Source organism: Sinobaca sp. H24, assembly GCF_023845525.1.
This window is the reverse complement of the sequence record NZ_JALBWT010000021.1, coordinates 1-81,948: the sequence shown is the minus strand read 5'-3', so window position 1 is coordinate 81,948 and position 81,948 is coordinate 1. Positions and strand designations below refer to the sequence as shown.

The window sequence follows — 81,948 nt, the reverse complement described above, 5'->3', positions numbered from 1 at the left end:
CATGAACTTAGTCGATACGATGATGTCAGGACGTGCCGGCGCTTCGGAACTGGCCGGTGTGGCTATAGGATCAAGTATCTGGCTGCCTGTATCAACAGGAATTATGGGAATTATGATGGCACTGCCGCCGATTTTGTCACAGCATATCGGTGCGAAAGAAGAAAGCGTCGTTTCAATGAAGGTCATACAGGGGGCTTATCTGGCTGTTGCGTTATCCCTGGTTATTCTTGCAGCAGGAGCCTTTACGCTCAATCCAATTATTGGGTTAATGGAGCTGGAGCCACAGGTGGCCCACGTTGCCAAACATTATTTGATCGGCCTTTCATTCGGTATTCTTCTTCCTTTATTTATACAACAGGCATTAAGAGGATTTATTGACTCGCTCGGTCATACGAGAGTGACGATGGTGATTACGCTGCTGGCGCTTCCCGTAAACGTTGTATTGAACTACGTATTGATATTCGGCCATTTCGGTTTTCCGGAGCTTGGCGGCATTGGGCCGGCTATGCGTCTGCTGTAACATACTGGTTCATTTTATTTGTTACGATTTATTTCGTTGCGAAGGTGACGCCCTTCCAGGAGTATCGGATTTTCCGCACGAGTTATCGTGTCCTTCCCGGTATTTGGAAAGAAATTTTATTTATCGGTCTGCCTATCGGCTGTACGATTTTCTTTGAAACGAGCATTTTTGCAGCAGTCACGCTTTTAATGAGTGAATTCAGTACGGCTGTTATAGCCGCCCATCAGGCAGCTTTAAATTTTGCTTCTCTTCTTTATATGCTGCCGCTAAGCATAGCGTTTGCTTTAACAATCGTAGTAGGACATGAAGTGGGAGCGGGGCGTTACAGCCATGCCAGAGCGTATGCCAAATTAGGAATGCTTACGGCGCTCACGATGGGAGTAGCAGCATCTATTATTATTTATGCAACAAGAGGTCCTGTCATCTTCCTTTATACGACGGATGGTACAGTAGCAGAGTGGATGAACGTGTTTTTAATTTATGCTATTTTCTTTCAGCTGTCTGATGCAATTGCGACTCCGATTCAAGGGATTCTCCGTGGACATAAAGATGTTAATGTTCCATTTTTGTATGCCTTCATCGCTTTCTGGATCATCGGCCTGCCTTTAGGAATAGTTCTGGCCAGGTTCAGCGCGCTTGGACCGTTCGGCTACTGGGTGGGGCTGATAGCGGCTCTTGCTGTTATTGCTTCCACGCTTGCCGTAAGGTTGAGGAATATTCAGAACAGAAAAGAAAAATCCATCCGGAACGTGTATAAGGTAGGTATAACGGGTATTATATCCATATAGAAATGGGGTGATTACTTGAATAAGCTGGAACCAAACACTCTACGAATTGCCAATGCTATCGCTTTTGTGCTTGTTATTATTACAAACGGACTTGCTAATGCTCTTCCTTTAAACAATAACAGCACAGGAGAAATATCCGACAGGCTGAATGTATTATTTACACCGGCCGGGTATGTGTTCTCTATTGGGGAATCATTTACCTTGCGCTTTTAGGATGGATCATTGCATCTTTTCTCGTAAAAAGAAAACAGCAGTACATTTTTACGGCCATCGGCCCATGGTTTTTGATCAGTAGTTTTTTAATATTTTCTGGCTTTTTATGTTTCATTACGAACAATTTCTGCTCACGTTTGTTGCAATGACGGGGCTGTTAGGAAGTCTTTTAGTCATTTACCGACGTCTCAGCGCACAGAAAGCATCTTTTCTGCAGAAACTGCCTTTTTCCCTTTATACAGGCTGGGTAACGGTTGCTTTCATTGTTAACGTAGGTATTGTCTTTGTGACGTTGGTATTGATGGATTTATTTTTCCACGGCTCCTTCTGGACAGGATTGGTTGTTATCCTTGGTGCAGCAGTACCTATTTATGTTATGAAAAGGCAGAAGGATATTATTTACCTTCTTGTTTTTGTATGGGCATATTTTGGAATTTTTGCAGAGAGAAACGAAGCACATCCATTTCTGGCCGCAGTAGCATTTATTGCTGCTCTCGGAATTCTGGCATTTGGTGTGTGGGACATTTGGAAAAGTAATAGAAAGGCAGTGGAGATAATATGGCAGTAACAAGAGAAGAGCTTCATCAGATGGTGGATCATTTAACAGATGAAGATGCGGACGCAGTATATACGTATATTAAAGAGCTCCAGGAGCTGAAAGAAGACGAATTATCAGAAGGCCAGGTGAACGGTCTTTACGATCAGGATGCCTACTTTGAAGAAGGAGAAATTAATCCTACGGACGATCCAGAAGGACCAGAGAAGCCGCCAAAAGGAAGAAACCTATAATTCGGCGTTGAACAAACGGTAGATCCCCTTTATACTTTATTTTGGCAGAGTGCTAATATACTAAAGGGGATTCTATATGTTAATTGTTATTTCTTCTGTACTCATTATGATTGTTTTAAGCCTGCTACGTGTGAACGTGGTGCTGGCTATACTTATTGCCGGCATTGCAGGAGGTATGCTTGCAGGGATGGATATAACATCTTCCCTTGAATTGCTGGTAGAAGGAATGGGAGGTCAGGCAAACACGGCTCTCAGCTATATTATGCTGGGCGTATTCGCCATTATGATCGGCTACTCCGGAATAACCAATGTACTGGTGCAGTATTTAATCAGAACATTAAAAGGAATGCGGGGCGTGCTGCTGCTTACCATTGCAGCTGTAGCCTGTCTGTCCCAGAACGTAGTGCCGGTGCATATTGCATTTATTCCTATTTTGATTCCGCCGCTGTTATCTTTGTTTGACCGCATGAGAATAGATCGTCGTGCGGTAGCCGCAGCGCTGACCTTTGGGCTCAAAGCACCATACGTGATGCTGCCTCTTGGTTATGGATATATTTTTCATAATACGATAGCGACTGAAATGACGTCAGGCGGTATGGAAATAGCGAATACGGAAATCTGGAAAGCAATGTTGCTTCCAGGGATTGGCATGATTGTCGGTTTACTGATTGCTTTATTTATAACGTACAGAAAACCGAGGGATACCGTACCTGAAAATGAATCTGTGGACGAGCCTGCATTTGAGAAAGCTGTTTTTACGAAACAGCATCTGCTGACTATTATCGCGATAGTAGCGGCTCTCGGTGCACAGATATATTTTGATTCCTTAATTCTCGGTGCACTGACAGGCATTGTATTAATGTTTTTATTCGTAGTCGTTCCTTTTAAGAATGGCGACAGCGTCGTGAATGAGGGAATTAAGCTGATGGGCATGATTGCTTTTGTGATGCTGATCGCTTCTGGTTTCGCGAACGTTCTCCAGGAAACAGGAGCCGTTGAGCAGATGGTCGATCAGACTATCCAGTATTCCACGGGTGCGACGGTACTGACAGCAGCAATAATGCTGCTTACAGGACTGATTATTACTATGGGAATTGGTACGTCTTTTGGTACTATTCCTATTTTAGCTGCGCTGTTTGTACCTTTTTGTTTAAGTGTAGGGTTTTCTCCTCTAGCGACAGCTGCTATCGTCGCACAGCCGGAGCAATGGGAGATGCCGGTTCACCCGCTTCTGATTCAACGCTTGGCCCGACCTCTGGTTTGAATGCGGACGGCCGTCATAATCACATTTGGGATACGTGTGTACCAACATTCCTTCATTACAATATTCCATTGTTTATATTTGGACTGATCGCAGCAATGGTTTTTAGATAAGGAAACTTTTGGAAAGAAAAGAGTGTGCAGATGAATACAGAGAAAATTTATGATGTTATCGGTATAGGCATCGGTCCTTTAATTTGGGACTGGCTGCGCTGCTGGATCAGGTAGAAGAGGTAGAGGAGCTGTTTTTCGAGCGAAGAGCCAGTTTGAATGGCATCCCGGGATGCTGCTTGAAGGGACCGTGCTTAATTCCTCTTTCTTGCCGATCTGGTAACATTTGCTGATCCTACGAGCCCTTACAGTATGCTTAATTATTTTCATAAGCATAACCGAATGTTAGTTTTATTTTAATGAAAAAATGCAGGTACCGCGCGCCGTGAGTACGACGCTTATGGAAAATGGGTATCAGAACAGATCTCTTCCTGTCAGTTCGGATATGAAGTGAGTAATGTGGAAGAAGTAAAAGAAAAAACTGTTATAAAGTTAACGTGAAGCAGGTCGGAGAAAATAAAATAGATAGTTATTATGCAAAACACGTGGTGCTGGGCGTTGGAAATACTCCGATCGTCCCCGGGATTGGAAGGCACAATCAGGAGGATATTTACCATACGGAAAATTACAGCTTTAATAAGCAAACGCTTCGTGATGCAAAAGCTGTAACGATTATCGGCTCCGGCCAGAGCGCAGCAGAAGTATTTTATGATCTGCTTCAGGATCAGAAATATTTCGACTACCGACTGTCCTGGTTTACAAGATCGCCTCAGTTTTTCCAGGCGGAGAATGCTAAAGTAGCCCGGGAAATTTTCTCCTGACTATGTTGATTATTTCCGTTCGCTTGACTTTGACACAAGAATGAAAGGCCTTCCTAACCTTGACCAGGCGAGAAAGGGAATTGAGCAGGATATTCTTTATAAAATTTATGATCTTCTTTATCATCGTTCGATCGAACGGGAAGATCCGAAAGTGACGCTGCAGGCCATGACGGAAATGAAGGGTATCACAGAAGCCGAAGAGTATTCGTATGTAGTGGAATGCTTTCAATGGCAAAAAGAAAAAACCTTCTATCATCCAACGGATAAATTGGTGCTTGGTACGGGATATAAGCCAAGCGTGCCAAAATGGATCGATAAAATGAAAGAAGAAATTTCCTGGGAAGATGAGACACACTTCGAAGTGGATGATCATTACCGCCTTAAGTTCAAAGACGATAGGGAGCATTCTATATTTACGCTCGTTAATATAGATCACTCTCATGGGACGGCAGCTACCAATTTAACGCTGTCTGTTCTTCGAAACCAATCTATTATTAATGCGATATGCGGATATGATCGTTTTCCTATTCAGAAAGACACGGTATTTCAACAGTTTTTTCCGGAATAATTATGTGAAAATGTGTAAAAAAAGCCCGGTCCGTTTTAAGTAACCCTTTTCAGGAAATGGACGAATAAGTCGAATTTTCAAAGGGGGTATTACGATGAGTAAAAAAATGCTTTATGCAACGCTTTCCGGCGCCCTTACCGTAAGCATGCTTGCAGCCTGTGGTGGAACGGAAGACACAGAAGAAGATCCCGCTATGGAAGAGGATCCTGCCATGGAAGAAGAACCAGCTGAAGACGAAGAAATGTAATATAAAAAACTCTCCTGAAAAAGGGGAGTTTTTTATTTGGAGTGCAGTTATCTTTGAAGCAGGAAGCCGGCATGATAAAATGATGCTACTATACTAACCGTCCGGGAAGCCCAGCTTATAGGAAAAGAGGAGAGATTATGCTTTGGCTGACTCTTGCTTTTTTAATCCTGCTGCCTGTTATAATCGCATCTATCACAATAGTAGTTAGTTTAATCATGAAGTGGCTGCTGGAAAAAGAGGTAAATAACCGGCAGGCGTATTCGGTTTTTCATTTTGTGAACATTGCCTTCACGATAATGATGTGGGGGACGACAAGTATTGTTTTTTATGGACTTGTTCTGGAAAAGATTACTGAGACGGGCTGGCTGACCATGACGCTGTATGCTTATGTTTATCCTCTTCCTGTCATTCTGCTTCTCTATATAGCAGCTTCCAGGCTGTTTCGCTCCTGGATCTACCCGGTAAGCAGCCGGACGGACAACATTATTTATTTAAAAAGAAGAAGCGGTTTGTTTCGATAAGAAAGTGGGAGCGGTATGGCAAAAACAAAATTTTATGTAGTATGGAAAGGCAGAAAACCGGGTATTTATAACACCTGGCCGGAATGCCAAAAGCAGGTAAAGGGGTATCCGGGTGCCCGTTTAAGTCATTTCCTACAAAAGCAGAAGCTGAGCAGGCTTTTGCGGGGGAAACGAAAGAAGCACCGGAACCAGGAAACAGTAATTATATTGAAGAAAGCGTATCGGTAGACGTTGTCAAGAGGAAATCCCGGGCCGGTTGAATATAAAGGGGTATATACAAAAACGGGCGAAATTTTGTTTGAGCATCCGATATTTCCTAAGGGAACGAACAATATGGGGGAGTTTTTGGCTATCGTTCACGCCCTGCAGTATTTAAAAGAAAAAAACAGTTCCATTCCCATATACTCTGATTCCATGACCGCCCTTAAATGGGTGAAAGACAAAAAAATAAAATCAACTCTCGGGCGTGACAAAGAGTCGGAACCGATATGGAAAGCTGTCGATAACGCAGAGACGTGGCTCAAAGAGAACAGCTGGAATAACTCTCTAATGAAATGGGAGACTAAGCAATGGGGCGAAATCAAAGCGGACTATGGAAGAAAATAATTCCCGCGGAAAGGCCGGTCTTATAAGAATGAAACTAGGTGTACTCGATCAGTCTCCTGTAATAGAAGGGAAGTCCCACGCTGAGGCTCTGCATGATACTGTAGAACTGGCAGAAGAAGCCGATCGACTCGGTCTCTCCAGATTTTGGGTATCAGAACATCATGCAGCGGCTAATTTTAGCAGGAGCAAGCCGCGGAAGTGCTTATTCCCGCACATAGCCAGCCGAACGAAACACATAAAAGTAGGATCCGGCGGTATTTGCTCTCTCATTATAGTGCATTTAAGACAGCCGAGAATTTCAATGTGATGGAAACCTTTATCCGGGCCGGATTGATCTTGGTATCGGCCGCGCTCCAGGCGGTATGCCTATCGCTACGATGGCGCTGCATGATAGAAAAAAGCGGGATATCCATCGTTATCCGGAACAGGTGAAAGACTTAATCGGTTATCTTCATGATTCACTGCCTGAAGATCATTTTTTTAAAGATCTTCACGTAATACCACACGACAGAACAACCACCGGAGATATGGATGCTTGGGTCAAGCACTGGCAGCGCAGCGCTAGCTGCAGAATACGGTATGCCTTACTGCTATGCTCATTTTATTAATGCAGAGATGGTGAAGAAGCGACAAGGCTGTATCGGGAGCAGTTTCAGCCGTCTGCCTTTTTAAAACAGCCGAAAGTGATTACGGCTGTTTTTGCAGCGGCAGCTTCTACTACTGAAGAAGCCGAAAGAATCGGCCGCGTCATGGATCATGTACTTTTATCTGGAGAGCAGGGAAAGCCTTTGAACGGTATTCCTTCTTTCGAATCCGTAGCCTCTTTAGCATACGAATCGTATGAAAAGAAACGTATCGATTATAATCGGGAGCGGATGGCGGTGGGAACTCCGGATAAAGTCGCTGATACCCTTAAGGATATTGGCAGCAGGTATGGTGCAGAAGAAGTGATGATTGTTTCTCTGGCTCCTTCCTCTGCAGAGAAGAAGAATTCCCTGCGGCTGATAGCGGACGCTTTTTCATAAATTTTTCATTTTATGTTTAAATCTATCCAATAAGCGGGTAAACCAAATAGTGTAGATGAAATCTGATTGAAGGAGTGAATCGAATTGGCTAAAAAAATTGCCGTAGTAATGACAGATATGTTTGAGGACGTTGAATACAGATCCAAAGCAGGCTTTCGAAAAAGAAGGCCACGAATTAACCGTAATCGAATCAGAAAAAGGAAAAACGATTGAAGGCAAGCAGGGAGAAGCAAAGATTACAGTCGACGCTTCTATTGATGATGTAAAGCCTTCTGACTTTGATGCGCTATTTATACCAGGCGGGTTTTCTCCGGATCTTCTCCGCGGAGACGACAAATTTGTTTCGTTCGCTAAGTCCTTTATGGATGAAGACAAGCCTGTATTTGCTATATGCCACGGACCGCAGCTTCTAATTACTGCAAAAGCATTGGAAGGAAGAAATGCAACCGGCTTTACTTCCATTCTTGTGGATATGGAATATGCAAAAGCGAAAGTGCACGACGAAGAAGTTATTGTATGCAATAACCTGGTAACAAGCAGAACACCGGATGATCTACCTGCATTTAACAGAGAATCATTAAAACAGCTGCAATAAGCAGCAAAGGCAGATCCATTCGGGTCTGCTTTTTTTTGAGCAGATAAGAAGAAGGCAGAAAGCCGCAGTGATATAATAGAACGTGAGGAGTTGATTTGGAATGAGTGAAAATACAGAACTGGCTACGTTTGCCGGCGGCTGCTTTTGGTGTATGGTAGGGCCTTTTGAACAGGAAGAAGGCGTGCATTCGATACTTGCCGGATATACCGGGGGTCATACAGAAAACCCGACCTATCAGGAAGTATGCACAGATACAACCGGACATTTAGAAGCAGTACAGATAGAGTTTGATCCGAATAAAGTAACGTATGACAAGCTGCTGGAGATTTTCTGGCGCCAAATTGACCCGACTGATGCAGGCGGCCAGTTTAATGACCGCGGGGAATCTTATGAAACAGCTATTTTTTATCACGGCGAAAGCCAAAAACAGCTGGCAGAAGCCTCTAAAGAAAAACTGCAGAAAGACGGACCGTTTCAAGGAAAGATAGTTACACCGATACGTCCTGCAAAAACGTTTTACAAAGCAGAAGAAGGTCACCAGGATTATCATAAAAAAAACAGCTACCATTACAATATGTATAAGCGTGGTTCCGGGAGAGCCGGGTTTATAGAAACTCACTGGGGGAATGAATAATGGCAAATAAAGAAGAACTAAAAAAGAAACTCACACCTATTCAATTTGAAGTCACTCAAAACAACGGAACAGAACGTCCGTTTGAAAATGAATATTGGAATCTGATGGAAGATGGGCTGTACGTTGATGTTATTTCAGGGAAGCCTTTGTTTTCATCCAAGGAAAAATTCGAATCAAGCTGTGGATGGCCAAGTTTTACAGCTCCTTTGGAAGAAGAGGAAGTAGCAGAGCATTTTGATACAACATTCGGCATGCGCCGTACAGAAGTACGCGCCAAAAATTCTGATTCCCACCTGGGACACGTATTCAATGACGGTCCTAAGCCGACCGGCCTTCGGTATTGTATTAATTCCGCTTCTCTCCGCTTTATTCCTAAAGACAAGCTGGAAGACGAAGGCTATGATGAATACGCAAAGCTGTTTAAATAAAAGGTTTAATCAAAAAGGAAAAGGGAATACTATAAAGTGTACTAACTATATGCCTATGGAGCAGATGAAAGATCTGCGGGCACCTATTATCATTTTAAATGCTACTCAAGGAGGACGTTACCGATGGATCAAAAAACACAAGAACTAGTAGAAGGACTAAACACAGATCTCGCAAATGAATATGCAGCGATGATTATGTACAGCAATAATGCTGCGGTTGTATCCGGATTATACCGTCAGGTACTGAAACCATTTTTTGAAGGGGAAGTAGCTGATGAGCAGGGCCACGCTATCTACCTTGCAGAAAAAATCAGCATACTCGGAGGTACTCCAACAACCGTTCCTGCTAAAGTACAGCAGACAAGCGATGTAAAAGAGATGCTTGAGAACGCGAAGCAGTCTGAAAAGGACACCATTGAGCGATATAAAGTAAGAGCAAAGCAGGCAGAGGAACTTGGATTAATTGAACTGCAGCTTAAGCTCGAAGACTTAATTTCTGATGAAACGGGTCATATGGAAGAAATCGAAAGACTGCTAACCGATCCGCGTATGCATTAAAGAAAAAAACCAGAGCCGCTTAGGCTCTGGACTTTTTTTATACAGCAGAAGTAGAATGCCCGGCACTTTGAGATGTTTTGTCATCAACGCGGTCTTCAATGGCTTTCATTGCTTCAGGATCATTTAACAATGCTTCACGGTTCTTATTTATTAGTTCCTCTAAAGTTGATCTGTTTGGTTTTCTCATACTTTCTCTCCTTTTCTATTCTCTCCTTCTATTATAATAGCGTTTCACTAAACGAACGGCTTAAATGTTACTATTTTTTGAAAACTTTGTATTATCTAAAAATATAGTTTATTTTCTTTACAATTTAAATTTTTCCTGATAAGATAAGAACCAATTCAATTTATAGAGAAAGTGAGCAAACGCTCACTAAGTATTTTCAGAATATTATATTAAAGGAGTGCGGGAGATGACGGGAGAGAGAAAGAAGCAGAATTCCAATTTTCAGTAGAAGAAGAAGGATTTGAAATGCTTGAAACCGATTTCTTTATGACAGAAGTATACAATGGCTGATCAATAGGCAGGAAGCTGATATATTCAGCTTCCTTTTTTATTTTTAAAATAAAAAATAAGTAAGCCGCTTTAACATACATAAAGCAATTTTTCTTTACAAAGAGGAGTAAAGAACAGGAAAAAGTGGTATGTTAATGTTATATCAAATAAATTGACTGAAAGGTGGATGTATCAATGGGACAAAAGAGTAAAAGCAAAACAGGACTTGGAATAGGTATTGGAGTAGGAATTACAGCACTCCTGGCAGTAGTGCTCGGTAATAAGACATATAGAGAAAAAGTAACGAGTGGAACAAAAACGACGGCGTCTAAAGTTAACGGAGCCACTCAATATATTTCACAAAATCGAGAAGAAATTATTGATACACTAAAGAAAGCCTCAAATCAAATTTCAGAGCTTCTGCAGGCGGCAAATGAGGATGTTCAGAAGATCTCCGAAACGGCCGGCAACCTGAAAGAAACAACAATGAACATTAAAGATACAACGAAGAAAACAGCGCAGGAAATGAAAGAAATTAAAGAAGAGACGGTTAGCAAGCTGTCTGAAGAAGTACCATCTGTACCAGCTGCTTCTGAAACAAAAGAAGAATCTTCAGCTGATGAAAGCAACGTTCATCCTCTTCCCAGAGGAAAAGAGTCTATCTAAATAAAAAATGATACATTTTTATGTTTACTACAACCCAATTTAGGAAAAACAATTTCTAAGAGACTTTTCCAAGGGGATTCAACGTGAGTGAAGTAGAAAATATAAAAAAACTATCTAATATGAAAGACGAAACTGGTATATTATCTATTTATCTAAACACAGATTTTACAGAAGGAAGCCAGCAGGGCGGCGAATGGAAAATCCGCTTAAAGAACGGTTTAAAAAACTAAAAGAATACGCTGAAGCAAGCGAATCAAAAGATGAACTGAAAACATACAAAAGCGTAGCCGATCAGGCGGATCAGCATATACATGATCTTCAGGCTGATATGCAGAAAGGTCTTATCCTCATTATTGACTCGGAAGGCAGCGTGCTTTTGGAGAAAATACTCCAGGTACCGATCGAAACAGACTTTCAGTGGAGAAACAGCCGGTTGTAGACCAATTGGACTTTCTGCAGAAAGACTATCCTGCTGCGGCCATCATGCTTGTGCAGCAGAGAGATGTTATTCTGATTGATACTGCTTTAGGAGAGATAAGAGATCAGCGTAAATTCAGCTGGGAGCTTGAATCTGAAGACTGGAAACAGTATAAAGGAACGGCAGCTCGTGCGAAAACGGCCTCCGGCTCCACACAGGTAGATGAATTGCAGCAGCGTTTTGAGGAAAACCAGCAGAGATGGTACAAAAAGCTGGCTCCTACTTTGGATAAAGAAGTCAAAAAGCGCGGTCTGGAAGGTGTATACCTTGTAGGCAGCAAAGAATACGTAAAGGATCTTGAGCAGCATTTAGGTGCAAAGATTTTGGATACGATTCCGAAAAACTTAATATCCAAGCCTGCACATGAAATTGTAAACGAAGTCTATGGCGAAATCGTTCGTTAAAAAAACTCTGCTGATACTCTTATCAGCAGAGTTTTTTGTGCGGTCAGACGAATACTCTCCTGCATAACTAAAGCTTGGAGAGTGGACGAAGCAGCGCTACTAGATTAAAATGCAGAAGAGACGATTGATAGAAAGGATGCATACAAATGGATTTTTCAATGACCGAACATGGATTCACGACGGAAACAAAGTATGGAACGCTTCATATCTCAAGTGATGAAGAATATGGCTTTCGTCCTTATCAGCTGATGACCGCATCATTAGCTGTTTGCAGTGGCGGCGTCCTGAAAAAATAATGCAGAAACAGCGTATGGATGTACAGGATATAAAAATCCACACAAACGTGGAACGCAGTGGAACAGAAGCAGATGAAATCACGAAAGTATCCATTCATTTTATTGTAGACTCTCTTCATCAGAATGATAAAAAGATGCAGAAAAACATGGAATTAACAAGGAAATACTGTTCCATGGTGCAGTCTGTTAAGGACAGCATTCAAGTAGAAGAAACATACGAATGGAAATAAAATAGGCTCAAGACCAAAAAGAGGAGAAACAAATGGCAGCAAGCACCCGCATGGATTTTACAGAAGGCAGCATTATGAAAAAAATGATTCTTTTTTCATGGCCTATATTTTTGGGAAATGTGCTGCAGAGCTCTTATCAAATTGTAGATAGTCTCTGGGTAGGTAACCTTCTTGGAGCACAGGCTCTCGGAGCGGTTACGCTCTCAAGTACCGTTATTTTCACTATTCTATCTTTTATAATAGGTATTAACAGCGCTACGCTGACTATCTTGTCACAGAGGATAGGAGCAGGCGACAATGAAGGCTTAAAACGTTCACTAAATGCATTTGTAACGGTTTTGGGTATACTAGCTGTAGGGTTGGGGGTAGTAGGCTTTTTTATGTCTCCATATATTCTGCAGCTTATGGGAACACCGGAATCAATTATGCCTATAGCTTCCACGTATCTGCGAATTAACTTTATCGGTATTTTATTTTTGTTTGGATATAATTTTATCGGTACCGTCCTGCGGGCTGTAGGAGACAGTAAAACGCCTCTTCGCTTTATTATGCTGGCTGTAGCACTGAATATCGTTCTTGATCCATTGTTTATTCATGTATTTGACCTTGGGATCAGCGGTGCTGCCTATGCGACTGTTATTTCTCAAGGAAGCGCATTTTTATTTGGAATTATTTATTCTATCGTAAAAAAAGGAGTACCTTTTTCTATTCCATATATTCCAGCAATGGAAGAATGCAGGCGTATTATTAAAATAGGACTGCCTTCCGGCTTTTCAATGGTCGCGATCTCCGGAGGCGTTCTTGCTGTAATGACAGTAGTTACTTCGTTTGGAGAAACAGCTGTTTCCGGATTCGGTGCAGCCCAGCGGCTGGACAGTGTAATTATGCTTCCTTCCCTTACGCTTGGTTCGGCTATTACAAGCATCGCCGGACAGAATATTGGCGCGGAAAAATGGGACAGAGTAAAAGAAATCGCAAAAAGCGGCCTTATTCTTATTTTTACTGTCTCTCTTGTTATCAGCACGATCGTATTTATATTAGCTGAATTTCTAATGAGTCTATTCGTAAGTGATCCCGGGACAATCGAATTCGGCGCCCAGTACTTGAGAATTGTTGCATTCTGTTATCCATTTTTAGGTATTAATTTCGTATTAAATGGTATTGTACGCGCATCCGGTGCCGTTATGCAGGTGCTGGCGCTTAATATTATTTCGTTTTGGCTGCTCCGTTTTCCGCTGGCCTGGATTTTCTCCGAATGGTACGGGGAGATTGGCATTGGCATAGGAATTGGATTAAGTTTTTTAATAAGCAGTATTTTTGCAGCTGGCTATTACAAATTCGGAAAATGGAATAAAATTGATATTTTCAAAGAGGAAAAAGAAGCTTCCGCTAAATAAGAAAGCAGAAAGGAATAAATTAAACATGAGTACCCCTATTCACACAAAAGAACAGCATCTTGATTATTTACAGAATCGATTTGAATTAATGCAGCAGATGATCGCAGGAATGCCTTCGGAGGAGGCAGGTCTAGAAGATCTGGAGCGTCTCGAACAAATGCTTGATAATATCATGATTAAAATTCAGCAGTTTAAACCGGACTGGAAAGAGCAGGAGGAATAGACGTGGAAGTATATCTCGTCCGTCATGGAGAATCTGAAGGAAATCGGTCAAAGACACTGCAGGGCTGTATGAATTTCGACCTGACTGATAAAGGAAGAGGCCAGGCAGCCAAGCTTGGAGGGTTCTGGGCCGGCCGTCATACGCTCGATAAGCTGTTCAGCAGTGATTTAGTCAGGGCACATGAAACAGCAAAAGCAATTGGAGCAGAGCAGAACCTTTCGGTGCAGACAAAAGAGCTGTTTAGAGAAATAAACCTGGGACCGATGGAAGGTAAAACGAGAGAAAAAATTTACGAGGAATTTCCGGAAGTTAAAGAAAAAGACCTGCTCTGCAGCGGTCTTGAGGGAGCAGAAACAGTAGAAGACATTACAAAAAGATGTAAAGACCTCAAGACTATGCTTCTGGCAGCTGACTTTAATAAAGCGGCGATCGTTTCCCATGGCGGGTTTATAACCATTTTCCTTATGTATCTTATTCTTGGGGAAGAGTGGCATCGGGTAAAACGGCCGTTTCTCATGGACAATACCGGCGTCACTAAGATTGTTCGTAGAGAAAATTCTCTGCATGTTGCCTATTTAAATAACCGTCCCCATTTACTATAAAAAAGAGCAGCCACGGTGTATAACCGGGCTGCTCTTTCTATAAATACATGTGAGTAAGTGAAGAAGTTATCCATCATAATTGATCGGCGAGCCGGGTCCTAAATCAAGGCCAAGCAGCATCCAAACAATAAGAAGGATAGACCAGGTGAGTAAGAAAACAAGGGAGTATGGAAGCATCACGGAAATAAGTGAACCAATTCCCATTTTCTTATCGTACTTCTGGGCAAAAGCGATAATAATCGCAAAATACGTCATAAGTGGAGTGATGATGTTCGTTGATGAATCAGCAACACGGTAGGCCATTTGCGTTAATTCAGGAGAATAGCCCAGCTGCATCATAATTGGAACAAAGACGGGTGCCATAATTGCCCATTTAGCTGAGGCACTGCCGATAAATAAATTGATAAAGCCTGTAATCAGTATAAACACAAGGAGAAGAGGTATACCCTGCAGGTTAATGCTCTGTAGAAATTCTGCGCCGTATACGCTTAATACTAATCCCATGTTTGTTTCATTAAAGTAGGCTACAAACTGACCGGCAGTAAAAGCCAGAACGATAAACATTCCCATCGAAGCCATCGTGTCGGAAAGCTGATTGGCAACGTCCTTATCGTTACGAATCGATTTCGTAACAATACCGTAAACCACCCCGGGGATAAAGAATAAGATCAGTATAGCTACGACAAGAGAACTCATGAATGGTGATGTAGCAACAAAATTACCCGGTTCCCCGTGAAGCGGAGAGTTCTGCGGGACAACAAGGAAAGCGAGCAGAACAGCTGTGACGACAAAAGAAATACCGGCCCATACCATTCCCTTTTTCTCTTCAGAGGTTGCTTTCCCGATCGTTTCCCGATAGTCTCCCTTGTATTCACCAAGGCGGGGTTCCACGATTTTTTCACTAACAATCGTACCAACAATCGTCAGGAAAAAAGTAGAAACGATAATGAAATAATAGTTCATGGCGTTGTTCATGGTGTCTGCATATGCAGGATCAATGGTAGCTGCAGCCTGCATCGTTAACTCTCCAAGCATCGGATCAGTGGCAGAAAGAAGAAGGTTGGCACTGAAGCCGGCAGATACCCCGGCAAATGCGGCGGCGAGACCGGCTAATGGGTGACGTCCCAAAGCGGCAAAAAGCATAGCTCCAAGCGGCGGAAGCACAACGTAACCCGCATCTGATGCGACACTCGACATAATACCAGCGAATACGAGCGCTGCAGTCAGCAGTCTTGTTGGTACAGAGAAAACAAAGGAGCGAAGCAGTACGCTGATCAATCCAGTCCTCTCAGCAATACCAATACCAATCATCGTAGCAAGTACGACACCTAAAGGTGCGAAGTTTATGAAGTTGTCGACCATGCTTTCAAACAAATAGACGATACCCGAGCTGGATAAAAGACTTGTAATAGTAATCATTTCTCCAGGCTCTGCCGGATCTTCTACAGAAATCCCTGTAGCGGAAAGAATGGCTGAGAGAAAGACAACGATTACTGCCAGGATTGCAAATAGAGTAATCGGGTGCGGAAGCTTGTTTCCTGATTTTTCAACAATATCAAGGAAACGCTGGAGCATGCCGCGTTTTTTAGCAGTTTCTTCCATATGTAGTATCCCCCTAATGAATAATTATTGAATATATCTAAATATTCAGAATTGACGTATGCTTAGTAACACACAACGTATATTATAGCGGCAATTTATTATAATTGAAACATTTATTCATAATAATCATGATTGATTTTCTTCCATAAAGATTTTATGAAAAAAACAGTTTCTAATGTTACCAGCATAGTAAGCGTTATATTTTTTTATTGATATAATTAGTCAAATAAAAATGAATTATCAAATTACTTTACTGATATAAAGTGTTAAAGGTATTTAATAAGAGAACCCTTCTTTTAAAGCCTTAATAAAACAGGATAAATGTTATAATATAGGACAATGAACGGTTGGAGGAATGGCAATGAGCAGATGGGAATATGAAGCAGTAATTGAACCTGTCTATAATTACAAACGAATGCTGCAGAGAGTCGGAGCAGACCCTCTTCATTCTATTTTTGCATGAGAATAGAATACTGTTTCCTTATAAAGAGCAGGGCAGCAAAGAGGTACTCGATATTTCTTTTCAAACAGTGAATAAAGAAAATCGAATAACGATCAGCGGAACATGCAATGACAGAGACCATGCTGTAAGTACTGCATATAATGCCTTTGCTCTTAATACAGATCTAGAACATATTTCGATGCATTTTCAGGATACAGAGGTTGCTCCTTTATTTCAGAAGTTCAAAGGAGTTCCTCTGGTGAGAGAACCGGAGCTTTATGGCTGCTTAGTAAAAACGATTATTCATCAGCAGCTGAATATGGCCTTCGCCTATACGTTGTCTACAAGGTTTGTTGAGCGTTACGGAGAAAGATCGGACGGCGCATGGTTTTATCCTTCTCCTGAAAAAACAGCCTCTCTTACGGCAGCAGATTTGACGGAGCTGCAGTTCAGCAGACGTAAAGCAGAATATGTTATCGATACTTCCAGGCAGATTGCAGAAGGGTCTTTATCACTGGAGGAGATGGAAACAAACGCATCTGAGGACGTTATAAAAAATTAACGGCTGTTCGCGGTATTGGCCCGTGGACTGCAGAATGCTTTCTTTTGTTCGGTCTTGGGAGACTGGACTTAATGCCTGCCAAAGATATTGGGATACAAAACGGTTTAAAGCAGCTGTTGAATCTGGAAAGTAAACCTTCTGAAGAAGAGATTAGAAAACGAGCATTGAAATGGGCTCCTTATGAAAGCTATGCGGCTTTATATTTATGGCTGAGCACCGAATCAGTGTCTTAATGGAGTGAGAGAATGAAACAAAATGAGCGGGCATCTAAAGAAGTATCATTAAAAAAACATGAGGAAATTCCATTGACTATAAAAAAGTTAGGTATAAATGGGGAAGGGATCGGCTTTTTTAAACGAAAAGCGGTATTTGTTGCCGGTGCGCTGCCTGGAGAGGAAATTGTAGCAGCGATAAGCCTGGTAAAACCAAATTATACAGAAGCGGTTATAAAAACGATTAGAAAAGCTTCACCGGAACGAGTATCTCCACCGTGTCCGGTTTATGATCAATGCGGCGGCTGCCAAATTCAGCATATTTCTTATGAAGGACAGCTGAAAAACAAACGCGATATAGTTGCTCAGGCATTTGAGCGATACGCAGGGAAATACAAGGTTATGGTTAAGGAAGTAAAGGGAATGGAACACCCATGGCAGTATCGGAACAAAAGCCAGTGGCAGCTGCAGAAAAGGGAAGGCAGAACAGCGGCCGGACTTTACTCACTGGACAGCCACCGCCTGGTTGATCTTACCGGTCCGGGATGTATGGTGGAAAATCCGCTTGTAGAAACGATTAATCAAAGAACAGCAGCTATTATTAAAGAACTTGACCTGCCTATTTACGATGCAAAACGTAAAAAGAATGGCCTGCGCACGATAGCAGTCCGGATTTCTACAGCGGAAAACACGGCGCAGCTTACCTTTATTTCCTCGAGCGATGATCTGCCGAGCAAGAAGAAAGTTATTGCCCGTGTGAGAAAGGATCTGCCGGAAGTAGTATCTGTCTTTCTGAACGTACAGCCTTCCAGGACATCTGCTGTATTCGGTCAGAAAACAGAACATCTTTGGGGAGAACAAACGATAACTGAAACGCTGGAGAACTATTCTTATTCTCTCTCTCCCCAGGCTTTCTTTCAGCTTAATCCAGAACAGACTGTCGTTCTTTATAATGAAGCAAAAAAGTCAGCTGGACTGACCGGTGAAGAGCGGATTGTAGATGCATACTGTGGAAGTGGAACGATTGGTATATGGATGGCAGACCAGGCAAAAGAAGGCCGCGGGATGGATATTGAGCAGGCAAGTATTAACAATGCTTCTAGAAATGCAGATGCATATGGCTTCAGTCATTTTAAGTATTATCAAGGAGCAGCGGAAAAGCTGCTTCCGGAGTGGCAGCAGGAGGGGTGGCAGCCGGATGTTGTGTTTGTAGACCCCCCGCGTACAGGCTGTGATGATGTTTTTTTAGAAACGATTGTAAAGATACAGCCCAAGAAGCTTGTATATATTTCCTGTAATCCATCTACGCTGGCAAAAGATGCCGAAATTCTTCTTAAAAAAGGTTTCTCAATAGGGGAAGTGCAGCCTGTGGATATGTTTCCACAGACCGCGCAGATAGAAGCAGTAACCACATTTTATTCCTCTTCAAAAGAACAATAGAAAGAGTATAATAGAGATATACAAGGAGGGCTTATCATGAGAAATTTTCAATACGCAGACACGCCGGCAGGCCAGAAGATAGCCATTAGTTCTGACTTTGCCGCCGGAATCGGGGAAAAAGAAGGCGACAAAGTTAAATGTTCCTATGACCTGCTGGCTTCCATGACAATGAGAGTGGTGTTTATGGAAATGCTGAGCGGAGGAGGCTCTCCTTTTGCGGTAACGATAGCGAATGGGTGTTATGAAGATACGTGGAATACGATTGAGAAAGAAGTAACAAGAACCTCTACAGCGCTTGGGTACCCGGATATCGTTGTGACGGGAAGTACAGAATCTAATATAGAACTGCAGGAGTCTTCTCTTGGTATTACAGTAATAGGGGAAGGCAACAGCCGCATGGCAGGCCGCGAAAGACCTTCAATTGATCATCTTGGTTTTGCAGTGATTGGGGAGCCGCTATCGGGATGACGTCATAGAATTGAGCGATCATATGGTTCCTCTTCATATGTTTAAAGTACTCGTCGAACATGATCACGTATGGGACGTAATCCCAGGAGGATCTAAGGGAGTAGCCTATGATTGGCAGAGGCTCATTGAAAGAGAAGGAACTGTTCCGGAAGACATCCCATTTTCCACTGTCAATCTATATGTATCCTGCGGCCCTTCATCAGCTATTCTTATAAGTTATGATAAGCATAAAGAAGATGAAATTTACCAGCTTTGCGGTTCTCACTTTCATCCAATCCAGACGTAAAGGAGGCAGAGGATGAAGGATAACGCTTCCTTATCTCATAAAAAATTCCAGTCTCTTGAAGAGTTTGCTGATTATATCAGCACAATGCTGGGCGGTCCTGTCACTATCGAAGACGCGGGGCATCGGCTTTTAGCCTACAGCATGCACAGCGATTATTCGGACGAAGCAAGAGTATCGACTATTATGAGCAGGCGTGTACCGGAGAACGTGGTCAACAAGCTGTGGAAAGAAGGAGTGATTCCGGCCCTTCATAAAGAACAGGAGCCGGTCGTCATCTCCAGCATACAAGACATAGGACTTGGCAATAGAATGGCGATAGCGATCAGGCGGAAACAGGAAATTATGGGCTATATCTGGTGATTGAAGGCAATAATGCTTTTTTCGCCTGTTCAGGAAAGCTGCTCAAAACCGCGGCTGAAAAAGCTGCGAAAGAATTGCAGCAGCGGCATATGCAGAACAAGCAGCAGGAAAAAAGCAAAGAAGAGTTTTTCTGGAGACTTTTAACAGAGGATATTAAAGAAATCTCGGCTATTACCAAACAATTCGACGCTGGCATGGAAAAGCTCCCGCCCGGCCGCTAATTGTTGTGCTGGAATCAGAGGAGTCTATCGATGACATTATGTTTCGGTCCGTTATGTATTTAGTCCGAGGTCTCAGAAAGTGAAGCTTTGGCTCCAGACACGAACGGATAATCAAGTTATTATGCTGATTGAACCTGCGGCGGGTTCTTCTTTTAACACAGAACGGCATTTTATGGATGAACTTCTGCAGCTGCTTAAAGACCGTTTTACTTCCCGCCAGTTCATAGGAAGCGGTCGGGAAGTATCGCTGTGTTATCTAAAGAACAGCTATGAAGAGGCACAGGTGGTTATTAGAATGCAGAGGCGGCTCTCCTGGACAGAGCAGCATTTATATACTTTTGAGGCAGTTAGGCTACTTGAAATATCTGGAAGCAGCGGCAGAAGAACATGCAGAAGACCTGGACCGGACCCATCCGGTAATAGATAAACTAACTATATACGATACGAAAAACAATACAGAGCTTATAAAACACCCTCTATATTTTTCTGCAGTCCTGCAGCATGAACAAAGCTGCCGAAATGATGCACATTCACGCTAATACGATGGCTTACCGCATGAAGCGGATTGAAGAAATTACACACATGAATACTAAAAACCCTCATGAACAGCTTTCTCTATTAATGGAATTTGCATTACGGGAGTACATAAGCAGTTGAGTTTGTGTTTTTTCACAAACGAGCGGCTTTTTGTGTTTTTAAATGTACACGAAGATTTTTCATAAATTGATAGATATACTAAATGTACAAATATATCTTAGGGGGTCCTTTTATGATTATTGGTGTACCTAAAGAAATCAAAAACAATGAAAATAGAGTAGCGATCACACCAGCCGGAGTTATGAGTCTAATAAAAAGCGGCCACAGCGTTTTAATCGAAACCAAAGCTGGAGAAGGCAGCGGATTTACAGACAGTGATTACCAGGAAGCAGGGGCAGAAATCGTACATTCTGCAGGCGATGCATGGCATCAGGCAGAAATGGTGATAAAAGTAAAAGAGGCCCTTCAGGAAGAATATCAGTTTTTCCGCAAAGGCTTGCTGCTTTTTACTTATCTGCATCTTGCTGCAGAGCCGGAGCTTGCAGAAGCACTGGTCAAGCATGAGGTGACGGCCGTAGCCTATGAAACGGTCGAAATGAATCACACACTTCCATTATTAACACCGATGAGTGAAGTAGCGGGAAGAATGGCTACTCAAATCGGAGCGCAGTTTCTTGAAAAAACAAAAGGTGGAAAAGGAATTCTTCTTTCCGGCGTTCCAGGCGTACATCGTGCAAAAGTAACGGTTATAGGCGGTGGAATTGTTGGTCTGAATGCTGCCAGAGTAGCAGTTGGACTTGGGGCTGATGTTACTATCATCGATTTGAGTCCAGTAAGACTCCGCGAAATTGATGACTTGTATGGAAGAGACATTCAAACACTGATGTCCAATCCGTTAAATATTATGGAAGCTGTAAAAAGCTCCGATTTAGTTATTGGCGCAGTGCTTATTCCCGGTGCCAAAGCACCGAAGCTTGTAACAGAATCAATGATTCAATCAATGAGTGAAGGGTCTGTTGTCGTAGATGTAGCGATTGATCAGGGCGGTATTATCGAAACGGCCGATAAAATTACTACTCATGATGATCCAACGTATATTAAGCACGGCGTGGTGCACTATGCTGTAGCCAATATGCCGGGGGCTGTTCCAAGAACATCTACTCAGGCTCTTACGAACGTTACCATGCCATACACACTGCAGATTGCATCGAAAGGCATTGCTCAGGCTGTTAAGGAAAATGCATTAAAAAGGGTGTGAACACTGCCAACGGATATGTAACTTATGAAGCTGTGGCAAAGACCTCGGCTATACCTACTCGGATCCTTATGAAGCATTAAACCTTCAAACCCATTCATAAATAGCAAAGAAAAGAAGGCAAACAAAAAGAGACTTCCCGCAAAGGAAGTCTCTTTTTGTTATTGAAATTAGCTGTTATCTACAGGGTAGACACCGTTCTCATCGTGAACTTCGCGTCCGGTAAGCGGCGGATTAAACACACATACCATTCTCATATCTGATGTTGCACGAAGCAGGTGCTCATCATTTTTATCAAGTACATACAAAGTATCGGCTTTAATAGGGTGAACTTTTCCGTCAGCAATTGTTTCTACTTCACCTTCGCCTTCGATACAATATACTGATTCAAGATGATTCTGATACCAGATGTGTGTCTCAGTGCCGGCACGGATAATAGTGTCGTTAATAGAGTAGCCCATGTTGTCGTTTTTAAAAATGAGTCTGCGGCTGACCCAGTTGCCGTCATCTACTTCTTGATCTGTTCCAAGTACGTCTTCTAATTTTACTACTTTCATATCTAGTGCCTCCATTAGTGTTGGTATTAGTTGGTTTTTTATTTATACGCAGAGAATTAAGAGGTAACAGCATCTTTCTCAGATGATACTGTATCTTTAATTGACTGCTCAAGCAGCTTCAATCCTGCTTCAAGCCCTTCATCGTCAATAGTAATGGGCGGGAAGAGTTTAAACACTTCGTCATTCGGCCCGGCAGTTTCCATAATCAGGCCGTGCTCGAAGCACTTATCGGTAATCTTATCAGCAAGCCCTTCGACATCGCAGAAAACGCCCTGCATGAAGCCGCGTCCTCTGTGAGAACCTTTCAGCTCAGGATATTCGCCGATCATTTTTTCAAGAAAAGCGTGAATGCGCTCAGCCTTTGTCTGGACATTTTTCTCAAGAGCATCGTCTTTCCAGTACTGGAAGGACTGAGTGGCTGCTACAAATGCCAGGTTATTTCCACGGAAAGTTCCGTTGTGCTCACCGGGAGCAAACTTATCGTATTCCGGTTTAATAAGTGTAAGCGCCAGTGGAGAACCATTTCCTCCGATAGATTTAGACAGGCAGATAATGTCCGGAGTGATACCCGCCGGTTCAAAGCTGAAGAATGTACCGGTTCTGCCGACCCCTGCCTGCACATCGTCAATGATCAGGAGAATATCGTGCGCTTTGCAAATACGATCTACTTCTTTAATCCATTCCATACGTGCAGCATTCAGTCCGCCTTCACCCTGAACTGTTTCAAGAATAACTGCAGCCGGCTTATCCAGACCGCTTCCGCCGTCTTCGAGGAAACGCTCAAAGTATTCAAGGCCAAGGTCATTTGCACCAAGGTACTTGTCATAAGGCATAGATACCGTGTGATTTAACGGAATGCCGGCACCTTTACGCTTAAATGCATTACCTGTTACAGAAAGGGCGCCGATAGTCATACCGTGAAATCCGTTGGTAAAGCTTACAACATTGGTTCTTCCTGTAATTTTGCGAGCAAGCTTTAAAGCAGCTTCCACTGTATTTGTTCCGGTTGGTCCAGGGAACATTATTTTATAATCAAGGCTGCGTGGTTTAAGAATGATGTCATGAAAAGCTTCAAGAAATTCAGCTTTTGCTTTTGAAGCCATATCAAGCGAATGAATCACGCCATCTTCCTGAATATATTCAAGTACTTTCTGCTTCATTTTTTCATCGTTATGGCCGTAGTTCAAAGCACCTGCGCCGGAGAAGAAATCTACATATTCTCTACCGTCCATATCCCAGAGCTTATATCCTTTTGCTTTGTGAAACACTGTAGGAAATCCTCTAACATAGCTTCTTACTTCAGATTCGTAATTATTAAAAGTACTCAAGTCATTTGTATTCATGCTTTTTTTACTCCTCCTTAAAGGGTATCGCTCAGATTAGTATTAACTTATTATTCTGAAACCTCAATATATGTTACCTCCCGCATTTTAGAAATGGCAGAAGGGGAAAACCTATTATTTAAGCGGTCCTACTTTAAACGTAAGCTCTGCTTCATGTTCGTCATCCGGAAACAAGTCTTCAGCAAATGTTTCAAAGACATCATATTCTGTTTCATGAGTTCTGGCTACTTTTTTGAAAAGAGCCTTGGAAGCTTCATTAGAAGGTGTTACAGTAGCCTCCATGTATTTAACATCTTTGCATGCTTCTCTCTCTAGCACAGCATCAAGAAGTCTAACAGCAAGACCTTTCCCTCTTTGAGAAGGATCTACGCCAACCTGCCATACAAAAACTGTATCCTGCTTTTCAGGCGGGATAAAAGCCGTTACAAACCCGACCAATTCATCATTTTCCTTTGCAACCACACAGGTTTCTGCGAAAAATTCGCACATCATAATATATTTGTAAGAAGAGTTTAGATCAAGTGTAGAGTTTTTAACTAATTCCCACATGTCCGCTCCATCTTCGACCATTGGTTTATCAAAAGTTAATGAATCAATCACATTAGCCGTTTCCGTCATTTTAGCTTCCATCTCGTATACCACCCTTATAAAAGTTAGTAGTTGCCTTATATTTCTATACCTTGATTATTTCAAACGTAAACCTCGTTTTTTACCGCTTTTTTTAGAGGTTTTCAGCAGGAAATCTCACAAAATATGACTTGGCGCAGCCAAGCCACAATGCGATATTCATCGTGTTTATTAATCTATTTTTATCATACGGATGTTTTCAGGAAAGATCAAACGGCAATGGATGCGATTAAACGGTATTAATCGTGCTTATAAGGGATAGAAGAGTATAGAGCGGGCTGCGCTTATAGATTCCTGCAGTATAGTATGCATTACAGGACTATATATGAAGAAACGAATAAATAAAAAAGCTTCTCTTCGAGAGAGAAGCTTTCATTTTATTTATCTAGAAGGTCCTTAAGTGCAGGCTCGAGTTTAGAGTAGGAAAAGGTGTATCCGGCCTCCAGGGCTTTTTCCGGCAGTGCTTTCTGTCCGTTGACAATCAGTACGCTCATTTCACCAAGCGATTTCTGAAGAGCAATACCTGGTACAGGAAGCCAGTGCGGCCTTCTCATGACCGCACCCAGTGTCCGGCCGAATTCATCCATGCGAAGCGGTTCCGGCGCGGTTATATTCATAGGTCCCTTTACTTTTTTTGTTTCAAGGGCAAATTCAATCATTTCCACTACATCACGCAGGTGGATCCATGAATACCACTGCCGGCCGTTTCCGATAGGGCCTCCCGTGTAAAGCTTATAGGGAAGCATCATCATTGGAAGTGCTCCTTCCTCGCCGTCCAGAATAAGACCGAAGCGTGCAAGAACGAGACGGACTCCGTGTTTCTCAACAGTTCGTGCTTTTTCTTCCCATTGTTCGGAAACTTCCTGCAGAAAGTTCCGTTCAGCAGGTCCACTGCTTTCCGTAAACACATCCTCCTCGGAAATACCGTAGTATCCAACCGCAGAAGCGTTTATGAGAACTTCAGGCTTAGAAGGTAAAGCACCAATAATACGCTCAATTTCCTGTGTGGCAGAAAGGCGGCTTTGCAGTATTGCCTTCTTATGGTCATCTGTCCAGCGTTTTTGAATGGAAGCGCCGGCCAGATTGATAACCGCATCGAGATCGGGAAGCTCTTTTTCCGGGGTACTGGAAGAACCGAGCCATTCTACAAAAGTAATACGCTCTTTATTTTGTTTGTTTTCTGTATTTCTTGTTAAGATATATACATGGTGTCCCTGGGCGGTAAGATAGCCGGTTAATGCTGATCCAACTAATCCGGTTCCGCCGCTTATAGCAATATTCATATGGAACCCTCATTTCTTTATCATTTATAGTAAACGAAAAGGATATTACACAACAGTTACCCTTTAATGAAATAGGTTAATCACTATACAGCCAATGGAGGTGGAAAATGAAAGTTGCAAAAATCACAACCCAGCAGAAAAACAGCCAGCGGTACAACATATTTTCAGAGGAGCAGGGCAAAGAGAAATACGCCTTCAGTGTAGATGAATCAGCTATTGTTGAATTCGGTCTGAAAAAAGGGCTGGAGCTCACTGATACAGAGCTTGAAGCAATTGAAGCATTTGATCAAAAGCGCCGGGCATGGAATGCGGTTCTTCATTATCTATCTTTTTCCATGCGGACAAAATGGCAGGTGGAGCAGTATTTATTTGAGAAAGAATACGCGCCGGCTGCAGTAGAAGAAGCAGTAAACCGCGCACTGGATTATAAGTTCCTGGATGACGCTGCATTTGCAGAAGCATTCGTGCGCACCAAAATAAACACCACAGATAAAGGCCCAAAAATTATAACCGGTGACCTGAGACAGAAAGGGATTGGTCCGGATCTAGCTGAAAAAGCCCTGCTGCAATTTACAAAAGAAAAGCAGATTGATAAAGGGGTAAAAATCATTCAGAAAAAAGCGGCGCGTCAGAAAGATGCTCATACTATTTTTAAAAAGAAAATGATGGATGCGCTCCGTCAAAAAGGCTACGACAATGAAATATTCACGATTGCCTGGGAAGAGGCAGATATCGTACCGGATGAAGAGGAAGAGTGGGAAAGACTCGAAGTTCACGGAGATAAAATCCTGCGTAAGTGGGAAAAGAAAGCAGAAGGACGAACGCTGCAGCAGAAAGTAAAGGAACAGCTTTACAGAAAAGGCTTCAACATGCAGCTTATACAGCGGTTTCTGGATCAGAAAGTGTCCGGAGAATAGGAGAGTACACAGTGGAAAAACGATACAGTCAGATGACAGAGCATGAGATAAGAACGGCGATAGCCGAGCTGAACGAAAAAGCAAAAAAAGCCGAGCAGATGGGAATGGTCAGTGAGCTCGCCGTGTATGAGAGAAAAAAACACTGGCGGAAGCTTATATGGTAAATCCTGAAGACTATTCCAAAGGAAGTGCCTACGAAGTAAAAAACGAAGATACGACATTTCTAATTGATTATTTCAATGGGGTGTTTGCCTGGGGATTCAGAAAAGGCAGCGAAGAGTTAGAAGCACTTCCTTTATCCCTGCTTGGAAAAGAGGTGGAACACCATGGATGATCATATAAACAGGCTGACGAATATACTATTAAGTAAGAATGAGAAGCTTTCGACAGCAAAGGCTAAGATGTGGGTCGAGTATTTGTGGGAAGATTTCGAAGCAACCAGAGCCAAATCAGGAAGAGAGTATAAGGGGAAAGAAATGACGGAGAAAATTGTGCTGCAGTGGATCAGTCAATACGGGCCCCACCTGCATAATTATAATCCGACGAACCAGAAATTTTCAGGTATGTTAAATGAGCCCGACGGTACAAAACATTAAAAGAGCGGTGCTTTACAGCAGCCGCTCTCCTTGTTTTAATTTCTTTTCAAGTGTTTCCGTAGAAAAAACCCAGCCGGTATAGGACGTGTAGGGTACGAGCTCTTTGTTCATCCGCACGACAGCAACAAAAGGATAAAAGCCTTTGCTGCGGTACCGCAGGTCAATGAACTTTACTTCCCAACCATCTTCAAGTTCTGTGACCAGCCATCTGTAGGTTGGCGAAAAGGATAAAAAGGAAGAAAGATTTCGGTCATCAAGTGCAGCATTAATAACCGGGTCAGATGGAATGGGTTCAAACGGGTAACTCTCCAAATAACGGAGCACTTTGTTTTTCGATTCTGTTACGTGAAGCTTTTCTTTCGTCCGTACAACGAGATGGAAATTTTTCCAATTGTACGTAGGTGATATGAAAAAGTGAGTAGCGTCCGGATGAAAATGGGCGGCTTTTCTGAGTACGTTATTTCTTACTCTATACCGCCAAATATAATAAATAATTAAAACAGCGTAAACGGCCAGAAAGGTCCATCCCGGATCGAGGCCGTAGCTCCATGCAATAAAGCCGAAAATATGGGCAAAGAAAATAAATGGATCAAAGATATTAATAACGCCCAAGCCGATCCATTTTTTATTAAATGGAGACAACGCCTGGGTGCCGTAAGCATTGAAAATATCTACAAATACATGTAGAAATACAGCTAAAAATGTCCAAAGCCATAAATGCAGAAATGAAATTTCCGGGTTAAACATATAAAAGAAGCCGGAGATCAGCAGCGGCCACGTTAATACAGCCGGCACCGAATGAGTAGGACCGCGGTGGTATCTTATATAAACCGCGTTATTTTTTAGTTTAAGTATGGTGTCGAAATCAGGAGCCTGCGACCCTATAATTACGGCTGCCATTACGGTTTGAAGAGCAGCAGGATTTTCAGCGATCACGGGATCCATCGTAGCGAGACCGCCGATTCCTACACCCATAACAACGTGCGTTGCAGTATCCAAGGGTACCTCCTTCAGGAACAGTTCCTCAAAGAACGTTCATATAATATGAAAAGTCTATTTAGAATTATAACATGATATTTTATAGATGACATGCCTCAGCATGCAGAAAGGACAGGGGTTTATGCAGAATCCTATTGTAATTTTCATGGAGTATAAGATAAGGAAAACAACAGGGAAACCTATCTATCTGAAATGAGCAAAGTAATTGAAGAAATGGAAGCTCTGGGTTCGGGAGCGGTTGAATGGTATGAAGCTGCTGATCAGAAGGGGCTTTATGTAGAAATGCTGGAAGTCTCTTCTATGGATGAGTATAAATACATAAAAGAAAGGCGCAGTGATTCAGCCGATACAGTATTCGGAACGATTCTGCCTTTACTTGAAAAAGGGGAAGCAGGGATGAACTGCTGGGCATTTTCCCGGCTTAATAAAAAGTAGTGCAAACAGCAGGAGGATATGATGACAGATAAATGGAATAGTACAGATATAGCACATTTTCAGGAGCAGCTGCTGGAGTGGTACGATCACAACCAAAGAGTCCTGCCCTGGCGGGAAAACCAGGATCCATACAGAATATGGGTATCTGAAGTAATGCTTCAGCAAACGAAAGTAGACACGGTTATTCCTTATTTCAATAACTTCATGGAGAAATTTCCTTCTATTAAAGATCTGGCAGAAGCCGAAGAGGAGAAGGTACTGAAAGCATGGGAAGGCCTTGGCTATTATTCCCGAGTGCGCAATCTTCAGCATGCGGTAAAAGAAGTACATGAGAAATATGAAGGCAGAGTGCCGTCGGACCCGAAGTTATTTTCTTCTTTAAAAGGTGTAGGGCCTTATACGGCAGGCGCTGTTATGAGTATTGCTTATGAACTGCCGGAGCCGGCGGTGGATGGCAATGTAATGAGGGTGTTTTCCCGGCTTCTCTGTATTGAAGAGGACATAGGTAAAGCGAAAACGAGAAAAACATTTGAAGCCGCCCTTCCGCCATTTTTAGAAAATGTGCCGCCTTCCCAGTTTAACCAGGCTGTTATGGAGCTTGGTGCAATGATCTGTACGCCCCGCTCTCCGGGGTGTCTGCTCTGTCCTGTCCAGGAGTTCTGTGAAGCCCGGATGCAGGGAAAAGAGCAGATTCTTCCTATTAAAGAAAAGAAGAAAGCCGCGAAAGCCCGGGAAATGGCAGCCGTTGTGCTGAAATCGCCAGATGGACGTTTTCTTTTTCATCAAAGAGAAGAAAAAGGACTGCTTGCCAAAATGTGGGAGTTTCCAAATGCAGGAACAAAACAGGAAGAGCCTCAGGCAGAACAGGTCCAGGTATTTATTGAGGAGCACATAGGGATGGAAGCCGTTAATATAGAACCTGTTCAGTATGTAGAGCACGCTTTTTCCCATTTGATTTGGAACATTACTGTGTATGAAGCAGAAACAAAAGATAATGACGTTACAATACCGGAAGAAGGACACTGGAAATGGATGACGCTCAAGGAAGCGGAAGCCTACGCTTTTCCAGTCTCCCACCAAAAAATACTACATCAGCAACAAGGAGAGGGGAAGCAAGATGGATCTGGAGCTTAAAGGAAAAAAAGTACTTGTCACAGGAGCCTCAAAAGGAATCGGCCGCGGTATTGCAGAAGCATTTGCTGCAGAAGGGGCAGTTGTTGGAGCAGCGGCCCGGTCAACGGACATTTTAAATGAAATGGCAGCAAAGCAGAGCAATATAATCCCTTTAACTGGTGACTTAACAGAAGAAAAGCAGAGAGAAGACGTATTTCAAGCCTTTCTCGATGAAGCGGGAGGCATTGATGTGCTCGTAAATAATCTTGGAGGAAGCAGTGGGACATCTATTCTGGAAACCGGCATGGAAGACTTTTATCATGCGATGGAATGGAATTATTTTCTCCGCGGTTCATTTAAGCAAGCTTGCGTATGAGCAGATGACAAAAAAGCAGGAAGGAGTTATCCTGCAGATTACTTCCATTTTCGGAAGAGAATCGGGAGGAAAGCCTACATACAATAACGCTAAAGCCGCATTAATAAGCTTTACCAAATCCTTGGCGGATGAAGCCATCAAAAAAGGAATTCGTGTCAACTCGATTGCGCCGGGCTCCATCCTTCATCCAAGCGGGAACTGGCAGAAACGAATAGATGCGGATCCGGAAAAAATGAAGGCTTTCGTGGAACAGGAAATACCGGCCGGACGCTTTGGGACGGTAGAAGAAATTGCCAATACGGCGCTGTTTCTCGCTTCACCTAAAGGCTCCTGGATTGTTGGTGCAAGCATTAATGTAGATGGCGGCCAGTCAAATATGAACATGTAAAAGGGGACTAATTATGCTTACATTTGATTCAAACTATAATCCGTATGCGTCCAAACGTTCTACTATTTATGCTAAAAACGGTGTCGTAGCCACTTCCCAGCCGCTTGCCTCCCAGGCTGGACTGGATATATTAAAAAAAGGCGGAAACGCAGTTGATGCAGCTATCGCAACAGCAGCATGTCTTACTGTTGTGGAGCCGACTTCAAATGGAATCGGCGGGGATGCCTTTGCCCTGGTGTGGATAAAAGACAAACTGCACGGCTTGAATGCAAGCGGGCCGGCACCTGCTTCTTTATCAATCGATGCCCTGAAAAAAAGAGGATTGTCAGAAATTCCTGTACATGGTTTGATTCCTGTGACAGTACCCGGCGCTCCCTCTGCCTGGGGTGAGCTTTCCCGACGATTTGGGAAACTGCCGTTTTCCGAGCTGCTGCAGCCGGCTATTGACTACGCCGAAAATGGGTATCCGTTGTCGCCGGTTCTAGCTGAGTTCTGGGAAAAGGGAGCAGCCGCTTTTGAAAAAAAGCTGAAAGGTAAAGAGTTCGAAGAATGGTTCCGTGTGTTTATGCCGGGAGGGAAAGCTCCTCAAGCAGGAGAAATGTGGAAGTCACGGGGCCATGCAAGAACGTTGAAACAACTGGCTGAAGAAGGAGACCGTTCGTTTTATGAAGGAAGTATCGCAGAAGAAATCGCGGATTTCTCCGCTGCTCATAACGGCTTTCTTTCAAAAGAAGACCTTGCCTCTTTCCGGGCGGAGTGGGTGGATCCAATTCATGTCTCTTATAAAGGATACGATGTGTGGGAAATTCCCCCAAATGGACAGGGACTTGTCGCACTCCAGGCCTTAAAAATGATCGAAAGCCATTCGTTAAAAGAAAGAGACAATGAAGAAACGCTGCATAAACAAATAGAAGCATTAAAGCTGGCATTTGCCGACGGGCTTCAGTACATTACTGATGATTCTAAAATGAAACAAAGCACCGCTGCTCTTCTATCTGAAGAATATATAAAGATGCGAACCAGTTTAATTGGTGAAAAAGCAGTGGATCCTCAGGCCGGTACCCCTCCAAAGGGAGGAACTGTTTATCTGGCAGCCGCTGATAATGAGGGCAATATGGTATCGTTCATTCAAAGTAATTACATGGGATTTGGATCGGGCACGGTTGTGCCGGATACAGGGATTTCTCTGCAGAATAGGGGACATAATTTCTCTATGGATCCTGATCACGACAACGCACTGGAAGGCGGTAAAAAAACGTTCCATACGATCATACCCGGTTTTCTTACGAAAGGGAAAGAGGCGGTCGGTCCATTCGGAGTGATGGGAGGATTTATGCAGCCGCAGGGCCATATGCAGGTAGTGATGAACACGATAGATTTCGGCATGAATCCGCAGGCAGCGCTTGATGCTCCGAGATGGCAGTGGCTGAACGGAAAAAAGGTAAGTATTGAGCATGCATTTCCTTCCTCTACCATTCAACAGCTTGCAGCAAGAGGGCATCAAATGGAGACGGCTCATCATTCGGGCAGTTTCGGCCGCGGCCAGATTATCTGGAAGGACAAGGACTCCGGGGTGTACGCTGCCGGAACAGAATCAAGAACCGACGGCAGCATATCAGCCTGGTAATGAAAGGTAGTATTTTAAGAACGTAAAACGGCTCCGCTGACAGCGGGAGCCGTTTTTTGATATAGCTATTTTTCAGGAGGGAAGAGAAAGCCGTTATGATGGTTCGACTTATACGAGGTCGCTTCGAATCTCATGAATAAAATCTTTCGTTTCCGGTGTGCCGAATTCGAATATCATAATATATAGGCTGTCCATTTTTTCCTGCATTTTGTCTTTGGCTGCATCTGCATTTCTTTCATCTACTGCTCTGGCAACAATTTCTCCGCCCGAGGCGTTTTCATGTTTAATCTCATCAATCTGCTTTTCAAGTTTTTCTTTTTCCTCCGGTGTGACATCAACAGCATATTGTATAGTATTTTCGCCGGTTTGTACTTCAGAAATCCCCATTCCCGACTGTTCGATTTCCACGTAGTAACGTTTCTTCTGCATTCGTCTCTCTCCTTTAAAATAAAGCGCTTTATTCCTTCTTTACCCATCGAAGACGAAAAGTACACTACAAAATAATAGAAGCAAGGCGTTCCGCTGCTTCTTTAAGCCGATTTTCTTCCTGAACTAAAGCAATCCGTACGTAACCTTCTCCTGCTTTGCCGAAAGCATGGCCCGGCGTTACAACGACCCCGGCTTCCAAAGCCTTCAGTGCAAACGCCATGGAGGTGAACGAGGATGGAAGCTTTGCCCATACGAACATCCCGCCATCCGGGACGGTCACGTTCCATCCCAGCTCATGAAGTGCGCCGCAGAATACATCACGACGGTTCTTGAACGTTTGTTTCTGCGAATGCAAAAACGGCTGTTCATAAAGCAGCGCATGGATAGCTGCTTTTTGGATAGGATGGAAGACACCGTAATCTATATTGGATTTAATATTTGCAAGCGGCTCAAGCAGTTCTTTCTTTCCAGTAACAAAGCCAATACGGGCCCCGGCCATATTAAAGCTTTTCGAAAGAGAGTGAAATTCAATCGCTGTTTCTTTTGCCTGATCTACGTGAAAAATACTGAGCGGTTTATTTTCAGTGAAATCGAGCTCGGCATAGGCAAAATCATGAACGATAAGTATGGAATGCTTCAGCGCCAGTTGAATAACTTTTTCGAAATACTCCTTTGTGGCCCGGGCGGAGGCGGGATTTCCCGGATAATTCATTATAAGAATTTTGGTACGCTCCAGAATAGAATCCGGCACTGTGTTTATATCTGGCATAAACTGGTTTTCTTCATTAAGCGGCACGGAGTACGTATAGGCTCCGGCAAGATCCGCACAGGCAGAATAGATTGGATAACCAGGATCAGGAACGATAATATAATCTTCGGGATTTAAATACGCCAGCGCCAGATGCGATAGGCCATCCTGGGACCCGAGCAGCTGCAGCACTTCATGGGCGTGAATGGATACATCAAAACGATCCCTGCAATAGCTTGAGGCGGCATCATTAAATGCACTCAGCCCCTGAAGCGCATATCCGTAATTATGTTCCTTCTCCACCTCTTCAGCTAATATAGAGCGGACGTCAGCCGGTGGAGGCAGGTCCGGGCTTCCTACACTTAAATCAATCATATCGATTCCTTTAGAAACGGCTTTCTCTTTTATGACGGGCCATTTCAGTAAATACACTGGCGCCAAGTGATTTTGTTCGTTCAGCCGGTCGTATCATAACTGCGTTCCTCCTTTTACATGCTTCATTTAGTATAAAGAAAATAATAAAAATAAGAAAGCGAAAAGACGGTGTTTTTGCTAGAAGAGGAAATACGTTATACTGTGTAAGGATAAAGTGTTATTGTAAAATGGAGGAGAAAAAATGAACAGTCGTAAGGTAGCGCTCGTAACAGGAAGCAGCAGGGGAATAGGGAAGCATATTGCCCACAAGCTGGCAGATCAGGAATATAATATCGTTATTAACTATGCCCGCAGCAAAAAAGCCGCTGAGGAAACGGCAGAGGAGCTTCGTGCAAAAGGAGCAGAAGTTCTGGTTGTTAAGGCAAATGTCGGGAAAGTAGAAAAGATAAAAGAATTATTTGCAGAAATTGACGAGCATTTCGGAAGACTCGACGTATTTGTGAATAATGCAGCTTCCGGTGTATTAAAACCACTCATGGAGCTCGAAGAAAACCACTGGGACTGGACAATGGGTATTAACAGCAAAGCACTTTTGTTCTGCGGCCAGGAGGCAGCAAAGCTGATGGAAAAAAAGGACGGCGGCTCTATCGTCAGCCTGAGTTCACTCGGAGCGCAGAGAGTGCTTGATAACTATACAGCGGTCGGTGTATCCAAAGCGGCGGTCGAGTCGCTTACCCGTTATCTGGCTGTTGAACTTGCTCCTAAAAACATTGTAGTCAATGCTGTATCCGGCGGCGTAGTCGATACAGACGCATTAAATCATTTCCCGAATCAGGAGGAAATGCTTGAAGACGCAAAGAAAAGGACACCTGCCGGACGAATGGTTGATAAAGAAGATCTTGCAAACGGAGTTATGTTTCTGCTTTCACCGCAGGCCTCAATGATCCGTGGACAGACTATTATTGTTGATGGAGGTATATCGCTTCTCACATAAAGTCCTTCGACCAACAATAAACAAAGGGCAAATATAATTATGGAGGCTACAGGAAGGAGAAATGCATGGAATTCCCCGCAACCGGAAAGACAATCGAAATACAAAGCTACAAGCATAATGGTACCCTTCACCGTGTTTGGGAAGAAACTCTTATTTTAAAAGGCACCTCTAAAGAAATAATCGGCGGCAACGATCGAATTCTCGTGCATGAGTCAGACGGCAGAGTCTGGCGGACAAGAGAACCTGCCATCTGTTACTTCCACTGGGAAAAGTGGTTTAACGTCATTGGAATGATCCGCTCGGACGGTATTCATTATTACTGCAATGTCGGTACGCCCTTCGTTTGGGATGAAGAGGCATTAAAGTATATTGATTACGATCTCGATATTAAAGTACTGCCGGATATGACATACAATTTACTCGATGAAGAAGAGTATAAAGAGCACAGCAAAATAATGAACTATCCCCTATGGTAGATGAAAAAGTCTGGAATGGGGTAAGAGAGCTGCAATCCTGGATTTATCAGGGAAAGGGACCGTTTGCCCCGCAGTTTGTGGAGCAGTGGTATGAAAGGTATCTATTCTTTCGATGAAATACGGAACGGACAAACGGAACCAACCAAAAAAGCAAAAAGTCAAAGGGAGTATCCGACGTTACTTAACCTTTGTTAAACCATATAAATGGATTATTGTATTTACTATTTTAATTGGAGTGCTTAAATTTGGGATTCCTCTTTTAACTCCTCTTATTATGGCTTACGTAATTGACGATTTGATTTTGGCAGATGGCATAAGTAATGCAGAAAAGACAAGTACGCTTTTATGGCTTCTCGGCGGTGCAATCGTCGTATTTTTGATCATACGCCCTCCCGTGGAGTATTACCGACAGTACTTTGCCCAATGGACCGGCAGTAAGGTTCTCTATGATATAAGAGATCAGCTGTTTGCACACATTCAAAAGCTGAGCCTGCGCTTTTATTCAAACCGAAAAGCAGGCGAAGTGATTTCCAGGGTTATTAATGATGTAGAGCAGACAAAAAACTTTGTTATTACTGGATTAATGAACGTATGGCTTGATCTGGTGACGATTATTATTGTTATCATCATTATGCTGACGATGAACGGCTGGCTGACGCTGGTAGCTGTATCACTATTTCCTCTATATGCTCTTTCCATCAAATACTTTTATTCCCGGCTCCGTCATTTAACCAGAGTCAGGTCCCAGGCTCTCGCAGACGTGCAGGGGCATCTTCATGAACGGGTCCAGGGGATGAATGTAATTCGCAGCTTTGGACTTGAAGATTATGAGCAGGGCCAGTTTAATAGACGGAACACAAATTTCCTTGATAAAGCAATAGATCATTCCAAATGGAATGCAAAAACGTTTGCCGTAGTGAATACAATTACGGATATTGCTCCGCTGGTGGTTATACTGGCAGCCGGTTACCTTGTTATAAATGGAGGGCTGCAGGTAGGAGAAATGGTAGCGTTTATCGCTTATATTGAAAGACTTTATGGTCCGCTGCCGGCTGGTGAATTCATCAACAACGATCACACAGTCTATCGCCTCTATGGATAGAGTTTTTGAATTTGTAGATGAAAAATACGATATAAAAGATAAAAAAGACGCTGAGATTCTCTATAGAACAGATGGAAAAATTCAGTTTGATCATGTAACATTCGCGTATGAAGAAGGCGGGGAAGAAGTATTAAAAGATATTAACCTGCAGGTGAAAATGGGAGAAACCGTAGCACTTGTCGGGATGAGCGGAGGCGGTAAAAGTACGCTTGTGAGCCTGCTGCCAAGGTTTTATGACGTGACGAGCGGTTCGATTAAGCTGGACGGAACCGATATCCGTGATTATACGATACATTCTCTCCGCGATAAAATAGGAATCGTACTGCAGGATAATATTTTATTCAGCGACTCGGTTAAATTAAATATTCTTATGGGAAATCCTGATGCGGGAGATGAAGAAGTGATAGCCGCAGCTAAAGCGGCAAATGCCCATGAATTCATTATGAATCTTCCGCAGGGATATGATACACCGGTAGGAGAACGCGGCGTTAAGCTCTCTGGCGGTCAAAAGCAGAGAGTGGCGATTGCGCGTGTTTTTCTTAAAGATCCTCCTATGCTGATATTTGATGAAGCTACATCAGCACTCGATCTGGAAAGCGAACACCTTATCCAGGAGGCAATGGGCCTTTTATCTAAAGACAGAACAACATTTATTGTAGCGCATCGTCTCTCCACGATTACCCATGCTGACCGAATTGTCGTCATTGAAAACGGTAAAGTAAGGGAAAGCGGCTCGCATGTAGAGCTGATGAATGCACAGGGTGCGTATCACAAACTATATAATGTACAGCATACGTAAAAAGCACGCCCCATAGAGGCGTGCTTTTTGCTATTCTTCCGGATCTTTGATTGTGACGATATTTTCTTTTTGGTGATAGTTAAAGAAACTTTCTACAAGAGTAGCTAAATGATCGAGCTGCTCGTTGTACTCTACAATGTGGGAGACCACGGGGAGAAGATGAAGCCATTCGTCCCGGGTGACATACTGCTTGTCATACAAATCCATGAACGAATCGGTCAGGCGGTTTTCCCCTGATTCGACTTCTTCTTCCATGCGATCGGTCAGCTGCACGTTTACTTTGCCGACGTACCGCATAAGAATACGGTCATGGTACTCTGTTAAATGATCAAGCTGTCTTTGAATAAACATCTGCATGTCCTCAGGCATTCCCTGGAGCTGGTGCTCATGCTTATCGAGCGTTTTTAAGATAGAGAGGGCTTTTCTGTGAGCGGAAATCATTTCTTTAAATAAAACAATTTTGCGCGCCTTACTCCATTTGCTTTTTAAAAAGTATGTCCGTTCTTCTTTATAGAGAGCAAATAAGTTATCTATTTTTAAAGACGCCTCGTTTAGAACCGGCAGATCCTTTTTTAAAGAATAGTGATTCGTCTCAAATCTTGTTTTCAAACGAATCCAGCGAATAACGTCCACCGTGTGGTCTGATATTTTATGGTAAAGCTTCGTTTCGTACTTAGGCGGGAGAAAAATTAAATTTACAATAAAAGCCGAGAGAACCCCTAGCAATATAAGGAGGAACCGTTCACCGGCAAAAATAAGGAAGTTAGTCTGTGAAGCAGGGTTTCCCATAATGATAATAACGGTAACTAATGCTATCGGAATAGAAGAAGCATCAAGCTTTATTTTTAAAATAATGGCGATGGTTACCATTACCGTGACGCCAATAATGACCGGTTCAAATCCGAACGTTAATGCAAATACAATGGCGAGGCCTGCACCAATAATATTGGCTTGAATCTGTTCAAGAATAGTCTGGTAGGACCGGAAAACAGAAGGCTGAATGGCAAAGGTGGCCGAGATAGCAGCAAAAAAAGCAGGTTCAAGGCCGGCCCAGGTGGAAATGTAAATAGCGATAACGATGGCGAGCCCGGTTTTAAATATACGTGCCCCTAATTTCATGGGAATGAATAATTCCTTTCTTTATAAAACTGTAGTTGATGGCATATTTTTCAGCCATTCGATACTATACACAATAATACCGGCTTCATCAAGTAGCTAGGGAAGCAAGAACTTCTCTTGCTGCTTTTACCGTATCATCAATATCTTTCTCCGTGTGGGAGATTGTTAGAAACCATGCTTCGTATTTAGATGGGGCCAGGTGAATGCCTTTATCAAGCATCCCTTTAAAGAAGGCGGAAAATAATACATCGCTGCCCTGTTTGGCGTCTTGATAATTTTTCACTTTATCCGGGGTGAAATAAAGCGTAAGAGCTCCTTTAATTCGATTAATAGAAGCTGGAATACTGTAATCATCTACAGCCTTCTGAAGTCCTTTTTCGAGTTTTTCCCCAAGGCGGTCAAGGTTTTCGTAAAGGCCGGGCTGCTGAAGAAGCTCAAGACAGGCAATACCTGAACTCATCGATGCAGGGTTCCCGGACATCGTTCCTGCCTGATAAGCAGGCCCCATCGGTGCTACTTCTTCCATAATATCCTGTCTGCCGCCGTAAGCTCCAATAGGCAGGCCGCCGCCGATGATTTTACCGAGTGCTGTCATATCGGGAGTAACACCCAGAAGATTTTGGGCACCGCCGTACGTAAAGCGGAACGCTGTAATGACTTCATCATAAATAACGAGAGCATCGGCCTGATGGGTTAATTCATTTACACCTTCAAGAAAACCAGGCTCCGGCATAACCATGCCGAAATTACCCACGATAGGTTCCACCATAACAGCAGCAATGTCATTTCCCCATTTATCCAATGCGGCTTTCAGGCCGTCGAGGTCATTGAAAGGTACGGTGATTACTTCTTCTGCTATATTTCTCGTTACCCGGCAGAATCAGGCGAGCCGAGAGTGGATGGTCCTGAGCCGGCAGCTACTAGAACTAAATCGGAGTGTCCGTGATAGCAGCCTTCGAACTTTATAATTTTATTTTTGCCGGTATAAGCACGGGCTACACGAATAGTGGTCATGACTGCTTCAGTGCCGGAATTGACGAAGCGTACTCTTTCCAGGGAAGGAATAGCATCCCGGAGAAGGTGGCCAAACTGGTTTTCGAGCCTGGTCGGTGCGCCAATAAGCGTGCCGTTTTCAGCAGCCTTTGTAATAGCCTGTGTAATAGCAGGGTGGCCATGTCCGGTAATGATAGGACCGTAAGCTGCTAAATAGTCGATGTATTTATTCCCATCCTCATCATATAAATAGGCGCCTTTCCCGTTTTTCATAAATACGGGTGTGCCGCCGCCGACTCCTTTAAAAGAGCGGGAGGGACTGTTTACCCCTCTAGAATTATATCTTTTGCTTCATTGAACAATGATTCTGATTTTATGCGTTCATTCATTTTTCTCATCCTTTTAGTAAATGGCTTTAATTCGCAATTATATAGTTCAGCTTTCTATTTTATCGCATTTTTCCTCTTTTTATCTATATAATAAGGGAAAAAGGATATATAAATGAAATTTTTTCCATATCTATCCTTCTGATGTTGCGAAAAGCGGAGACAGCTGTAATAATTTATGTACAACGACTAATGAGGAGGAAGGTCAATGACTTTACATATTGGAGAAAAAGTACCGTCCATTACTCTTCCGGCAAGCAGCGGAAAAGAAATATCACTGGAAGACTACAAAGGAAAAAATATTGTGCTTTATTTCTACCCAAAAGATATGACTCCGGGCTGCACAACCGAAGCCTGCGATTTCAGGGATTTATCCGAGGAATGGGAGAAAGCTAATGCAGTGGTACTCGGTGTCAGTCCGGACCCGTTAAAAAAACATGAAGCATTTATAGAAAAGCACGGCCTGCCTTTCCCATTACTTTCTGATGAAGAAAAGACGGCAGCAGAAGCATTTGGAGTCTGGCAGCTAAAGAAAACATTCGGTAAAGAATATATGGGAATTGTCCGCTCTACTTTTTTAATTAACGAAGAAGGCATTCTGGTAAAAGAGTGGAGAAATGTCCGTGTGAAAAATCATGCAGAGCAGGTGCTGCACTCGTTAAAGGAGTCTTCCGGACATGAAGGATAAATTAGTCATCGTCTCGACAACAAAAATGAAAACAGTTATTAAAGAGCACTTGAATGAATCTTTCCCGGATGCAGTATTCATCTGGTCAAAGTCAATAGAAGAAGCAAGAGAGCACCTTTATAAAGCGGATATTATTCTTACTTATGGAGAAGACTTGACGACTGAAGACATCACATCGGCTTCCCGGCTGCAGTGGATTATGGTTATATCAGCAGGAATGGATAAAATGCCGTTTGAAGCGATAGACCAAAAGGGAATAAAGATAACTAACGTTAAGGGAATACATGGCAAGCCTATGGCAGAGTATACTGTTTTTGCTATATTGCAGCATGCCAGACAAGGGAAGCAGTACTATAAACAGGAACAGCAGAAAATATGGAGCCGCCGTGCTGTACCGGTCGAGGTGGAAGGCCGCAACGTAACGATACTCGGAGCAGGGTCTATTGGGACAGAAACGGCAAAAGCAGTTAAGCGGTTTGACATGCACACCACAGGAGTGAATACAAAAGGTACAGCAGCTTCACACTTTGACAAAATGTACAGCACTTCCCAGCTCAAAGAAGCGGTCTCTTCAGCTGATTATGTAGTGAATGTTCTGCCTCTTACAGATGAAACGGAAAATATAATGGATCGGCATGTATTCGAAGCGATGAAAGAAGAAGCAGTGTTTATAAACATCGGAAGAGGCTCTACTGTTCAGGAAGAAGATCTCATAGATGCTCTTCAAAAGGGAGTCATTCATCATGCAGTTCTCGATGTATTTAATCAAGAACCGCTTGGAGAAAGTCATCCATTCTGGGAAATGGAAAACGTAACCGTTACTCCGCATATCTCGGGTATTTCTTCAGGATATATACCTAGAGCTATGGATATTTTTGAACAAAACCTAAAAGCATTTCTTCGTCACCCGGAATCTATGATTAATGTAGTAGACGTTAAAAAAGGATATTAGGGGGCTGACAGATGAAATTAATGATATGTGTGGTGGATGACTTTTACGTAGATGAGATTGAAAGTCGTACGAAACGGCTGGGCTACCGGATGACAAAGCTTTCGAGCAGCGGGAGTTTTCTTCGAAAAGGCAGCACAACATTTTTATTTGGAATAAAAGAAAATGAAGTAGATGTGCTTACTGAATCACTAAAAAGCATATGTCTTGCCTATGAGAAGAAAAAGGGTAAAAAACAGGAACAGACGCATAGGTTTATCAGTTTTTTAGTGGACGCAGATAATGCTTCTGCACTGGCAGCCTTATAAAACCTTAAAGGGACAATGATTGACAACCAATAGATTATTCGGATAATATTTAATTATAAGAATTATAATTAAAGAATTGTTGTATAAAAGAAAGTGAGGTGCATGACGATGGCTAGCGAACGCCTTCAAGAAGTGGTGCAGTCATTAAAGAGTACAAAGGTCCGCATGACCCCGCAGCGTCATGCTATTTTGGAATTTTTGTATGATTCGATGAGCCATCCGACGGCAGATGATATATATAAGGCGCTCGAAGGGAAATTCCCAAATATGAGTGTTGCTACAGTTTATAATAATCTTCGGGTTTTTAAGGATGTAGGTATAGTAAGAGAATTATCATATGGTGATTCCTCAAGCCGTTTTGACTGTGTAACATCTGATCATTATCATGTTGTCTGTTCAGACTGCGGAAAGATTGTGGATTTTCATTATCCCGGTCTTGATGAGGTGGAATCCCTTGCAGAACATGTTACAGGCTTTCAGATCAATACACACCGTATGGAGATTTACGGCAAATGTCCTGACTGTGCACCAATATCCAGACATTAATCATGCGTAAAAAGCTGACCCGGTCACGGGTCAGCTTTTTGTATGTTTTCTATTATAAACGGAGTCGAATTCTTTTCCTTCCAGCGTCTTATCAAGAGTCAGCGGTTCATCACAGTACATGCATGCGTCGACTCTGCCAAGAATTTTCGTCGTTTTATTGCAGTTGGGGCAGGTTACCTGCACTGTACTCGTAGAAATCATCCCAATCCAAAAGTAGACTACGCTGCTTGAAATAACAAAAATAAAACCCAGTATCATAGCGATTGTCATTATAATAGGAGAAGTTCTGAAAAAGATACCAATGTACATAATAAAAATACCTACAAAAACGAGCGATAAAGCAAATGTTCTAATGCGATTAATTTTATTTGAAGCTTTCAGTGCCATTTTATTACCTCCCGGATATAATGATTATATCATATGAAAGTGCTTGCAAAAACTGTCTTCTCACATGATAATAGAAGATGCGCTTCATAAACGAAAAGAAGATAAATAGAAGCAGATTCTTAAAAAACATTTTTCTATAATAATTTTATCAATAACTATTGACTATCTAATTTAGATAATGGTATATTACACATTGTCGCCAAACGGCTTCCTGCTCTAAAGAAACACAGCAGATTAATTTTATAAATGTCATTGACATTAATTATTGAAAATGGTATCTTATAAAAGTCGCCAAAACACGACGGCAGCAAAAAACAGTGTCCTTTGAAAATGGAATGAAAACAACGCGCGAACAAGAAGTCGCGGCAGACAAGGTCTGCTGCGCAATGTAAGACCAGCAAGAACTAAGCATCAACTTTCATGGAGAGTTTGATCTTGGCTCAGGACGAACGCTGGCGGCGTGCCTAATACATGCAAGTCGAGCGCATGAACCCGGCGGACCTCTTCGGAGGGAAACCGGGGATTGAGCGGCGGACGGGTGAGTAACACGTGGGCAACCTGCCCTTCAGACGGGGATAACTCCGGGAAACCGGAGCTAATACCCGATAATCAAGCGATCTCCTGATCGGCTTGTAAAAGCATGGTCTTCGGACCATGCACTGGAGGATGGGCCCGCGGCGTATTAGCTAGTTGGAGAGGTAATGGCTCCCCAAGGCGACGATACGTAGCCGACCTGAGAGGGTGATCGGCCACACTGGGACTGAGACACGGCCCAGACTCCTACGGGAGGCAGCAGTAGGGAATCATCCGCAATGGACGAAAGTCTGACGGTGCAACGCCGCGTGAGTGATGAAGGTTTTCGGATCGTAAAGCTCTGTTGTGAGGGAAGAACAAGGGCGGTTCTAACAGGGCCGCCCCCTGACGGTACCTCACCAGAAAGCCCCGGCTAACTACGTGCCAGCAGCCGCGGTAATACGTAGGGGGCAAGCGTTGTCCGGAATTATTGGGCGTAAAGCGCGCGCAGGCGGTTCTTAAGTCTGATGTGAAAGCCCACGGCTCAACCGTGGAGGGTCATTGGAAACTGGGAACTGGAATGCAGAAGAGGAGAGTGGAATTCCACGTGTAGCGGTGAAATGCGTAGATATGTGGAGGAACACCAGTGGCGAAGGCGGCTCTCTGGTCTGTTATTGACGCTGAGGCGCGAAAGCGTGGGGAGCAAACAGGATTAGATACCCTGGTAGTCCACGCCGTAAACGATGAGTGCTAGGTGTTAGGGGTTTCGATGCCCTTAGTGCCGAAGCTAACGCATTAAGCACTCCGCCTGGGGAGTACGGCCGCAAGGCTGAAACTCAAAAGAATTGACGGGGGCCCGCACAAGCGGTGGAGCATGTGGTTTAATTCGACGCAACGCGAAGAACCTTACCAGGTCTTGACATCTTTTGCTACTTCTGGAGACAGAAGGTTCCCCTTCGGGGGACAAAATGACAGGTGGTGCATGGTTGTCGTCAGCTCGTGTCGTGAGATGTTGGGTTAAGTCCCGCAACGAGCGCAACCCTTAATCTTAGTTGCCAGCATTCAGTTGGGCACTCTAAGGTGACTGCCGGTGACAAACCGGAGGAAGGTGGGGACGACGTCAAATCATCATGCCCCTTATGACCTGGGCTACACACGTGCTACAATGGATGGTACAGAGGGATGCGAAACCGCGAGGTGGAGCCAATCTCGCAAAGCCATTCTCAGTTCGGATTGCAGGCTGCAACTCGCCTGCATGAAGCCGGAATCGCTAGTAATCGTGGATCAGCATGCCACGGTGAATACGTTCCCGGGCCTTGTACACACCGCCCGTCACACCACGAGAGTTTGCAACACCCGAAGTCGGTGAGGTAACCCTTTGGGAGCCAGCCGCCGAAGGTGGGGCAGATGATTGGGGTGAAGTCGTAACAAGGTATCCCTACCGGAAGGTGGGGATGGATCACCTCCTTTCTACGGAGCTTGATTCGTGGATCGACCCCGGACCACCGGTCCGGAGTGCGCGCAGTTGTTTTCATTCCATTTTGAGAGGATACCCTCTCGCAAGATGAACCCTGGTTCTTTGAAAACTGGATAGCGACAACGAAACAAAAAAGACCAAGCAAGCCCTGCATATGCAGGCGCCAGCTGTTTTTTTTGAAGGAAAAACGGTTAAGTAAGAAAGGGCGCACGGTGGATGCCTTGGCACTAGGAGCCGATGAAGGACGCGACGAACGGCGATACGCCCCGCGGAGCTGTAAGTGAGCTGTGAGGCGGGGATGTCCGAATGGGGGAACCCACTATCGTTAATCCGATAGTATTTCTACCTGAACACATAGGGTAGATAAAGGCAGACCTGGGGAACTGAAACATCTTAGTACCCAGAGGAAGAGAAAGCAAATGCGATTTCCTGAGTAGCGGCGAGCGAAACGGAATCAGCCCAAACCAGGATGCTTGCATCCTGGGGTTGTAGGACACTCCATCGGAGTTATCAAGATCAGCGATAGGCGAAGCGGCCTGGAAAGGCCCGCAGGATACGGTAACAGCCCGGTAGCCGAAATCGCTGATCCTCCGGAGTGGATCCTGAGTACGGCGGGACACGAGAAATCCCGTCGGAATCCGGGAGGACCATCTCCCAAGGCTAAATACTCCCTAGTGACCGATAGTGAACCAGTACCGTGAGGGAAAGGTGAAAAGCACCCCGGAAGGGGAGTGAAACAGATCCTGAAACCGTGTGCCTACAAGTAGTCGAAGCCCGTTTATGGGTGACGGCGTGCCTTTTGTAGAATGAACCGGCGAGTTACGATCGTATGCCAGGTTAAGCCGAAGAGGCGGAGCCGCAGCGAAAGCGAGTCTTCAACGGCGTATTAGTATGCGGTCGTAGACCCGAAACCGGGTGATCTACCCATGTCCAGGGTGAAGGTAGGGTAACACCTACTGGAGGCCCGAACCCACGCAAGTTGAAAATTGCGGGGATGAGGTGTGGGTAGCGGTGAAATGCCAATCGAACTCGGAGATAGCTGGTTCTCCCCGAAATAGCTTTAGGGCTAGCCTCGGATAAGAGTCCTGGAGGTAGAGCACTGATTGGACGAGGGGCCCTTACCGGGTTACCGAATTCAGTCAAACTCCGAATGCCAGAGACTTGTTGTCCGGGAGTCAGACTGCGAGTGCTAAGATCCGTAGTCGAGAGGGAAACAGCCCAGACCACCAGCTAAGGTCCCTAAATCCGCATTAAGTGGAAAAGGATGTGGAGTTGCTTAGACAACTAGGATGTTGGCTTAGAAGCAGCCACCATTGAAAGAGTGCGTAATAGCTCACTAGTCGAGTGACTCTGCGCCGAAAATGTACCGGGGCTAAATGCGGTACCGAAGCTGTGGAGGATCCCCCATCGGGGGATCGTGGTAGGGGAGCGTTCCAGGGGCTGTAAAGCCAGACCGTGAGGACTGGTGGAGCGCCTGGAAGTGAGAATGCCGGTATGAGTAACGAAAAGAAGGGTGAGAATCCCTTCCGTCGAAAACCCAAGGTTTCCTGAGGAAGGTTCGTCCGCTCAGGGTTAGTCGGGTCCTAAGCCGAGGCCGAAAGGCGTAGGCGATGGAAAACAGGTTTAAATTCCTGTACCACCTCCTTTCCATTTGAGCAATGGGGGGACGCAGGAAGGTAGGGCAAGCGTGCTGCTGGATATGCACGTCCAAGCCGTTAGGCCGAAGAGCAGGCAAATCCGCTCTTCATCAAGGCTGAGCGGCGATGGCGAGGGAAATTAAGTACCGAAGTTCCCGATCCTACACTGCCAAGAAAAGCCTCTAGCGAGGAAAAAGGTGCCCGTACCGCAAACCGACACAGGTGGGTGGGATGAGAATTCTAAGACGCGCGGGAGAACTCTCGTTAAGGAACTCGGCAAAATGACCCCGTAACTTCGGGAGAAGGGGTGCTCTTTCGGGTGAATAGCCCAGGAGAGCCGCAGTGAAAAGGCCCAAGCGACTGTTTATCAAAAACACAGGTCTCTGCGAAGCCGCAAGGCGAAGTATAGGGGCTGACACCTGCCCGGTGCTGGAAGGTTAAGAGGAGAGGTTATCCCCTTTGGGGAGAAGCTTTGAATTGAAGCCCCAGTAAACGGCGGCCGTAACTATAACGGTCCTAAGGTAGCGAAATTCCTTGTCGGGTAAGTTCCGACCCGCACGAAAGGTGCAACGACTTGGGCACTGTCTCAACGAGAGACCCGGTGAAATTATATTACCTGTGAAGATGCAGGTTACCCGCGACAGGACGGAAAGACCCCATGGAGCTTTACTGTAGCTTGATATTGGATGGTTGTACTGCTTGTACAGGATAGGTAGGAGCCTTGGAAGCCGGACCGCTAGGTTCGGTGGAGGCATTGGTGGGATACTACCCTGGCTGTACGACTATTCTAACCTCGGTCCGTGATCCGGATCAGGAACAGTGTCAGGTGGGCAGTTTGACTGGGGCGGTCGCCTCCTAAACAGTAACGGAGGCGCCCAAAGGTTCCCTCAGAATGGTTGGAAATCATTCGCAGAGTGCAAAGGCAAAAGGGAGCTTGACTGCGAGACCTACAAGTCGAGCAGAGACGAAAGTCGGGCTTAGTGATCCGGCGGTCCCGTATGGAAGGGCCGTCGCTCAACGGATAAAAGCTACCCTGGGGATAACAGGCTTATCTCCCCCAAGAGTCCACATCGACGGGGAGGTTTGGCACCTCGATGTCGGCTCATCGCATCCTGGGGCTGAAGTAGGTCCCAAGGGTTGGGCTGTTCGCCCATTAAAGCGGTACGCGAGCTGGGTTCAGAACGTCGTGAGACAGTTCGGTCCCTATCCGTCGCGGGCGTTGGAAATTTGAGAGGAGCTGTCCTTAGTACGAGAGGACCGGGATGGACACACCGCTGGTGTACCAGTTGTTCCGCCAGGAGCATCGCTGGGTAGCTACGTGTGGACGGGATAAGTGCTGAAAGCATCTAAGCATGAAGCCCCCCTCGAGATGAGATTTCCCATCACGCAAGTGAGTAAGATCCCTTGGAGATGACAAGGTAGATAGGTTTGAGGTGGACGTGCGGCGACGCATGGAGCTGACAATACTAATCGATCGAGGACTTATCCAACAACTTTTTCCATTCGGATGTCGCTATCCAGTTTTGAAGGAACCAGCCTTGTCCGGTGACGATAGCCAAGAGGTCCCACCCGTTCCCATGCCGAACACGGAAGTTAAGCTCTTGTGCGCTGATGATAATTGGGGGGCGACCCCCTGTGAAAGTAGGACGTTGCCGGGCTTTATATTATTCCACAGTAGCTCAGTGGTAGAGCTATCGGCTGTTAACCGATCGGTCGCAGGTTCGAATCCTGCCTGTGGAGCCAATGGAGAGCTGTCCGAGTGGCCGAAGGAGCACGATTGGAAATCGTGTAGGCGGTGTTAACCCGTCTCGAGGGTTCGAATCCCTCGCTCTCCGCCATTACATAATAGCTTTTAGGCCCGTTGGTCAAGTGGTTAAGACACCGCCCTTTCACGGCGGTATCACGGGTTCGAATCCCGTACGGGTCACCAATAATGGAGGATTAGCTCAGCTGGGAGAGCACCTGCCTTACAAGCAGGGGGTCGGCAGTTCGATCCTGTCATCCTCCACCATTATTTACAACATCGCGGGGTAGAGCAGCCTGGTAGCTCGTCGGGCTCATAACCCGGAGGTCGGAGGTTCAAATCCTCCCCCCGCAACCAAAATGGTCCGGTAGTTCAGTTGGTTAGAATGCCTGCCTGTCACGCAGGAGGTCGCGGGTTCGAGTCCCGTCCGGACCGCCATTTTATTTTTAAAGAAGTAGTTGTATTTTTCTATTGATACAGTATAAACTGTTCATAGAGAAAATATATGTATGGCTCGATAGCTCAGTCGGTAGAGCAGTGGACTGAAAATCCACGTGTCGGCGGTTCGATTCCGTCTCGAGCCACCACTTTTTTATGCCGGTCTAGCTCAATTGGTAGAGCAACTGACTTGTAATCAGTAGGTTGAGGGTTCAAGTCCTTTGGCCGGCACCATGTGGAGGGGTAGCGAAGTTGGCCAAACGCGGCAGACTGTAAATCTGCTCCCTCTGGGTTCGGCGGTTCGAGTCCGTCCCCCTCCACCATTTTTTATTCATATATAGGGGTATAGTTTAACGGCTAGAACGGCGGTCTCCAAAACCGCAGATGTGGGTTCGATTCCTACTACCCCTGCCAATATTAATTATGGCGGTTGTGGCGAAGTGGTTAACGCACCGGATTGTGGTTCCGGCATTCGTGGGTTCGATTCCCATCAGCCGCCCCATTTTTGTATTGGGCTATGGCCAAGCGGTAAGGCATCGGACTTTGACTCCGTGATGCGCTGGTTCGAATCCAGCTAGCCCAGCCATTTATGCGGAAATAGCTCAGTGGTAGAGCACCACCTTGCCAAGGTGGGGGTCGCGGGTTCGAATCCCGTTTTCCGCTCCATTTTTTAACGCGAGTCCCACACATAAAAGACCGCATTTCATAAATGGCGGCATAGCCAAGTGGTAAGGCAGGGGTCTGCAAAACCCCTATTCCCCGGTTCAAATCCGGGTGTCGCCTCCATACATCATTTTTACCTTTATAACCTGCCGGGGTGGTGGAATTGGCAGACACACAGGACTTAAAATCCTGCGGAGGGTGTACCTCCGTGCCGGTTCGAGTCCGGCCCTCGGCACCAACTTCATTAATTCATTGATATGGCGGTGTGGCGGAATTGGCAGACGCGCACGACTCAAAATCGTGTTCTTAACAGAGTGCCGGTTCGATCCCGGCCACCGCTACCATTCATTTAATAGCAGCTCAACAGCTCCCACTGCCGGGAGCTGTTTTTTATATTTTTGAGTGGAAATAATACAAAATCCTGGGCTGTTTCATGATATACTTAGAGAAATCACATATATTCATAATAGTAAGAATTTTCTAATTAATTTCCTTTTACATAAAAAGGGGGAATGCATATGAAGCCGGTCAAATCAAAAACGTCCATAAAGACAAGAGATCTGCATAAAGACCTGCATATTAACTATACACTGACACATACGATTCATTCGACAGTATTTATAACGTTTTTTTTCGAACAGAACGATAAAGAAGACTTTAAAACGATTATTTTAGAGCGGCTTCCCTCGAATTACCGGGCTTATATCGAAGGTAATATTAGAAACTGGTTCACGATTCCTGAAGAGATAAATGTGTATATTCATCATCGATATTAATAATAAAAACACACCCAGGAATGGATGTGTTTTTATTGTTTAGGTTGTTTTCTGAAAGGAGAAAACCGTCTGTTCATCATCTAAGATGGCGACGTCAGCTTCTCCACTGTGAATTTGATGAAACATTTTGGCAGAAGCTGCTAAAAGCTTTTCCGCCTCTTTTTTTGAAAGAGAAGGGGGAAGATAAAATAATTGAAGTGCCTCTGTAGTTTCCGTTGTTGTTTTTGTCCGGTTGGAATCGACAATCGGGCTTCCAAAGGCTCCAATATCGTCGGAAGAAACGATCTTATCTTTAAATGTATTGGTTCTTCCATTTAGTCCTTCGTACGTGTCGGCTTCTTCGCCGATTTTTACCGTAACCGTACCTTTTAATGCAGAAGCGTCATAAATACCGGCAGGAAGCATATATTGAATAGAAAAAAAGTTGTTTAAGTCAACGGCAGAATGAACAAAAGAAAGGTTTCCGTTTTTCTTTACCGCCCGCGCAAGAGATTCATGAGAAGGGCGGTACCTGGACGGATCTGTACCTGCTGCTTTAAAAATATGGCGCCACTCTGCGATGCCTTCTTTTTCTATAAGCGGCAGATCCTGCAGTTCAGTGTGAAGCGTTTCCTGGTAAAATTGAAGACGGCCTTTAATCATTTTAGGAGATTCCCCAACTATGATATCCTTATAATAGATTGCTCCTACTTTCAGTCCGGGAGCGGCATGTAGTAAAGATTGATCGAGCAGGACATGTGTTAACATCGAAAAACTCCTTTGTGTCTTAATAAAATGAGTTTACTATAGTATGGAATGAAGAAAAAGGGGAGACGGCGATTGCCAGGAGAAACACTGAAAGAAAAAATCACATCCTACGCAAAAGAAGTTGGCATTGATAAAGTTGGATTTGCATCAGCTGATCCATTTCTAACATTAAAAGACAGGCTGATCACGCAGCAGGAACTTCAGTACCAGTCAGGTTTTGAAGAGAAGGATATAGAGAAAAGAACCCATCCTTCCCTTCTTATGGAGGAAGGCCGAACGATTATTTCTATAGCGCTGGCCTATCCCTCCAAATTAAAAGATGCCCCTAAAAGCAAAAAAGGAGACAGGCGCGGTCTCTTCTGTCGTGCATCCTGGGGAGAGGATTATCACCACGTATTACGAGATCGTCTCAGCAAACTCGAACAGTATGTGAAAGAATTAGATCCACAGGCGCAGTGCCGATCAATGGTGGACACAGGAGAGCTCTCAGACAGAGCAGTCGCAGAAAGGGCAGGTATCGGGTGGAGCGCTAAAAACTGTGCCATTATCACTCCGGAATTTGGTTCCTACGTGTATCTGGGGGAAATGCTTACATCACTTGTGATTGAGCCGGACATTCCGCTGACAGATCAATGCGGCTCCTGCAATATCTGTGTTGATGCCTGTCCGACAGATGCTCTAATTCAGGGAGGACAGCTTGATGCTAATAAATGCATTGCTTTTTTAACACAGACAAAAGATATGCTTCCAGAACGATACCGGAAAAAGATCGGTAACCGGATATATGGCTGCGATACGTGCCAGCAGGTGTGTCCAAAAAACAAAGGGATCGACTTTCATCATCAGAAAGAATTTGAACCGGATCCGGAAACGGTGAAGCCGAATCTGAACTCACTTCTGCATATGAGCAATAAAGAGTTTAAAGAACGTTTCGGGTCTATTGCCGGTTCATGGAGAGGAAAAAAACCAATTCAGCGCAATGCAGTTATCGCTTTGGGCAACTTTAAAGAAGAATCCGCCGTGCCGGAGCTTGTCGAATTAATAAAAAGTGATCCGAGACCGGTCATCCGTTCCTCCTGTGCATGGACACTCGGGCAGATTGCCACCCCTGAGGCCGTGGTAGGGCTGGAGGAAGCCTATATGCTTGAACAGGAAGCAGAGGTGCTGACAGAACTGGAAACGGCGCTTGGCCTGCAGTGAATACAGAAAGGGGATGCTTGAATGAAAGATATGCTGTATTATACAGAGGTGACCAGTCCTATCGGTCCGCTGACGCTGTTTTCCTCCCATAAAGGGCTGATGGCCGTAAAGTTCGCCAATGCTGAAGAAGCAGTGCCTTTATTTAATATATGGGCATTGAAGGTAAGAGGTGCTGATTTTGAATTGGAAGAAAGTGCATCAGCGCTTAAGGAAGCAATGAAGCAGCTCAATGAATATTTTAATGGGGAACGAAAGGACTTTTCAATTACGTATGATTTAGAGGGCACACCGTTTCAAAAAGCCGTATGGGAAGCACTCATTGATGTCCCTTACGGAAAAACGGCCTCATATAAAGAAATTGCGGCGTCTGCAGGCTCAGAGAAAGCTGTAAGAGCCGTAGGAAACGCCAACAACAAAAACCCAATCCCTATCATGATACCGTGTCACCGCATTATAGGAAGCAATGGGGCGCTTGTAGGGTACGGCGGCGGAATGAACAAAAAAATCTATCTGCTGGAAATGGAAAAAGAACAGATGAAACTACAGTTGGAAACTAAGTAGGCACGAGAGAAAGGAAACATGAAATGAGCAACCATATCGTACTTTATCAGCCGGAGATTCCAGCCAACACTGGGAACATAGCAAGAACCTGTGCAGGCACCGGCACACATCTCCACCTGATTCGCCCTCTTGGATTTTCCACTGAGGATAAAATGCTTAAAGAGCCGGCTGTGACTACTGGCCGGATGTTAAGATACATTATTACGATTCGTTTGATGAATTAACCGAAGTCTTCCCCAAGGGAATATTCTATTTTATCGAAACAGTAGGAAGCAGAACATATTCATCCGTTGATTACAGCAGAACGGATGAAGAACTTTTCTTTGTATTTGGAAAAGAGACAAAAGGAATTCCGCAGGAGCTCATCGACCGTTATGCGGATACATGCCTTAAAATCCCTCAAAACGACTTAATTCGTTCGCTTAATTTATCCAATACGGCAGCTATTATTATTTATGAAGTACTGCGCCAGCAGAATTTCCAGCAGTTAACGTAAAATGACAGGCCCTTTCAAAGGCCTGTCATTTTTACATGGTAACGTTATCAATTTTTACTTTTTGTGAGCCTTCTCATCCACTCCGGCGGTGAAAATAGAAGCTAGAAACATAACGCAGATACCAAGAAGCAGAAGTAGTTTCATATTCATCGTCCTTTCTTATGTAGCAGACTATACTCTTAGTATAACCTACGGATCCCGGTGTGTGAAATGGTATCTGGATTACCACTCTTTATGTTGTTATAATAAATAAAGAATCATTCGAAAAAACAGGAGGCGTCAAAACATGTATGTAGTTATGAACGAGTTAAATGTGCCGGCACCTGCGCGCGGTCAAATGAAAGAGAGATTTGGAAAAAGCGCTGAAAATATGAAAGAGGTGGAAGGCTGCCTGGATTTCATGTTTTTAGAACAGGAAAAAGAGGAAGCTCCTCTTGTTGTATTTACGAAGTGGGAATCTAAAGAGGCGTACCAGAACTGGCTTCATAGTGATCAGTTTAAGAATGCCCATAAAGAAAAGCGGGAATCAAAAGAAAAGAGCCCGGCTTCTGGAAACGAATTAAAAGAATTTGAAGTCGTTCATCATTTATAATATAAAAGCCTGCAGCGCTGCTGCGGGCTTTTTAAAAGAAAAGGTTGCCACCGTATGAAAAACATATTTAACAAGTCATTTTCCCTTGTTCGCCATTCTTCTTTTCAGTTTATCCTTTGCAGTTTATACAGAAAGGCAGGTAAGCAGCCTTCTCCAGGATATTGGATTATACCAGGGTATGATGGAAGTCATGTCGGAAGCAGGCATTAAAATAAGTATTCTATTGTTTTGTATGCTTTTCTACTTTATGCTTTTCGCGGCGTTTAAACTCGTAGCAGGAACCATACTCGAGCTTTCCCTGTTGTTTTTTTCAAAAGACCAGGAAGGGGAGGCACTCCGACAGATCAGAGGGGGAAGTTGGATTTATCTCGGTGCCGGCCTGATTTCGCTTCTTCTTGTTTCTTCAGCTGCTGCGCTTGGCGGTCTTTTATTACAGCTGCGATTATCTATTTTACTTATTTTCTTTTTCGAACCAGGCATTTTATCTCGGCCCCTGGATTAATGGGCGTACTGTTTCTGCATGGAAGCTTTTGGACCGTGCTGTTCTTGTCTATCGGCTATGCCGGTCTTCGTCTGTATAACAGCTTCATCGAAAGCCTTCCTGCCTTGTAAAAACCCCTCATTCCATTACCTGTTTCCACCATACCAGAGCCGGCTTTTCTCCCTCTATTGCAGAGAGAGAGGCCGGCTGGTCCTTTCCAATCCAGACCGCGGTAGTATAGCGTTCATTGTATCCGGCAAACCATAAGTCTTTTTCTTCGTTTGTCGTCCCGGTTTTCCCACCATAGCTTTCGGCATTTATGCGAGCCTCCGTGCCTGTTCCAGTGACCATGACTTCCTTCAGCAGTATACGCATTTCCTGATTTGTCTGCTCTGACCAGACTTGTTTTGTTTTGTCTTTCCATTCATATAATATCCGTCCGTCTTCATCCTGCACACTTGAAATGGCTCTTGCCGGAATATACGCTCCCTGATTTGAGAAAGCAGTATAGGCATTAGTGAGCTCGAGCGGACTGACTCCCTGCCTGAACCCGCCCAGGGAGGAAGCTGGCGTTTGATCAGCAGAAGTTACGTTAGAAAACGAAAAACTCTCCAGGTATGAAAAAGATTCACTGATTCCGGTCTGTTCGAAAAGCCGGACGGCTGACGTATTGTAGGAGGCAGCGAGTGCCTGTTTCAATGAGACCGGCTGGGTGGTGCCTGCCTGCGATACACAATACTCGTTGATACATATGTCTTTTGTGTCTATCTTTGTTGTAGAGGAAGCTTCAAACGTGTCTATATAAGGCGCATAGACGAGAAGCGGCTTGATAGTGGAACCAGGCTGCCGGTAAGCTTGAAACGCCCGGTGGAATTCGCCGCTTTGATAATCCCTGCCCCAACGGCAGCAATAATTTTATGATTTACATGATCAATAGTCACAGAGGCGGCTTCTGTTGTTTCATCCTGAAGAACAGAGCCGGCTGCTTTATCCTGGGCGTCTTGAAAATCGCTGTCAAAATGAGTATAAATGTGAATCCCGCTGTCAATTAATTCTTCGACACGTTGATCAAGCTCTTCCGATACCGCTTCTTTGTCATTCTCCGCTGCCGCTTCTGCTTTTTGGAAGTATCCTTCTTTTTCTGCCACCAGTTCACGGAATTCGTTTTTTACGAGTTCTTCGTAATCCGGTGAAACAGAGGCTCTTGTCTGCGGCTCTGTAACGGTAATGGAGACATCCAGTGCCTGTGCATATTCATCCTCCGAGATGTGTTCCATATCCAGCAGCTTCTGAAGAATCCAGCCCTGACGCTCTATCGTATTTTCTTTATTATCAACAGGGTCATAGTAAGTGGGATTAGCGGGGATTGCTGCTAAAAAAGCTGTTTCCCCCAAATTGAGTTCACTGCTCGATTTAGAGAAGTAGGATTGGCTGGCTGTTTCGAAGCCGTAAATACCACGGTTAAAGTAAATCGTATTAATATACATCTCCAGGATTTCTGCTTTTGAAAATTCATTTTCCAGTTCTACTGCATAAAGAACTTCCGCAATTTTGCGCTCATACGTCTGGCCGTGGTGCAAAAACAGGTTTCTCGCCAGCTGTTGTGTGATCGTACTGGCTCCTTCTTCGATAGAACCGGCATTGGCATTGGTCAGCACTGCCCGAAGCACTGCCGATGCATCCAGACCTTTATGTTCAAAAAACTGCTGATCTTCTGTAGAAAGAAAAGCCTGCTTAACGATCTCAGGAGTTTTGGTTTGTTTTGTATACAGCCGGTTCTGATCGTTGTGCCATTCAGCGAGGATATCATTGTCGGCTGCATAAACAAAGCTGTTTGTTGGTATTTGAAAAGTCTCTTTATCTATAAGGTGATCCAGGGTTTGAGAAGGAGAGGTATAGTCGTTGCTTTCTGCAGCAATAGCGGCCGTCAGAAAAGCAGTAAGAGTGAGAAGCATTACAATAAAAAGCGTCCCGGCTTTTTTGTTCAAAGGAGTTCCTACTTTCTTTCCAGCGTTCTTTTTCTTTATATCGGCAGTAATCCGAAAATAAAAAGAAAAACCCTCCTTTTTAGGAGAGTTTAACTGGAAGCAGGTGTTTCGAGAGCAGGAGTCGGATAAAAGGAGGTGCTTTCTTCAATCCGCCGAATCATAAAGGGCTGATTGTTTTCATCAATTTCAATAGGAAAAACATCAATTTCTTCTTCCATTTCCGATGTTTCTTCCGCACTTGTCCCCTGGAAAGAAAGCTCGAGCACCTGATTGGCAATAACAGGCTGCATGGTGACCGGTGCATCTCTTCTCCAGGATATCGTCTCCCCATTGTCGATATAAAAAGATTGTTTATATCCGCCCAACAGGGAATTGGAAGCAGATGACTCCAATTCCTGATCTACATAAAGAGTGTAAATGCCGCCCCGTTCCATTTCTTCAGCAGGAGGAATAATTTTAACTTCCTGATCCGTTGTAAGAACAAGGACAGAGTTTAATTTTTCGTCATTTTCATCGGTAATATAAATATTTTCCTCTGTGAGAGAGTCAGGGTTGACTGCCTGATTTAAGGTAAGTGTCCAAATCTCGTCCCTGGCTATTTTTACCGGCGTGTCTACATCTTTAAATGTGCTGCTGTTTTTTACTTCATACATTTCTACATTTTCTATTTCATCGGTATGGCTGTCGAGAGAAGCTGTGTCTGTTGGATAAACAGAGTGTTCAATATTGAATTCCTCTGGATCCGGATAGCGCAGAGAATAGTATATCTGCAGTGTGTTCTCGCTTATATTCGTTTGTTCAATATTTATTCTATAGCCTGTTGAGTTTTTTTCCCCCCATGCCATAGAAAGTTCCTCATCATTTAGAGAATAAGATAATCCCGGCGGGGAGGTATTTACTTCATCAGCCATGGAGTCCAGGGTAACCATAGATGCATGGCCCGGAAAAATAGAGAACGCGAGAACTATGGAAAAAAGAACCCATAGTGTCTTCATACAATATCCCCTTATTATTACGTATCATTTAAAATTTATAATAGTCCTTTAGTCATTGTTACACATTTGTTACATAATTTTTCATTTTAAGCTATAGTATTGATTTTATCCTATATGACCGTCAACTAGCAACTTCTATTTATCGAAAGACAATGATTGTTCTTGTAAATCAATAGTGATACATTATAATAGATATGAAACGGAGGAAAAGAAATGAATAATATCGCCCGTGAGATATGGGACTGGGTCAAAACATTTATTATCGTTATATTAGTCGTACTTATCGTAAGGCAGTTCTTATTCGCTAACTACATGGTGCATGGAGAATCCATGATGCCTACAATAGAAAATGGAGAACGTCTAATTATTAATAAAATTGGATATGAATTTGGAGAACCCGATCGTTCGGATATGATTGTTTTTCACGCTGATGAGCAGAGTGATTATATTAAGAGGGTAATCGGTGTTCCTGGAGATCATATCGCATTTGAAAATGACGTTTTGTACGTGAACGGTGAAGCACAGGACGAAGCTTATCTGGAGCCTTATAAGGAACAGGCATCTGACGCAGGATTATTTACACAGGATTTCACGTTAGAGGAGCTTACAGGACAGAGTACGGTACCGGAAGGTTCTGTATTTGTAATGGGGGATAACCGTCTAAACAGCATGGACAGCCGCCAGCTCGGATTTATTGAGTCAGAGGAAATTGTAGGAAAAGCCAATCTGCGTTACTGGCCGATTGAAGAGTTCACTTTAATAGGATAAGAGCAGGAAGCACCCTCTGAAAAAGAGGGTGCTTTTTCTATTATTCCGACTATTTTAAGAGACCGTTTTCTTTAGTAACAAGTGATTGACGGCGTATTTACAGAAAGGGTACAATAACTACCGTTCGTTAGTTTTGAAAGGCGTGTTTAATAATGAAGAAAGACGAAGTGAAGCAGGAAGCGCTGAAATTGTTTGCAGATAATGGATATGATGGCATGAGTTTATCTGATCTGGCCGAACAGCTTGGAATGAAAAAACCATCCTTATATAATCACATTGAAAGCAAGGAATCTTTATTCCTTGATATCGTAAATGAAGTATTTTGTTCGTACGTAGAATATGTAAAAGACTCGATATCATTAAAAAACAAAAGCAATGTAGAATACCGGCTGAAAGAAGTGTTAACCTCCACAGCCCGATTCTTAAGCTCTAAAGACAAAGGGATGCTCTATATGAGAGTGTTAACATTTCCTCCGAGGCATTTACAGCCGGTCATATTGGAAAAATTCTCGGCCTACGAAGGAGAAACCGACAGCCTGCTTGTTACCCTTTTAGAAGAAGGAATGACCCAGCAGGAAATTCAGCAGGGAGATACAGCAACGTATCTGCAGGCGTTTTACGTTATTTTAGATGGAATTGCAACAGAAATGTATATTTATGATGCGGAAACAGTAGAAAAGAAAACAGAAGCGGCATGGTTTGTTTTTCTGGAACGGAATCCGTTACAGCGGTTAGGTGGGATAGTAATGGAATGGATTGGATGGTATTTAGGAATATTTGTAATGGCTGCAACTCCATGGCTTGAACTGATTGTAGTCATTCCAATAGGGATAGGAGCGGGGCTTCATCCTGTTCCGGTAGCAATAGTGTCGTTTTTAGGAAACGCCCTGCCGGTACTGCTCATTATTTATGGCATGGACTGGATAAGAAAAAGACAATGGTATCAACGCTTTGTTCAAAAGCGAAAAGATAAAGCGGACACAAAATGGGAAAATGCTGATCCGAAAAAATTGGCAAAGAAAGAAAAGCGTCAGGAAAGAATGAAGCGGATTTTCGATAAGTACGGGATTCCGGGGATTGCTCTGGCCGGCCCGGGAATTACTGGAATCCATTTAGCGACTGCTCTGGCAATGGGCTTTCAGGGGGCAGAAAGCAGATTGTATTGTGGATGAACGCCAGCCTTGCTATATGGACGATTGCGATGACGATTGCTTCTGTAACGGGAATTGACTGGCTCATGCGCTGGTTTGGATAAAAAGAAAAGCTGTACTGCCTAAAGGGGCAGTGCAGCTTTTTTTTGGGAATTCCTGATTACTGCCAGTGGGTCTCGATAAATTCATCCCGTCCTGACTGCTTTCTATCTTCTTTATATTCTTTTTCGTGGGTTTTATAAAAGTTCTGGTGATACGCTTCTGCTGGATAAAAAGCCGCGGCTGGTTTTATTTCTGTAACGATAGGTTTAGAGAATTTTCCACTCTGCTCCATATCCTGTTTGGACTGGAGGGCTGCTGCTTTCTGATCAGCATTATGATAAAAAACAGCGGTGCGGTACTGCGGTCCGCGGTCATGGAACTGTCCGCCGTCATCAGTAGGATCAATCTGCGGCCAGTAAAGCCTGAGCAGCTTTTCATATGGAAATAAAGAAGGGTTGAATTCAATCTGTACCGCTTCGTAATGACCGCTTTCTCCTGTTTTTACATCTTCATAAGACGGGTTATCTACATGGCCCCCTGTATAGCCGGAGGTAATACTGAGGATGCCTTCAAGTTCATCAAAAGGCTGAACCATGCACCAAAAGCATCCGCCGGCAAATGTAGCTTTTTCGTAATCCACAGTCTGTGACATTCATATCGTCTCCTTTTCAGCCAAATTGTAGCACATTCGGCAGATATTTTTACAATAGAATGCTCTTACTTACGTTAAAGGGTTGAAGGAAAAGCCGTAAAAGCGTAAAATGACAAAATATTGCTACCATTTGGTACATAATACAGGAGGACGAAGAAAATGGATCAGATGACTTTATTTGTGAACAAATATTTTGCTGTTTTTGTGCTGGCAGCTGCAGGAGCAGCTTTTATTCTGCCGGACGTATTTGTAGGAATTACAGCGTATATTACGCTGCTGCTTGGTATTATTATGTTTGGTATGGGAATGACGTTAAAAGGAGCAGACTTTGGTATTATCGCCAAAAAGCCATTTCCGGTTATTGTAGGTGTGATCGCTCAATTTGTAATCATGCCGACTGCCGCTTTTGTCATTGCACTGGCCATGCAGCTGCCGCCCGAAATTGCAGCCGGCCTAGTGCTGGTTGGTGCTTCACCGGGAGGAACGGCCTCTAACGTAATGGTCTATCTGGCGAAAGGGGATGTAGCGCTGTCTGTTGCTATGACATCGGTTTCTACCATATTAGCGGTAATCATGACGCCGCTGCTGCTTTTATTGTTCGCTAATACGTGGCTGCCAGTGGATGCAGGGGGGATGCTGCTTTCTATTGTGCAAGTTATATTAATTCCGATTACGCTTGGCATCGCAGCAAGAAAACTGCTGCCGGCCTTCGTAGAAAAAGGGACAAAGGTGCTTCCTATTATTTCAATGGCCGCTATTGTAGCGATCGTAGCAGGAGTATTAGCTGCAAATAGAGAAAATGTAATAGAGACAGGTGCACTCGTTATCGCTGCCGTCATTCTTCATAATGGTTTCGGCCTGCTTCTAGGCTATACGGCTGCTATGTTTATGGGGCTGAACCAGGCCCAGCGCCGAGCTGTATCGCTTGAGGTGGGGATGCAGAATTCCGCACTGGCCAGCCAGCTGGCTACTGTTCATTTCACACCGCTTGCTGCGCTTCCGGCCGCCGTATTTTCCGTCTGGCATAATATTTCGGGACCGCTTCTTGTCTCGTGGTGGGGAAGAAAAAACCGCCCATAAAAAGAAGGAGGAAGAGCATACTTGTTTGCTAAATTGGGAATACTTGTATTATGGGCTCTCTCTGTAGGGTACTTATTATTTTTTGCACCAGCAGAAGAGCAGTATACGATGGATCAGATGCAGGCCCTTTTTACATTTGAACAAACCAGCATGAATCCGCTGGTTATTGCTTTATTTAATTCTCTGGGAGTGTGGCCGCTTCTTTTCACTGCTTTTTTGTTTACGGATCCCGGCGGAGGCAGGATGAAAGCGTGGCCGTTTGCCGTTCTTTCCTTTGGAGCCGGTGCGTTTGCGCTGATGCCTTATATCGCTCTTCGAAAGGAATCTCCGCGTCTGGTAAAGCCGGGTGCGGTTGGGAGTGTGACCGGCTCGAAAGTATTTGCGGTCCTGCTTGTGCTTCTCTCGGCCGCATTGATTATATTCGCTGTCGGAAACTTTCAGCCGGGCGGGTTATGGGACGCCTTTTGGTCTTATCATTTAGTACACACAATGGTTATTGACTTTGTATTATTCGCACTACTGGCGGTATACATGATAAAAAAAGATGCAGAAAAGCGGCACGTAACGCTTACGCCGAAGCAATGGGTGTTATTCAGCATTCCGCTGCTTGGAACGGCGCTGTATCTCCTGTACCGGCCGGGCTGGAAAAAAAGCAGGTATTCTTACAAAAAAGATAGGAGAAAAAAATGACAACGTTAAAATGGGGCATTTTAGGACCAGGTACGATATCCATTAATTTTTCCAAAGCGATAAAAGCGGTAAATGGGCATGTGCACGCCGTAGCGTCAAGGAGTCCGGAACGGGCGCAGGCCTTTGCGGATACGTATGGTATAGATCATGCGTATGGAAGCTATGAAGAGCTTCTGGAAGACGAGGAGATAGATGTTGTTTATATAGCAACCCCGCATTCCCACCACTTTGAATGGGTAATGAAAAGCCTGGAGAAAAACCGTCATGTTTTCTGCGAAAAAGCCATTACAGTAAATGACGGACAGCTGCAGATTTTAAAAAAAGAAGCAGAAACAAGAGGACTTATCCTGGCGGAAGCTATGACGATTTACCACAACCCTCTTCATAAAAAAATAAAAGCGTTTATCGAAGAAGGCGGAATCGGTAAAGTTAGTATGATAAATGTGACGCTTGGTATGTTTAAAGACTTTGATGAAACCGACCGCTTTTTCAATAAGGATCTGGCCGGGGGAGCGCTTCTTGATATCGGGACCTACGCTTTAACGTTTGCCAGATATTATTTAACCGAACAACCGAATGAAATTACTACCCTCGGAACGACCGCTTCTACAGGAGTGGATGAACAATCAGGTATTGTATTGAAAAACGAGCATCAGGAAGTAGCCGTTGTATCGCTCGCTCTGCGGGGAGCGATGCCTAAGAAAGGACTGATTACCGGCTCAAAAGGATATATTGAAATGGATAATTTCCCTCGCGCCGCCCGTGCAGATATTGTTTATAACGATGGAACGACAGAAACGATGGAAGCAGGAGAAACCGCCGAAGCACTTCAATACGAAGTGGAAGGTATGAATCAGATGGTAGTAAACCGCAGTAACGATGGTACACTCGAACTGACATCCGATGTGATGAAGATTATGGATGAAGTTCGGGAACAATGGGGACTGCGCTTCCCCGGTGAATAACAAAAAAGATGAGCCCCGTCGGCTCATCTTTTTTAAGATTGTTGAGAAAAAGAAGAAAAATAAACAGGGGATGACTCCTGCAGAACAGCCATAGGTGAAGATAAAGAGGCGTCTTTCCCTCTTTAGCTGAGGCATGGCCTGCGGAAAGCACCCCTGTACAGATCTTTGTATAAAATACGTATTTTTTAGCTTGTATCTATAAACGGATTTATTTCTTTGCAGGAGCGGGGATGTAAGGGGAAATATTCCAGATTTCAGACGCGTACTGCATAATGGTACGGTCGCTGGAAAATTTACCGGAGTGGGCAATGTTGGTAATACTCATCTCCTGCCATTTGTTCCACTGCTGGTACGTCTGATCAATCATTTCCTGAGCTTCTACATAACTCTCAAAATCCTTTAGAACGAAATATTCATCGTTATCGCGGAGCAGGTGGTAGTAAATATCTTTGAAGGCAAGCTCATCCTGTCCAAAAAAGCCATCATGCAGCTGATCGATCATATGATGAAGCCGCTTATCACTTTGATAAAGGGATTTCGCGCTGTAGCCGCCTGTCCGGTGCAGCTCTTCAATTTCGGATTCTTCCATACCGAATAGGAACATATTCTGTGAACCTACCATATCTTTTATTTCTACATTCGCGCCGTCGAGTGTTCCGAGCGTCAGAGCACCGTTCATCATAAGCTTCATGTTTCCGGTACCGGAGGCTTCTTTTCCGGCGGTGGAAATCTGCTGGCTTACTTCTGCAGCCGGGATGATCATTTCGGCCAGGCTGACATTGTAATTTTCAAGAAAGACGATTTTGATTTTATCGTTAATCGAGGCGTCATTGTTGATCTGATCTGCAGCAGAAACGATCAGCCGGATCACCTGTTTGGCGAAGTGATAGCTTGGCGCAGCCTTTGCTCCAAATATAAAGGTCCGGGCCGGAATATCCGCCTGAGGGTGATCTTTTAAGTACAAATAGCGGTTTATGACATAAAGAATATTAAGAAGCTGACGCTTGTAGCCGTGAAGCCTTTTAATCTGCACATCAAATATAGAGCGGTCATCAATAATCAGGCCGGTTTTCTGTTTAATATAACGGGCCAGGTTCTGTTTATTGAATTGTTTTACTTCAAACAGCTTCTGCTGAAATGAAGCATCATTACCATAACGGAGCAGCTTAATAAGATCTTTAGGGCGCTCTTTCCATTCCTCACCAATAGAAGAATTGATCAGGGAGCTCAGCTCCGGATTGGCCTGGATCAGCCAGCGCCGGTGGGTAATCCCATTTGTTTTATTATTGAATTTTTCCGGATAAAGTCCGTAAAATTGTTTCATTTCTGTTCTTTTAAGAATTTCAGTATGCATTTTGGCGACACCATTCACGCTGTAGCTCCCAACGACAGCCAGATGCGCCATGCGTACCTGACCGTAGCTGATAATGGCAAGTTCGTGAATGACCGGCCGGTACTCTGGATGATCATGATATACCATCTGGCAGAAGCGTTCATTGATTTCTTCTGTAATCATAAAAACACGAGGAAGCAGCTCGGAAAATAAAGGAACGGGCCATGTTTCCAATGCTTCGCTTAAAATAGTGTGGTTCGTATAGGCTACTGTATTGGTAGTGACATGCCAGGCTTCATCCCAGCCAAGTCCTTCCTCATCCATAAGCAGACGCATTAATTCCGGTACAACTAGAGAAGGGTGGGTATCGTTAATTTGTATGCTGATATATTCATGAAGTCTGGCGCAGGAATGGCCGGTCCGCTGCTTGAAAAGTTTTAAGATGGTCTGAAGGCCGGAGGATATAAGGAAATACTGCTGCTTCAGACGCAGTGTTTTCCCATCCATATTGGAGTCATCAGGATATAGAAATTCAGATATTCTTTCAATTGAACGCTTGGACTCTAAATGGTCATAATAGCTTTGCTTGTCTCCGGCGTAGAATGCTGTGTCATTTTCAAGAGGCTCTGCGCTCCAAAGTCGGAGCGTGTTGATGGTTTCGTTGTTATAGCCTTTTATTGGCACATCATATGGAACAGCGGCAACTTTTTCATCATTTAGAAGAGAGACTTTAATTTTTCCATTCTCTTCATACGTGTGCACACGCCCGCCAAAGGAAATGACTGCGCGCAGATCAGGACGTTTCGTTTCCCAGACGTAAGGCTCACGAAGCCAGTAGTCAGGAAGTTCCACCTGATTGCCGTCGACAATTTTCTGCTCGAACAGACCGTATTTATAGCGGATACCGTAGCCGTGGCCTGGAATCTGCAGCGAAGCCATGGAGTCGAGAAAGCAGGCAGCCAGTCTTCCTAATCCACCATTACCGAGCCCTGCGTCGTGTTCGCATGCGAATATTTCCTCTGGAATAAATCCAAGATTGGTAATGGCTGTTTTCATCGGGTCGAGCCAATGCATATTTAAAAGATTGGATTCCAATAACCGTCCCATCAAAAATTCCATCGAGAAATAATAGACGGTACGTGGGTTCTGCTCCTTATAGCGCTGAGTTGTCTGCAGCCATTCGCTGTTAAGATTTTCTTTGACGATAGAGCTTACCGCTATATACATTTCTCTTGGAGTCGCTTCACTGCTGGTTGTACCCAGCTTTTTTTCCAGAGTATAGCAGATAGAATCCTGGAGCTTTTGTTCATTCATAATGAGTCACTTCTCCTTTTATCATGAAAGCTGCTGGTACAAGTCCTGATATACACGGGCAGACGTCTTCCAGTCCACTTCCGCTTTATAAATATTGTCCAGCAGGCTGGACCACTGGCTGCCATCTGCGTAAACAGAAAGAGCATGGTCGATGCAGCCCAGCATTTCATATGCATCAGACTGATGGAAGGTGAATCCATTTCCAGTACCATTCTCTGGATTAAAAGGATGAATCGTGTCTTTCAATCCACCGGTTTCTCTTACAATCGAAACGGTTTCGTAGCGGAGGGCAATAAGCTGGCTTAAGCCGCACGGCTCGAATCTGGAAGGAATAAGCAGAAAGTCAGCTCCGGCATACATTCTTCTGGCAAGACCTTCATCAAAATATGTTCGTATCGAGGCCTGCTCCGGATAATGAGTGGAAATATCCCGAAAATACTGCTCTAGGCCGGGATCTCCCGTACCAAGCAGCACGAATTGAATATTGCGCTCCATTAATTCCGGGAAAATATCAGCTACAAGCGGCAGTCCTTTTTGGTCTGCAAGTCTTGTCACCATAGCAATAAGAGGGATGTCACCATTTACTGGAAGACCCAGCTCGGCCTGAAGGCTTTCTTTATTTTTGCGTTTTCCTTCAGGTGAGTGCTGGTAAGGATGCGGGATGTAAGAATCATTGGCCGGATCATACGAAGCTGTATCAATGCCGTTTAGCACACCGTGCAGAATATCTGACTTATCCGTCAGCAGAGAGTGCATGCCCTCTCCAAAAAATGGGCTTTTAATCTCTTCAGCATAGGTAGGGCTTACCGTAGTAATTAAATCACTGTGATGAACAGCTGCTTTCAGGCAGTTAATTAATCCGTTCCACTCCATACCAAAGTAATGCTCTCCGCTTAAATTAATAAGATCATCAAAGGCAGAATTCTGCAGAATACCCTGGTACTGAAGGTTATGGATTGTAAATACTGTTTTGTAATGAAGGCCGTACGCTTTAAGAAAAGCGGGAACGAGACCTGTCTGCCAGTCATGGCAGTGAATAATATCGGGCTCTTCTTCCATGTGGGGAAGAGACGCAATAACAGCCTTGGAGAAAAATACAAACCGCTCACCATCATCGTAGTAGCTGTAAATATTAGCACGGTCAAAATAGTAGTTATTTTTTATGAAATAATACGTAATTCCTTTTTCGTTTAATTTAAGTAAATCTGCACGCTGTCGGCGCCAGCCCAAATGAATCGTTATGTCGGTTTTAACAAGCTCGAGCCTGTCAGCAAAATGGTCTTTCATAAACTGGTTATAATACGGCAGAATTACCTGAATATGATCATCACTTGTTTCTTTTAAAGCATGAGGGAGGGCACCCCACATCGCGAGGCCCCCTGTTTTAAAAAATGGCTGTGATTCAGAAGCGGCAAATAAAAGATTCATCTGACTTCTCTCCTTATATAACTGAACGTTTAGCTATGACATACGGACGGTCTTCAATACCCTTTAGTGTCGTTCCACTGGCAATGGTGCTGTCTTTATCAATGATAGAGTAATCTATCGTTGAATCAGCTTTAATGTGGCAGCGCTGCAGGATAATGGAATCCTTTACTACGGCACCTTTTTCTACAGTCACTCCTCTGAAGAGAATACTGTTTGATACTTCTCCTTCTATTGTACATCCATTGGCTACGAGCGAGTGATTTACTTCCGCATCTTCCCCGTATTTGGTTGGCGGCTCATCTTTTACTTTTGTATAGATACGCTGGTTCTCAAAGAAGAGTGTCTGATAATGATCGGTATTAAGCAGACGCATATTTTGTTTATAGTAGCTTTTCAGCGACTGGATAAACGCCGTATAGCCTTCATGATGATACGTTTGAATAGATAGTTTATTTAAATTGTCTTTAATACCGTTTAAGAAGAAATTCTCTTTTTCGCTGTTAATGCATTCATCCACGAGTTCCAGAAGAAGACTTTCTTAATGATATACATTCCGGTGAAAATAGATGGCAGGCTTCTATCGTGCGAAAATGCAGTAACTGCTCCAGTTTCATCTGTCTGCAGCTTAAGGTAGCTGTTATCTTCTCTGTCTTCATCAGAAAGGCTGGCTGATATTAATGTAACGTCTGCTTTGGAAGAAAGGTGAAGATCGAGTGCTTCCGAAATAGGGAGGTTCATAATACATTGGCTGCCGCTTAAGAAAACATATTCGGCTGAACTTCTTTCAAAGAAATCGCGGTTATTATGAAAGTGCTGCAGGTCGCCGCGGGAAATATCAGACGGATCGTTCCAGTCCGGCGGGAGTATAAAAAGCCCGCCGCGCTTTCTATCGAGATCCCAGTCGGAACCTGTGCCCAGATGGTCCATAAGAGACCTGTACTTTTCACGCGCGAAAATAGCAATGTCATGAATATTTGCATTACTCATATTGGAAAGAGTAAAGTCAATCAGCCGGTATCTCCCGGCAAAAGGAACGGCTGCTCCGCTTCTAAAATATGTTAACTCATTAAGGTTGCTGTACTCCGAATCCAAATTTATAACACCCATCATTTTAGCCATAGTCTAGCCTCCTATTATTATCGTTGATTGCTTGGCAGAAATTGTTTAAACGAAGTATCGTTGTCGACGACCATACAATCTTCTGCTTTATCGAATGCAATAACGCAGTTATCGGGAATCACGGTCCCAGGCCGGACAATAACTTTTTCCAGCGTAACATTACTGCCTATTTTCACTTCCGGCATAATGACCGAGTCTTTAATAGTGGAGCCTTCTTCTACACGGACTCCCTGGAAAAGGACAGAGCGCTTGATATGACCAAGCACGTGGCAGCCTTCATTAATAAGTGAATTGGAAACGGTCGACTCTTTTCCCATATAGTGTGGCGGCTGATTAGGGTTTACCGTATATATTCTCCAGCTTCTGTCATGGAGGCGAAGCCCTGAGTTCTGATCAAGCAGGTCCATGTTTGCTTCCCAGTAGCTTTTAATCGTTCCAACATCTTTCCAGTAGCCGTGAAAGGAAAATGCTTTTAATTTGCGTTCATCTTCGAGCATCATTGGAATAATATCTTTTCCGAAATCATGACTGGATTCAGAATTTTCTGCGTCTTTAATCAAATAATCACGCAGGGAGGACCAGGTAAATATATAAATACCCATAGAAGCCAGGTTGTTTTTAGGTTCTTTCGGTTTTTCCTGGAATTCAATAACTTCCATCTGTTCATTTGTATTCATGATGCCAAAACGCGAAGCATCTTCCCATGGCACTTCAAGAACCGAGATGGTGGCATCGGCATTTTCCTTTTTGTGCTGTTCGAGCATAGCATCGTAGTTCATTTTGTATATATGGTCCCCTGATATAACGAGGATATATTCTGGATCGTACTGATCAATAAACTGCATATTCTGGTAGATGGCATCAGCGGTACCGGAATACCAGCCGCCGCCTGCCTGAACAGTAAAGGGAGGAAGAATAGATATGCCTCCATACTTTCTATCGAGCTCCCACGGACTGCCGGAACCGAGGTGCCGGTTTAAGTCCATGGGCTGGTATTGAGTCAGCACTCCGACTGTATCAATGTTGGAGTGTGTGCAGTTGCTTAAGGTAAAATCAATAATTCTATATTTTCCGCCAAATGGGACGGCGGGCTTTGCTGTGTCTTTCGTTAACTGGCCTAGACGTTTTCCTTCACCGCCTGCTAGCAGCATTCCAATAATTTCTTTACCCATTATGATTCCTCCTTTTAATTGCCTTTCTTTTCTTAAAGTAAAGCGTAGAAAACGGCGGTACGACGGTATCAATGGAATGAGGTCTGCCATGAAGAGGTTTTGGGGAAGAGGGGAGGTAAAGTCTGTTTGTATAACCGCTTCCTCCAAACTTCTCTTCATCACTATTGAATATTTCCTGATATAGACCGGGCTCAGAAACGCCGATCCGAAAATGTGGAAATGTCATTCCAGAGAAATTACATAATATGAGCAGCTCCTCTTCCTCGCACTGCCGGGTAAAAAGAAGAATGCTTTGATCGTTATTATCGGCATCAATCCAGGTAAATCCCTCCGGCTGATGATCCCATTTATACAGTGCCGGATGGCTGCCGGCAAAAGCCTGAAGAGAAGCGACGTAAAATTGAAGAGCGTCATGAAGCGGATAAGTTAAAAGGTTCCATGCAAGCTCTTCCTTGTCACGCCATTCATCATAGGCACCAAGCTCACCTCCCATAAAAAGAAGCGTCTTTCCGGGATGGGAGGCCATATAGCCATAAAGAAGGCGGAGCTGTGAAAACTGTTCCTCCTGCGTTCCGGCATCTTTCCGAGAAGCGAGTTTTTTTCATGGACGACTTCGTCATGGGAGAGGGGAAGGATAAAGCGTTCGGAAAATGCATAAACGCCGGAAAAAGTAAGCAGATGATGATAGTGCTTTCTTTCGGTCCAGTGTAATTTCATATAGGTTAACGTATCATTCATCCATCCCATGTTCCACTTGAAATCAAATCCAAGGCCGCCTTCCTGAACAGGATGTGTTATCATCGGCCAGGCTGTACTTTCTTCAGCTATCATTAAAGTGTCCGGCAGTATATCAGAAACGGCGGTATTAAGCTGTTTCAAAAAATCCACCGCTTCTAAATTTATACCTTCTCCATGTATATTATAAACCTTTACATCCATTTCTGTTTTTTCGAGGTTATAATAAATCATGCTGGCAACAGCATCGACCCGAATGCCGTCGAGGTGCAGATCCTCCAGCCAGAATACGGCATTAGAGATTAGAAAAGACCGGACTTCAGGTTTTGTATAATCAAACACGAGTGTTCCCCAGTTCGTTTTTTCAGCGATTGCCTGATCGTCGTACTCATACAGCGGCTTCCCGTCAAACTGCCTGAGACCGTGGGAATCTTTACAGAAATGTCCGGAACCCAATCCATAATAACGCCGATACCAGAGGCGTGGCAGGAATCAACGAAGTATTTAAAGTCGTCAGGCGTACCGTAACGGCTGGTAATGGAGAAGTAACCCGTAACCTGATAGCCCCAGGACTGGTCAAAAGGGTGCTCGGATATGGGGAGCAGCTCCACATGAGTGTATTCCATTTTTAGAAGGTAAGGTATAATATGGTTGGCAAGCTCCCGGTAAGAATAAAATGTGCCATCCGGATGCTGTTTCCATGTACCGGCATGCATCTCGTAAATGGAAAGCTGCGACTCAAAAAAATTCGTATCCGCCCGTTTCTGCAGATAAGCTCCATCATTCCAGCGGAACGTTGACTCCGGTAGGGATACTGAAGCAGTGTTGGGTCTTATTTCGGAAAAAAAAGCATAAGGATCAGCTTTCAAGAGGCTGCTCCCGTCTTCTGCCGTAATAGCGTATTTGTATGTAGCTTGCGCTTTCCATTCCGGAAAAAAACCTGCCCATACTCCCAGACCATCAATACGATGCAGCTCAAACCCTTCTTCCCGTCCAGGAATTTTCTTCGCATGCAATGTGTATTCTCTTAGCATGCGGGGCCCAGACGGCGAAGCGCCAGCCTTTTTCTCCATTAAAAGTGATATTTCGGCAGCCAAATACATGATGGCTGTGATAAAGTGTTCCTTCATGAAAAAGATATAGTTGCTCTTCTGTAATTCCATACGTATCCATTTGCATAGCTCACCTAAATTCATTTGACGTAAAAGTTTCATTTGGACAGCAGCTGTCTCTATATTACTTATTCGCTGTTTACAGTAGTATTCCCTTTATTGAAGGAAATTATTTATTTTTTTCCAACTTTATCTAAGAATAAAAAATTATTGAAAGAAAGGAGCGGTGTATATGTTCTTTGGAACAGAAAAAGTTCTTCCCGCAGCAAGGACAGCTAAAGAATTTGACGGACTTTTAAAAAAGACTGCACCCATATTGTACTGCTCAACACTCATATCGCCCAGTTGAAAAGCATGGTGCAGCTGGCCAGGTCCGAGAATAAGAAGGTCATTCTGCACGCTGATCTAGTGCAGGGACTGGCCCATGATGAATATGCAGCTCAGTTTCTCTGTCAGCATATTAAGCCTTATGGTTTAATATCAACGAGAAAACAAATGCTTATCACGGCAAAAAAACATAAGGTTTTGGCCATGCAGCGTTTATTTCTGCTTGATTCACTGGCTCTTGATACAAGCTTTCGGTTAATAGAGGACGTAAGACCTGACGTAATAGAAGTACTGCCGGGGGTGATTCCGGGAATGATTAAAGAGGTACGCGAGCGTTCCGGTATTCCGTCGTTGCCGGCGGCCTGATACGCACGGAAGAAGAAGTAACGAATGCTCTTGAGGCAGGAGCGACAGCAGTAACGACTAATCGAAAAGAACTTTGGACCGTTCCATATAAATAAGCTTTCCCTTTGCAATAATGCCGGCCGGGGTGTACAATAGCCTTAAGTTAAAATCAGGTCGGAGCCGCAGGAGAGACCGCAATATTTCTATACAGGACAACTGTATGGACATATTGCGGTTTTTTATACCCGGGAAATACGCGGCACGACACTACAGGAGGGCATAACCTTGAATAACCAGAAATTTTCAGCTGTATCGAGAGAGAACAGATTAGAACAAATGAGCCGCGAAACGCTTGACGTTTTAGTAATAGGCGGAGGCATAACAGGCGCGGGGATTTCCCTGGACGCAGCAGCAAGAGGCATGAAAACGGGATTAGTGGAAATGCAGGATTTGCAGCAGGGACATCGAGTCGTTCCACAAAGCTTGTGCACGGCGGATTAAGATATCTTAAGCAGTACGAGGTAGGGCTTGTTGCAGAGGTTGGTACAGAACGGGCGATTGTATATGAGAATGCACCACATGTAACAGAGCCGCAGTGGATGCTTCTGCCGCTTGTGGAAAACGGTTCTTTTGGCAAGACATCTATGGCATTTGGACTGAAAGTATATGACACGCTGGCTAAAGTAAAAAAAGAAGAGCAGCGCTATATGCTTAATAGAGACAAGACGCTTGATAAGGAACCGCTTCTTAGAAAAGAAGGGTTAAAAGGCGGCGGTGTATATGTAGAATACCGGACAGACGATGCCAGACTGACGCTGGAGACAATTAAGCGTTCTGTCGATTTTGGAGCCAATCCGGTTAACTATGCAAGGGTGGAAGACTTTGTATATGAAAATGGAAAAGCAGTTGCAGTAAAAGTAATGGATACAGTAAACAATAAAGAGTACACGATCTATGCAAACCATATTATTAATGCAGCCGGCCCATGGGTGGATACACTGCGTAAAAAAGATGTTCTAATTTCGGCAAGCATCTCCGCCTGACAAAAGGTATTCACCTTGTGTTTGACAGAACCCGCTTTCCACTCCGCCAGGCGACTTATTTTGATACACCGGACGGACGCATGGCATTTGCTATCCCAAGAGATAACAAAACGTATGTAGGAACAACAGATACGGTTTATGAGGCAGACATCGCATCACCGCGTATGACAGAAGAAGATAGGAGCTATGTGCTCGAAAATCTCCAACTACATGTTTCCAGAGCTCAAGCTCACAAAAGAGGACGTGGAGTCCAGCTGGGCCGGGCTGCGCCCGCTCATTTACGAAGAAGGAAAATCGGCTTCTGAAATCTCCAGAAAAGATGAAGTATTTCTTTCTGAAACCGGCCTGATCTCTATTGCAGGAGGCAAGCTTACAGGATACCGGAAAATGGCTGAAAAAGCCGTGAATATTGTAGCGGAACGAATGAATATCCACGCTCCCTGCCCAACAGAGCATATTCACCTTTCCGGCGGTGCAGTGGACGGATCATCCGGCTTTGGCACGTATGTAAAAACACAGGCTTACCTTGGTGAAAAAGCTGGTTTATCCAAAGAAGAAGCAGAGCAGGTTATTGAATTCTACGGTTCCAATGCGCACAGCGTATTTGACCATATTCAAAAGCAGAAAAAAAATTGAACAGGCAGGTCTTTCATTGAAATTAGGCGGCCAGATTCTTTACGCACTAGAAGAAGAAATGGCCGTAACACCGCTTGACTTCTTTAACAGACGAGCAGCTCTTTTGTTCTTCGGAATGAATGAAGTAGACAAATGGAAAGAGCCGGTTCTTGCTTTCATGAAGAAAAAAGCAGGCTGGACCGAGTCTCAGGCATCATCATTTGTAGAAGAGCTGGAAAGTGAAATCCGTTATGCCAAGTATACAGAAGAAGAAGTAGAGAAAGAGACAGCCGTCCTTCTTAATAAGAGATAAACAGCAGAAGCAATCAGGCTTCTGCTGTTTTTTTTATGGGGTAAAGGAAGAAAAATAGGGTATACATATAACAAACCCTTCGGCAGCACAGCCATTTTTTAATAATCATGGTAGAAGTGGCTAGATGTTACTATAATAAGAACATACAAACAGAAATGAGGTCATGCGCAATGATTGGAAAAAGAATTGGGATAGATGGTCGTCTTTTCCCTCATTGGAAAAAGAACTTGATGACGAGTTGAAAGAGCTTTCCGGGGAAGAACACAGCTCGAGGACAGTTTTTACAAGTATCTGGAATTTGGCACAGGCGGTATGCGCGGAGAAATGGGTCCGGGCACAAATAGAATGAATGTCTATACGATCCGCCGTGCAGCAGAAGGTCTTGCCCGATTTATAGAAAGCCGGGGAGAGGAAGCCAAAGCAAGAGGGTCGCGATAGCCTATGATTCCAGGCACCGTCCGGTTTATTTGCAATGGAAACAGCGCGCACGCTGGAGCACACGGCATTCAGGCATACATATTTTGAAGACCTGAGGCCCACTCCGGAGCTTTCCTTTGCGGTAAGATACCTGCATGCGTTTGCCGGCGTTGTCGTTACGGCAAGTCATAATCCACCTATTTATAATGGGTTCAAAGTGTACGGCAAAGACGGCGGTCAATTTCCGCCGGAGCCTGCAGAAGAGCTGGTGGACTTTGTAAACAGCGTCGAGAACGAATTGGAGATTGTAACGGAAGAAGCAGAGCACGCTTGAACAAAAACGGCCTGCTGAAAGTGATTGGCGAAGAAATAGATCTGCCTTACAATCAGCACCTGGAGACAATCCTTCTGGATCCGGAAACCGTAAAAAAAGACGGCGGAGATCTGTCTATCGTATTCTCTCCTCTTCATGGCACGGCACATCTGCCTGTAACGCGTATCTTTAAATCCACAGGCTTCTCGGATGTTCATGTCGTTGCTGAACAGGCTGAGCCCGATCCGGAGTTTTCTACAGTGAAAAGCCCTAATCCGGAAGAAAAAGCCGCCTTTGAACTGGCGATTGAACAGGGAGACAAATTGGGAGCGGACCTTCTTGTCGCAACAGATCCGGACGCTGACCGTATTGGTATTGCTGTTAAAGGCAAAGACAATCATTACCAGGTTCTTTCCGGAAACCAGACGGGAGCGCTTATATTAGATTTTCTCCTGTCCAGCGAAAAGAAAAAGGGACCCTTCCTGAAAATGGAATCGTCATGAAAACAATTGTAACGTCAGAAATGGGACGTGCTATTGCTTCTCATTACGGTGTAGGAGACAATGGATACGCTGACCGGATTTAAATTTATCGCGAAAGATTAAACAGTTTGAAGAAAGCGGCGAGTATGTTTTCCAATTTGGCTATGAAGAATCTTTCGGCTATTTAATTGCTGACTTTGTCAGAGATAAAGATGCGGTGCAGTCTGCTTTAATCATTGCGGAAATGGCACTCTGGCATAAAAAGAACGGCAGAACGATCTATGAAGCTCTTCAGGAGCTGTATCAAAAAATACGGCAGCTATTTGGAAGATCTGGATTCTTTGACGCTGAAAGGAAAAGCGGGAGTAGAGAAAATCGAAGAAATTATGCATCACTTCCGCTCCAATCCGCCTGAAACCATCAGCGGACAAAAGGTCACTTCCATGGAGGATTTACCATTACGGGGGAGAGGACATTTTTAACAGACGGCAGAAAAGAAAAATCGAACTGCCGGTCTCTAATGTGCTCAAATTTAAATTTGAAGATAATTCCTGGTTTTGTGCAAGACCGTCAGGCACCGAGCCTAAAGTTAAATTTTATTTCGGTGTTGTAAAAGATGACGTAAAGGAAGCAGAGGAATCACTGCTTCAGCGTAAAATGGATGTTATGTCGATCGTGCACCAGATGATTCAATAACAGCAAAAGGACTGTCCCAAAAGCATTTGGGACAGTCCTTTTATTTTACTTTAAAGTTCTGTTTATGGTCGATTTCATCGATCGAATGAACCTCGACTTTGTCCACCTTTGAAAAACGCGGTCCTTTTTCAACGGAGGTCAAGAAGGAACGCATCGCTTCCTCATCGCCTTCAGCCGCAATTTCAACGGTATTATCCGTTTTATTACGAACCCATCCGTGAATCGAAAGTTTATCTGCTTCCATTTTTGTATGCTGGCGGAAACCAACGCCCTGCACAAGACCGTGTACGATAACATGCTGTTTCACTGTAGCATTCCTCCTTTATCCACTGTTATACCTTAATGAAATGAACTTCAAACCAGGGGTCTGACTCTAAAGCTTCTTCCGTTTCTGATATAACATGAGGCACGCCCTCTTCATCGGTGGACAGCCAGGTGCCGGCACTGTCTTGAAATACGGGATACACGTATCCCTCCTGAAATAAAATCGTTCCGTCCTGCGGTTCTATATAGTCATGGTGTAGTGCTTTCCATACGGTTCGTCTGCATTTTACTAATTCCATCATTTTCTCCTTTGTATCTTTATATCTCTAGCATTATAGCATGAGACACTGACAGGAAGAAAACATTCGGCCGGTTTTATTTATCGTAACGAAGAATCCCCGCTGAAGCCAGACGGTTTCAGCGGGGAATTTTGCTTTTATTCTTTTTATTTTTTGCCGAATGGTGACGGTAGGCTGTGTGATTAACGGGGCCGATATAGCGGTTAAGAGAAAAGGAGTCGGAAATGGCCGCATGAACGAACTGCTTTGCCAGCGTTATTGCCTCTCTAACCGGCACTCCTTTTGCGATCTCTGCTGTGATGGCTGCGGAAAAAGTACATCCGGCTCCGTGGGTAAAGGCGGTATCTACTTTTGGTGACTCCAGCAGTTCAAAAGTTTTTCCATCATAAAAAACATCTGTAGAGCTGTCGCCGCCAATTTCGCCGCCGCCTTTGATGATGACATAAGCCGGCCCTTTTTCATAAATAATAGCGGCTGCCTGCTTCATATCTTCAATTGTCTTCAACGGCTCTGTTCCGGCAATAGAAGACGCTTCAAACAGGTTAGGCGTAACGACGAGTGCTTTAGGGACAAGCGTATCGCGCAGGTATTGATCAAGCTCCGGATTCAGCGCTTCGTCGGCGCCTTTACAGACCATAACCGGATCTACTACCAGTTTTTCCACTTTAAATTCTTCCACTTTTTCTGCTGTCAGCTCAATGACTTCTTTTGAACCAAGCATGCCTGTTTTGGCAGCATCTACGCCAATTCCTTTAAGAACAGTCTGCAGCTGTGCCTTTAGTGCATTAATGTCCTGAGGATAAACGGCATGAAACCAGTCGTTGTCAGGATCCTGTGCAACAATGGTGGTTAATGCAGTCATTCCGTATACTTCAAGCTCCTGAAACGTTTTTAGATCTGCCTGAATGCCGGCACCTCCGCTCGTATCAGAACCTGCTATACTAAGCACTTTATTTAAACTCATCTTGATCATCCTTTCTTATATAGCCCATTCACCGTGTTGAAATACAGATTCTCTTGTACCATCGGGAAGAATGCCGTCAATATTCATGTTATTGCTTCCTACCATAAAATCAACATGAGTCAGGCTGCTGTTTAAGCCGGCCTGCTGCTTTTCTTCCTCATTCATTTCCGTTCCGCCCTCTACGCAAAAAGCGTAGGCGCTGCCTAATGCTAAGTGGTTTGAAGCATTTTCATCAAAAAGAGTATTGTAAAAGAGAATACCACTTGTGAAATAGGGGAACTGTGGGGAACAAGGGCGACTTCTCCTAAGCGGCGGGATCCTTCATCTGTTTCTATCAGGTTGCGAAGAGTTGTTTCTCCCTGTCCTGCTGTGAAATCAACCACTTTTCCATCTTTAAAATGAATCGTAAAGTCATCAATTACATTTCCGCTGTAATTTAAAGGCTTTGTATTCTTTACATACCCGTTTACCCCATCTTTATGCGGGACGGTAAATACTTCTTCAGTCGGCATGTTTGCGATAAAGTGAACTCCTTCTTTATTCGGTCCGCCGCCGCCGGCCCAGATATGATGATCCGGCAGGTCAATCGTTAAGTCTGTACCGGGGGCTGTATAATGCAGCTGCTTGTATTTTTTACTATTCATAATAGCTGATTTAGCCTGAAGTTTTTTATCATGCTCTTCCCAGGCAAGAACAGGATTTTCAAGATCGGCACGAACAGCTTTGAAAATAGCTTCCCACAGCTGCTGGACCGCGTCTGATTCGGTAGAGTCAGGGAATACTTTTTTAGCCCATCCCGGAGAAGGGGCAGCCGTTACAAGCCAGCTTACTTTATCAGATTGAATGTAATTGCGAAACTGCTTCATCGCTTCACCGGCTGCTTTATTGGCTGCTGCTACCTTACCTGCATCTGCGTCTTTTAATAAGTCCGGATCAGATGACTTCACAGTAATAAAGGCGGCTCCTCGTTCAGCCAGCTCCTCTCGTGATTTAGCATGCCACCACGGATATTCTTTGATTGCTTCCAATGGAGCGTGATCGAGCTTAAGCTTGCCCAGCTGTTCATCAGACCACTCTACGTGAACATTATGAGCGCCCGCCTCATAAGCTTTTTCAGCCAAAACCCTCACAAACTCATAAGAATGAATAGGAGCGGCAATAACAAGAATCTGTCCTTTTTGAAGGTTTACTCCTTTTTTAATAGACAATGATGCATAATTCTCTAGTTTCGTAGTAAAGTCCGTCATGCTGCTGTCTCCTTTGCGGCTGGAATTATTATTATAGAAGTCTTTCAAAATTGTATCATAAGATGGACAAAAAAAAGAACGATTGGAACAGCTCCAATCGCCAAAAGGTATTGTACGTATTAAAAATCAGAAAATCGGACGGCTGTAACAATACAATGTCCGTGTTCTTCATTCCTCTACAGCGTATCAGAAAATGTAAGAAGCCTGAAAAAGAGCTTGAAGCTGTTTTTATCGCTCTATATCGTAATATCTGCTGTTACAGCCGTTTTAATGAAATCATATAACACTAGGAATATAGTGTTCTTTTTACAGAATACATAACAAAAAGCGCTGTAGCACAGCGCTTTTAAGGGATATGGACAGTTTCTCTGGAATGAAAATTATGAGCATCCGCTACGAATCGGGTAGGGATGGACTGGATTTTAAGGTTATATTTTGTAACAGTATTGTTGTATACCCGCTTTGCTTTATCAAGCTTTGCTTCCGATTCCATAAAAAGAGCTTCCAGTCTTTCAAAATCTTCATTTCCCTGTAATCCTTCATTATCTTGTTTTTTATCAAATACACTGCGCAGGGATGCTGATAATGCTTCATCGGCATCGACAATCTCCGCTCTGGACTGTTTTCTTGAGTCGAGTCCGCCGCGAAGTTCCAACAGCTTTTCCAGAAGAGCCTGCTCATGGCGCATATGGGGCTGGGCTGTATCCACCAGTTCAGGAATAAGGTCAAACTGACGTTTAATCTGTACTTCCACCTGCTCCCAGGATTCTTCCACCCAGTTTAAGTATTTGATTAATGCATTATATCCGATTATCCAGCTTGCTAAAGCGATAACGATAAATATTCCGAGAACGGTCCCAAAAAAGGTCACATCCCATCAACCTCCTTTATAGCCTGCGGCAGTAATATGCCTGCAAAAGCACTAATATATTATATCATGAATAAAGGGGTAAAAAACACACTTGCCATATACTAGGAGATGGATTTACCCGTTAATACGTAATGCCTACCCGTTTTCTTTCATAAGCAGGGTGGAGAAGAAGATGGACGGTGAATGCTGCTGTATCAGCTGTGGTGATCTTATATCCTTCTTTTGGCAGGTAATCTTCTTCGGCCCGGATTTTGCCATGTTCCTCTCCGTCCGGAAGATAAGTGGGGCAGATAATAGTCCAGTTAAGCCCGGTTGCTTCCAGCATTTCATAAACTTTAGCGTGATCCTCCGCAGCCGTTGTACTCCGGCGTTTGGATTCAGAGGAAGCGAAGCGGTAAGTGCCCGGCTCTGAGCGAGCATCCAGAATGCCTGCTGTACCTATTGTCAGAAGCCTGTTTATATTATTTTTTTCCATTGACTGAATAATATGTGGCATGCTCCGCTGCAGCGTATTCTGTTTGTCCGTTCCAAGAGCGCTGATCACAGCTTCGGTGCCTTGAATCGTCTGTTCGATATTTTCTTTATGAAGCACATCTCCTTTAATTACTTTTAAAAGGGGAGAGGTTAACGTTATTTTTTCCGGGGAACGTGCCAGCATAACAACTTCGATATTCTCATGGAGCAGCATATCTAAAATATAGCGGCCGACTCTGCCGGTTCCCCGAGCAGTGCAATTTTCATACTATACCTACTTTCTAAAAACTTAGTATTATATCATTTTCCCCTGATCAGAGGAGAAGAAACATAAAAGCTCTGAAAATATAAAGGTGTACTTCTCCTTTATTTCTATTCTTGAAATGAGAACGTTCCCAAATCAAGAGGATAACAATGGTAAAATAGAAATATTCAATGATATCCAATCTAATAAAAGGGTGATGCCGTGTGGATAAACAGGATTGGTGGTTTCCGACAGATATTCAAATAAAAGCAACGAGACTGCACAAGTGGATGAGAAAACTCGGTTATACAGATTACGATGCTTTTTATAAAGCGTCTATTCTGGATATAAGCTGGTTCTGGAGCCAGGCTGAAAAGGAGCTGGATATTGAATGGTTTCAGCGCTACAGGCAGGCACTTGATCTTTCTGACGGGTGGAAATGGCCGCATTGGTATGTGAAGGGCAAGCTTAACGCTTCCCAAAACGCTGTGTTCAAATGGGCAGAAAAAGAAGATATAAAACAGGAAATGGCCCTGAAATGGGAAGGGGAAGGCGGCGAACAGACACAATTCACGTTTGATGAGCTTGCGTCCAATATTAAGCGGGCAGCAAATGGGTTCAAGCAATCGGGAATAAGCAAAGGTGATGTCATAACACTTTATATGCCGATGATACCTGAGACCGTTATTTCTATGATGGCACTCTCGCAGATAGGTGCTGTATTTTCCCCTGTTTTTTCCGGGTACGGAGCAGATGCTGTAGCGGCAAGAATGGATGCTGCCGGTTCCTCGGTGCTAATCGCTGCCTCCGGCTATACGAGAAAGGGCCGTCCGGTTTTAATGAAAAAAGAGGCGGACCGCGCTATTGATTTATCCCGGTCCGGGGAAACGTTAATTATCGTTGAACGGGAAAACGAGGTAGAAATCAGGGATGCGATAGATATAACCTGGAAAGAAATAATGAGTCATACACCGCTTGAAAAAGTTTATAAAGCGAAAAGCGACGAACCATTTATGCTGCTGTATACATCAGGTACTACCGGGAAACCTAAAAGCACCGTGCACACCCATGGAGGCTTCCCTATAAAAGCAGCCTTTGATGCAGGAATCTGCATGGATGTGAAAAAAGGAGATACCTTCTGCTGGTATACAGATATGGGATGGATGATGGGTCCATTTCTTGTATACGGTGCTCTGCTGAATGGCGCCTGTTTAATGATGTATGAAGGGGCCCCGGATTATCCGGAGCCGGATCGATTGTGGAAACTGACAGAGTCAGCGGGAATTACCCATCTAGGGGTCTCACCTACCCTCATCCGCTCACTAATGCAGCATGGAAAGGAATGGACAGAAAATAAAGACCTGTCCTCTCTTCGGGTAATAGGTTCCACCGGAGAACCATGGAACCCAGAGCCTTGGAAATGGCTGTTCCGTACTGCCGGCAGAAGCAGAATTCCTATCATTAATTACTCCGGGGGTACAGAAACGTCAGGCGGCATACTGGGTAATTTGTTATTAAAACCGATCGGCCCTGCCACATTTAACAGCGCCATTCCAGGAATGGCAGCGGATGTATTTAATGACAACGGACAGTCCGTGACAGATGAAGTAGGAGAGCTTGTCGTTAAAAAGCCGTGGGTTGGCATGACCGCGGGCTTCTGGAAAGAGCCGGAACGGTATGAAGAAGCTTATTGGAATAGATGGAAGGACATCTGGGTGCATGGAGATTGGGCAGTGAAAACCGAAGAAGGCTACTGGACAATTACAGGAAGATCAGATGATGTCATGACCATTGCTGGTAAACGGGTAGGCCCTGGTGAAATAGAATCTATTCTAGTAGAACACTATGCGGTTAAAGAAGCGGCGGCTATCGGCGTGCCGGATGAGAAAAAAGGAGAATCGCTCATTTGTTTTATCGTGTTAAATAAAGGTAACCTTCCAAGTAGAAGAATTATTGAAGAAGCGGGAGAACGCTGCGAAAGCAGCATGGGAAGATCCCTTGTACCGTCCGCTATTTTTATTGTGGAGGATCTTCCAAAAACGAGAAACGGGAAGATTATGCGAAGAGCGGTCCGGTCCGCCTTTTTAAATGAAGAAACTGGAGATTTATCGGCTCTTGAAAATCCTCAGGTACTTGAGGAGATTAAAGAAAAAGCAGCAGAAATGTAAATACTCTGTCCGGCAGTTTCTTCTTTGAGAAACTGCCGTTTTTTTCGTGACAATTATAAGAATTTCGTATTCTACTCTTATAAACTTTCTTCCCAGACCTTGAATTTTCCGTGCTTTTTAGTATAATTATCTTAATTCCGATATAACCAATGTGTTTTATTAGAAAAACAGTTTATTGATAAATAAAGAGAATAGATACCTGCGCAGGAAGGCTCTTTCTATGCAAAGAGTCTTTATTTTTTCTGAAAGCTGTTTTCAATAAAGAAAACATACTGCAGAAAAACAGATACTTTCTCCGTTGTTTATAGAAAATTGTTATAATGAATGTCGCTGCTATTTATTATTGTAAAGCAGTAAACATATAAAAATATCTTTGTGAGGTGGATCTCTTTGCAGCTTCAGGTAATAAATAGTCCTTTTAACCAAGAACAAACAGAGCTTTTAAACAAAGTTCTTCCATCCCTTACGGAAGAACAAAAAACGTGGCTGAGCGGATATCTGGCCGCTTCTCAATCAGCCTCAGCAGGAACGGCTGCAGCGGAAGCACCGCAGACATCCCAGGCCCCTGCGCCTGCAGCAGAGCCGGTCTCCAAAGAAGTAACGATCTTATTTGGTTCCCAGACGGGAAATGGACAA

The 81,948-nt window shown here is 44.0% G+C and carries 76 protein-coding genes, 16 tRNA genes, 3 rRNA genes and 19 pseudogenes; 82 read left to right on the top strand and 32 right to left on the bottom strand.

The window, feature by feature from the left end; translation table 11 throughout:
- The 15 genes and pseudogenes from MMY81_RS22015 to MMY81_RS21940 form a co-directional block, all read left to right on the top strand.
- The coding region (locus MMY81_RS22015) for an MATE family efflux transporter (protein WP_252314540.1) at positions 1-520 on the top strand (520 nt) is incomplete at its 5' end.
- Complete coding sequence (locus MMY81_RS22010; RefSeq protein WP_308215441.1) at positions 442-1,308, top strand: MATE family efflux transporter; 867 nt, start codon at positions 442-444, stop codon at positions 1,306-1,308. The genes MMY81_RS22015 and MMY81_RS22010, both read left to right, overlap by 79 nt.
- 15 nt (positions 1,309-1,323) lie before the next feature.
- Positions 1,324-1,521 (top strand): hypothetical protein, encoded by a 198-nt coding sequence (locus tag MMY81_RS22005; RefSeq protein WP_252314539.1) that lies wholly within the window; start codon positions 1,324-1,326, stop codon positions 1,519-1,521.
- A 106-nt stretch (positions 1,522-1,627) separates the two neighbouring features.
- The gene (locus MMY81_RS22000; RefSeq protein WP_252314538.1) at positions 1,628-2,089 is read left to right on the top strand and encodes a hypothetical protein; all 462 of its coding nucleotides are present in this window, start codon (positions 1,628-1,630) and stop codon (positions 2,087-2,089) included.
- Positions 2,080-2,310, top strand: a complete 231-nt coding sequence (locus MMY81_RS21995; protein ID WP_252314537.1) for a hypothetical protein — start codon at positions 2,080-2,082, stop codon at positions 2,308-2,310. The genes MMY81_RS22000 and MMY81_RS21995 overlap by 10 nt, the downstream gene beginning before the upstream one ends.
- Positions 2,311-2,386: 76 nt before the next feature.
- Positions 2,387-3,684 (top strand): annotated as a pseudogene (locus MMY81_RS21990) (Na+/H+ antiporter family protein).
- Between the two features lie 169 nt (positions 3,685-3,853).
- A pseudogene (locus tag MMY81_RS35640) lies at positions 3,854-5,010 on the top strand (lysine N(6)-hydroxylase/L-ornithine N(5)-oxygenase family protein).
- Positions 5,011-5,104: 94 nt separating this feature from the next.
- Positions 5,105-5,257, top strand: coding sequence for a hypothetical protein (locus tag MMY81_RS21975; protein WP_252314534.1), 153 nt, complete (start codon positions 5,105-5,107; stop codon positions 5,255-5,257).
- Positions 5,258-5,394: 137 nt separating this feature from the next.
- Positions 5,395-5,778, top strand: a complete 384-nt coding sequence (locus MMY81_RS21970) for a hypothetical protein (RefSeq protein WP_252314533.1) — start codon at positions 5,395-5,397, stop codon at positions 5,776-5,778.
- A gap of 15 nt (positions 5,779-5,793) precedes the next feature.
- Positions 5,794-6,384, top strand: a pseudogene (locus MMY81_RS35635) (ribonuclease H1 domain-containing protein).
- A gap of 28 nt (positions 6,385-6,412) precedes the next feature.
- Positions 6,413-7,409 (top strand): annotated as a pseudogene (locus MMY81_RS21960) (LLM class flavin-dependent oxidoreductase).
- Positions 7,410-7,493: 84 nt separating this feature from the next.
- Positions 7,494-8,004 (top strand): annotated as a pseudogene (locus MMY81_RS21955) (type 1 glutamine amidotransferase domain-containing protein).
- A gap of 100 nt (positions 8,005-8,104) precedes the next feature.
- Positions 8,105-8,638, top strand: coding sequence for a peptide-methionine (S)-S-oxide reductase MsrA (gene msrA, locus MMY81_RS21950; protein ID WP_252314532.1), 534 nt, complete (start codon positions 8,105-8,107; stop codon positions 8,636-8,638).
- On the top strand, positions 8,635-9,066 hold the full coding sequence (gene msrB / locus MMY81_RS21945) for a peptide-methionine (R)-S-oxide reductase MsrB (RefSeq protein WP_252314545.1): 432 nt from the start codon (positions 8,635-8,637) through the stop codon (positions 9,064-9,066). Before msrA (MMY81_RS21950) ends, msrB begins: the two co-directional genes overlap by 4 nt.
- Positions 9,067-9,189: 123 nt before the next feature.
- Entirely contained in the window at positions 9,190-9,624 is a 435-nt protein-coding gene (locus tag MMY81_RS21940; RefSeq protein WP_252314531.1) for a ferritin-like domain-containing protein, read from the top strand.
- 37 nt (positions 9,625-9,661) lie between these two features.
- Here the strand turns inward: MMY81_RS21940 and MMY81_RS21935 are convergent, their stop codons facing one another.
- Complete coding sequence (locus MMY81_RS21935) at positions 9,662-9,811, bottom strand: FbpB family small basic protein (protein ID WP_252314530.1); 150 nt, start codon at positions 9,809-9,811, stop codon at positions 9,662-9,664.
- A gap of 504 nt (positions 9,812-10,315) precedes the next feature.
- Here MMY81_RS21935 and MMY81_RS21930 point away from each other — a divergent pair.
- From MMY81_RS21930 to MMY81_RS21895, 8 genes and pseudogenes are all read left to right on the top strand, one after another.
- The gene (locus tag MMY81_RS21930; protein ID WP_252314529.1) at positions 10,316-10,786 is read left to right on the top strand and encodes a hypothetical protein; all 471 of its coding nucleotides are present in this window, start codon (positions 10,316-10,318) and stop codon (positions 10,784-10,786) included.
- 83 nt (positions 10,787-10,869) lie between these two features.
- Positions 10,870-11,016 (top strand): hypothetical protein, encoded by a 147-nt coding sequence (locus MMY81_RS21925; protein WP_252314528.1) that lies wholly within the window; start codon positions 10,870-10,872, stop codon positions 11,014-11,016.
- Positions 10,980-11,225: a hypothetical protein gene (locus tag MMY81_RS21920; RefSeq protein WP_252314527.1), complete on the top strand. Its 246-nt coding sequence runs from the start codon at positions 10,980-10,982 to the stop codon at positions 11,223-11,225. The genes MMY81_RS21925 and MMY81_RS21920 overlap by 37 nt, the downstream gene beginning before the upstream one ends.
- Complete coding sequence (locus MMY81_RS21915; protein WP_252314526.1) at positions 11,204-11,668, top strand: VLRF1 family aeRF1-type release factor; 465 nt, start codon at positions 11,204-11,206, stop codon at positions 11,666-11,668. Before MMY81_RS21920 ends, MMY81_RS21915 begins: the two co-directional genes overlap by 22 nt.
- A 146-nt stretch (positions 11,669-11,814) precedes the next feature.
- Positions 11,815-12,194, top strand: a pseudogene (locus MMY81_RS35630) (OsmC family protein).
- Positions 12,195-12,226: 32 nt separating this feature from the next.
- The gene (locus MMY81_RS21905) at positions 12,227-13,591 is read left to right on the top strand and encodes an MATE family efflux transporter (RefSeq protein ID WP_252314525.1); all 1,365 of its coding nucleotides are present in this window, start codon (positions 12,227-12,229) and stop codon (positions 13,589-13,591) included.
- Positions 13,592-13,616: 25 nt separating this feature from the next.
- On the top strand, positions 13,617-13,814 hold the full coding sequence (locus MMY81_RS21900; RefSeq protein ID WP_252314524.1) for an SE1561 family protein: 198 nt from the start codon (positions 13,617-13,619) through the stop codon (positions 13,812-13,814).
- A 2-nt stretch (positions 13,815-13,816) separates the two neighbouring features.
- Positions 13,817-14,416, top strand: a complete 600-nt coding sequence (locus MMY81_RS21895) for a histidine phosphatase family protein (RefSeq protein ID WP_252314523.1) — start codon at positions 13,817-13,819, stop codon at positions 14,414-14,416.
- Positions 14,417-14,482: 66 nt separating this feature from the next.
- Here MMY81_RS21895 and MMY81_RS21890 read toward each other — a convergent pair whose 3' ends face one another.
- Entirely contained in the window at positions 14,483-16,018 is a 1,536-nt protein-coding gene (locus MMY81_RS21890; protein ID WP_252314522.1) for an AbgT family transporter, read from the bottom strand.
- Positions 16,019-16,719: 701 nt separating this feature from the next.
- Between MMY81_RS21890 and MMY81_RS21885 the strand changes: the two genes are divergently transcribed.
- From MMY81_RS21885 to ald, 10 genes and pseudogenes are all read left to right on the top strand, one after another.
- Positions 16,720-17,022, top strand: coding sequence for a DNA-3-methyladenine glycosylase family protein (locus MMY81_RS21885; protein ID WP_252314521.1), 303 nt, complete (start codon positions 16,720-16,722; stop codon positions 17,020-17,022).
- A gap of 71 nt (positions 17,023-17,093) precedes the next feature.
- Positions 17,094-17,255 (top strand): hypothetical protein, encoded by a 162-nt coding sequence (locus MMY81_RS21880; protein ID WP_252314520.1) that lies wholly within the window; start codon positions 17,094-17,096, stop codon positions 17,253-17,255.
- Between the two features lie 12 nt (positions 17,256-17,267).
- Complete coding sequence (rlmD, locus tag MMY81_RS21875) at positions 17,268-18,674, top strand: 23S rRNA (uracil(1939)-C(5))-methyltransferase RlmD (protein WP_252314519.1); 1,407 nt, start codon at positions 17,268-17,270, stop codon at positions 18,672-18,674.
- A gap of 36 nt (positions 18,675-18,710) precedes the next feature.
- Complete coding sequence (locus MMY81_RS21870; protein WP_252314518.1) at positions 18,711-19,142, top strand: hypothetical protein; 432 nt, start codon at positions 18,711-18,713, stop codon at positions 19,140-19,142.
- 10 nt (positions 19,143-19,152) lie between these two features.
- Positions 19,153-19,428, top strand: a complete 276-nt coding sequence (locus MMY81_RS21865; RefSeq protein ID WP_252314517.1) for a hypothetical protein — start codon at positions 19,153-19,155, stop codon at positions 19,426-19,428.
- A 12-nt stretch (positions 19,429-19,440) separates the two neighbouring features.
- Complete coding sequence (locus MMY81_RS21860) at positions 19,441-19,788, top strand: hypothetical protein (protein WP_252314516.1); 348 nt, start codon at positions 19,441-19,443, stop codon at positions 19,786-19,788.
- A complete protein-coding gene (locus tag MMY81_RS21855) occupies positions 19,785-20,009 on the top strand; it encodes a hypothetical protein (protein ID WP_252314515.1) in 225 nt (74 codons plus the stop codon). The genes MMY81_RS21860 and MMY81_RS21855 overlap by 4 nt, the downstream gene beginning before the upstream one ends.
- 79 nt (positions 20,010-20,088) lie before the next feature.
- Complete coding sequence (locus MMY81_RS21850; protein ID WP_252314514.1) at positions 20,089-20,436, top strand: CdaR family protein; 348 nt, start codon at positions 20,089-20,091, stop codon at positions 20,434-20,436.
- Positions 20,437-20,489: 53 nt separating this feature from the next.
- The gene (locus MMY81_RS21845) at positions 20,490-20,666 is read left to right on the top strand and encodes a helix-turn-helix domain-containing protein (RefSeq protein ID WP_308215440.1); all 177 of its coding nucleotides are present in this window, start codon (positions 20,490-20,492) and stop codon (positions 20,664-20,666) included.
- A 112-nt stretch (positions 20,667-20,778) separates the two neighbouring features.
- Positions 20,779-21,904: pseudogene (ald, locus tag MMY81_RS21840) on the top strand (alanine dehydrogenase).
- A 67-nt stretch (positions 21,905-21,971) separates the two neighbouring features.
- Here the strand turns inward: ald and MMY81_RS21835 are convergent.
- The 4 genes from MMY81_RS21835 to MMY81_RS21820 form a co-directional block, all read right to left on the bottom strand.
- Positions 21,972-22,358: an ectoine synthase gene (locus tag MMY81_RS21835; protein WP_120193619.1), complete on the bottom strand. Its 387-nt coding sequence runs from the start codon at positions 22,356-22,358 to the stop codon at positions 21,972-21,974.
- Between the two features lie 56 nt (positions 22,359-22,414).
- Positions 22,415-23,701: a diaminobutyrate--2-oxoglutarate transaminase gene (gene ectB / locus MMY81_RS21830; RefSeq protein WP_252314512.1), complete on the bottom strand. Its 1,287-nt coding sequence runs from the start codon at positions 23,699-23,701 to the stop codon at positions 22,415-22,417.
- A 114-nt stretch (positions 23,702-23,815) separates the two neighbouring features.
- A complete protein-coding gene (ectA, locus tag MMY81_RS21825; protein WP_252314511.1) occupies positions 23,816-24,331 on the bottom strand; it encodes a diaminobutyrate acetyltransferase in 516 nt (171 codons plus the stop codon).
- A 374-nt stretch (positions 24,332-24,705) separates the two neighbouring features.
- Positions 24,706-25,611, bottom strand: coding sequence for a TIGR01777 family oxidoreductase (locus MMY81_RS21820; protein WP_252314510.1), 906 nt, complete (start codon positions 25,609-25,611; stop codon positions 24,706-24,708).
- Positions 25,612-25,718: 107 nt separating this feature from the next.
- Between MMY81_RS21820 and recX the strand changes: the two genes are divergently transcribed.
- From recX to MMY81_RS21805, 3 genes and pseudogenes are all read left to right on the top strand, one after another.
- Entirely contained in the window at positions 25,719-26,528 is an 810-nt protein-coding gene (gene recX / locus MMY81_RS21815) for a recombination regulator RecX (protein ID WP_252314509.1), read from the top strand.
- A gap of 11 nt (positions 26,529-26,539) precedes the next feature.
- Positions 26,540-26,862, top strand: a pseudogene (locus MMY81_RS21810) (YfhH family protein).
- Positions 26,855-27,124, top strand: a complete 270-nt coding sequence (locus MMY81_RS21805; protein ID WP_252314508.1) for a YfhJ family protein — start codon at positions 26,855-26,857, stop codon at positions 27,122-27,124. Before MMY81_RS21810 ends, MMY81_RS21805 begins: the two are co-directional and overlap by 8 nt.
- A gap of 12 nt (positions 27,125-27,136) precedes the next feature.
- Here MMY81_RS21805 and MMY81_RS21800 read toward each other — a convergent pair whose 3' ends face one another.
- Positions 27,137-28,123 carry a metal-dependent hydrolase gene (locus MMY81_RS21800; protein WP_252314507.1) on the bottom strand — a complete coding sequence of 329 codons (987 nt, stop codon included), beginning with the start codon at positions 28,121-28,123 and terminating at the stop codon, positions 27,137-27,139.
- Between the two features lie 192 nt (positions 28,124-28,315).
- Here MMY81_RS21800 and MMY81_RS21795 point away from each other — a divergent pair, with 192 nt between their 5' ends.
- The 4 genes and pseudogenes from MMY81_RS21795 to MMY81_RS21780 all read left to right on the top strand — a co-directional run bounded on the left by MMY81_RS21795 (position 28,316) and on the right by MMY81_RS21780 (position 32,062).
- Positions 28,316-28,558 carry a hypothetical protein gene (locus MMY81_RS21795; RefSeq protein ID WP_252314506.1) on the top strand — a complete coding sequence of 81 codons (243 nt, stop codon included), beginning with the start codon at positions 28,316-28,318 and terminating at the stop codon, positions 28,556-28,558.
- A gap of 18 nt (positions 28,559-28,576) precedes the next feature.
- Positions 28,577-29,692 carry an A/G-specific adenine glycosylase gene (gene mutY / locus MMY81_RS21790; RefSeq protein WP_252314505.1) on the top strand — a complete coding sequence of 372 codons (1,116 nt, stop codon included), beginning with the start codon at positions 28,577-28,579 and terminating at the stop codon, positions 29,690-29,692.
- Positions 29,676-30,435 (top strand): annotated as a pseudogene (locus MMY81_RS21785) (SDR family NAD(P)-dependent oxidoreductase). The gene mutY and the pseudogene MMY81_RS21785 overlap by 17 nt, the downstream one beginning before the upstream one ends.
- A gap of 13 nt (positions 30,436-30,448) precedes the next feature.
- The gene (locus MMY81_RS21780) at positions 30,449-32,062 is read left to right on the top strand and encodes a gamma-glutamyltransferase family protein (protein ID WP_252314504.1); all 1,614 of its coding nucleotides are present in this window, start codon (positions 30,449-30,451) and stop codon (positions 32,060-32,062) included.
- Positions 32,063-32,170: 108 nt separating this feature from the next.
- Here the strand turns inward: MMY81_RS21780 and MMY81_RS21775 are convergent, their stop codons facing one another.
- Together MMY81_RS21775 and MMY81_RS21770 are read right to left on the bottom strand one after the other, a co-directional pair.
- On the bottom strand, positions 32,171-32,491 hold the full coding sequence (locus MMY81_RS21775; RefSeq protein WP_252314503.1) for a hypothetical protein: 321 nt from the start codon (positions 32,489-32,491) through the stop codon (positions 32,171-32,173).
- Positions 32,492-32,555: 64 nt separating this feature from the next.
- Positions 32,556-33,671 carry an aminotransferase class I/II-fold pyridoxal phosphate-dependent enzyme gene (locus MMY81_RS21770; RefSeq protein ID WP_252314502.1) on the bottom strand — a complete coding sequence of 372 codons (1,116 nt, stop codon included), beginning with the start codon at positions 33,669-33,671 and terminating at the stop codon, positions 32,556-32,558.
- 184 nt (positions 33,672-33,855) lie between these two features.
- Here MMY81_RS21770 and fabL point away from each other — a divergent pair, with 184 nt between their 5' ends.
- The 3 genes and pseudogenes from fabL to MMY81_RS21755 all read left to right on the top strand — a co-directional run bounded on the left by fabL (position 33,856) and on the right by MMY81_RS21755 (position 36,985).
- Positions 33,856-34,608 carry an enoyl-[acyl-carrier-protein] reductase FabL gene (gene fabL / locus MMY81_RS21765; RefSeq protein ID WP_252314501.1) on the top strand — a complete coding sequence of 251 codons (753 nt, stop codon included), beginning with the start codon at positions 33,856-33,858 and terminating at the stop codon, positions 34,606-34,608.
- Between the two features lie 65 nt (positions 34,609-34,673).
- Positions 34,674-35,200: pseudogene (gene ntdP, locus MMY81_RS21760) on the top strand (nucleoside tri-diphosphate phosphatase).
- Positions 35,197-36,985, top strand: a pseudogene (locus MMY81_RS21755) (ABC transporter ATP-binding protein). The pseudogenes ntdP and MMY81_RS21755 overlap by 4 nt, the downstream one beginning before the upstream one ends.
- Positions 36,986-37,015: 30 nt before the next feature.
- Here MMY81_RS21755 and MMY81_RS21750 read toward each other — a convergent pair.
- On the bottom strand, positions 37,016-38,104 hold the full coding sequence (locus tag MMY81_RS21750; RefSeq protein ID WP_252314500.1) for an FUSC family protein: 1,089 nt from the start codon (positions 38,102-38,104) through the stop codon (positions 37,016-37,018).
- 88 nt (positions 38,105-38,192) lie between these two features.
- A pseudogene (locus MMY81_RS21745) lies at positions 38,193-39,486 on the bottom strand (glutamate-1-semialdehyde 2,1-aminomutase).
- A 205-nt stretch (positions 39,487-39,691) separates the two neighbouring features.
- Between MMY81_RS21745 and bcp the strand changes: the two are divergent.
- From bcp to perR, 4 genes are all read left to right on the top strand, one after another.
- Complete coding sequence (gene bcp / locus MMY81_RS21740) at positions 39,692-40,171, top strand: thioredoxin-dependent thiol peroxidase (protein WP_252314499.1); 480 nt, start codon at positions 39,692-39,694, stop codon at positions 40,169-40,171.
- On the top strand, positions 40,161-41,123 hold the full coding sequence (locus MMY81_RS21735; protein ID WP_252314498.1) for a D-2-hydroxyacid dehydrogenase: 963 nt from the start codon (positions 40,161-40,163) through the stop codon (positions 41,121-41,123). Before bcp ends, MMY81_RS21735 begins: the two co-directional genes overlap by 11 nt.
- An 11-nt stretch (positions 41,124-41,134) precedes the next feature.
- Positions 41,135-41,428: a cyclic-di-AMP receptor gene (locus MMY81_RS21730; RefSeq protein WP_252314497.1), complete on the top strand. Its 294-nt coding sequence runs from the start codon at positions 41,135-41,137 to the stop codon at positions 41,426-41,428.
- A 108-nt stretch (positions 41,429-41,536) separates the two neighbouring features.
- Complete coding sequence (gene perR / locus MMY81_RS21725) at positions 41,537-41,974, top strand: peroxide-responsive transcriptional repressor PerR (protein ID WP_252314496.1); 438 nt, start codon at positions 41,537-41,539, stop codon at positions 41,972-41,974.
- A 30-nt stretch (positions 41,975-42,004) separates the two neighbouring features.
- Here the strand turns inward: perR and MMY81_RS21720 are convergent, their stop codons facing one another.
- On the bottom strand, positions 42,005-42,361 hold the full coding sequence (locus MMY81_RS21720) for a YgzB family protein (protein ID WP_252314495.1): 357 nt from the start codon (positions 42,359-42,361) through the stop codon (positions 42,005-42,007).
- 417 nt (positions 42,362-42,778) lie between these two features.
- On the opposite strand from MMY81_RS21720, the gene MMY81_RS21715 reads away from it, so the two are divergent.
- From MMY81_RS21715 to MMY81_RS21620, 20 genes are all read left to right on the top strand, one after another.
- Positions 42,779-44,344: ribosomal RNA gene (locus MMY81_RS21715) — 16S ribosomal RNA — on the top strand.
- Between the two features lie 196 nt (positions 44,345-44,540).
- Positions 44,541-47,478, top strand: a 23S ribosomal RNA gene (locus MMY81_RS21710).
- A gap of 51 nt (positions 47,479-47,529) precedes the next feature.
- Positions 47,530-47,646 (top strand): 5S ribosomal RNA (gene rrf / locus MMY81_RS21705).
- Together the 16S, 23S and 5S rRNA genes with 16 tRNA genes alongside form the textbook arrangement of a ribosomal RNA operon.
- A 10-nt stretch (positions 47,647-47,656) precedes the next feature.
- Positions 47,657-47,731 (top strand) — tRNA-Asn (locus MMY81_RS21700).
- A gap of 2 nt (positions 47,732-47,733) precedes the next feature.
- Positions 47,734-47,826 (top strand) — tRNA-Ser (locus tag MMY81_RS21695).
- A 17-nt stretch (positions 47,827-47,843) separates the two neighbouring features.
- A tRNA-Glu gene (locus tag MMY81_RS21690) sits at positions 47,844-47,918 on the top strand.
- A gap of 5 nt (positions 47,919-47,923) precedes the next feature.
- Positions 47,924-47,999: transfer RNA gene (locus MMY81_RS21685), tRNA-Val, on the top strand.
- A gap of 13 nt (positions 48,000-48,012) precedes the next feature.
- Positions 48,013-48,089 (top strand) — tRNA-Met (locus MMY81_RS21680).
- A gap of 4 nt (positions 48,090-48,093) precedes the next feature.
- Positions 48,094-48,170 (top strand) — tRNA-Asp (locus MMY81_RS21675).
- 73 nt (positions 48,171-48,243) lie between these two features.
- Positions 48,244-48,319, top strand: a tRNA-Phe gene (locus MMY81_RS21670).
- Between the two features lie 9 nt (positions 48,320-48,328).
- Positions 48,329-48,404, top strand: a tRNA-Thr gene (locus MMY81_RS21665).
- Positions 48,405-48,407: 3 nt separating this feature from the next.
- Positions 48,408-48,493 (top strand) — tRNA-Tyr (locus MMY81_RS21660).
- A 16-nt stretch (positions 48,494-48,509) separates the two neighbouring features.
- A tRNA-Trp gene (locus MMY81_RS21655) sits at positions 48,510-48,584 on the top strand.
- Between the two features lie 12 nt (positions 48,585-48,596).
- Positions 48,597-48,672, top strand: a tRNA-His gene (locus MMY81_RS21650).
- Between the two features lie 9 nt (positions 48,673-48,681).
- A tRNA-Gln gene (locus MMY81_RS21645) sits at positions 48,682-48,756 on the top strand.
- Positions 48,757-48,761: 5 nt separating this feature from the next.
- A tRNA-Gly gene (locus tag MMY81_RS21640) sits at positions 48,762-48,836 on the top strand.
- A gap of 45 nt (positions 48,837-48,881) precedes the next feature.
- Positions 48,882-48,956 (top strand) — tRNA-Cys (locus MMY81_RS21635).
- Positions 48,957-48,981: 25 nt separating this feature from the next.
- Positions 48,982-49,071: transfer RNA gene (locus MMY81_RS21630), tRNA-Leu, on the top strand.
- A 21-nt stretch (positions 49,072-49,092) separates the two neighbouring features.
- A tRNA-Leu gene (locus MMY81_RS21625) sits at positions 49,093-49,177 on the top strand.
- Positions 49,178-49,351: 174 nt separating this feature from the next.
- Positions 49,352-49,609, top strand: coding sequence for a hypothetical protein (locus tag MMY81_RS21620; RefSeq protein ID WP_252314494.1), 258 nt, complete (start codon positions 49,352-49,354; stop codon positions 49,607-49,609).
- Positions 49,610-49,648: 39 nt separating this feature from the next.
- On the opposite strand, the gene MMY81_RS21615 is transcribed toward MMY81_RS21620, so the two are convergent.
- Positions 49,649-50,356 (bottom strand): B3/B4 domain-containing protein, encoded by a 708-nt coding sequence (locus MMY81_RS21615; RefSeq protein ID WP_252314493.1) that lies wholly within the window; start codon positions 50,354-50,356, stop codon positions 49,649-49,651.
- 72 nt (positions 50,357-50,428) lie between these two features.
- Here MMY81_RS21615 and queG point away from each other — a divergent pair, with 72 nt between their 5' ends.
- From queG to MMY81_RS21590, 5 genes and pseudogenes are all read left to right on the top strand, one after another.
- On the top strand, positions 50,429-51,556 hold the full coding sequence (queG, locus tag MMY81_RS21610) for a tRNA epoxyqueuosine(34) reductase QueG (protein WP_374562543.1): 1,128 nt from the start codon (positions 50,429-50,431) through the stop codon (positions 51,554-51,556).
- A 21-nt stretch (positions 51,557-51,577) separates the two neighbouring features.
- Positions 51,578-52,117, top strand: coding sequence for a methylated-DNA--[protein]-cysteine S-methyltransferase (locus MMY81_RS21605; protein ID WP_252314491.1), 540 nt, complete (start codon positions 51,578-51,580; stop codon positions 52,115-52,117).
- A 23-nt stretch (positions 52,118-52,140) separates the two neighbouring features.
- A pseudogene (locus MMY81_RS21600) lies at positions 52,141-52,514 on the top strand (tRNA (cytidine(34)-2'-O)-methyltransferase); the annotation flags it as partial.
- Positions 52,515-52,899: 385 nt separating this feature from the next.
- Positions 52,900-53,205: an antibiotic biosynthesis monooxygenase family protein gene (locus MMY81_RS21595; RefSeq protein ID WP_252314490.1), complete on the top strand. Its 306-nt coding sequence runs from the start codon at positions 52,900-52,902 to the stop codon at positions 53,203-53,205.
- Positions 53,206-53,383: 178 nt separating this feature from the next.
- Positions 53,384-53,817 (top strand): annotated as a pseudogene (locus tag MMY81_RS21590) (DUF5366 family protein).
- 7 nt (positions 53,818-53,824) lie between these two features.
- On the opposite strand, the gene MMY81_RS21580 reads toward MMY81_RS21590, so the two are convergent.
- From MMY81_RS21580 to MMY81_RS21570, 3 genes are all read right to left on the bottom strand, one after another.
- The gene (locus MMY81_RS21580) at positions 53,825-54,517 is read right to left on the bottom strand and encodes a penicillin-binding transpeptidase domain-containing protein (protein ID WP_252314542.1); all 693 of its coding nucleotides are present in this window, start codon (positions 54,515-54,517) and stop codon (positions 53,825-53,827) included.
- The gene (locus MMY81_RS21575; RefSeq protein ID WP_252314489.1) at positions 54,484-55,674 is read right to left on the bottom strand and encodes a transglycosylase domain-containing protein; all 1,191 of its coding nucleotides are present in this window, start codon (positions 55,672-55,674) and stop codon (positions 54,484-54,486) included. Before MMY81_RS21575 ends, MMY81_RS21580 begins: the two co-directional genes overlap by 34 nt.
- A gap of 89 nt (positions 55,675-55,763) precedes the next feature.
- Positions 55,764-56,669 carry a protease complex subunit PrcB family protein gene (locus tag MMY81_RS21570; protein WP_252314488.1) on the bottom strand — a complete coding sequence of 302 codons (906 nt, stop codon included), beginning with the start codon at positions 56,667-56,669 and terminating at the stop codon, positions 55,764-55,766.
- Positions 56,670-56,882: 213 nt separating this feature from the next.
- Between MMY81_RS21570 and lepB the strand changes: the two genes are divergently transcribed.
- Both lepB and MMY81_RS21560 read left to right on the top strand, forming a co-directional pair.
- Positions 56,883-57,437 carry a signal peptidase I gene (gene lepB / locus MMY81_RS21565; protein ID WP_252314487.1) on the top strand — a complete coding sequence of 185 codons (555 nt, stop codon included), beginning with the start codon at positions 56,883-56,885 and terminating at the stop codon, positions 57,435-57,437.
- A 152-nt stretch (positions 57,438-57,589) separates the two neighbouring features.
- A complete protein-coding gene (locus MMY81_RS21560) occupies positions 57,590-58,609 on the top strand; it encodes a small multi-drug export protein (RefSeq protein WP_252314486.1) in 1,020 nt (339 codons plus the stop codon).
- 139 nt (positions 58,610-58,748) lie between these two features.
- On the opposite strand, the gene msrA (MMY81_RS21555) is transcribed toward MMY81_RS21560, so the two are convergent.
- Positions 58,749-59,282, bottom strand: a complete 534-nt coding sequence (msrA, locus tag MMY81_RS21555) for a peptide-methionine (S)-S-oxide reductase MsrA (RefSeq protein ID WP_252314485.1) — start codon at positions 59,280-59,282, stop codon at positions 58,749-58,751.
- Positions 59,283-59,441: 159 nt separating this feature from the next.
- Between msrA (MMY81_RS21555) and MMY81_RS21550 the strand changes: the two genes are divergently transcribed.
- From MMY81_RS21550 to MMY81_RS21540, 3 genes are read left to right on the top strand one after another with little or no spacing between them, the layout of a single operon-like run.
- A complete protein-coding gene (locus MMY81_RS21550) occupies positions 59,442-60,362 on the top strand; it encodes a bile acid:sodium symporter family protein (RefSeq protein ID WP_252314484.1) in 921 nt (306 codons plus the stop codon).
- A 21-nt stretch (positions 60,363-60,383) separates the two neighbouring features.
- Complete coding sequence (locus tag MMY81_RS21545; RefSeq protein ID WP_252314483.1) at positions 60,384-61,052, top strand: hypothetical protein; 669 nt, start codon at positions 60,384-60,386, stop codon at positions 61,050-61,052.
- Entirely contained in the window at positions 61,049-62,017 is a 969-nt protein-coding gene (locus MMY81_RS21540; protein ID WP_252314482.1) for a Gfo/Idh/MocA family protein, read from the top strand. The genes MMY81_RS21545 and MMY81_RS21540 overlap by 4 nt, the downstream gene beginning before the upstream one ends.
- A gap of 208 nt (positions 62,018-62,225) precedes the next feature.
- Here the strand turns inward: MMY81_RS21540 and MMY81_RS21535 are convergent, their stop codons facing one another.
- From MMY81_RS21535 to MMY81_RS34415, 9 genes are read right to left on the bottom strand one after another with little or no spacing between them, the layout of a single operon-like run.
- Positions 62,226-64,664 (bottom strand): glycogen/starch/alpha-glucan phosphorylase, encoded by a 2,439-nt coding sequence (locus tag MMY81_RS21535; RefSeq protein WP_252314481.1) that lies wholly within the window; start codon positions 64,662-64,664, stop codon positions 62,226-62,228.
- Positions 64,665-64,685: 21 nt separating this feature from the next.
- Positions 64,686-66,092, bottom strand: a complete 1,407-nt coding sequence (locus tag MMY81_RS21530; protein WP_252314480.1) for a glycogen synthase — start codon at positions 66,090-66,092, stop codon at positions 64,686-64,688.
- Between the two features lie 13 nt (positions 66,093-66,105).
- Positions 66,106-66,609, bottom strand: a complete 504-nt coding sequence (locus MMY81_RS34440; protein WP_308215436.1) for a GlgC family sugar phosphate nucleotidyltransferase — start codon at positions 66,607-66,609, stop codon at positions 66,106-66,108.
- Positions 66,567-67,211, bottom strand: coding sequence for a sugar phosphate nucleotidyltransferase (locus MMY81_RS34435; RefSeq protein WP_308215435.1), 645 nt, complete (start codon positions 67,209-67,211; stop codon positions 66,567-66,569). The genes MMY81_RS34440 and MMY81_RS34435 overlap by 43 nt, the downstream gene beginning before the upstream one ends.
- A 17-nt stretch (positions 67,212-67,228) precedes the next feature.
- Positions 67,229-68,383, bottom strand: a complete 1,155-nt coding sequence (locus MMY81_RS21520; protein ID WP_253076057.1) for a glucose-1-phosphate adenylyltransferase — start codon at positions 68,381-68,383, stop codon at positions 67,229-67,231.
- On the bottom strand, positions 68,376-68,876 hold the full coding sequence (locus MMY81_RS34430) for an alpha amylase C-terminal domain-containing protein (RefSeq protein ID WP_308215434.1): 501 nt from the start codon (positions 68,874-68,876) through the stop codon (positions 68,376-68,378). The genes MMY81_RS21520 and MMY81_RS34430 overlap by 8 nt, the downstream gene beginning before the upstream one ends.
- The gene (locus tag MMY81_RS34425; RefSeq protein ID WP_308215433.1) at positions 68,810-69,460 is read right to left on the bottom strand and encodes an alpha-amylase family glycosyl hydrolase; all 651 of its coding nucleotides are present in this window, start codon (positions 69,458-69,460) and stop codon (positions 68,810-68,812) included. The genes MMY81_RS34430 and MMY81_RS34425 overlap by 67 nt, the downstream gene beginning before the upstream one ends.
- A complete protein-coding gene (locus MMY81_RS34420; RefSeq protein ID WP_308215432.1) occupies positions 69,421-70,134 on the bottom strand; it encodes an alpha-amylase family glycosyl hydrolase in 714 nt (237 codons plus the stop codon). Before MMY81_RS34420 ends, MMY81_RS34425 begins: the two co-directional genes overlap by 40 nt.
- Positions 70,094-70,291 (bottom strand): hypothetical protein, encoded by a 198-nt coding sequence (locus MMY81_RS34415; RefSeq protein WP_308215431.1) that lies wholly within the window; start codon positions 70,289-70,291, stop codon positions 70,094-70,096. Before MMY81_RS34415 ends, MMY81_RS34420 begins: the two co-directional genes overlap by 41 nt.
- A gap of 171 nt (positions 70,292-70,462) precedes the next feature.
- Between MMY81_RS34415 and MMY81_RS21510 the strand changes: the two are divergent.
- The 3 pseudogenes from MMY81_RS21510 to MMY81_RS21500 all read left to right on the top strand — a co-directional run bounded on the left by MMY81_RS21510 (position 70,463) and on the right by MMY81_RS21500 (position 74,781).
- A pseudogene (locus MMY81_RS21510) lies at positions 70,463-71,018 on the top strand (glycerol-3-phosphate responsive antiterminator).
- A 220-nt stretch (positions 71,019-71,238) separates the two neighbouring features.
- Positions 71,239-72,873 (top strand): annotated as a pseudogene (locus MMY81_RS21505) (glycerol-3-phosphate dehydrogenase/oxidase).
- 163 nt (positions 72,874-73,036) lie between these two features.
- Positions 73,037-74,781: pseudogene (locus MMY81_RS21500) on the top strand (phospho-sugar mutase).
- Between the two features lie 40 nt (positions 74,782-74,821).
- Here MMY81_RS21500 and MMY81_RS21495 read toward each other — a convergent pair.
- From MMY81_RS21495 to MMY81_RS21470, 6 genes and pseudogenes are all read right to left on the bottom strand, one after another.
- On the bottom strand, positions 74,822-75,088 hold the full coding sequence (locus tag MMY81_RS21495; RefSeq protein ID WP_252314479.1) for an acylphosphatase: 267 nt from the start codon (positions 75,086-75,088) through the stop codon (positions 74,822-74,824).
- 25 nt (positions 75,089-75,113) lie between these two features.
- Positions 75,114-75,347 (bottom strand): hypothetical protein, encoded by a 234-nt coding sequence (locus tag MMY81_RS21490; RefSeq protein WP_252314478.1) that lies wholly within the window; start codon positions 75,345-75,347, stop codon positions 75,114-75,116.
- Between the two features lie 115 nt (positions 75,348-75,462).
- Entirely contained in the window at positions 75,463-76,308 is an 846-nt protein-coding gene (gene pdxK / locus MMY81_RS21485; RefSeq protein ID WP_252314477.1) for a pyridoxine/pyridoxal/pyridoxamine kinase, read from the bottom strand.
- 15 nt (positions 76,309-76,323) lie between these two features.
- Positions 76,324-77,555, bottom strand: a pseudogene (locus tag MMY81_RS21480) (aminopeptidase).
- A 346-nt stretch (positions 77,556-77,901) separates the two neighbouring features.
- Positions 77,902-78,426 carry a LemA family protein gene (locus MMY81_RS21475; RefSeq protein ID WP_252314476.1) on the bottom strand — a complete coding sequence of 175 codons (525 nt, stop codon included), beginning with the start codon at positions 78,424-78,426 and terminating at the stop codon, positions 77,902-77,904.
- 121 nt (positions 78,427-78,547) lie between these two features.
- A complete protein-coding gene (locus tag MMY81_RS21470) occupies positions 78,548-79,114 on the bottom strand; it encodes an NAD(P)-dependent oxidoreductase (RefSeq protein WP_252314475.1) in 567 nt (188 codons plus the stop codon).
- A gap of 254 nt (positions 79,115-79,368) precedes the next feature.
- On the opposite strand from MMY81_RS21470, the gene MMY81_RS21465 reads away from it, so the two are divergent.
- Positions 79,369-81,312, top strand: a complete 1,944-nt coding sequence (locus MMY81_RS21465) for an AMP-binding protein (protein ID WP_252314474.1) — start codon at positions 79,369-79,371, stop codon at positions 81,310-81,312.
- Between the two features lie 390 nt (positions 81,313-81,702).
- Positions 81,703-81,948 (top strand): annotated as a pseudogene (locus tag MMY81_RS21460) (sulfite reductase [NADPH] flavoprotein alpha-component); the annotation flags it as partial.

Excerpts from the sequence above, each read along its gene's own strand:
- MMY81_RS22000 (WP_252314538.1), top strand. The coding sequence starts at position 1,628 with ATGTTTCATTACGAACAATTTCTGCTCACGTTTGTTGCAATGACGGGG.
- MMY81_RS21995 (WP_252314537.1), top strand. The coding sequence starts at position 2,080 with ATGGCAGTAACAAGAGAAGAGCTTCATCAGATGGTGGATCATTTAACA.
- MMY81_RS21975 (WP_252314534.1), top strand. The coding sequence starts at position 5,105 with ATGAGTAAAAAAATGCTTTATGCAACGCTTTCCGGCGCCCTTACCGTA.
- MMY81_RS21970 (WP_252314533.1), top strand. The coding sequence starts at position 5,395 with ATGCTTTGGCTGACTCTTGCTTTTTTAATCCTGCTGCCTGTTATAATC.
- msrA (WP_252314532.1), top strand. The coding sequence starts at position 8,105 with ATGAGTGAAAATACAGAACTGGCTACGTTTGCCGGCGGCTGCTTTTGG.
- MMY81_RS21940 (WP_252314531.1), top strand. The coding sequence starts at position 9,190 with ATGGATCAAAAAACACAAGAACTAGTAGAAGGACTAAACACAGATCTC.
- MMY81_RS21935 (WP_252314530.1), bottom strand. The coding sequence starts at position 9,811 with ATGAGAAAACCAAACAGATCAACTTTAGAGGAACTAATAAATAAGAAC.
- MMY81_RS21930 (WP_252314529.1), top strand. The coding sequence starts at position 10,316 with ATGGGACAAAAGAGTAAAAGCAAAACAGGACTTGGAATAGGTATTGGA.
- MMY81_RS21920 (WP_252314527.1), top strand. The coding sequence starts at position 10,980 with ATGGAAAATCCGCTTAAAGAACGGTTTAAAAAACTAAAAGAATACGCT.
- MMY81_RS21905 (WP_252314525.1), top strand. The coding sequence starts at position 12,227 with ATGGCAGCAAGCACCCGCATGGATTTTACAGAAGGCAGCATTATGAAA.
- MMY81_RS21900 (WP_252314524.1), top strand. The coding sequence starts at position 13,617 with ATGAGTACCCCTATTCACACAAAAGAACAGCATCTTGATTATTTACAG.
- MMY81_RS21890 (WP_252314522.1), bottom strand. The coding sequence starts at position 16,018 with ATGGAAGAAACTGCTAAAAAACGCGGCATGCTCCAGCGTTTCCTTGAT.
- MMY81_RS21880 (WP_252314520.1), top strand. The coding sequence starts at position 17,094 with ATGCCTGCCAAAGATATTGGGATACAAAACGGTTTAAAGCAGCTGTTG.
- rlmD (WP_252314519.1), top strand. The coding sequence starts at position 17,268 with ATGAAACAAAATGAGCGGGCATCTAAAGAAGTATCATTAAAAAAACAT.
- MMY81_RS21870 (WP_252314518.1), top strand. The coding sequence starts at position 18,711 with ATGAGAAATTTTCAATACGCAGACACGCCGGCAGGCCAGAAGATAGCC.
- MMY81_RS21860 (WP_252314516.1), top strand. The coding sequence starts at position 19,441 with ATGAAGGATAACGCTTCCTTATCTCATAAAAAATTCCAGTCTCTTGAA.
- MMY81_RS21835 (WP_120193619.1), bottom strand. The coding sequence starts at position 22,358 with ATGAAAGTAGTAAAATTAGAAGACGTACTTGGAACAGATCAAGAAGTA.
- ectB (WP_252314512.1), bottom strand. The coding sequence starts at position 23,701 with ATGAATACAAATGACTTGAGTACTTTTAATAATTACGAATCTGAAGTA.
- ectA (WP_252314511.1), bottom strand. The coding sequence starts at position 24,331 with ATGGAAGCTAAAATGACGGAAACGGCTAATGTGATTGATTCATTAACT.
- MMY81_RS21820 (WP_252314510.1), bottom strand. The coding sequence starts at position 25,611 with ATGAATATTGCTATAAGCGGCGGAACCGGATTAGTTGGATCAGCATTA.
- recX (WP_252314509.1), top strand. The coding sequence starts at position 25,719 with ATGAAAGTTGCAAAAATCACAACCCAGCAGAAAAACAGCCAGCGGTAC.
- MMY81_RS21805 (WP_252314508.1), top strand. The coding sequence starts at position 26,855 with ATGGATGATCATATAAACAGGCTGACGAATATACTATTAAGTAAGAAT.
- MMY81_RS21795 (WP_252314506.1), top strand. The coding sequence starts at position 28,316 with ATGAGCAAAGTAATTGAAGAAATGGAAGCTCTGGGTTCGGGAGCGGTT.
- mutY (WP_252314505.1), top strand. The coding sequence starts at position 28,577 with ATGATGACAGATAAATGGAATAGTACAGATATAGCACATTTTCAGGAG.
- MMY81_RS21780 (WP_252314504.1), top strand. The coding sequence starts at position 30,449 with ATGCTTACATTTGATTCAAACTATAATCCGTATGCGTCCAAACGTTCT.
- MMY81_RS21775 (WP_252314503.1), bottom strand. The coding sequence starts at position 32,491 with ATGCAGAAGAAACGTTACTACGTGGAAATCGAACAGTCGGGAATGGGG.
- fabL (WP_252314501.1), top strand. The coding sequence starts at position 33,856 with ATGAACAGTCGTAAGGTAGCGCTCGTAACAGGAAGCAGCAGGGGAATA.
- MMY81_RS21750 (WP_252314500.1), bottom strand. The coding sequence starts at position 38,104 with ATGAAATTAGGGGCACGTATATTTAAAACCGGGCTCGCCATCGTTATC.
- bcp (WP_252314499.1), top strand. The coding sequence starts at position 39,692 with ATGACTTTACATATTGGAGAAAAAGTACCGTCCATTACTCTTCCGGCA.
- MMY81_RS21735 (WP_252314498.1), top strand. The coding sequence starts at position 40,161 with ATGAAGGATAAATTAGTCATCGTCTCGACAACAAAAATGAAAACAGTT.
- MMY81_RS21730 (WP_252314497.1), top strand. The coding sequence starts at position 41,135 with ATGAAATTAATGATATGTGTGGTGGATGACTTTTACGTAGATGAGATT.
- perR (WP_252314496.1), top strand. The coding sequence starts at position 41,537 with ATGGCTAGCGAACGCCTTCAAGAAGTGGTGCAGTCATTAAAGAGTACA.
- MMY81_RS21720 (WP_252314495.1), bottom strand. The coding sequence starts at position 42,361 with ATGGCACTGAAAGCTTCAAATAAAATTAATCGCATTAGAACATTTGCT.
- MMY81_RS21620 (WP_252314494.1), top strand. The coding sequence starts at position 49,352 with ATGAAGCCGGTCAAATCAAAAACGTCCATAAAGACAAGAGATCTGCAT.
- MMY81_RS21615 (WP_252314493.1), bottom strand. The coding sequence starts at position 50,356 with ATGTTAACACATGTCCTGCTCGATCAATCTTTACTACATGCCGCTCCC.
- MMY81_RS21605 (WP_252314491.1), top strand. The coding sequence starts at position 51,578 with ATGAAAGATATGCTGTATTATACAGAGGTGACCAGTCCTATCGGTCCG.
- MMY81_RS21595 (WP_252314490.1), top strand. The coding sequence starts at position 52,900 with ATGTATGTAGTTATGAACGAGTTAAATGTGCCGGCACCTGCGCGCGGT.
- MMY81_RS21570 (WP_252314488.1), bottom strand. The coding sequence starts at position 56,669 with ATGAAGACACTATGGGTTCTTTTTTCCATAGTTCTCGCGTTCTCTATT.
- lepB (WP_252314487.1), top strand. The coding sequence starts at position 56,883 with ATGAATAATATCGCCCGTGAGATATGGGACTGGGTCAAAACATTTATT.
- MMY81_RS21560 (WP_252314486.1), top strand. The coding sequence starts at position 57,590 with ATGAAGAAAGACGAAGTGAAGCAGGAAGCGCTGAAATTGTTTGCAGAT.
- msrA (WP_252314485.1), bottom strand. The coding sequence starts at position 59,282 with ATGTCACAGACTGTGGATTACGAAAAAGCTACATTTGCCGGCGGATGC.
- MMY81_RS21550 (WP_252314484.1), top strand. The coding sequence starts at position 59,442 with ATGGATCAGATGACTTTATTTGTGAACAAATATTTTGCTGTTTTTGTG.
- MMY81_RS21540 (WP_252314482.1), top strand. The coding sequence starts at position 61,049 with ATGACAACGTTAAAATGGGGCATTTTAGGACCAGGTACGATATCCATT.
- MMY81_RS21535 (WP_252314481.1), bottom strand. The coding sequence starts at position 64,664 with ATGAATGAACAAAAGCTCCAGGATTCTATCTGCTATACTCTGGAAAAA.
- MMY81_RS21530 (WP_252314480.1), bottom strand. The coding sequence starts at position 66,092 with ATGAATCTTTTATTTGCCGCTTCTGAATCACAGCCATTTTTTAAAACA.
- MMY81_RS34435 (WP_308215435.1), bottom strand. The coding sequence starts at position 67,211 with ATGGCTAAAATGATGGGTGTTATAAATTTGGATTCGGAGTACAGCAAC.
- MMY81_RS21520 (WP_253076057.1), bottom strand. The coding sequence starts at position 68,383 with ATGGGTAAAGAAATTATTGGAATGCTGCTAGCAGGCGGTGAAGGAAAA.
- MMY81_RS34430 (WP_308215434.1), bottom strand. The coding sequence starts at position 68,876 with ATGGGAGGTGAGCTTGGTGCCTATGATGAATGGCGTGACAAGGAAGAG.
- MMY81_RS34415 (WP_308215431.1), bottom strand. The coding sequence starts at position 70,291 with ATGGATACGTATGGAATTACAGAAGAGCAACTATATCTTTTTCATGAA.
- MMY81_RS21490 (WP_252314478.1), bottom strand. The coding sequence starts at position 75,347 with ATGATGGAATTAGTAAAATGCAGACGAACCGTATGGAAAGCACTACAC.
- pdxK (WP_252314477.1), bottom strand. The coding sequence starts at position 76,308 with ATGAGTTTAAATAAAGTGCTTAGTATAGCAGGTTCTGATACGAGCGGA.
- MMY81_RS21470 (WP_252314475.1), bottom strand. The coding sequence starts at position 79,114 with ATGCTGCTCCATGAGAATATCGAAGTTGTTATGCTGGCACGTTCCCCG.